This window comes from Desulfocurvibacter africanus subsp. africanus DSM 2603 (assembly GCF_000422545.1).
Lineage (GTDB): Bacteria > Desulfobacterota > Desulfovibrionia > Desulfovibrionales > Desulfovibrionaceae > Desulfocurvibacter > Desulfocurvibacter africanus.
On record NZ_AULZ01000015.1, the window covers coordinates 1 to 113,381 of the forward strand.

Annotated in this window: 106 protein-coding genes and 6 tRNA genes (1 of these 112 running past the window's edge); 59 read left to right on the forward strand and 53 right to left on the reverse strand. The window is 61.6% G+C overall.

Features of this window, described 5'->3' with window-relative positions; genetic code table 11:
* Nucleotides 1-239: 239 nt before the first annotated feature.
* Nucleotides 240-1,928, reverse strand: coding sequence for an energy-dependent translational throttle protein EttA (gene ettA, locus H585_RS0111145; protein WP_014258332.1), 1,689 nt, complete (start codon nt 1,926-1,928; stop codon nt 240-242).
* Between the two features lie 284 nt (nt 1,929-2,212).
* Here ettA and H585_RS0111150 point away from each other — a divergent pair, with 284 nt between their 5' ends.
* From H585_RS0111150 to H585_RS0111175, 6 genes are all read left to right on the forward strand, one after another.
* Nucleotides 2,213-2,977, forward strand: a complete 765-nt coding sequence (locus H585_RS0111150; RefSeq protein WP_027367870.1) for an ABC transporter ATP-binding protein — start codon at nt 2,213-2,215, stop codon at nt 2,975-2,977.
* 26 nt (nt 2,978-3,003) lie between these two features.
* The gene (locus tag H585_RS21350; protein ID WP_051183094.1) at nt 3,004-3,753 is read left to right on the forward strand and encodes an ABC transporter permease; all 750 of its coding nucleotides are present in this window, start codon (nt 3,004-3,006) and stop codon (nt 3,751-3,753) included.
* Nucleotides 3,750-4,529, forward strand: a complete 780-nt coding sequence (locus H585_RS0111160) for an ABC transporter permease (RefSeq protein WP_027367871.1) — start codon at nt 3,750-3,752, stop codon at nt 4,527-4,529. The genes H585_RS21350 and H585_RS0111160 overlap by 4 nt, the downstream gene beginning before the upstream one ends.
* Before the next feature lie 85 nt (nt 4,530-4,614).
* Nucleotides 4,615-5,571, forward strand: a complete 957-nt coding sequence (locus H585_RS0111165; protein WP_027367872.1) for an ABC transporter substrate-binding protein — start codon at nt 4,615-4,617, stop codon at nt 5,569-5,571.
* Nucleotide 5,572: 1 nt separating this feature from the next.
* The gene (locus tag H585_RS0111170) at nt 5,573-7,063 is read left to right on the forward strand and encodes an AMP-binding protein (RefSeq protein ID WP_027367873.1); all 1,491 of its coding nucleotides are present in this window, start codon (nt 5,573-5,575) and stop codon (nt 7,061-7,063) included.
* 58 nt (nt 7,064-7,121) lie between these two features.
* Nucleotides 7,122-7,358, forward strand: coding sequence for an acyl carrier protein (locus H585_RS0111175; RefSeq protein WP_027367874.1), 237 nt, complete (start codon nt 7,122-7,124; stop codon nt 7,356-7,358).
* A gap of 123 nt (nt 7,359-7,481) precedes the next feature.
* On the opposite strand, the gene H585_RS0111180 is transcribed toward H585_RS0111175, so the two are convergent.
* A tRNA-Arg gene (locus H585_RS0111180) sits at nt 7,482-7,558 on the reverse strand.
* A gap of 104 nt (nt 7,559-7,662) precedes the next feature.
* Nucleotides 7,663-9,303: a PP2C family protein-serine/threonine phosphatase gene (locus tag H585_RS0111185; protein WP_027367875.1), complete on the reverse strand. Its 1,641-nt coding sequence runs from the start codon at nt 9,301-9,303 to the stop codon at nt 7,663-7,665.
* 310 nt (nt 9,304-9,613) lie between these two features.
* Here H585_RS0111185 and H585_RS0111190 point away from each other — a divergent pair, with 310 nt between their 5' ends.
* From H585_RS0111190 to H585_RS0111210, 5 genes are all read left to right on the forward strand, one after another.
* Entirely contained in the window at nt 9,614-10,882 is a 1,269-nt protein-coding gene (locus tag H585_RS0111190; RefSeq protein WP_027367876.1) for a bifunctional folylpolyglutamate synthase/dihydrofolate synthase, read from the forward strand.
* 29 nt (nt 10,883-10,911) lie between these two features.
* On the forward strand, nt 10,912-12,345 hold the full coding sequence (selA, locus tag H585_RS0111195; protein ID WP_027367877.1) for an L-seryl-tRNA(Sec) selenium transferase: 1,434 nt from the start codon (nt 10,912-10,914) through the stop codon (nt 12,343-12,345).
* A 24-nt stretch (nt 12,346-12,369) separates the two neighbouring features.
* Entirely contained in the window at nt 12,370-13,776 is a 1,407-nt protein-coding gene (locus H585_RS0111200) for an aminopeptidase (RefSeq protein ID WP_027367878.1), read from the forward strand.
* 243 nt (nt 13,777-14,019) lie between these two features.
* Nucleotides 14,020-15,924: a selenocysteine-specific translation elongation factor gene (gene selB / locus H585_RS0111205; protein WP_027367879.1), complete on the forward strand. Its 1,905-nt coding sequence runs from the start codon at nt 14,020-14,022 to the stop codon at nt 15,922-15,924.
* A gap of 174 nt (nt 15,925-16,098) precedes the next feature.
* Entirely contained in the window at nt 16,099-17,352 is a 1,254-nt protein-coding gene (locus tag H585_RS0111210; protein WP_244432526.1) for a tetratricopeptide repeat protein, read from the forward strand.
* A gap of 66 nt (nt 17,353-17,418) precedes the next feature.
* Here the strand turns inward: H585_RS0111210 and H585_RS0111215 are convergent.
* Nucleotides 17,419-17,494, reverse strand: a tRNA-His gene (locus tag H585_RS0111215).
* Between the two features lie 117 nt (nt 17,495-17,611).
* Here H585_RS0111215 and murA point away from each other — a divergent pair.
* The 3 genes from murA (at nt 17,612) to H585_RS0111230 (ending at nt 23,015) form a co-directional block, all read left to right on the forward strand.
* Nucleotides 17,612-18,862, forward strand: coding sequence for a UDP-N-acetylglucosamine 1-carboxyvinyltransferase (gene murA, locus H585_RS0111220; RefSeq protein WP_027367881.1), 1,251 nt, complete (start codon nt 17,612-17,614; stop codon nt 18,860-18,862).
* A 602-nt stretch (nt 18,863-19,464) separates the two neighbouring features.
* Nucleotides 19,465-20,295, forward strand: a complete 831-nt coding sequence (locus H585_RS0111225; protein ID WP_027367882.1) for a hypothetical protein — start codon at nt 19,465-19,467, stop codon at nt 20,293-20,295.
* Nucleotides 20,296-20,522: 227 nt separating this feature from the next.
* A complete protein-coding gene (locus H585_RS0111230; RefSeq protein ID WP_027367883.1) occupies nt 20,523-23,015 on the forward strand; it encodes a DNA internalization-related competence protein ComEC/Rec2 in 2,493 nt (830 codons plus the stop codon).
* Between the two features lie 256 nt (nt 23,016-23,271).
* Here the strand turns inward: H585_RS0111230 and H585_RS0111235 are convergent, their stop codons facing one another.
* Together H585_RS0111235 and H585_RS0111240 are read right to left on the reverse strand one after the other, a co-directional pair.
* A complete protein-coding gene (locus H585_RS0111235) occupies nt 23,272-23,853 on the reverse strand; it encodes a hypothetical protein (protein WP_027367884.1) in 582 nt (193 codons plus the stop codon).
* 253 nt (nt 23,854-24,106) lie between these two features.
* A complete protein-coding gene (locus tag H585_RS0111240) occupies nt 24,107-25,054 on the reverse strand; it encodes a bile acid:sodium symporter family protein (protein ID WP_027367885.1) in 948 nt (315 codons plus the stop codon).
* 166 nt (nt 25,055-25,220) lie between these two features.
* Between H585_RS0111240 and H585_RS0111245 the strand changes: the two genes are divergently transcribed.
* Complete coding sequence (locus tag H585_RS0111245) at nt 25,221-25,445, forward strand: hypothetical protein (RefSeq protein WP_138708181.1); 225 nt, start codon at nt 25,221-25,223, stop codon at nt 25,443-25,445.
* Nucleotides 25,446-25,692: 247 nt separating this feature from the next.
* Here H585_RS0111245 and H585_RS23475 read toward each other — a convergent pair whose 3' ends face one another.
* Nucleotides 25,693-25,848: a hypothetical protein gene (locus H585_RS23475; RefSeq protein WP_169432900.1), complete on the reverse strand. Its 156-nt coding sequence runs from the start codon at nt 25,846-25,848 to the stop codon at nt 25,693-25,695.
* Between the two features lie 175 nt (nt 25,849-26,023).
* Here H585_RS23475 and H585_RS0111255 point away from each other — a divergent pair, with 175 nt between their 5' ends.
* From H585_RS0111255 to H585_RS23480, 5 genes are all read left to right on the forward strand, one after another.
* Nucleotides 26,024-26,893: an AraC family transcriptional regulator gene (locus H585_RS0111255; protein ID WP_027367887.1), complete on the forward strand. Its 870-nt coding sequence runs from the start codon at nt 26,024-26,026 to the stop codon at nt 26,891-26,893.
* A gap of 89 nt (nt 26,894-26,982) precedes the next feature.
* Nucleotides 26,983-27,366, forward strand: coding sequence for a cupin domain-containing protein (locus tag H585_RS0111260; RefSeq protein ID WP_027367888.1), 384 nt, complete (start codon nt 26,983-26,985; stop codon nt 27,364-27,366).
* 220 nt (nt 27,367-27,586) lie between these two features.
* Nucleotides 27,587-28,426, forward strand: coding sequence for an AraC family transcriptional regulator (locus tag H585_RS0111265; RefSeq protein WP_027367889.1), 840 nt, complete (start codon nt 27,587-27,589; stop codon nt 28,424-28,426).
* Nucleotides 28,427-28,579: 153 nt separating this feature from the next.
* Entirely contained in the window at nt 28,580-29,566 is a 987-nt protein-coding gene (locus H585_RS0111270) for a DMT family transporter (protein ID WP_027367890.1), read from the forward strand.
* Between the two features lie 167 nt (nt 29,567-29,733).
* Entirely contained in the window at nt 29,734-29,886 is a 153-nt protein-coding gene (locus tag H585_RS23480; protein WP_169432901.1) for a hypothetical protein, read from the forward strand.
* A 207-nt stretch (nt 29,887-30,093) separates the two neighbouring features.
* On the opposite strand, the gene H585_RS0111280 is transcribed toward H585_RS23480, so the two are convergent.
* Nucleotides 30,094-30,756 carry a hypothetical protein gene (locus H585_RS0111280; RefSeq protein ID WP_211221626.1) on the reverse strand — a complete coding sequence of 221 codons (663 nt, stop codon included), beginning with the start codon at nt 30,754-30,756 and terminating at the stop codon, nt 30,094-30,096.
* A 992-nt stretch (nt 30,757-31,748) separates the two neighbouring features.
* On the opposite strand from H585_RS0111280, the gene H585_RS0111290 reads away from it, so the two are divergent.
* The 3 genes from H585_RS0111290 (at nt 31,749) to H585_RS0111305 (ending at nt 33,957) form a co-directional block, all read left to right on the forward strand.
* Entirely contained in the window at nt 31,749-32,444 is a 696-nt protein-coding gene (locus H585_RS0111290; protein ID WP_138708183.1) for a hypothetical protein, read from the forward strand.
* 138 nt (nt 32,445-32,582) lie between these two features.
* A complete protein-coding gene (locus tag H585_RS0111295) occupies nt 32,583-32,903 on the forward strand; it encodes a DsrE family protein (protein ID WP_244432527.1) in 321 nt (106 codons plus the stop codon).
* A 130-nt stretch (nt 32,904-33,033) separates the two neighbouring features.
* Nucleotides 33,034-33,957, forward strand: coding sequence for a branched-chain amino acid transaminase (locus tag H585_RS0111305; protein ID WP_027367894.1), 924 nt, complete (start codon nt 33,034-33,036; stop codon nt 33,955-33,957).
* Nucleotides 33,958-34,024: 67 nt separating this feature from the next.
* Here H585_RS0111305 and H585_RS0111310 read toward each other — a convergent pair whose 3' ends face one another.
* From H585_RS0111310 to H585_RS0111355, 10 genes are all read right to left on the reverse strand, one after another.
* The gene (locus H585_RS0111310; protein ID WP_027367895.1) at nt 34,025-34,594 is read right to left on the reverse strand and encodes a 3D domain-containing protein; all 570 of its coding nucleotides are present in this window, start codon (nt 34,592-34,594) and stop codon (nt 34,025-34,027) included.
* Between the two features lie 362 nt (nt 34,595-34,956).
* Nucleotides 34,957-35,574, reverse strand: coding sequence for a 3D domain-containing protein (locus H585_RS0111315; protein ID WP_027367896.1), 618 nt, complete (start codon nt 35,572-35,574; stop codon nt 34,957-34,959).
* Nucleotides 35,575-35,850: 276 nt separating this feature from the next.
* Nucleotides 35,851-36,165, reverse strand: coding sequence for an RNA recognition motif domain-containing protein (locus H585_RS0111320; RefSeq protein WP_005985282.1), 315 nt, complete (start codon nt 36,163-36,165; stop codon nt 35,851-35,853).
* A 348-nt stretch (nt 36,166-36,513) separates the two neighbouring features.
* Nucleotides 36,514-38,205, reverse strand: coding sequence for a glutamine--tRNA ligase/YqeY domain fusion protein (locus tag H585_RS0111325; protein WP_034627879.1), 1,692 nt, complete (start codon nt 38,203-38,205; stop codon nt 36,514-36,516).
* Between the two features lie 218 nt (nt 38,206-38,423).
* Nucleotides 38,424-39,215, reverse strand: coding sequence for a hypothetical protein (locus H585_RS0111330; protein ID WP_027367898.1), 792 nt, complete (start codon nt 39,213-39,215; stop codon nt 38,424-38,426).
* Between the two features lie 81 nt (nt 39,216-39,296).
* Nucleotides 39,297-39,611, reverse strand: a complete 315-nt coding sequence (locus H585_RS0111335) for a DUF6508 domain-containing protein (protein ID WP_027367899.1) — start codon at nt 39,609-39,611, stop codon at nt 39,297-39,299.
* Between the two features lie 64 nt (nt 39,612-39,675).
* Nucleotides 39,676-41,256 (reverse strand): sigma-54-dependent Fis family transcriptional regulator, encoded by a 1,581-nt coding sequence (locus H585_RS0111340; protein WP_027367900.1) that lies wholly within the window; start codon nt 41,254-41,256, stop codon nt 39,676-39,678.
* 14 nt (nt 41,257-41,270) lie between these two features.
* Nucleotides 41,271-41,870 carry an indolepyruvate oxidoreductase subunit beta gene (locus tag H585_RS0111345; RefSeq protein ID WP_014258285.1) on the reverse strand — a complete coding sequence of 200 codons (600 nt, stop codon included), beginning with the start codon at nt 41,868-41,870 and terminating at the stop codon, nt 41,271-41,273.
* Entirely contained in the window at nt 41,870-43,753 is a 1,884-nt protein-coding gene (gene iorA, locus H585_RS0111350) for an indolepyruvate ferredoxin oxidoreductase subunit alpha (RefSeq protein ID WP_027367901.1), read from the reverse strand. Before iorA ends, H585_RS0111345 begins: the two co-directional genes overlap by 1 nt.
* Nucleotides 43,754-43,765: 12 nt before the next feature.
* Nucleotides 43,766-44,443, reverse strand: a complete 678-nt coding sequence (locus H585_RS0111355) for a tetratricopeptide repeat protein (protein ID WP_027367902.1) — start codon at nt 44,441-44,443, stop codon at nt 43,766-43,768.
* Between the two features lie 282 nt (nt 44,444-44,725).
* Between H585_RS0111355 and H585_RS0111360 the strand changes: the two genes are divergently transcribed.
* Both H585_RS0111360 and nadD read left to right on the forward strand, forming a co-directional pair.
* Nucleotides 44,726-45,985 (forward strand): glutamate-5-semialdehyde dehydrogenase, encoded by a 1,260-nt coding sequence (locus H585_RS0111360; RefSeq protein ID WP_027367903.1) that lies wholly within the window; start codon nt 44,726-44,728, stop codon nt 45,983-45,985.
* Nucleotides 45,985-46,722, forward strand: coding sequence for a nicotinate (nicotinamide) nucleotide adenylyltransferase (nadD, locus tag H585_RS21355; protein WP_034627884.1), 738 nt, complete (start codon nt 45,985-45,987; stop codon nt 46,720-46,722). Before H585_RS0111360 ends, nadD begins: the two co-directional genes overlap by 1 nt.
* A gap of 232 nt (nt 46,723-46,954) precedes the next feature.
* On the opposite strand, the gene H585_RS0111370 is transcribed toward nadD, so the two are convergent.
* Complete coding sequence (locus tag H585_RS0111370; RefSeq protein WP_014258280.1) at nt 46,955-47,410, reverse strand: CBS domain-containing protein; 456 nt, start codon at nt 47,408-47,410, stop codon at nt 46,955-46,957.
* Between the two features lie 255 nt (nt 47,411-47,665).
* Between H585_RS0111370 and H585_RS23055 the strand changes: the two genes are divergently transcribed.
* The 7 genes from H585_RS23055 to H585_RS0111405 all read left to right on the forward strand — a co-directional run bounded on the left by H585_RS23055 (nt 47,666) and on the right by H585_RS0111405 (nt 55,448).
* Nucleotides 47,666-48,463, forward strand: coding sequence for an LEM-3-like GIY-YIG domain-containing protein (locus H585_RS23055; RefSeq protein ID WP_034627886.1), 798 nt, complete (start codon nt 47,666-47,668; stop codon nt 48,461-48,463).
* 361 nt (nt 48,464-48,824) lie between these two features.
* Complete coding sequence (locus tag H585_RS0111380; RefSeq protein WP_027367904.1) at nt 48,825-50,156, forward strand: LuxR C-terminal-related transcriptional regulator; 1,332 nt, start codon at nt 48,825-48,827, stop codon at nt 50,154-50,156.
* A 388-nt stretch (nt 50,157-50,544) separates the two neighbouring features.
* Nucleotides 50,545-51,147 carry a TorD/DmsD family molecular chaperone gene (locus H585_RS21365; protein ID WP_102046956.1) on the forward strand — a complete coding sequence of 201 codons (603 nt, stop codon included), beginning with the start codon at nt 50,545-50,547 and terminating at the stop codon, nt 51,145-51,147.
* A gap of 49 nt (nt 51,148-51,196) precedes the next feature.
* Entirely contained in the window at nt 51,197-53,476 is a 2,280-nt protein-coding gene (locus H585_RS0111390) for a molybdopterin-dependent oxidoreductase (protein WP_051183104.1), read from the forward strand.
* Nucleotides 53,477-53,493: 17 nt separating this feature from the next.
* Nucleotides 53,494-54,063, forward strand: a complete 570-nt coding sequence (locus H585_RS0111395) for a 4Fe-4S dicluster domain-containing protein (RefSeq protein ID WP_027367906.1) — start codon at nt 53,494-53,496, stop codon at nt 54,061-54,063.
* Nucleotides 54,060-54,857, forward strand: a complete 798-nt coding sequence (locus H585_RS0111400; RefSeq protein WP_027367907.1) for a dimethyl sulfoxide reductase anchor subunit family protein — start codon at nt 54,060-54,062, stop codon at nt 54,855-54,857. Before H585_RS0111395 ends, H585_RS0111400 begins: the two co-directional genes overlap by 4 nt.
* A gap of 12 nt (nt 54,858-54,869) precedes the next feature.
* A complete protein-coding gene (locus tag H585_RS0111405) occupies nt 54,870-55,448 on the forward strand; it encodes a hypothetical protein (RefSeq protein WP_138708184.1) in 579 nt (192 codons plus the stop codon).
* Nucleotides 55,449-55,675: 227 nt separating this feature from the next.
* Here the strand turns inward: H585_RS0111405 and H585_RS0111410 are convergent, their stop codons facing one another.
* Nucleotides 55,676-56,242, reverse strand: coding sequence for a CAP domain-containing protein (locus H585_RS0111410; RefSeq protein WP_244432528.1), 567 nt, complete (start codon nt 56,240-56,242; stop codon nt 55,676-55,678).
* 277 nt (nt 56,243-56,519) lie between these two features.
* Between H585_RS0111410 and H585_RS0111415 the strand changes: the two genes are divergently transcribed.
* The 6 genes from H585_RS0111415 to H585_RS0111440 all read left to right on the forward strand — a co-directional run bounded on the left by H585_RS0111415 (nt 56,520) and on the right by H585_RS0111440 (nt 62,168).
* A complete protein-coding gene (locus H585_RS0111415; protein WP_027367910.1) occupies nt 56,520-58,493 on the forward strand; it encodes an ABC-F family ATP-binding cassette domain-containing protein in 1,974 nt (657 codons plus the stop codon).
* 3 nt (nt 58,494-58,496) lie between these two features.
* Nucleotides 58,497-58,808, forward strand: a complete 312-nt coding sequence (locus tag H585_RS0111420; RefSeq protein ID WP_014258275.1) for a hypothetical protein — start codon at nt 58,497-58,499, stop codon at nt 58,806-58,808.
* Nucleotides 58,809-58,813: 5 nt separating this feature from the next.
* Complete coding sequence (locus tag H585_RS0111425) at nt 58,814-59,209, forward strand: (deoxy)nucleoside triphosphate pyrophosphohydrolase (protein ID WP_014258274.1); 396 nt, start codon at nt 58,814-58,816, stop codon at nt 59,207-59,209.
* Between the two features lie 34 nt (nt 59,210-59,243).
* Entirely contained in the window at nt 59,244-60,116 is an 873-nt protein-coding gene (gene metF / locus H585_RS0111430; protein WP_005985311.1) for a methylenetetrahydrofolate reductase [NAD(P)H], read from the forward strand.
* A gap of 73 nt (nt 60,117-60,189) precedes the next feature.
* A complete protein-coding gene (locus H585_RS0111435; protein WP_014258273.1) occupies nt 60,190-61,215 on the forward strand; it encodes an aspartate-semialdehyde dehydrogenase in 1,026 nt (341 codons plus the stop codon).
* 11 nt (nt 61,216-61,226) lie between these two features.
* The gene (locus tag H585_RS0111440) at nt 61,227-62,168 is read left to right on the forward strand and encodes an aminotransferase class IV (protein ID WP_027367911.1); all 942 of its coding nucleotides are present in this window, start codon (nt 61,227-61,229) and stop codon (nt 62,166-62,168) included.
* Between the two features lie 210 nt (nt 62,169-62,378).
* On the opposite strand, the gene H585_RS23270 is transcribed toward H585_RS0111440, so the two are convergent.
* A complete protein-coding gene (locus tag H585_RS23270) occupies nt 62,379-62,537 on the reverse strand; it encodes a hypothetical protein (protein ID WP_154658853.1) in 159 nt (52 codons plus the stop codon).
* Here H585_RS23270 and H585_RS0111445 point away from each other — a divergent pair.
* Complete coding sequence (locus tag H585_RS0111445; protein WP_027367912.1) at nt 62,536-63,336, forward strand: glycosyltransferase family 2 protein; 801 nt, start codon at nt 62,536-62,538, stop codon at nt 63,334-63,336. The two genes, H585_RS23270 and H585_RS0111445, sit on opposite strands and share 2 nt — an antisense overlap.
* Before the next feature lie 210 nt (nt 63,337-63,546).
* Here the strand turns inward: H585_RS0111445 and H585_RS0111450 are convergent, their stop codons facing one another.
* The 6 genes from H585_RS0111450 to H585_RS0111475 form a co-directional block, all read right to left on the reverse strand.
* The gene (locus H585_RS0111450) at nt 63,547-64,260 is read right to left on the reverse strand and encodes a polysaccharide deacetylase family protein (protein ID WP_027367913.1); all 714 of its coding nucleotides are present in this window, start codon (nt 64,258-64,260) and stop codon (nt 63,547-63,549) included.
* On the reverse strand, nt 64,253-65,110 hold the full coding sequence (locus H585_RS0111455; protein ID WP_027367914.1) for a glycosyltransferase: 858 nt from the start codon (nt 65,108-65,110) through the stop codon (nt 64,253-64,255). Before H585_RS0111455 ends, H585_RS0111450 begins: the two co-directional genes overlap by 8 nt.
* A 95-nt stretch (nt 65,111-65,205) precedes the next feature.
* Nucleotides 65,206-66,285, reverse strand: coding sequence for a glycosyltransferase family 4 protein (locus H585_RS0111460; RefSeq protein ID WP_027367915.1), 1,080 nt, complete (start codon nt 66,283-66,285; stop codon nt 65,206-65,208).
* Between the two features lie 12 nt (nt 66,286-66,297).
* A complete protein-coding gene (locus tag H585_RS0111465) occupies nt 66,298-67,428 on the reverse strand; it encodes a glycosyltransferase family 4 protein (RefSeq protein WP_027367916.1) in 1,131 nt (376 codons plus the stop codon).
* Nucleotides 67,429-67,566: 138 nt separating this feature from the next.
* Nucleotides 67,567-68,502, reverse strand: a complete 936-nt coding sequence (locus H585_RS0111470) for a Tim44 domain-containing protein (RefSeq protein ID WP_027367917.1) — start codon at nt 68,500-68,502, stop codon at nt 67,567-67,569.
* Nucleotides 68,503-68,632: 130 nt separating this feature from the next.
* Nucleotides 68,633-69,031 carry a response regulator gene (locus H585_RS0111475; RefSeq protein WP_027367918.1) on the reverse strand — a complete coding sequence of 133 codons (399 nt, stop codon included), beginning with the start codon at nt 69,029-69,031 and terminating at the stop codon, nt 68,633-68,635.
* Between the two features lie 205 nt (nt 69,032-69,236).
* Between H585_RS0111475 and H585_RS0111480 the strand changes: the two genes are divergently transcribed.
* On the forward strand, nt 69,237-69,560 hold the full coding sequence (locus tag H585_RS0111480) for a hypothetical protein (protein ID WP_005985328.1): 324 nt from the start codon (nt 69,237-69,239) through the stop codon (nt 69,558-69,560).
* Nucleotides 69,560-70,345, forward strand: coding sequence for an HD domain-containing protein (locus H585_RS0111485; protein ID WP_027367919.1), 786 nt, complete (start codon nt 69,560-69,562; stop codon nt 70,343-70,345). Before H585_RS0111480 ends, H585_RS0111485 begins: the two co-directional genes overlap by 1 nt.
* Before the next feature lie 457 nt (nt 70,346-70,802).
* Here H585_RS0111485 and H585_RS0111490 read toward each other — a convergent pair whose 3' ends face one another.
* From H585_RS0111490 to H585_RS0111525, 8 genes are all read right to left on the reverse strand, one after another.
* A complete protein-coding gene (locus tag H585_RS0111490) occupies nt 70,803-71,462 on the reverse strand; it encodes a DUF2087 domain-containing protein (protein WP_027367920.1) in 660 nt (219 codons plus the stop codon).
* Between the two features lie 247 nt (nt 71,463-71,709).
* Nucleotides 71,710-73,632: a molybdopterin-dependent oxidoreductase gene (locus H585_RS0111495; protein ID WP_027367921.1), complete on the reverse strand. Its 1,923-nt coding sequence runs from the start codon at nt 73,630-73,632 to the stop codon at nt 71,710-71,712.
* Between the two features lie 120 nt (nt 73,633-73,752).
* A complete protein-coding gene (locus H585_RS0111500; protein WP_027367922.1) occupies nt 73,753-74,205 on the reverse strand; it encodes a hypothetical protein in 453 nt (150 codons plus the stop codon).
* Between the two features lie 206 nt (nt 74,206-74,411).
* Nucleotides 74,412-75,656, reverse strand: a complete 1,245-nt coding sequence (locus H585_RS0111505) for an MFS transporter (RefSeq protein ID WP_244432529.1) — start codon at nt 75,654-75,656, stop codon at nt 74,412-74,414.
* Between the two features lie 14 nt (nt 75,657-75,670).
* Nucleotides 75,671-76,399: a DUF6125 family protein gene (locus H585_RS0111510; RefSeq protein ID WP_027367924.1), complete on the reverse strand. Its 729-nt coding sequence runs from the start codon at nt 76,397-76,399 to the stop codon at nt 75,671-75,673.
* A gap of 351 nt (nt 76,400-76,750) precedes the next feature.
* Nucleotides 76,751-77,203, reverse strand: coding sequence for a cupin domain-containing protein (locus tag H585_RS0111515; protein WP_027367925.1), 453 nt, complete (start codon nt 77,201-77,203; stop codon nt 76,751-76,753).
* A gap of 491 nt (nt 77,204-77,694) precedes the next feature.
* A tRNA-Ala gene (locus tag H585_RS0111520) sits at nt 77,695-77,770 on the reverse strand.
* A gap of 64 nt (nt 77,771-77,834) precedes the next feature.
* Nucleotides 77,835-79,364 carry a glycosyltransferase family protein gene (locus H585_RS0111525; RefSeq protein WP_027367926.1) on the reverse strand — a complete coding sequence of 510 codons (1,530 nt, stop codon included), beginning with the start codon at nt 79,362-79,364 and terminating at the stop codon, nt 77,835-77,837.
* 60 nt (nt 79,365-79,424) lie between these two features.
* Here H585_RS0111525 and H585_RS0111530 point away from each other — a divergent pair, with 60 nt between their 5' ends.
* The 7 genes from H585_RS0111530 to H585_RS0111560 all read left to right on the forward strand — a co-directional run bounded on the left by H585_RS0111530 (nt 79,425) and on the right by H585_RS0111560 (nt 84,595).
* Nucleotides 79,425-80,051 carry an RlmE family RNA methyltransferase gene (locus H585_RS0111530; protein ID WP_027367927.1) on the forward strand — a complete coding sequence of 209 codons (627 nt, stop codon included), beginning with the start codon at nt 79,425-79,427 and terminating at the stop codon, nt 80,049-80,051.
* A 49-nt stretch (nt 80,052-80,100) separates the two neighbouring features.
* On the forward strand, nt 80,101-80,847 hold the full coding sequence (locus H585_RS0111535; protein ID WP_014258253.1) for a YebC/PmpR family DNA-binding transcriptional regulator: 747 nt from the start codon (nt 80,101-80,103) through the stop codon (nt 80,845-80,847).
* Nucleotides 80,848-81,384, forward strand: a complete 537-nt coding sequence (gene ruvC / locus H585_RS0111540; RefSeq protein WP_027367928.1) for a crossover junction endodeoxyribonuclease RuvC — start codon at nt 80,848-80,850, stop codon at nt 81,382-81,384. It abuts the gene before it with no gap.
* A 7-nt stretch (nt 81,385-81,391) separates the two neighbouring features.
* Entirely contained in the window at nt 81,392-82,000 is a 609-nt protein-coding gene (gene ruvA / locus H585_RS0111545; RefSeq protein ID WP_027367929.1) for a Holliday junction branch migration protein RuvA, read from the forward strand.
* Between the two features lie 3 nt (nt 82,001-82,003).
* Nucleotides 82,004-82,972 carry a Holliday junction branch migration DNA helicase RuvB gene (gene ruvB, locus H585_RS0111550; RefSeq protein ID WP_005985354.1) on the forward strand — a complete coding sequence of 323 codons (969 nt, stop codon included), beginning with the start codon at nt 82,004-82,006 and terminating at the stop codon, nt 82,970-82,972.
* 202 nt (nt 82,973-83,174) lie between these two features.
* Complete coding sequence (thyX, locus tag H585_RS0111555; protein ID WP_027367930.1) at nt 83,175-83,840, forward strand: FAD-dependent thymidylate synthase; 666 nt, start codon at nt 83,175-83,177, stop codon at nt 83,838-83,840.
* A 5-nt stretch (nt 83,841-83,845) separates the two neighbouring features.
* Nucleotides 83,846-84,595, forward strand: a complete 750-nt coding sequence (locus H585_RS0111560; RefSeq protein WP_027367931.1) for a UPF0280 family protein — start codon at nt 83,846-83,848, stop codon at nt 84,593-84,595.
* Between the two features lie 331 nt (nt 84,596-84,926).
* Here H585_RS0111560 and dnaA read toward each other — a convergent pair whose 3' ends face one another.
* The 3 genes from dnaA to H585_RS0111580 form a co-directional block, all read right to left on the reverse strand.
* Nucleotides 84,927-86,291, reverse strand: a complete 1,365-nt coding sequence (gene dnaA, locus H585_RS0111565) for a chromosomal replication initiator protein DnaA (protein ID WP_027367932.1) — start codon at nt 86,289-86,291, stop codon at nt 84,927-84,929.
* 719 nt (nt 86,292-87,010) lie between these two features.
* The gene (locus H585_RS0111575; RefSeq protein WP_027367934.1) at nt 87,011-88,117 is read right to left on the reverse strand and encodes a glycosyltransferase; all 1,107 of its coding nucleotides are present in this window, start codon (nt 88,115-88,117) and stop codon (nt 87,011-87,013) included.
* A gap of 267 nt (nt 88,118-88,384) precedes the next feature.
* Nucleotides 88,385-88,747 carry a molybdenum cofactor biosynthesis protein MoaE gene (locus H585_RS0111580; protein WP_027367935.1) on the reverse strand — a complete coding sequence of 121 codons (363 nt, stop codon included), beginning with the start codon at nt 88,745-88,747 and terminating at the stop codon, nt 88,385-88,387.
* Between the two features lie 61 nt (nt 88,748-88,808).
* Here H585_RS0111580 and H585_RS0111585 point away from each other — a divergent pair, with 61 nt between their 5' ends.
* The gene (locus H585_RS0111585; protein ID WP_027367936.1) at nt 88,809-91,616 is read left to right on the forward strand and encodes a tetratricopeptide repeat protein; all 2,808 of its coding nucleotides are present in this window, start codon (nt 88,809-88,811) and stop codon (nt 91,614-91,616) included.
* A 211-nt stretch (nt 91,617-91,827) separates the two neighbouring features.
* On the opposite strand, the gene H585_RS0111590 is transcribed toward H585_RS0111585, so the two are convergent.
* From H585_RS0111590 to H585_RS0111620, 7 genes are all read right to left on the reverse strand, one after another.
* Nucleotides 91,828-92,145 (reverse strand): TusE/DsrC/DsvC family sulfur relay protein, encoded by a 318-nt coding sequence (locus H585_RS0111590; protein WP_005985367.1) that lies wholly within the window; start codon nt 92,143-92,145, stop codon nt 91,828-91,830.
* A gap of 257 nt (nt 92,146-92,402) precedes the next feature.
* The gene (locus H585_RS0111595) at nt 92,403-94,139 is read right to left on the reverse strand and encodes a YcaO-like family protein (RefSeq protein ID WP_027367937.1); all 1,737 of its coding nucleotides are present in this window, start codon (nt 94,137-94,139) and stop codon (nt 92,403-92,405) included.
* Nucleotides 94,140-94,143: 4 nt separating this feature from the next.
* A complete protein-coding gene (locus tag H585_RS0111600) occupies nt 94,144-94,929 on the reverse strand; it encodes a methyltransferase (RefSeq protein ID WP_027367938.1) in 786 nt (261 codons plus the stop codon).
* A 137-nt stretch (nt 94,930-95,066) separates the two neighbouring features.
* Nucleotides 95,067-95,141 (reverse strand) — tRNA-Gly (locus H585_RS0111605).
* A gap of 9 nt (nt 95,142-95,150) precedes the next feature.
* Nucleotides 95,151-95,225: transfer RNA gene (locus H585_RS0111610), tRNA-Cys, on the reverse strand.
* Between the two features lie 9 nt (nt 95,226-95,234).
* A tRNA-Gly gene (locus H585_RS0111615) sits at nt 95,235-95,309 on the reverse strand.
* 78 nt (nt 95,310-95,387) lie between these two features.
* Nucleotides 95,388-96,164, reverse strand: coding sequence for a Rossmann-like domain-containing protein (locus H585_RS0111620; protein ID WP_027367939.1), 777 nt, complete (start codon nt 96,162-96,164; stop codon nt 95,388-95,390).
* Nucleotides 96,165-96,381: 217 nt separating this feature from the next.
* Between H585_RS0111620 and dksA the strand changes: the two genes are divergently transcribed.
* From dksA to H585_RS0111665, 9 genes are all read left to right on the forward strand, one after another.
* Nucleotides 96,382-96,756, forward strand: a complete 375-nt coding sequence (dksA, locus tag H585_RS0111625) for an RNA polymerase-binding protein DksA (RefSeq protein WP_014261676.1) — start codon at nt 96,382-96,384, stop codon at nt 96,754-96,756.
* A 70-nt stretch (nt 96,757-96,826) separates the two neighbouring features.
* Nucleotides 96,827-98,377, forward strand: a complete 1,551-nt coding sequence (locus H585_RS0111630; RefSeq protein WP_027367940.1) for an NFACT RNA binding domain-containing protein — start codon at nt 96,827-96,829, stop codon at nt 98,375-98,377.
* 202 nt (nt 98,378-98,579) lie between these two features.
* Nucleotides 98,580-99,566, forward strand: a complete 987-nt coding sequence (locus H585_RS0111635) for a PhoH family protein (RefSeq protein WP_027367941.1) — start codon at nt 98,580-98,582, stop codon at nt 99,564-99,566.
* Nucleotides 99,538-101,859, forward strand: a complete 2,322-nt coding sequence (locus tag H585_RS0111640) for an HD family phosphohydrolase (RefSeq protein WP_244432530.1) — start codon at nt 99,538-99,540, stop codon at nt 101,857-101,859. The genes H585_RS0111635 and H585_RS0111640 overlap by 29 nt, the downstream gene beginning before the upstream one ends.
* 3 nt (nt 101,860-101,862) lie before the next feature.
* Entirely contained in the window at nt 101,863-102,336 is a 474-nt protein-coding gene (ybeY, locus tag H585_RS0111645; RefSeq protein ID WP_081678653.1) for an rRNA maturation RNase YbeY, read from the forward strand.
* Nucleotides 102,337-102,377: 41 nt separating this feature from the next.
* A complete protein-coding gene (gene arfB / locus H585_RS0111650; protein WP_005985385.1) occupies nt 102,378-102,824 on the forward strand; it encodes an alternative ribosome rescue aminoacyl-tRNA hydrolase ArfB in 447 nt (148 codons plus the stop codon).
* 427 nt (nt 102,825-103,251) lie between these two features.
* The gene (locus H585_RS0111655; protein ID WP_027367944.1) at nt 103,252-103,920 is read left to right on the forward strand and encodes a YiaD family glycine zipper/OmpA-like lipoprotein; all 669 of its coding nucleotides are present in this window, start codon (nt 103,252-103,254) and stop codon (nt 103,918-103,920) included.
* Nucleotides 103,921-104,082: 162 nt separating this feature from the next.
* Nucleotides 104,083-104,691, forward strand: coding sequence for a Maf family protein (locus H585_RS0111660; protein ID WP_027367945.1), 609 nt, complete (start codon nt 104,083-104,085; stop codon nt 104,689-104,691).
* Between the two features lie 61 nt (nt 104,692-104,752).
* Nucleotides 104,753-105,952: a glycosyltransferase family 92 protein gene (locus tag H585_RS0111665; RefSeq protein ID WP_027367946.1), complete on the forward strand. Its 1,200-nt coding sequence runs from the start codon at nt 104,753-104,755 to the stop codon at nt 105,950-105,952.
* Between the two features lie 263 nt (nt 105,953-106,215).
* On the opposite strand, the gene H585_RS21370 is transcribed toward H585_RS0111665, so the two are convergent.
* Nucleotides 106,216-106,683 carry a DinB family protein gene (locus tag H585_RS21370; protein ID WP_051183099.1) on the reverse strand — a complete coding sequence of 156 codons (468 nt, stop codon included), beginning with the start codon at nt 106,681-106,683 and terminating at the stop codon, nt 106,216-106,218.
* A 214-nt stretch (nt 106,684-106,897) separates the two neighbouring features.
* Between H585_RS21370 and H585_RS0111675 the strand changes: the two genes are divergently transcribed.
* Entirely contained in the window at nt 106,898-107,416 is a 519-nt protein-coding gene (locus H585_RS0111675) for a phosphatidylglycerophosphatase A family protein (protein ID WP_034627893.1), read from the forward strand.
* Between the two features lie 75 nt (nt 107,417-107,491).
* On the opposite strand, the gene pal is transcribed toward H585_RS0111675, so the two are convergent.
* From pal to H585_RS0111710, 7 genes are all read right to left on the reverse strand, one after another.
* Complete coding sequence (gene pal, locus H585_RS0111680) at nt 107,492-108,088, reverse strand: peptidoglycan-associated lipoprotein Pal (protein WP_027367948.1); 597 nt, start codon at nt 108,086-108,088, stop codon at nt 107,492-107,494.
* Nucleotides 108,089-108,432: 344 nt separating this feature from the next.
* Entirely contained in the window at nt 108,433-109,755 is a 1,323-nt protein-coding gene (locus H585_RS0111685) for a PD40 domain-containing protein (protein ID WP_027367949.1), read from the reverse strand.
* A gap of 7 nt (nt 109,756-109,762) precedes the next feature.
* Entirely contained in the window at nt 109,763-110,620 is an 858-nt protein-coding gene (locus H585_RS0111690; RefSeq protein WP_027367950.1) for a TonB family protein, read from the reverse strand.
* A gap of 12 nt (nt 110,621-110,632) precedes the next feature.
* Nucleotides 110,633-111,055, reverse strand: a complete 423-nt coding sequence (locus H585_RS0111695) for an ExbD/TolR family protein (RefSeq protein ID WP_027367951.1) — start codon at nt 111,053-111,055, stop codon at nt 110,633-110,635.
* Between the two features lie 18 nt (nt 111,056-111,073).
* Nucleotides 111,074-111,763, reverse strand: a complete 690-nt coding sequence (locus H585_RS0111700; protein ID WP_005985410.1) for a MotA/TolQ/ExbB proton channel family protein — start codon at nt 111,761-111,763, stop codon at nt 111,074-111,076.
* A gap of 75 nt (nt 111,764-111,838) precedes the next feature.
* Nucleotides 111,839-112,618, reverse strand: a complete 780-nt coding sequence (locus H585_RS0111705) for an SIR2 family NAD-dependent protein deacylase (protein WP_027367952.1) — start codon at nt 112,616-112,618, stop codon at nt 111,839-111,841.
* A gap of 173 nt (nt 112,619-112,791) precedes the next feature.
* On the reverse strand, nt 112,792-113,381 hold the 3' portion of the coding sequence (locus H585_RS0111710; RefSeq protein ID WP_027367953.1) for a histidinol phosphate phosphatase domain-containing protein. The gene runs 64 nt beyond the window's last position; 590 of the gene's 654 nt are visible here — the last part of the coding sequence; its start codon lies off the right edge, out of view — the gene reads right to left on this strand; the stop codon is at nt 112,792-112,794.

Consider the following 113,381-nt stretch of genomic DNA (forward strand, 5'->3'; position numbering starts at 1 on the left):
TTTAGAGCATTTTGCTTTTGAAAATGCTCTGCGAGCCATGCTTCGGCATGGCTCGCCGCCGCGTAGGCGTAGGCGCAATTCACTTGCGCCGTCAACGCCGGAGCGGGCGTCTTAAAAGCAATCCGCACTATTGGTGCTCGCGAAGGATTCGAATCCCCGCGCTGTAGTCATCCCGCAGCATAGGCCGGTCACAAGGGGCTTGCCCGGTTAGCCGGAGTTTGGCCTGTTTTCGTCCGCGCTCAGCTCCTGGTCAGCTTGCGGTACTTGATGCGGTGCGGGATTTCCGCCTCCTTGCCCAGCCGCTTTTTGCGGTCCTCTTCGTACTCGGTGAAGTTGCCGTCGAAGAAGGTCACCCGGCTGTCGCCCTCGAAGGCCATGATGTGCGTGGCGATGCGGTCAAGGAACCAGCGGTCGTGGCTGATGACCAGCACGCAGCCGGCGAAGCTGAGCAGGCCGTCCTCCAGGGCGCGCATGGTGTTCACGTCCAGATCGTTGGTCGGCTCGTCCAGAAGCAGGACATTGGCCCCCTCCGTGAGAATCCGGGCCAGGTGCACGCGGTTGCGCTCACCCCCGGAGAGCATCCCGATCTTCTTCTGCTGGTCGGCGCCGGTGATGTTGAACCGGCCGAGGTAGGCCCGGGCGTTAACCTCGCGGTTGCCCAGCCGGATGGTGTCCCGGCCTCCGCTGACAGCCTCGAAGACCGACTTGTCCGCCTCAAGGGTATCGCGGTTCTGGTCCACGTGGGCCAGTTTCACGGTTTCGCCCAGGGCGATGCGGCCTTCGTCCGGCTGCTCCTGGCCGGTTATCAGGCGAAAGAGCGTGGTCTTGCCGGCGCCGTTGGGGCCGATGATGCCCACGATGGCTCCGGGAGGGATCAGGAAGCTGACCTTGCTCAGGAGCAGCCGGTCGCCGAAACCCTTGCCCAGCTCCTCGGCTTCAATGACCTTTTGGCCCAAGCGCGGCCCCGCCGGGATGAAGATCTCCAGATCCTTGGCCTGCTTTTCCGAGTTCTGCGACAGAAGCTGCTCATAGGCCCCGATGCGAGCCTTGCTCTTGGCGTGCCGGGCCTTGGGGGACATCCTGATCCACTCAAGCTCGCGCTCCAAGGACTTCTGGCGCTCGGACTCGGCCTTCTCCTCCCGCCGCAGCCGCTCCCGCTTCTGGTCCAGCCAGGAGGAGTAATTGCCCTTCCAGGGGATGCCTTGCCCACGGTCGAGTTCCAGGATCCAGCCGGCCACGTTGTCCAGGAAGAAGCGGTCGTGGGTCACGGCGATGATCGTTCCCGCGTACTGCTGAAGGTGGTGCTCCAGCCAGGCCACCGACTCAGCGTCCAGATGGTTGGTAGGCTCGTCGAGCAGAAGGATGTCCGGCTTCTGCAGGAGCAGTCGGCAGAGGGCCACTCGGCGGCGCTCACCTCCGGAGACGAGGTTCAGGGGCATGTCCGGGGGCGGGCAACGCAAGGCGTCCATGGCCATTTCCAGGCGGCTCTCCAGGTCCCAGGCCTCGGCTGCGTCCAGCTTCTCCTGGACTTCGCCCTGGCGGGTGATCAGCGCGTCCATTTCCGCGTCGCTCATGGGCTCGGCGAAACGAGCGTTGATTTTCTCGAACTCCTTAAGCAGGGCCACGGTTTCGGCCGCTCCCTCTTCCACGATCTCGCGCACCGTGCGTGTCTCGTTTGCCAGGGGCTCCTGCTCAAGGTAGCCGATGGTGTATCCGGGAGAGAGCACGGTCTCGCCCTGGAACTCCTGGTCCACTCCCGACAGGATCCGGAGCAGGCTCGACTTGCCCGAGCCGTTCATGCCCAGGACGCCGATCTTGGCGCCGTAGAAGTAGGAGAGCGAGATGTCCTTGAGGATGGGCTTCTTATCGTAGAATTTGCTCACCCGGACCATGGAGTAAATAATCTTGTTCGGTTCAATGGTGCTCATGGCTGACCGTCTTATGGTTGGGGTTTGGGACCGCAGTGCGGCTGAAGGCTAATAACGGGAGGGGATGGGGATGGCAACGTTGAATTGACCCTGGCGACAATAGGATGAATCAGACGCCCAGACCCGTTTTGCTATGGGCCACGGAGGGTCGTAGCTTAAGGTTGGCGCTAGGCAGGCATGTATATCGTCGCTGACTTTACCATTTCCTTATTACATACTATATAACCAACTAACTGGGATCGTTTAAATATTTCCTTTTCTCCTTGAAGTTCATGAGGTTTCCCGTGCTATCCATTCGCTCTCTGGGGGTTGCGTATCAACGCAATGGCCAGCGTACGACGGTTCTGGATGATATAAGTCTGGATATCGACGCAGGCGAGTTCGTCTCCATTCTCGGCCCCTCGGGTTGCGGCAAGACGACTCTATTGCGCTGCCTCGCCGGCCTGACAATGCCCACGACTGGCGAGATACTGCACAACGGCGCGCGGCAAGCCCCCGGCGCAGGCACGGCCATGGTCTTCCAGGATTACATGAACTCGCTCTTCCCTTGGAAGACCGTGCAGGACAACGTGGCCTTTGCCCTGCACGATCGGAGGCTGTCCCGCCGCGAACGCAAGGAGATCGCTTTGCGACAGCTCGCGACCGTGGGCCTTGCGGAGCATGCAGACCGTCATCCCTGGGAGCTTTCCGGCGGCATGCAGCAGCGTGTGGCCATAGCCCGAGCCCTTGCCAGGGAGGCTGGCGCATTGCTAATGGACGAGCCGTTCGCATCCCTGGATGCCCAGACCCGCTACGCTCTGGAGGACCTGCTCCTCGATGTTTGGCGGCGGTACGCGCAAACCGTCCTCTTCGTCACCCATGATATCGACGAGTCCATCTACCTATCCGACCGCATAGTCGTCCTCGGGGACAATCCCGGGGTAATACGGGGCATCGTGGCCGTGGACCTGTCCCGACCCAGGCATCAGCTGAACACCCGGGCCGACTCCCGCTTCACGGATCTGCGCGCGGCCATTCACGATTTGCTTGCCGTAAGCGGCCAGACATGAGCGGCTGCATCTTGCGGAGATCGACAGTGGCGGGCTTTCTACTCCTTGGCGGGTTATCCCTGGTATGGGAAGTCATTGCCCTGGGTCGATGGAGCAGCGGTCAACTGCCCAGCATCATCGAGGTGGCAGGCCGCTTGCTGAACTCGGACGCTCGAAACCTCCTGGCCGGCGAGTTGCTCGCCACCGCGCGTCTGTCTTTGCTCGGGTTCACGGTTGGAGGGCTGGCGGGCATTGCCCTGGGACTAATTCATGGCCTGTATCCCGCCGTGCGCCAGGCCACGGGCATGTTCGTGGAAGGCCTCAGGCCGCTGCCATCAGTGGCGCTCATCCCCCTGGGCCTGCTCTTCTTGGGTATGGACGAATCGCTCAACGTGGCCATTACCGCTTTTGCCTGCTGCTGGCCTGCATTCGTCGGCACGCGGGACGCAGTGCGCGGGGTGAGCCCAATCCTCCTGGAAACGGCCCACGGCCTCGGCCTGAAACCGGGGCGCATCGCCCGTCACGTGATCCTGCCGGCGATCGTGCCCGAGATTCTGACAGGCTTGCGCATCGGCCTGGGCATCGCCCTTGCCGTGGAAGTTTCTCTGGAAATGGTCGTTTCCACCCGAGGTATTGGCGCCCTGGCCATGACAGCGGCCTTTTCCGGACGCACGGCGGACCTCTATGCCGCGATTGCCCTGGTCGGCTTGCTCGGATTCACGTTCAATAAAGGTTTTGTCCTGCTGCAGCGCATGGCCGTGCGCCGCTACGGTCTGCCTGTGGGGGGCAGGGCATGAGCCGCCGGCCGCGCTGGCAAGGCTTGGCCTTCTGCCTGGCCATGGGTCTTGCTTGGGAAGCCGTCGCCCTTGTCGGGTTGTTTCCATCCAGGCTGTTCCCCCCATTTTCTCTCGTCCTGACCAAGCTGATGGACTTGAACATCCAGGGCACGCTTCCCTCGGCTTTGGCGGTGACCCTCGGGCACATGGCCGCCGGTTTCTTTCTGGCGGCAATGCTGTCCATTCCCTGCGGCATAGCCATGGGCCACTCTCGGCGCATCGAGGACCTGTTCTCGCCGACAGTCGAGAGTCTGCGCTCCCTTCCACCGGGCGTAGTCGTCCTTCCGGCCATGCTTTTTCTAGGTATCGGCGGCCTTATGCATGTCTTTGTCGTCTTTTTCGCCTGTGTCTTCCCCATTCTCCTGAACACAGCGGACAGTGTGCGCTCCATTCCCAAGCCATTCCTGGATACAGCGCGCAACCTTGGCGTGGGCCGTTTACGCCTTGCCTGCGAAGTCCTCGCACCAGCGGCCTTGCCTGGTCTCTTTTCCGGGCTGAAGACGGCCATGCCCGTGGCCTTCATTGTAGCCATGATCAGCGAAATGGTTGGTGGTTCGGAAGGGCTGGGACATTATCTGCTCAGGTCGCAACGGAGCTTCGATATTCCCGAGATGTACGCGGGGATCATTGAGGCGAGCCTGGCAGGCATGGTCCTGAGCAAAGGGCTTAGCATTCTTGAGATGCGTTGCCTTACTTGGTATTTTGCAAGAAATAGCTTATTAAGAAATACCCCCTAGCATGTTTCAGTTGGTGGATGAATACTGGTTATCCTATTTCAAGACGTAAACCTTCGGCGGCAGGCTAGTCAGCAAGGAGCCATGCATGAAGAGATGCTTTGTCATTGGCGTTCTCCTGTGCATTGCGGCGCTCTCATTCCATGTTCCGACATGGGCGGAGTGGTTGGGACCGGTGCGTGTCGGCTACATCCCCATTGGCGACTGCCTGCAGCTATATGTGGCCGACGAGCTCGGCTACTTCCGCGAAAACGGCCTGAAGGTGCACCTGCGCCCCATCAAGGGCGGTCCGCTCATCGCCATGGCTGTCGAGTCCGGCGACCTGGACGTGGGTTGGTCCAACACGGTTTCTCTTGCCGTGGCCCACGACAAGGGCTTCGACTTCGCCATCCTAGCGCCCGGTGCCGAGCAGACGACAGGGCCGGACCACTGCACGCACAGCCTACTCGTTGCCCGAAATTCAGGCCTGCGCTCCATGGGAGATCTCGCCGGCAGAACCGTGGCGGTCAACGCCTTGGCCAACATCAACGATCTAGCCGTAAAGGCTCTGCTTGCGGAGCAAGGTTTGGATTACTCCCGCGTCAGGTTGGTGGAGGTGCCTTTCCCGCAGATGGAGGCGGCCCTGGCCAGCGGCTCGGTCCAGGCAGCCCTGCTGACCGAACCATTCATCACCGCGGCGTTGCGCAAGGGCACTGCGGAAATTCTAGTCAGGACGCCGCACGGAGTCTTCGGGAAGCGTTTCCTCGTGGCCACCTGGTTCTCCAGGCGGGCCTGGATCAAGGCCGAGCCCGCCAAGGCAGAGGCCTTCAGGAAGGCGGTCCTGCGGGCTTCGGACTACATTGCCGCTAACCCCGAGAGCGCGCGGGACATCTTGGCCCGTCGCGCGGGGATCGATCCTTCCCTGGCGCGCGGAATCAGCCTGCCACTGTTCCCGGCCGAAAGCCTTGAGCCTGAGTTGCAGGGTGTGATCGATCAGGCCTACAAATACGGCCTCATCAAGCGGCCTATCTCACCTGGCAGCCTGTTAATGAACGAGTCTCATTGATATGGCTACATCAGTCGGCCGCTACGCAAACGCTGCGGAACGGCTGCTTGAATCGGGGCTCGCGCGAACCCCCGGCAAGGCAGCTCTCATCTTCGACGGCTCGGTCACGAATTATGAACAGCTGTTCCACCAGGCGATATCCTTTGGAAATCTGATAAGGACCAAGGGCATCGCGCCTGGGGACCGGGTGGCCATCCTGCTTCCGGACTGCCCGGCCTTTGTTCAGACTTTCCTTGGAGCCATGCTCGCTGGCGCCGTGCCCGTGCCGATGAGTCCAGCCGCGCCTACGGAGCAGTTGGAGTTCATGCTCGCGGACTCGGGCGCACGGGCACTGGTGTTGGAGCAGGGTAGGACAGCCATTTCGCCTTTTAGCGGATTCACCATTCAATGCGGCCTCGCAGGAGTCGACGCAAGATTGGACGCATCCGGCTTCTCACCGCACGTTCCCGCGCACGATGACTTGGCCTTCATGCTCTATACCTCCGGGTCTACGGGCAAGCCCAAGGGTGTGCCGCATAGGCATGCCGACTTGGGAGTTCCGCTGGAAGCCTGGGGACGTCCGGTGCTGGGGATAACATCGGATGACGTGCTCCTGAGCGCGAGCAAACTATCCTTCTCTTATGGGCTCCAGGTGCAGTTAGCGGTGGGTTTGGCTGCCGGAGCCACGATTGTCCTCCATTCCGGCCAATCGGATGGAGACTCGCTTTTGGCCCTTATGACTGAAGTCCGGCCAACGATCATTTGCGCCGTCCCGTCCGTCTATGCGCTTCTGACTCGCACCTTGTTCGAACCGTGCGATCTCTCTCCGCTACGCCTGTGCGTTTCCTCCGGCGAGGCCATGCCTGCGGCCTTGCATGAGGCGTGGCGCGGCCTGACGGGACTGGAGGTAGTGGAAGGCTTTGGCTCCACCGAGGCCTTCACCACATGCATGTCGAACCGCCCAGGCCACAATAGACCCGGAACCATGGGCACGCCTGTGCCTGGCTTCGATGCGCGCATCGTGGATGAACAGGGACGCGAGGTCGCTCCGGGTGCGGAGGGCCGGCTGCAAATACGGGGCCCTGGTATCATACCCTACTACTGGAACAGGCCCGACAGCACGGCCAAGTCCTTGCTGCTCGGAGGCTGGCTGGACACTGGAGATCGTTGCGTGCGGGCGTCCGATGGCTACCGTCACCTGGGGCGCTCGGACGACCTAATTCGTTCTGGCGGGCAATGGGTCTCGCCGTTCCCAGTGGAGATTTGCCTGCGCGAGCACCCGGCCGTGGCGGACTGCGCGGTGGCGGCCTGCCGTATCCAGGGTCTGGAGTACCCCGGAGCGTTCGTGGTCCTGCGCTCACAGCACCCCCCCCATGCGGAATTAGCCGGAGAGCTTCGCCGCTATATGGCGGGACGCTTGCCACGCCACATGTGCCCGGTGCGGGTGGCCTTTGTAGAGGAGTTGCCACGAACCGTCACGGGCAAGGTGCAGCGCCACAGATTACGGCAATGAGGCTGCGTCGGCACGGGCCGATTGGCGGAGAAAACCTGCAACGATTAAGGAGAGGCTCATGAGCGTCACCCGCGAAGATTTGAAGAAGCTGCTGCTGGCTGCTGGGATCAAGCAGGACGTTGTTAAGGGAATCGAGCCTGATGTGCCGCTGACGCAGCAAGGTGTGGATTCCGTGGACTACCCGTCGCTCCTGGAGACCATTAAGGAGCGCCTGGGCGTGGAGATCGCCAACGAGGACGCCTGCTCGCTCAAGACGCTGAGCGATTTCGAGAAGTACCTCAATAAGAAGAAGTAGGCAGCCGAAGCACAGGCGGATAGAGCGATCCCACATCTGTTACCCCCAGGTTACCCCCAGTCCCAAGCGAGTTACCCCTCCAAGAAAAAGCCGGCTTAAGTAGCCGGCTTTTCTTATCATTCTTGGTGCGCCCGGGAGGATTCGAACCCCCGGCCCACTGCTTAGAAGGCAGTTGCTCTATCCACCTGAGCTACGGGCGCGTGAAGCAGGAGACTATATGGGAGCCTTGGGTCGTGGTCAAGGCCGGAGCTATGCGTAAGTAAGCGTCGCGCAGACGAAACAAGCTCCACGGAGCTGCCATGCATCAGCCATGGTTCAGCGGCACTGCCCGTATCGTCACCAGGGTCACGTCGTCGGCGAGACGTGGGGCGAAGCGTTCCACGGCGGCGACCACGGCGTTGCGCGTATCCTCGGCCCCTCGGCCCGCCGAACTGCGGACCACGGCCCGCAGGCGCTGCTTGCCGAAGAACTCCCCGGACTCGTTGCGTGCTTCGGGAATACCGTCGGTGCCGATGACCAGGACTTGGCCAGGCGCTATTTCCATGCGGCCCAGTTCGAAGGTGGCTTCGGGCACAACGCCGAGGGCCATGCCGTTGCCCTCAAGCTCCTCGAAACGGCCGCTGGCTGGATCGTAAAGCAGGGCGGGCTCATGGCCAGCGCGCACCCAGGATATGCTCTTGCCATCGGGCTCCAGGCGGCAGAGGAACAGGGTGATGAACTGCCCCGTTCCGCCGGCATCGCGGCACAGGTCGCGATTCAGGGCGGCCACGGCCTCGGCCAGGTCGACCTTGGAAGCGACGTTACGCCGCAGGAGCGCGCGCACCGAGACCATGAACAGAGCGGCTGGCACGCCATGGCCCGAAACATCCGCCACGGCCACGCCCACGGCTCCATTGTCCAGGTCGAGGTAATCGTAAAAGTCGCCGCCTGTCTCCTCGCTGTACAGGCAGGTCGCGGCAAGTTCCCAGCCATCGGCCTTGGGCGGCCTGGCCGGCAGCAGATTCTGCTGGATCTCCTTGGCAAGGGCCAGTGAATGGCGCATGCGCTCGCGCTCCTCCAGCCCCGCGGCCATTTCGTTGATGACTTCGCTTACGTAGCCCATCTCGTCGTTGCGCAGCACGCTCACCCGCGCCGACAGGTCCCCGCGCCGTATGCGCTCCAAGGCGTCGATCATGGCCGTGAAGTGTCGGCGCATGGTGTGACCCATGAACATGCTGAGGCTTATGCCGATGGTCAGGAAGACCAATGTGTGCGAGCGGATGTGCTGAGAAACGTCCTGCCATACGGAACCCATGCCCGGGAGGCGTATGTAGGTCAGCTCCACGAAAGAGAGCAGCGGGATGAGGCTGGTGGCCGCGAAGAGCATGAGCATGCGCACGCTCAACGACATACGCACTGCGCCGGAAGCGGATACCGGGCTGCTCGCGGGCAGGACATGCTGCGCCAGAAAGCGCTGCACCGCGTATTCCGAGAGGAAAAATACGGCAGCGGCCGTTACGAGGCCGACGTTCAGACCCATGAACAGCACGGCCGTGAGTAGTTCGCTATCCTCGCCATGAAGCGTGAGATGCGGCACCACGGCCAGCGTCAGCCCGAACCATACGACCAGATTGAGGACCGCGACGAAGTAGGGTTCGTTGAGCAGCCGTCGGCGCACCTGCACGGAGGAATCTTCCGGCCGGGCCAAGCCGGTTGCGGTTCGGCGCAGGTGGCGGCGCACGGGGCGTTCGTACAGGTAGACCAGCAGATAGATGCCGCCCAGGACGAAGGGCCGCAGCCAAGCCTCTGTACGCTCCAGGAAGGCCATGGACTCGGATGAGAGGGCCAGCAGGCCGTCGTGGAACATGGCCTCGCTGAACAGGTCGCTAAACAGATTGGCTGCCAGTACGGACAAGAATATGGCATTGGCGCGCAGATAATAGCGCAGCCTTTGGGCAAGGGTCATGAGCGGTCCTCTAGAGCAGATTGCTTTTAATACGCCCGCTCCGGCGTTGACGGCGCAAGTGAATTGCGCCTACGCCGAAGCTAGCGGCAAGCCATGCCGTCGCATGGCTTGCAGAGCATTTTCAAAAGCAAAATGCTCTAATGTACGCCGTTCAGGGCGAGGTGGTAGATGGGCTTAGCCCCTGAGGCCGAGAGCGTCAAGGCCGGCTGCGCTGGACATCCGAACCGATCCGGCGCTTGGTGGAACCGTTGCCTGGCCTGGGGAAACGGGGTATGCAAACCGATCCGTATTCCCTCTCAGCGAGGCTGCCTTGTCAGAACGATTTGTGACCTTCGCGGAGTTCTCGGCCTATCTCGACAGGCTGGGCCTGTTCCACATGGACCTGACCCTGGACAGGGTTCGCGAGTTCGCCCGTCGAGCCGGTCTCGGCCGGCCGCCCTTTGCCGTGGCCCATGTGCTGGGCACCAACGGCAAGGGCTCCACATCGACTTTCCTTGAATCCATCGCCCGCGAGCACAGCCTGAAAACGGGCCTGTACACCTCACCGCACTTTCTCTCCTTCCGCGAGCGCATCAAAGTCGGCGGCCGCATGTTGCCGGAGGAACGCTGGACCTGCCTGGCCAATCGGGCCATGTCCATCGGCGGCGACCTGGGCTTGACCTACTTCGAGCTTTTGACCTGCATGGCCGTGCTGGCCTTTGCCGAAGACGGCGTGGAGCTGGCGGTCATGGAGGCCGGCCTCGGCGGCCGCTACGACGCGGTAAGCGCTTTCGAAACGGACCTGACGCTGTTCACGCCCATCGGGTTGGACCACATGCGCATTTTGGGCGACACGCTCGTGGAGATCGCGGCGGACAAGGCCGATGCCATGCCCCAGCGCGAGGGGGGAGGGCTGGCCGTGACCGGCTGGCAGGAGCCCGAAGCCTTGGCCGTACTCAGGTCCGTGGCCGAGCGCAAGTCCGCGCGGCTGCTTATGGCCGACTGGCTGGCCGTTTTGCCGGACGGCCTGCGCCTACGCCTGGCAGGTCCGCACCAGCGTCAGAACGCCTTGCTGGCCCTGGCCGGTTGGCGGCTGATTACAACTGCTCTGGGGCGCGAACCGGATGCCTTGGCCGAGGCCAGGGGCCTGGAGCGGGCCTTCATACCCGGCAGGTTACAGCATTGCCCCGGCGTTTCCGGCGTGAGTCCCGATCTGCTGCTGGACGGCGCGCACAACGAGCCGGGCCTGCGCGCGCTGCTGGCCGCGGTGGAGGAGTTGCATCCTCGGCCGGCGGCACTACTTTTCTCCTGCCTCAAGGACAAGGAGCTGTCGGTCATGGCCCCTCTGGCCGCGGGGCTTACGGACGGCCCCATCCTGGTGACGGGCCTGCCGGGCTGCGAGCGATCCAGGGACCCGGTCGAGATAGCAACGTTTTTTGCCGCTCTAGGACGCGAAACGTGGCCTTTTCCCGATCCCGAAGCTGCCCTGGCCGACTTGGCGACCTTCGACGGCCCTGTATTGGCCTGCGGTTCCTTGTATTTGCTGGCCGCTTTGTATACAAAACGGCCCGAGTGCCTGGAAAACGCCGCCTCGGCGTGACTTTTGCTTGAACGTAAGGACAGACAGCCGTGCCCAATCTTTTTCGACTGCTGCCTCCGGTGGATCAGGCCCTGCATCGTTTGGCCGGTGAACCGGAACTGGCCGCCATGCCCCGGCCGCTGTTGCGCGACCTTGTGAACAAGTTCCTGGATCTGTGCCGCGAGGAGATCAAGGCCGGCGTCATCGCCTCGGAAGAGCAGCTTGTGTCCGATACGTTCTTCCGGCGCATGACCTGCTTCGTGCGCTCGCAGTCCCGGCCCCATTTCCGGCGCGTGCTCAACGCGACAGGCGTGGTCATCCACACCAATCTCGGGCGCTCGCTGCTGGCCGAGTCGGCCATCGAGGCCGTGACCGAGGCCTGCCGCAACTATTCGAACCTTGAGTTCAATCTGGATACGGGCAAGCGCGGCAGCCGCTACAGCCATGTGGAAGAGCTGCTGTGCCGCCTTACCGGGGCCGAAGCTGCCCTGGTGGTCAACAACAACGCTTCGGCGGTGCTGCTCTGCCTGGAGACGCTGGCCAAAGGCCGGGAGACCATCGTTTCCCGTGGACAGCTGGTGGAGATCGGCGGCTCGTTCCGCATCCCGGACGTCATGGCCCGCTCGGGCTCCATCCTGGTGGAGGTCGGGGCCACCAACCGCACCCATCCGCGCGACTATGAGAACGCCATCAACGAGAATACGGCCCTGCTGCTGCGGGTGCACACCTCCAACTACCGCATGATCGGTTTCACCCTCGAGACCACGGCGGAGGAGTTGGTGGAAATCGGCCGTCGCCGGAACATTCCGGTAATGGAGGACTTGGGCTCGGGTTGCTTCTTCGACCTGCGGCCCATGGGCTTTCAGTTCGAGCCCATGGTCCAGGACGTGGTGGCCTCGGGCGCGGACGTGGTGACCTTCAGCGGCGACAAGGTCCTGGGCGGACCCCAGGCCGGCATCATCGTGGGCCGGCGCGAATACATCGAGAAGATCAAGCGCAACCCCATCAACCGGGCCATGCGCATCGACAAGATGACCCTGGCCGCGTTGGAGGCCACGCTGCGCCTCTATCTGGATCCGGAGCTGGCCCGGCGCGAGATTCCGACCATCGCCATGATCACGGCCGAGCCGGACGAATTGAAGAAAAAGGCCCAGGCCCTGGCCCGGCTGCTCAAACGCGAATTATCCGGCCGTTTGGACATCGCCACGCGGCCCGGCGTGTCCCGCGTGGGCGGCGGCTCCTTCCCGGAGCGCGACCTGCCCACCACCGTGGTGACCGTGAAGCCCACGTCCGGCGGCGCCCAAGCCCTGGAGACCCTAAAGTACAATCTGCGCACCGCCGAGCCGCCACTCATCGGCTACATCGAGGAAGACGCCTTTTGCCTCGACCCGCGCACCCTGAGAAACGACGAATTCCGCCTCGTCTCCGCGTCCCTGGCCCAGGCCCTGGACATGGCGGGAGACGGGAGCGCCTGCCATAACTGACAATCACCGCAAGGAGCATCGTACGTGACCAAAAAGAAGAATGCCGTCCCGGCCGGTCTCGAGTCCGAGCCCAAGAGCTGCTGGGAAATCTACGATACCCCGGCCCACGAAAAGGCCATGGAAAAGCTGGCCCGATCCTACGTGGACTTCCTGTCCCGCTGCAAGACCGAGCGCGAGAGCGTCGAGTACGTGGTGGAGCGCCTCAAGCAGGCCGGTTTCAAGCCCGACCTGAGCGAGGCTGCCTGCTACCGCGTCAAGCGCGACAAAACCATCTTCATCGCCCGCAAGGGCAAGCGGCCGCTGTCCGATGGCTTCCGCTTCCTGGGCGCGCACGCCGACACCCCGCGCCTGGATCTCAAGCAGCATCCGCTCTACCAGGAGGCCGAGGTGGGCCTGGCCAAGACCCACTATTACGGCGGCATCCGCAAGCACCAGTGGCTGGCGCGGCCTCTGGCCCTGCACGGCGTGGCCGTGAAGAAGAACGGCCAGGCCGTGACCATAGTCATCGGCGAGGACCCGAACGATCCGGTATTGACCATTGCCGACCTGCTGCCGCACCTGGCCTACAAGCAGGTGGAGCAGAAGCTTTCCGACGCCTTCGAGGCCGAGAAGCTCAACGTCATCTTCGGCCATTCGCCCGCCGAGAACAGCGACGAGGAAAATGGCAACGGCACCGGCAAGAAGCGCATCAAGCGCCGCATGCTGGAAATCCTCGACGAGCGCTACGGCTTGGTGGAGGACGACCTGTACAGCGCCGAAATGCACATTGTGCCGGCCGGTCCGGCGCGTTTCGTGGGGCTGGACCGCGCGCTCATCGGTGGCTACGGCCACGACGACCGCGTATGCCTGTTTGCGGCTCTGGAGGCCTTCTTGCGCGCCGACCAGCCCGAGTACACCCAGGTCGTGGTCTTCTGGGACAAGGAGGAGATCGGCTCCGAAGGCTCCACAGGCGCCAAGTCCAAGTTCTTCGAGTACTGCCTCATGGATATGCTCGAAGCCTGGGAACCCAAGACCAAGCTGCACCACGTAATGGAACTGTCCAAGGCCGTGTCCGCCGACGTGCATGGAGCCCTGGACCCGGACTTCCAGGAACTGCACGACAAGCTCAACGCCGCGTTGCTGGGCTACGGCCCCTGCTTCTGCAAGTTCACCGGCCATCGCGGCAAGGTCGGCGCCAACGACGCGCACCCCGAGTACGTGGCCTGGCTGCGCAACGTGCTGGACGAGGCCGGCGTGCCCTGGCAGATGGCTGAACTGGGCAGGGTGGACTTGGGCGGCGGCGGCACCGTGGCCAAGTATCTGGCCGAGTACGGCATGGACATTATCGACTTCGGCACGCCCGTGCTGTCCATGCACAGCCCCTTCGAGATCATCAGCAAGGTCGACCTGTACGCCACGACGCTGGCGTATGAAGCGTTTTTGAAGAAGTAGGAGAATCGGGGCTGGCTGCCCCGAACCCCGCGTGGGGGAGTGCGACTCCCCCACGCCCCCATCTTTGCGGCGCTGCGTTCGCGGAGGACCGCGAACGCAGCGCCGCGAGCTTGGGTAGAGTCCCATGTCGCGTGCTTGCTGACGCGAAATAAAAAGTTTTAGGAAAGGGGTCCGGGGGAAAGCCCTTTTCCCAAAAGGGTTTCCCCCGGCTTCTTCCTTCTCATCCCAGTAAAGGAGTCCTCCATGCCAATTATCATGGGTACCGCCGGGCATATCGACCACGGCAAGACGAGCCTCGTGCGCGCGCTCACGGGCATCGACTGCGACCGGCTGGAGGAGGAGAAGCGCCGGGGCATTACCATCGAGCTCGGCTTCGCCTACCTGGACCTGCCGGGCATTGACCGTCTGGGTATCGTGGACGTGCCGGGCCATGAACGCTTCGTGAAAAACATGGTCGCGGGCGCGGCGGGCATCGACTTCGTCATGCTGGTCATCGCCGCGGACGAGGGCGTCATGCCTCAGACCCGCGAGCATCTGGAAATCTGCTCCCTTTTGGGCACGGACACGGGCCTGGTGGCTCTGACCAAGGTGGACATGGTGGACGAGGAAATGCTGGAGCTGGTCCAGGAGGACATCAGCGAGTTCCTGCAGGGCACCTTCCTCGAAGGCGCGCCGGTCATGCCTGTGTCCTCGCACACGGGCCAGGGCATGGACGCGCTCAAGGCCAAGCTGGCCGAGATCGCCACGAGCTTCAAGCCCAGGCGGCGCACGGACCTCTTCCGCCTGCCCATTGACCGCATCTTCTCCATGAAGGGCTACGGCACGGTCATCACCGGCACGCTTATCGCCGGCGCGGTCGGCGTGGGTCAGGATGTGCTGGTTTATCCGCAGCAGAAGCCCACCAAGGTGCGCACCATCCAGGTCCATGGCCGCGCGGCCGAAAAGGCCCTGGCCGGGCAGCGCACGGCCGTGAACCTGGCCGGCGTGGAAGTGGAGGAGTTGGAGCGCGGGCAGGTGCTGGCCGTGCCGGGCTCGCTTTTTCCGTCCCTGACTTGGGACATCGAGTTGACCTTGCTCAAGAGCGCGTCCAAGCCGCTCAAGCACCGCAAGGAAGTGCACTTCCATCACGGCAGCCGCGAAGTGCTCGCGCGCGTCTACCTGCTGGACCGCGACCAGCTCATGCCGGGCGAGACCTGCGCCTGCCAGGTGCGCTTCGAGGAACCGCTCGTGGGCGTATATGGCGACCGCGTGGTGCTGCGCTCCTATTCGCCCCTGCGCACCATCGGCGGCGGCAAGCTCATCAACCCCCTGGGCCGCAAGGTCAAGCGCCGCTCGGAGCAGGTGCAGGTGCTGTACTCGCTTGCGGGCGGCGAGCCCGAGGCGCTGGCCTTGGGCCAACTGCGTCTGGCCGGACCAGAGGGCCTGAGCTTCGCACAGCTCGTGACCATGACCAACCTGGAGAGCAAGGCCCTGGAGAAGATGCTGGGGCAGCTCGGCGGCCAGCAGAAGGCCTTCCTGTTCGACAAGGATGCGCGCGTGTACGTTTCCGGCGCGCTGCTGGACGAGCTTTGCGCTTCGGCCGCGGCCTTCACGACTGAGTACCACCGCAAGAATCCCCTCAAGCCGGGCTTGTCACGAAGTGAGCTGGCTTCGGATTGGGGCAAGGGGCTTCCTGCCAAGCTGTTCCACTTCGTTGTGGAACGGCTTTTGAAGAGAGGAGAGCTGATCGCTGATCAGGAAGTGTTGCGCCTGCCTGGCCACAAGGTTTCACTCGCCTCGGACGAGGCGAAAATGAGGGGCTCCATCCTCGCGGCTTACGAGCAGGGCGGCATTACGCCACCCAACCTCAAGGACGTGCTCGATCCACTCGGGGTGGATTTCAAGCAGGCCGCGCCGGTGTTCAAGCTCCTGCAGGATCAAGGCGAATTGCTGAAGATCAAGGAAGACATGTATTTCAGCCGTTCGGCCATGGAGAAGCTCAAGGGCATGATCGTGGGTTTCTTCGAGAAGCAGGAAGAGATGGGTCCTCCTGATTTCAAGGAACTCACGAGCCTGTCGCGCAAGTACGCCATCCCCGTGCTGGAGTACCTGGACAAGGAAAAGATCACCGTGCGCGTGGGCGACAAGCGCCGCTTGCGCAAGAGATAGGGCTGGAATGCAAGCCAGCCTGTCGGTCGGTGAACCCAAAAGAGGTGGATGCCGATGAAAGCGTACGGGAGGAGGGGAGCTTGCCTCGATTTAGCGCCCCTTGACCAGGCGTATTTCCGCAGGGTCGATGCGTACGTTGCATATAACGGCAGTCACATCCTCGTTGAGAACGACTTGAACAGGCTGCTGCGTGTAAAGAATTTTGCAGGTGTCTTGGCCTTGCTGGATACCAGGATAGACAGGCACGGCTGCTCCAGGCTGAACCTCATCCGGGCCGAGACGCTCCACCAACTCGGTCGCTCGGACGAGGCTTATGCCGAGTGCCAGAGGATCGCCAAGGTCCATGATGCCGACCCCGACGTATGGGCGCTGTTGGGATGGCTGGAGATGGCCGCAGGGCGTTCCTCCATGGCGCTCAGTCTCTTCAAGCGAGCCCTGCGCGTGGATCCGGGTCACGTCATGAGTCTGGTTAACAGCGCCTACTTGTCGCGTTCCCAGGCTTGCCATGCTCATGACGGTCCGTCCGAAGTCTTGGGCAGGCGCGTGTGCATCGCCACGAGCATTCCGCCCAAGCACACGGAGATTACTAGAGCCTGCGTGTCCACCTGGCTTTCCGCTGGTTTCGAAGTGCTCTCCGTGAACCCCGCCGAGGAGCTTCCGCTCCTGGAGCCGCGGTTCCCTGAAGTGCGCTTCGTGGCGGCCCCGCGAGACGGCCGCGAGCATTTCGGCAAGCCTCTGGTCTACATCGAGGACATGCTCAAGGCGCTCGAGGAGACCGGCGCCGATGTGTTGGGCATTGTCAACGCCGACATCGCCTTTTGCCGTGGCGGCGACTTCCTGGGCTTCGTAATTCGCCAGGCCGAAGGCGGCATGCTTTTCGGGCCCAGAGTGGACATCGCCAGACCTGATGCACAGGCTGCCGGCCTGTACCATTGTGGTTTCGACTATTTCTTTTTTGACCGCGAGGCCGTGCCGGACCTTGCTGACTCGGGGTTTTGCATCGGCGTGCCCTGGTGGGACATCTTTTTCCCGTACGCCTTTCTGCTGCAGGGCCTGCCAGTGCGCATGAATCTCTCGCCCGTGGCCTACCATCTCGCCCATGACGTGAACTGGTCGGTCAGGGACTTCAATCGCATGGGGCTGCGCTTCGCCCAGATGACCAGTGGCTTGTTTGGCGTGCAGGATCCCGCCGCTGTCATGGCCAAATGCACAGCTTCGACCTTGAATACGTTCATCCACAGCCAGGCCCGCTCGGCCTGCGAGGTGCTGTTCAAGCGTTGCGCGAGTGTCTACTACGACGACTCGCTGTTCACCGAGGTCATGGCTCCAGTGGACGCCGGCAGGCACCTGGATTACATGCGCACTCTACTCTGGCTGAAAAGCGGGCAGCCATCGCCTTACGAGCGGATCATGGGCGGCAGGGCGTGATGCAGGTCGTGGACTGCGCCGTGAAAACGAAAAAGGCGGAACCGAAGTTCCGCCTGAATCATCAAGTGGGGCGAACGGAGGGACTTGAACCCTCGGCATCAAGAGCCACAATCTTGCGCTCTGCCACCTGAGCTACGTCCGCCACAAGAGGAAGAGGCATATACCCGAGTTATTCGTCGCAGGTCAAGTGGGTTTTTTCGGCCTTTCGTTGCGCCGCAGCCGGGGAGGGCGGTCGCTTATACATATCTAAGGGGAATTTATGGATAAATTGATCATTCGGGGCGGCAAGCCGTTGCATGGAACTATCCGCGTAAGCGGGTCCAAGAACGCGGCCCTGCCCATTCTCATGGCCTGCATTCTGCCCAAGGGCCGGATTGAGCTGACCAACGTGCCCAGGCTGGCCGATATTCGCACCACGCTCAAGCTCCTGAACATCCTGGGCTGCCAGACCTGGTTCCAGGACGGCACGGTCACCGTGCAGTGCGACGAGCTCAATTCGCACGCGCCGTATGAGCTGGTCAAGACCATGCGCGCCTCGGTGCTCTGCCTGGGGCCGCTTCTGGCCCTGTTGGGCGAGGCGCGAGTGGCCCTGCCGGGCGGTTGCGCCATCGGCTCGCGCCCCGTGGATCTGCACCTTAAGGGTCTGGAGAAGATGGGCGCCAAGTTCGAGCTGGCCGAGGGCTACATCAACGGCACGACCAACGGCCTCAAGGGCGCGCGGATTGCTTTGGACATGCCCACCGTGGGCGGCACCGAGCATCTCATGATGGCCGCGGCTCTGGCCGATGGCGAAACAATCCTCGAAAACGCGGCCCGCGAGCCCGAAGTAGTGGACCTGGCCAATTTCCTCAACGCCTGCGGAGCGCGCGTCACCGGCCACGGAACGAGCGTGGTGCGCATCCAGGGCGTGAGCAGGCTCAAGGGCTGCTCATACACGGTCATGCCCGACCGCATAGAGGCCGGCACGTATTTGGCCGCCGCGCCCATTACCGGCGGTGAGTTGCGCCTGGAAAATTGCCCGGCCGCCGCGCTGGACGCCGTGATCATGAAGATGCGCGAGATGGGCGTTTCCATCGAGCCGGACGGCGACGCCGTGATCGTGAAGCGCGACGGCGAACTGCGCTGCGTGGATGTGTCCACCACGTACTATCCCGGCTTCCCCACGGACATGCAGGCCCAGATCATGGCCCTCATGTGCCTGGGCAAGGGTGCGGGCATGGTGGAGGAGAACATCTTCGAGAACCGCTTCATGCACGTCATGGAGCTTGCGCGCATGGGCGCGGACATCAAGCTCAAGGGCCGCACGGCCTTGGTGCGCGGAGTGGACAGGCTCGTGGGCGCTCCGGTCATGGCCTCGGACCTGCGCGCCAGCGCCTCTCTCGTGCTGGCCGGCCTGGCCGCGCAGGGCACTACTGAGGTGCAGCGCATCTATCATCTGGACCGCGGCTACGAGCGGATCGAGGAAAAGCTGCGCGCCGTTGGAGCAGATATCGAGCGCGCCAAGGAATAAGGCAGCCTGCGCAGGGGTTGATGGCGAGGCCTCCCGGACTCCATGCGCCCGGGCTGCCCGGCATGGGCTGACCGGCCCCGTGCGTTGCAACGACATATCGTTCGGCCTGTACAGCGCGGCCGGGAGATGCGCATCTCCCGGCCGCATCCGTTTGAAGCCGCCAGCATTTGAACGGAGAGGGGCGCTGCCAGCCAGGGCGGCTCGTCCTTCTCTCCGACTCTCTCCCGGCTGGGAGCGGGCGTCTTAAAAGCAATCTGCTTTAGGCGCTTGCGCACCTGGTCGGTCGTCCTGACCGCCTCTGACCAAGCCACCGTGTGGGACATCTTTAGCGGCCTACACAGTAGAATATGCATATCCCTTGCGGCCTGGAGATTCGAATCTCCAGGCCGCATCCATTTAAGCCCTTCATGCTCACCTTCCGGAAATTTTTCTTTTTATCACAGTAACGTAGCAGGAAAGGTGCATTGTCAAGCAAGGTACGTTGTCTGATAGATGCTTGGATGGAATTGATTATTCAGCTGAAAGCAGTTAGCTTTTCATGAAAGCCACACTATACAAGTCATCCCTGTGGAAGGGAGCCTTGTTCAACTCAGGAGGTCTTGATGCGTCGAATCCTGTTGTCTTGTCTGCTGTCTATTGCCCTATTATCGTTCGCATGTGCTCCTATCGTCAAAAAGCCAGAGATCGATCAAGTGAAAAAAGTGGCTGTCGTCAGCCTATATGCTCCTGCATTGGTACCTGGTGTCGGCGGCTTTGGCATGATTACTAACATCAACCGCGTGAAGAAGACGGTAGCCAAAGATGCATACGACATCTACGTCAAGGAGCTCACCAAGCTTGGCTGGAGCGTAATACCCGCGCAAGTGGTGGTTAAGAACAAGCTGTATGCCAAGACTTTCGATGCCGCACGGTTATACAAGGATAATGATTCCGGTGCCTCCAACTTTATGACCAAGCTCATGAATGCTGGAGCAAAGCTGGCGGAGTATGGAGAGATTCTGCCAGCGGGCATGAAATCCGGCAGCGAGATGCATGTGATGAGGAAAGAGGATGCCGAGGCGCTCGGCAAGCTGGCCAAGGGGTTGGGCGTCGATGCAGTGCTCATCGTGCAACTCGACTACTGCTACAGGCCGCGCAATCCGACTATCGCCAGAGTTTCGGGAACAGGACACGCGCACCTGAACTGCTCGTCGAGCGTCAGGGCCGTGGACAAGAACGGCGTGGCTGTGGTGACAATGCCCGAGCTCGATCAGTGCAATGATCAGGCTAGGACCAAGGCCGAGTCGGAAAAAGCCATCCTCATGCTCGGTGGCCAGATTTCCATAATGAATGCCGAACAGGTCACGGTCATAACCGAGATGTTCCGTGATTCGACCCGAAAGAGCGCCGCCAATGCGGTGGCCCAGCTCCAGAAGGCCATGCAGCAGCCCTGATACTTTAGGCTTGCCAGGACGACCAGGCTCGACGCGGCTTGCCTATTGACCAATCGGGCTGATGGCCCTGTCGAGGGCCATCGGGTCAACTCGGTGTCAGCCATCTACGCAAAGCGACCCCGCCAGGATATCCCTGGCGGGGTTTTCGTTGCTATGAACTTAGTTTCCGTGGATAATTTCTGAGATTGGCCATACCAATGGAGAGTCCAATTCAAGCTTGAGGGGCCATGCCCAGAACCGATCCCATTACAACCCGGCGCTCCACGGCCCCGCCTCTGCTGCCCTGGCAGGTGCATCTGTTGGCGGTGGTGCTGGGCATATTGGCCTACCGCCACTCGCTGGCTGCCGGAATCTGTGCCGGGTTGCTCTATGTGGGCGTTGCGCTCGTGCGGGGCAGGTGGTCGGCGCCGCTCCCGTTCTTGCTGGCGTTCGCGCTGGGGCTGCTGCTGGCCTGGTGGCGCATGCCGACCGCACCTCTGGTGGAGCCGGAGTGGATGCTGGCGGGCGAGAAGGTGCGCATCGCGGGTCGGGTGCTCTCGGTGGAGGCTCGCGAGGACCAGCGTCTACAGATTGTCCTGGATCGGGTGCGCTGCACTCGGCCCACCGGAGCGTTTCAGGATTTGCCCGGTCGGCTCGTATGGACCTGGCAGTATCCCGGCGCGTGGCCGGGGCCGGGCCAGGAGGTGTCATTCACGGCCAAGGTCTGGCCCGCGCGCAGCTTCGCCAACCCCGGAACCTGGGACACCCGCTTCTACTGGGCCAGACAGGGCGTCTTCCACCGCGCCTATACGCGCGGGCAGGATGGAGGCCGAGGCGCCGATGTGCGTCTGGCTGGCGAAGCGAGTTGGTCATGGCAGACACGGTTTGCACTGCGCGAGCGGCTGCTGGAACTGACGGAGCTCCTGGAGGGCTCGCAAGGCAGGGCCCTGCTCATGGCCCTGATCATGGGTGATCGTTTTCTTTTGGACCGCGCCACGCGCGAGGACATGGCCGATGCTTCCCTGGCGCATACCCTGGCCTTGTCCGGCCTGCACCTGGGCATCGTGGCCGGCATGGGCTGGCTTGCAGCTTGGATCGCGGGCCATGCCAGGCCAAGTATCCACCTGCGCCTGCCGCGGCCCAGACTGGCGGTGCTTCTGGGGCTGCCGCCGGTGCTCCTTTACCTGTGGCTCGGCGGGGCCACTCCGTCGCTGCTGCGTGCCGCGGTCATGTACGCATCCTGGGGCCTGCTCCTGTGGCTTGGGCGCGGGCGGGTGCTTCTGGACGGCCTATTTCTGGCACTGGCTCTCATTCTGGCCTGGAACCCGCTCATGGCCTTCGACCTGGGTCTGCAGATGTCGGCCGTGGCCGTGGCAGGCATGGCTCTGACCTTGCCGCGTTTTTTCTCCTGGGCCGAGGCCCTGGCCGACTCCGGGGCGTACATCCCGAGTCCGCTGAGCAAGGCCGTGCGGTTCCTGGCCAAGTCCGCGGCCGTGACCGTCGCGGCCAACCTGGCGCTGCTGCCCATCGTGCTGGCCAATTTCGGGCAGATCGGCGTCGGTCTGTACTGGAACCTGCTCTGGGTGCCGCTGCTCGGCCTGCTCATCATGCCTCTGGGCTTTTGCGGCATGTTGCTGGCCTTGCTTCCCGCGCTTGGGCCTGTCGCGGCCCAGTGCTTTAGCCTGGACGCAGCCATCCTGGAAGCGCTTACGGACTTGCTGACAGCGGCCAAGCATTGGGGCCTGACGCCCGTGCTCACGGCCAGCATTCCCCTCTGGCCTCAGATGGCCGGATATTGGCTGCTGCTGGCTTACATGTTCGTTCGCAGGGGACTGACTCCCGAGCGAGAGCGAGTTCTTGTGCTGCTGGTCTTTGTTCTGTTGGCCGGCCCGACTTTGTGGCAGAACCTACAGCCTGTCAGATCCTTGCGAATGACTATGTTGGATGTGGGACAGGGCCAGTGCATCCTGCTGGAGACGCCCCAGGGCAGGCGCTACCTCATTGACGGCGGCGGGACATCCGGGTCGGGTTTCGATGTGGGTGAGGCCGTGGTGGCCAAGGTCCTGGCCAGGAATGCTCCGGCTGCCCTGGACGGCATCATCCTGAGCCATGCCGATACCGACCATGCCCGCGGACTGATCCATATCGTGCGCAACTTCCGGGTGGGCTTCTTCGCCAGCAACGGGGATTGGGGCGATTCGGCCCATGCCGCGCAGCTTCGGGAAGCGCTGGCGGACAAGGGCGTGGAGCAGCGCCAGTGGCGTGCGGGGCAGGCCTACCGCATCGGGCAGGATGTCGTTCTGGAAGCGTTGCATCCCATGCCGGACCAGGGTGACAACCTGGAGCGTAACGACGCATCATTGGCCTTGCGCCTCGTCTGGCGCGGCAAGGGAATGGCCCTCATCTCTGGCGACCTGCACCAGTCTGGCCTCAAAATCCTGTTGGCGCGCGGTGCGGATTTGCGTTGCGAGGCATTGATCCTGCCACACCACGGCAGTGATTCGAGTCTGAGTCCTGAGTTGTACCAGAGGGCATCGCCCAGGCTGGTTCTGGCCTCCTCGGGCTACCTCAACCGCTGGGGCTTCCCAGGACCCAAGGTGCGCAAGGCGCTGGCTGAAAGCAGCCTGCCGCTTTGGACTACCGCGGATTGCGGAGCCATGACGCTGAGCTGGGACGATCCGGCCGAGAAAGCCCGGTTGGAGACCTACCTGGCTTGTCAGCCGGCCTCTTCGCAGCCTTGAGTTGGCTCGGTCTGGCAGGCGGAAGCCGATGAGCGGCTTGTCGGGACGGGAATCACGAGGCTGTCTGCTTTGCGGGCGCGTCCGAGAACCGCCCGAAAGCTGTTGCGATCCATTTCTAACCCGCGCGGGCCCAGAGCGGCATCTCTCTATAGCAGATTGCATTTGAAATGGGGGTCCAGGGGAATCATTTCCCTGTTGGGAGGGTCTGGGAGGGCAAAGCCCTTCCCAGTTTCTGCCAGTTCTTGCGCAAAACGCTCTAGCCGCCGATGGTGCGCAGATACAGGGCCTTGAGATCGTAGTAGAGCGTGCTGGACAGGCGGTCGTCGCTGTCGGAGATGACGAGCTGGCGGGTCTGGCTGTTGTGTTCCGCCTGGACCATGCCCCGGATTTCGCCGCCTTTGGTGCGCAGGGCGACGGCCACCAGCAGTTCGGTTGTGACGTAGCGCGAATAGACCTTTTGGACTTCATCCCCACCGCTTCGATCATAGAGATGAGACTCCACGGTCTTGGTCTCGTAGCGCACGGGATTGGACGTCGTGGCCGTGACGAAACCAGAGGCTATCAGCCCCCGCTGATACCTGTCCCGGCGTTCCAGCAACTCCAGGCGCAACCTGAGCACCGGTTCGAACTGGGGCATGACCATCCTGCGCACTTTCACCTCGTCGATGGCTTCCATGGGCACCTTGTGCAGGATGGAGACTATCTGTCCCAAGGTGAATTGAGGATAGCGCGCCTGCATGTCCAGGGCCGAGCGGAGTTGCTCGACACTGATGAGGCCTTCGGATACCAGGGCCGGTCCGATGCGCAGTCTGATGGGTTCGCGGATGTCTTCTGTCATGGCGGTTTGTAAACCGTAGAATACGGTGAAGGCCGGAAAGAATCAATCGGGGGCAGGGGTGCACGCTTCAGCGGTTTGACTAGTGCGGATTGCTTTTAAGACGCCCCCTTCGGCGTTGACGGCGGAATTACATTCCGCCTACGCCTGCGGGGCGGCAAGCCATGCCGACGCATGGCTTGCCGAGCATTTTCAAAAGCAAAATGCTCTTGTCACTTCAAATCACGGGCGCGCCTCGAGGAGCGGCCAGTCCGGATTACGCGGGTTTATCCTGTCGTGGAATGGCCTTCCAGAACTTGATCCAAACGATGCCTGTCAGGTTCTGCGCCAGGGAGAATATCGCGCCGGGCAGAGCAACGGCCGCTCCGAAATAGCGCATGGCCAGGGTCACGCCCAGCCCGGAGTTCTGCATGCCCACCTCCACGCCCATGGTGCGCGCGTCGCGCACGGACAGACCCGCCAACCGCCCTCCGAAGTAGCCCAAACCAAAGCCCAGACCGTTGTGCAGGAGCACTGCCAGTATGACCAGCGCCGGAAAACCAAGCAACGTGGTGCGGTTGAGGCCGATGACGCATGCGATGATGGCCGAAATGGTCAGGATGGAAATCGCGGGGAACACGCGCACGACCCGCTCCAGGGCATGCCTGGCCAGGGTTCTGCCCCGGCTGCGCACGAACAGGCCGGCCAGGACCGGGAAAAGCACGATGCTGGCCACGGAGCGCACCATGGACGCCAGCGGCACGTCGATTCGCTCGCCCAGGAGCAGCCAGACGATGCCGGGCGTGGCCAGCGGCGCCAGCAGTGTGGAGACCGTAGTCATGAGCACGGACAGGGGCACGTTGCCCCGGCCCAGATACACGATGACGTTGGAGGCCGTGCCGCCGGGGCAGGCTCCCACGATGACCAGCCCCAGAGCCGCCTCGGGCGGCAGCCGCAAAAGCCAAGCCAAGGTCAGGGCCATAAGGGGCATGATGCTGAATTGGAGAAACGCGCCAAGAGTTACGGCCTTCCATTGCCGGGCCGCTGCCGTGAAGTCGCCCACGTCCTGGGTCAGGCCCATGCCGAACATGATGATGCCCAGGCCTACGGGAATATGCGGCGCGATCCAGGTGAAGGCCTCGGGCCTCCAGAGGGCCACGGCCGAGAAGAGCAGGGCGATGGGCAGAAACAGACGTTCGATGGCGACCGCCACGGATGCTAACATGGGATCTCCTGTTGGAAAGCCAAGCGGATCGTGGGCTTGCATAGACTGTATGGGCATGCGTGTAAAGCCGCCAGATCGAGTCTCTTGGAAGTGATAATAATGGGAGTGACCGGTGGAGGAGTACTAAAAAGACCTTTGGGGGAGCAGTGCGATAGGGAGGTCCGCCTTGCCTAGCAAACCGACACGGGGGATGGCTTCCCTGGCCGGCAGGGGCAGCCTGCTGGCCGGGTTGACGTTGCCCACGCGAGCCATGACCAATAGCGAATTCAATCCGCCGCCACAGACGCGCGAGCAGCGCTGTAAGCGAAGCCGAAGCCGCCGGTGCCCAAACAGTGAAACCCTGCCGGAGACCCTCGCGGATAAGTTCATCCTGGACGTCCTGCGCTGCTAAGACCACGCTACTAAGGCAGATTGCTTTTATGACGCCCGCTCCGGCGTTGACGGCGCAAGTGAATTGCGCCTACGCCTACGCGGCGGCAAGCCATGCCGACGCATGGCTTGCAGAGCATTTTCAAAAGCAAAATGCTCTAAATAATCCCGGATTTTTACATATATCGGCCGAGCGAACCCTTTCCCATGCAATTCCTGGCGGAGACGATTGTAAATGACGCGGGTTTTCTCTTTGCGTCAGGCGGATTCTAATCTTCGTCATCGCGCTTGCCCGTGAGCCAACGGCGGATAGGGTTCTCCTCGCGCGGCGCGCGCCGGTCCCGACGTTCCTCCATGCGGTTGAAAAAGATGAGGTAGAGCACGCCGATGGCCAGGATGACGAGCAGGAACACGGTCGTGGACATGGCCGCCTCCTTATGCGGATTGCAGGACGGTCAAAGACAGCATATCTGCCCGGCATTGCTGCGGCAAGGATTGTCGTGGAATCATGGCTGATGCATATAAAACTGGTCGAAGATGGCAAGAAACGTCAAGCAGTCCATGATACCCGCAGGTATGGTTCGTCTCCGGGGGGAAACGATGAATAGGGTCTGTAGCGTGGATTATCGCATGCGGCTGGTGCGCGTCATGAACTACATCGACGCCAATCTGGACCGCGATCTGCCTCTGGAGGAGCTGGCAGCCGAAGCCTGCTTCTCGGCCTTCCATTTCCACCGCGTGTTCCGGTCCATGCTGGGCATGACCGTGGCAGGCTACGTGCGGCGCAGGAAGCTGGTCCGGGCTGCCCGAAGGCTGTCCGATACGGGAGATCCCGTGGTGGATATCGCCCTGGAGGCCGGCTATGGCGCGCACGAGTCTTTTACCAGGGCGTTTAGAAGCATGTACGGCTTGTCGCCCAGCGAATTCCGCGAGCAGTCCAGGCTGAAACCGGTAATTTCCCCCGATGCATTGGAACTCATACCCTTGCTGCCCCCTGGAGGTATCGACATGGACATCAGCATCAAAACTTTTGAGCCCATCAGTGTGGCCTGTGTGCGCCATGTGGGACCGTATGCAGCCTGCGAGCCGGCCTGGCAGAAATTGTGCGGCTGGGCCGGACAGAAAGGCCTGCTCGGCCCGGACACCTTGGCCATCGGCGTAAGCTATGACGAGCCGTCCTCCACGCCGGCGGAGCTGCTGCGTTTCGACGCCTGCGTGAGTGTGCCCGACTCGGTTCAGGGCGAAGGAGAAGTCGGCATCAAGACTATCCCCGGCGGAAAGTATGCCGTGGCCGTGCACGTGGGCTCTTACAGCGGTTTGGAGCAGGCCTACAAGGAACTCTATGGCCGTTGGCTGCCGGAGCAGGGCCTCAAACCGCGTGACGAACCCGCTTTCGAGATCTATCGCACCGATCCGAGCATTACACCTGCGGACAAATTGATAACGGAGATATGCGTGCCTTTGGAGTAGCGCGGACGGCCTGCGCAAGCGGCCCCTCCCTTGCAAAAGCTCATGGGAGGGGCCTTGCGGCCCATACGCGAACCATGAAGGATTACCGCATGTCCATACGCAAGATCGAGCGGCCGGAGGCCGGGCTGTATCTTTGGGGGCTGGCCGAGGAAGGCTGGTCTCACCTGACTGAGTCGGGCTTGTGCTCACGCCTGGAGCGCATACAGCCAAAGTCAATGGAGAAAATGCTTATTCCCGGTGAACGCAGGTTATTCCTCTTCGTGCTCTGCGGCGTGCTGCGAGTGGCCGGCGAGCAGAGCGAGCTGCGCGTCGAGCAGGGAGAGGCCCTGGAAGTCGCGCCGGCAACCGTGTTGCACGTGCGCAATCCATCGGCCAGGACTGTGCAATATCTGCTCATCAATGCTCCGCTTGCCGCACAGCAGTCTCTTTGTTTGGAGCCAGGCTGCACGGATGCCATAATTAGGGCGGCCTGAAGCTCCCCGTATGTCTTGACTGCCTCTTGAAAAGGCACTGTAACGGATTGCAGGCTTGGCAATAGTCGGGCAAAGCCCATTCGCAGCTTAGGGATGCTTTGCATACGACGGATCTTTGGGATCTACATGGTCAGTTTGTTACGAGTTTTCAGGATCTAGCGGTTTTTGGATAGGCACCCAGGCGTCTGGACTTCTCCGAGCCGATGAGCGACTGTCCGACATGAGCGAAAGCGCCGAGTTCAATCGCCTGCCGATCCTGGGCGGAGTGGAGTGGCTGCGCGCCACCTACGTAACCCAGACCTTCTCCCGCCATACGCATGAGGGCTATGCTCTAGGGGTCATCGAGCGCGGCGCGCTGCGCTTCCGCTATCGCGGCGAGACATTGCGCGCCGACGCAGGCAGCATCAACCTGGTCATACCCGGCGAGGCCCACGACGGTCAGGCGGACGGAGAGCAGGGCTGGAGTTACAGCATGTTCTATCTGCCGCCGGAAGCCCTGCTGGAAGTTGCCGGAGACCTTGCCCCGCGCCCGAGTTTGCCCCATTTCCGCTCCGGTGTGCTGCACGACCCCGACTTGGCGCAAGACATTCTGCGTGCCCACGCGACAGTCGCCCAGGCAGGCGCGCCTGCCCTGGCCGGTGAAACGCTCGTGCGGCGCATGCTGGCGGCCTGGGTGGAGCGACACGCCGACGGCTTCTGGCGCTGGCCCAGGCTTGGCGACGAGCGTGGGGCCGTGCGCCGGGTGCGTCAGCTCATCCACGAACGTTACCGCGAGGACCTGCATCTTGCCGAGCTGGCCGAAACCGCCCGGCTGAGCCCCTTTCATCTGTTGCGCGTTTTCGAGCGCGAGACCGGCCTGACTCCCCACGTCTATCTCGTGCAGATTCGCGTGCAGTCCGCGCGGGAACTGCTTGCCGGGCCGCTGCCCCTGGCCCAGGTGGCTGCCGAGACCGGCTTCGCGGACCAGAGCCACCTGACTCGGGCCTTCAAACGTAGGCATGGCCTGACTCCGGGACGTTACCGCAAGATCGTTCAAGATTCTCCAGCCATCGCCAAGTAGGGTACGCCTTCCAATTAGAGCATTTTGCTTTTGAAAATGCTCTGCAAGCCATGCGTCGGCATGGCTTGCCGCTAGCTTCGGTGTAGGCGCAATTCACTTGCGCCGTCAACGCCGGAGCGGGCGTTTTAAAGCAATCTGCTCTAGGAGGCGTACATGCGCGATTCATCCCGTATCACTTCCATGGGTTCGCTGGTGCTGGCCATGTTCATGGTGGGCAGCTCCGTGGTGGCCGGCCGGCTCATGGTCGAGGAACTGCCCGTATTCCTGGGCTCGGCCCTGCGCTTCGCGCTGGCCTCGGCCTTGCTCGTCCCCGCTCTGCTGTTCGTGGAGGGTGGCCTGCCCAGGCTGGGCAGGCGCACGTGGGCCATGCTGACGGCCCAGTCCTTTCTTGGCTCCTTCGCCTTTACCGTGTTCCTGCTCAAGGGCCTGGCCCTGACCAGCCCGGCTTCGGCCGGCATCATCACCAGCGCCACTCCGGCCTTCATGGGCCTGGCCGCCTGGCTGTTCTTCAGAGAGCGGCCGCGCGGCAGGTCGCTGGCCGGCATCATTCTGGCCGTGATCGGCGTGCTGGCCATCAACCTGGACAGCGTGGCGGGCGGAAGCGAGCTGGCTTCCCGGCCCGTGCTCGGCAACCTGCTGGTCCTGGCCGCCGTGGGCTGCGAAACGTTGTTCCTGCTCGTGCGCAAGGCCCTGCCCGAAGATAGGCGGCATTTGTCGCCCCTGGCAGTGTCCACGCTTTTGTCGCTGCTGGGCTTGGCCTTCTTCCTGCCCGCCGGCCTGTGGGAAGCCTGGCATTACGGCTGGCCGGTGGCCGGCCTGGAAGCCTGGCTGGCCGTGGTCTGGTATGCAGTGGTCATCACCGTGGGCGCATACTTCTTCTGGTTCTGGGGCGTGATGCGCGTGGACGGCTCCATGGCCGGCGTGGCCACGGCGGCTTTGCCCCTAAGCTCCGTGGGTCTGTCGGCTCTGGTACTAGGCGAAAGGCCCACGGCAGGCATGCTGGTCGGCTGCGCACTGGTGCTGGCGGGCATCCTGGCCGTCTCCGGCGTGCGCCTTCCAAAGCGGTTCGGCGCAGGCAATCCGAATGGCTTGCGCACGAGAGAAGCACGCGCCGAAAGCTGTAAGTCGGAGAAATGCTGACAGCCCATCTTCAGCCGATAGTGCGGCGGCCCAGCCTCATGCCTGCGTAATACTCGGTCCGACAGCGATTCGATCCTGCGGCCTATTGCCTGGCCAAGCCATTATGGCAGTGTAGTCTCGCGGCCTCCCTCCCGGCAGGCCGTAAGGTGTGCACAGGAGGAGCTGGCATGGGTCTGCAGTCACGCACAAGCGGCCGGTACAGTCTTGAAAGAGGCGATCCGCCCCGTAACGACATCTTCGGCTTGCTGCGGGCCATACTGGCTCTGGTGGCCTACGCCGTGCTTACGGGCTTGGCCGCCGAAGCGGCCCTGCCGTTCTGAGCCCGGTTCGCGTTCCGCGTAGGCCATGGCGCCTTGCCTCGGGCCATTCGGGCCCAAGGGGCTTGCGGGCGGAATATAATCGCTGACGGCCTCTGCAGGACTTAGAGCGTTTTGCGCAAGAACCGGCAAAAACCGGAAGGGCTTTGCCCTCCCGGACCCTCCCGCCAGGGACATGATTCCCCTGGATCCCCTCAAAAGCAATCTCCCCTAGCGTGCAGCCTTGGTCACGTATCTGATGTGCATCTTGCCGAACTCCGCCTCGTTGCTCAAAACCATACCGGCTTCCCCCAGCAAGGGGAGCATCGTTTCAGCATCGAATACGGTATAGGAAGACAAGCTCATGTCAAAGGGCAGGCCTTGCCCGTCCGCAGCCGTCCGCCTTGCTCTCTTTTCCTCGAAATGTCCTTTTACAAGCAAGGATTTCCTGCCCTCATGGTAGGTGAACCCATCGAGAATCTCAGGAATCTTACCATTTCCATTTATCGGCTTGAAGACTTCCGCGGATGCTCCGAAATCAAAATGCAGGAGAGTATCACCACTTTTCACGGCGTTTGGATTCAGCGGAGCGATGTTCTTCCTGGGATCGAAACTGGCGACCAGCTCCGCATATTCCGCACTGCCCCGTCTCAGGCCATTACGCTCGAAGGCCGGCAGCGAGATTTCATATTCGTGCACATTGCCCAGAGCGTCAGTCAGAATCCGGCAAATAAAGATGGGGATATCGGCATGCATTGTTTTCCCGTTCCGGGTCAGCTTGTGGCTTGTCGTTGTCCAGAGCAGCTTGTCGCCGGACTGCTCGGCACGGGACTCCATGTCCATCTCGAAATCCGTGAAGGTTTCCTCGCCCGTCAGCAGGTTCCGCGTATACATGCGCAGCTCGAAGAGCATGGCTGAAGAGGCGGGCTTGTAGCGGAATGCCTGCGGGACCGTGATGGGGGAGACATGTCCGGTGTATGACGGCTGCTCCATTGACAGCAGCCGCTCCTGCCTGGAGAGCCCGCATCCGGCCAGCAAGAGCACGAGCGCGCAGAGAAGAGCTTGCCTCATGGTTAATCCTCCTTTTTTGGAGTTATAGGCAAATGATTGGGAGCAATCAATAAAAGCTATTTAGCATTGCCTTGAGCGTTGAAAGACGTGTTTTGCACGTAGCGGGGAGCCAGCTTCTCTACTTTTTATGAACGTCTTTCCAGCCCTACATCAGGCCTCCGGGTGTAAGACAAGAGCACATGGCTCTCCAAGCGCGTTTCAGCTTGTGTTCCGGCCATAGAGCATGCATCTCGCCCGGCCGAAGATGCTAACCTGAAAGTCAATGGCCGGTGGCAACTCTTGGCGGAGCAGAAGAGGTTCAGCGCGGGCAACTAATTAGGCCAACAAGGTAGGAAGAAAAACATGGTCAGCAGGAGCAGCAGCCCCATGGCGGACACTTTGGCTGTCTCCAGATGGAGGCAACTGCAGAAGCAGGAGATAGACACTCGGCAGATATGACAGGTAGAGGGCCAACATGATGGCTAAACCAGGCAGATGCTGGATTGCTAAATGTGCATTCTGATAAGGTTTCTGTGAGGTTGCGTATTTATTTTTGCTCACATATCTACGGAGCTCCATGAAATTGATCTAGCCAAGACAATCTATCATACTCCTAAATATAAAAAGGAGAGACAATGCCTCTTCCATAAGCCTTGCAAGGCGACAAATGGACAGCGGTCACTGCCCGCAATGCGCTACCCCTGCTCATATGGTGCGCCAAGAACGGTAGAGCTATCACCTATGGCCGGCTTGATCGGGAGATTGTGAACAGGGGGCTTGGGCATCATGTCATGGCTGTTCAGTATGGATATCCTGCGGGAGCAATCGGAGATGCCTTGATCGAAACAGGAGCAGAGTGGGGCGAGCCGATACCGCCTCTCAATGCTCTAGTAGTCAATGCAAAGGATGGTCTTCCCGGCAGAGGGGTAAATTACTACCTGAGAAGATATTCCAAGTCTGAAAACGTTGACTATATGTCGGAAGACGAGAAGCGAGCCGTTGTCGACGAGATTCAAGGGGAAATCTTTTCTTATGGCCGCTGGGATGAAATCCTGAAGAAGTATGGCCTGCGGCCTGTCCGAGACGGCCTAGCAGATGAAGCAGCGGACCATGACGAGATTGCGCCACCGGTGAGAGGGGGTTGGTCTTCCGAGGGGGAGAGCAAGGAACATAAAGCCTTGAAGGATTTCGTCGCAACAAATCCGCACGTTGTAGGCCTCCCACGCAATTGCAGGAACTGTCGCAAGGAATACCTGTTCGCTACTGGCGATAAAGCGGATGTCGTATTCGAGACTGAGAACGGATATCTTGGCGTTGAAGTCAAATCCAACATTTCCAATGACGCTGATATCAACCGCGGACTGTTTCAGGCAATAAAGTATCAGGCATTGCTCCGGTCTGAGCAAAAGGCGGCACTTTTGCCACCAACAGCACGCGCAGTGCTCGTAACCGAAAGGGACCTCCCTGCTGAATTGCAAAATCTCGCCGATATCCTCGGAATATTCGTGTACATAGTATCGGTGAACAGTTGAAGCTTGAGGCGGCTGCCGCCTTACAGCCGAGCTCCGTCGATAGCCTTCAACGGAGTACCCGGGTTTGGCCGCCAACGTTGCCATCATCCGTGCATTTGCATAGATAAAATCTATGCAATTCACTGGAGGTTATCGGTAATGCAAATACTCATCGTGCTGTCCAGCCAGGATCCCGAGATCAAATGGAATGCCTTGCGCTTGGGCAATTTCCTGCTCAACGAGGGCGAGGAGGTAACTGTTTTCCTCAATGGCGGGGCAACCGACCTGCTGGTCGGCGACTGCGAGACATTCCCCATCGCCGAACAGGCCAAGCTGTTCACGCTTTCCGAAGGCGTGTTGGCTGCCTGAGGCAAGTGCATGGCCCTCCACGGCGTGGAGGAGAACGGACTCATCACTTTGTCCAACATGAAATTTCTTTATGAGCAGGTGCAGAAGGCTGACAAAATACTGAACTACTGACGCCCAGGCGCGGTTTCCCTCTTGGCCTGATTGACCCGCGCCGCTCTTGACCATTGCTTGCTCCTTGGCCTAACTATTACTTTTCTCGAATCTCTTAGCCAACCAACCGACCTGCCAAGGGGTTTCACTCATGGTTCAGAAGTCCGATAAGATCTGGTTCGACGGCAAGCTAGTCCCCTGGGGCGAAGCGAACGTGCATGTGCTCACCCACACCTTGCACTACGGCGTGGGCGTGTTCGAGGGCATCCGGGCTTACAAGTGCACGGACGGCCGTTCGGCTGTCTTCCGCCTCAAGGAGCACATGGACCGGCTTTTCGACTCGGCCAAGATCCTGCACATAACGATCCCCTACACCCGCGAGGCGATCATCAAGGCCATCGTGGAGACCCTGCAGGCCAATCAGATGGCCGAAGGCTACATCCGGCCCATCGTCTTCATCGGCGACGGCATGATGGGCGTGCATCCCGGCGATAACCCCATCCGCGTGGCCATCGCCACCTGGCCCTGGGGCGCGTACCTGGGCGCCGAGGCCCTGGAGAAGGGCATCCGTGTGGCCACCTCCTCCTATATCCGCCATCACGTGAACATCATGATGACCAAGGCCAAGGCCAGCGGCAATTACCTGAACTCGGTGCTTGCCAAGATGGAAGCCAAGGCCAACGGCTACGACGAGGCCGTCCTGCTCGATCCCGACGGCTATGTGGCCGAAGGCTCGGGCGAAAACATATTCCTCGTGCGCTCGGGCTACCTCAAGACCCCGCCACTGACCTCCATCCTGGAGGGCATCACGCGCAACTCGGTCATGACCCTGGCCGCCGACCTGGGCTACAAGGTCGTCGAGGAGCGCTTCACCCGCGACTACCTCTACGTGGCCGACGAGGCCTTTTTCACCGGCACCGCGGCCGAGATCACGCCCATCCGCGAAGTGGACCGCCGCGTCATCGGCGAAGGCAAGGCCGGTCCCGTGGGCAAGAAGCTTCAGACCGAGTACTTCAAGGTGGTCAAGGGCGAAAACAAGAAATACGAGTCCTGGCTGCATTACTACAGCCTGTAGTCTGCAAGTCGGCGATTTCACACAACGGGGGGAAGCGGCAACGCTTTCTCCCGTTCGTCTTTTGGGGCTATGCATCTTTCTCGAGCGCAGTCTTCTCTGATTCGGCCTCCAGGATGTGGTGGCCCCATTCGATCTGAACCTTCTTTTTTCCCCAGCGCCTGGCGGCCTTGATGTCCTTTCCGTGATAGATGTCGATCCGCTTGGCGTAGCGTTTGTTCAACTTGTCCTTGACCAGATAGATGCCGGGCAGGCCCTTGATCCTCACGGGCGTATTGTGCTTGAGACCCAGCTTGATGAGGTCGCGGGACACGGCGATGCACTTCATGCCGGGCTTGAGCCTGTCACCCCAGGCCGCGATGTCGGGCGTACTGTCGGTCTGTCCGCGGTGCGAGGTGTAGGCCGTGGCCGTGACAGTGAGCGCGCGCTGCTTGGACTTCTTGGCCAGGGATTCGCTGGGGGCGGGCTTTGGGCGTGCTGGTTTGGACGCCACGCTGTCTGGCGGGGCGGAGGGTATGATGGCAGGCTTGGCAGGCATGGGCTCAGCGGGTGGCGCGGTGAGCGTGGAACAGGCATTCAGGACGAGCAGCATGCAGGACAGGCTCAGTAAAAGCCGGAAACGTGATAGCGAACCGTTCATGGCAGCGCTTCCTCGATGTGTTTGTGCGCACGAGTTGGGCGCGATGTGCAGGTATCGTCCGCGAAACGGGTCTGCGGACGTGTTTTGCGGGTAGTAGTGCAGCAGGTGTGCCGAATAGAGACCGCGGAAAACACGATGCAGGCCTGTAGGGGCGTGGTTCGTCAGAGCCGATCGCGTGGCGGATCAAAAGTGCGTGCTGACTATCCCGGCAAAACTGGTGGATTGTCCGCGTGGATCTAGAGCAGATTGCTTTTAAGACGCCCTCTCCGGCGTTGACGGCGCAAGTGAATTGCGCCTACGCCTACACGGCGGCAAACCATGCCGCCGCATGGTTTGCAGAGCATTTTCAAAAGCAAAATGCTCTATTGAAGAGCCCCATGAAAAGGGTATGGGGGAGGTCGATGGGTGGATTGGAAGTAAAGGAAGTGGCGGATCGCGGGAATTGGAGCAGGCTTCAATTCCGCAGTCGCCTCCAGCCATTCAATCAGCACCTTTCTCTTTCCCCACTGCTTCGCGGCCTGCACGTCCAGCCCATGATAGATGTCGATGCGCTTGGTCCAGCGCTTGTGCAGCTTGTCCTTGACCAGGTACACTCCAGGTAATCCCTTAATCCGCACGGGCGTGTTGCGCGTCAGCCCCATTTTGAGCAAATCACGCGATACGGCGATGCATCGCATGCCTGGCTTCAGCGTGTCGCCCCAGGCGGCGAGAGAGGGATTCTGGTTGGTTTGGTAGCGGTGAGAGGTGTAGGCCGTGGCCGTTACCGCAAGGGTCCGCTTGGTCGCGCCGGCCGGAGAGCCGTTCGTCTCGGGTTGAGGTTGGACAGGCTGCTTGGACGGACTGGATCGGTCGGATGTGTGTGGAAGTTTGTCACGAGGCACAGAGGGTGGAGGCGCGGCCATGCTGGCGCATACATGCAGGACGAGCAGCATGCAGGACAGACCCAGCAGAAGCAGAAAGCGAAAGAGCGGACCGTTCATGGCAGCGCTTCCTCAATGTGGTTGGTGCGCACGAGGTGGGCGCGATGTGCAAGTATCGTCCGCAAAGCAGGCTCACGGATGTGTCTTGCGTAGGTAATGCAGCAGGTATGCCGATATGCCGCATCACTGCGGGTATGCAGCGGCTGCGCATCGGGGGGAGTTAGCGCTATGGAAAGGGATGAGGAAGGAGAAAGCCGAGGGGCGAAAAAAAGCCCCGTCCGGCTGACCGGACGGGGCTTGGGATAGCCTATGCGTGCGCTTAGTCCGCGCCTGCGACTACCAGCGCTCGCGACGCTGGCCGCCGGCTCCGCCGCCGAAGCCGCCGCCGCTGCCGCCTTCGCGACGGGGCTTCTGCTGGGCCTCGTTCACTTTGAGGGTGCGGCCGCCAAAGCTGGCGCCGTTCAAAGCCTGCTCAGCAGAAGTGGCGCCGTCGGCATCCATTTCCACGAAACCGAAGCCGCGGGGACGGCCCGTCTCGCGGTCCGAGATGAGCTTCACGGAGTTAACGTTGCCATGGGTGGCAAACAGGTTGCGGATGTCGTCCTCGGTGGCGGTAAAAGGCAGGTTGCCGACGTACAGATTCTTGGTCATCGAGCTGTGCTCCATTCGAAATTTTCCGCATTCTTCGTAGTCATCTGGAGCGAAGCACGGCTTGTCCAAGAATCGACTCGAATACTGCGCGAATTCAACTGGCGGGGAAAATAAGACCTTCACGAAAAACTTGCAAGAGGAAAAACGTATTTCTGGTAACTATTTTCTGAAATTGAAGGGACATGCAAGCAGGGCAAGGCCTGGCCGAGAAAAACAGCGGGACAGCCACTTTATAATGCGAGGCAAAAAGCCGAAATAGTTCAACGCGAAAAGGCGGAGAGCATTGCCCTCCGCCTTGAGATATCATGAGGCGTCGACCTCGGATCAGAGTGCTGAACGTCGCCTGCGTTACTCGTCCTTCTTCTCGATCTTGGCCCAGGTGTCCTTGAGACCCACGGTTCTATTGTACACGGGCTTGCCGGGCCTGGAGTCCGGATCGCAGCAGAAATAGCCGATGCGCTCGAACTGGCAGCGATAGCCAGGCTCGGCCTGGCCCAGCGCGGGCTCGACAAAGCCGTGCACGATCTCAAGAGCGTTCGGGTTGATCAGCTCCAGGAACTCCTTGTCCTTGTCCGCCAGCGGATTGGGCACGCTGAACAGGCGGTCGTACAGGCGGACTTCGGCGGGCACGGCATGGGCCGCGCTGAGCCAGTGCAGGGTGCCCTTGACCTTGCGGCCGTCCTGGGACCAGCCGCCGCGCGTCTGCGGGTCGTAGGTGCAGATCAGCTCCGTGATCTCGCCGCTTGCGTCCTTCACGACTTCCTTGCAGGTCACGTAGTAGGCGTAGCGCAGGCGAACTTCCTTGCCCGGAGCAAGGCGGAACCACTTCCTGTGCGCGTCTTCCTTGAAGTCGTCGCGCTCGATGTACAGGGTGCGCGAGAAGGGCACCTGGCGCGTGCCCATTTCGGGCTTCTCGGGATGGTTCTGAAACTCGAACCATTCGACCTGGCCCTCGGGATAATTCTCGATGGTCACCTTGAGCGGTTTGACCACGCCCATCATGCGCGGAGCCGTGTCGTTCAAGTGCTCGCGCACGCAGGCTTCGAGCTGCTCGATCTCCACCACGTTCTCGGAGCGGGCCAGGCCGATGCGCTCGATGAACATGCGGATGGACTCGGGCGTGTAACCCCGGCGGCGGATGCCCGTGAGGGTCGGCATGCGCGGGTCGTCCCAGCCGCGCACGTAGCCTTCCTTGACGAGCTGGATGAGCTTGCGCTTGCTGACCACCACATAGGTCATGTTCAGGCGCGCGAACTCGTACTGTCGCGAGTGGAAGAGGCCAAGGGTATCCAGCACCCAGTCGTACAGCTCGCGGTTGTTCTCGAACTCCAGGGTGCACAGGGAGTGCGTCACGCCCTCGATGGAGTCCGAGATGCAGTGCGTGTAGTCGTACATCGGGTAGATGCACCACTTGTTTCCGGTGCGATGGTGCTCGGCGTGGCGGATGCGCCACAGGGTCGGGTCGCGCATGACCACGTTGGCACTCTTCATGTCGATCTTGGCCCGCAGCACGTGCGCGCCGTCCGGGAACTCGCCCGCGCGCATGCGCGCGAACAGGTCCAGGTTCTCCTCGATGCTGCGCTCGCGATAGGGGGAGTTGCGGCCGGGCTGGGTGAGCGTGCCCCGGTGCTCGCGGATTTCTTCGGCGGAGAGCGAGTCTACATAGGCCTTGTCGAGCTTGATGAGCTTTACTGCGTGCTCGTAGAGCTGCTCGAAATAATTGGATGCGTAATAGAGGTGCTCGCCCCAGTCGAAACCGAGCCAGCGCACGTCGGCCTTGATGGACTCGACGTACTCTTCCTCTTCCTTGAGCGGGTTGGTGTCGTCGAAGCGCAGGTGGCAGCTGCCGCCGTAATCGCGAGCGAGCCCGAAGTTGAGGCAGATGGACTTGGCGTGACCGAGGTGCAGGTAGCCGTTGGGCTCGGGCGGGAAGCGCGTGACGATGGTCGTGTGCTTGCCGCTGCGCAGATCCTCGTCGATGATCTCACGGATGAAGTTCTTGGGCGCCGGTGCCGGAGCCGTTTCAATGGGCTGGGTCATGGGAGGTCCTTTTGTTGCTGCAGTCCTGGGTTCAGGGCCCAGGCCTTAACTGACTGTTGAAAAAAGCCGTCCTGGCTATTTTCAACTCCGCAATGCTTGAGCAAAGCTCAAGCATTGCTCACGGATGCTTCGCATCCGGCGGGCCATTCTGGCCCGCACAGCCTGTTTTCAGCAGGCTGCTAATGATGGGTCGGGAATACGGAAAATCAAGCCCCCGGTCAAATAGGGCTGAAGGTGGGATCATGCGAGGGGTAGCAGGCCGGTCCAGCCGGGGTTTCTTGGCCTCCGGACTCTTCCGCCGGAGCCTCGCCAGGCAGGCCTTCGGAAGGCTCCACGGCCTGTATGCTGCCTTGCAGGCGTTTGGAGATGGTCAACACCTGATTCGTGCGCTCATCATTCAGTGCATTGACTGATTCCCAGTCCTCCAGAGCGCCGTCCACGGCCTCGGCATAGCTGATGAGGAAAACACCGGTATCGTCCACCAGCAGACCCAGTTCGCGCACCAGCAGCAGGTCTGGGAACGAGTAGCCGCTCAAGCCGGCCTGCTGGCGCAGATAGAAGTTCTCGTCCACGGGCACGGCCACGGTGCGGCCGCGGAAGTCCAGACCGCCGAAAACCTCGCCGCCGTAAACGAGTTGATCCGCTGGCACCCAGATGAGTTCGTTGAAACTCGCGCCTTCCGGCGGAAGCATGGTGCCGATGGTCAAGGCGCGCGTTACGCGTCCGCGTTGATCGACATCAAAAAATACTTGCTCCTCCAAGCTTAGGCCCAAGGGTTCGCCTGTGGTCTCGGGCCCCAGGCTGACCTCGCCGACGTAGACGAATTCCTTGTCCACCTTGAGCACCAGCGGCGGCGTGGGCGAAACCACCAGCGTATCCTCGGCCATGGAGCTTGAGGCATTGCGGGGAGCGCAGGCAGGAGCCAGAAGCACGGCAAGGGCGGCCAGGAGGATAATGATCGAACGGCCGGTTTGGGAGAGCTTTGGGAGAGGCTTCCGGGACGGCGGCATGCAGTGCGCTCCGGGTAAGGGGTTGCTCCAGTAAAGAAGCATAGCCCCATTCCGGACCTGCGGCTGTTAGAAATAACGCCTTCAGGATAGAAAATGCTCCAGCCGTCGCAGCACGGCCAGGAAGCTGCCTTTCCGCACAGCCCGGCTCAAGGTGCCGGGTCGGTATTGGTCGGAACGCACCAGGAAGGTCATGAGCCGTATGGTCGTGCCGCGATCCGCCTCGCCAATCAGCTTTTGCTCGGCGAGCAGTCGGAAGGCTTCCTTGTGCCATGCGGCCCAATCGAAGAAATCGAGGCTTTGGTGGCGCTTGAGGTCCTCCACCAGTTCGGGAATGGCCATGAGCCGGCCCTGCTCCAGGGCCTCGATGTGCTTGCGCAGGATATTGCGGGGAATCATGCTGGCGGTGCGAACGGATGGCCGCGCGCCGGACGGGAATGGTCCCGTCCGGCGCGCCGGCGCATCATGCCGGACCCCTGCGTCGGCGCAGGCTGCCCGTGAATTTCTTGGGATCTATGCGGTACTTCTTCACCTTGTAATTCACGATGCGATAGGAGACGCGCAGGTCGCGCGCGGCCTGGAGCATGTTGCCCTTGGCTTTCTTGAGCGCATCCACGAGGATTTCCTGCTCGAACTTTGCCACGGACTCGCCGAAGGACAGGCTGGAGTCGGTGGCCGAGCTCTCCGCGGTCTGCAGCGTGGGCGGCAGATGGTAGGAGCGGATGACCTCCTCGTCGCAGATGAGCACGGCGCGCTCCATGCAGTTGCGCAACTCGCGCACGTTGCCCGGCCAGTGGTACTGCACGAGCAGGTCGATGGCCGGCGTGGAGATGCGCTTGATCTTCTTGGCGTACTCCTGGGCGAAGGACCCCAGGAAATGCTCGGCGATGGGCAGGATGTCCTCGCGTCGCTCCCGCAAGGAAGGGATGAATATGGGGAAGACGTTGATGCGATAGTAGAGGTCTTCGCGGAAACGGCCCTCGGTCAGCAATTCCTCCAGCGGCTGGTGCGTGGCCGTGATGAGCCGCACGTCCACGCTGAGGGTCTGCTCGCTGCCCAGGCGCTGAATCTCCTTTTCCTGGATGGCCCGCAGCACCTTGGCCTGGGCCTCCAGGGACAGTTCTCCGATCTCGTCCAGGAAAAGGCTGCCCTTGTGGCCCAACTCGAAGAGACCCTTCTTGATGGCCACGGCGCCCGTGAAGGCGCCTTTTTCATGGCCGAACAGTTCGCTCTCGATGAGTTCCGAGGGCAGGGCGGCGCAGTTGAGCTTGATGAGCGGCCTGTCCTTGCGCGGGCTGCCGGCGTGGATGGCCTCGGCGAGCAATTCCTTGCCTGTGCCGGATTCGCCGCGCAGGAGCACCGTGGCCCGACTGGGCGCCACTTGGGCCACCTGCTGCAGGACCAGGCGCATGGACTTTGAGGTAGCCACGATATCGGGCGCGGTGATGTTGACCTCGCCCGTGTGGTGCATCATGAGGCCTTGGGCGATGAGGTGGCGCTGCAGGGCCATCTCCTCCTGCAGGCGGGCCACTTGCGTGGCCACCAGTCCGGCAACGACCTCCAGAAACTGGCAGTGCGAGTCCAGGACTTCCTGGGACTGAGTCGGTATGTCCACGCTCAAGGTTCCCAGGGTTTCGCGTTCTCCCGATCGTACCGGCAGGAGCACGGGTACGCTGATGAAGGCCAGGCTGGCCAATTCTTCCTGGCTGCGGCCGAAGGCTTTGTTCAGGAATTCGGCATGGTCCTTCATGCGCGGGATGACGATGGGCCGGCCGGTCTGGAAGACCTGGCCGATGATGCCCTGCCCCGGCGTGTAAGTGGCCTGGGTGACTTTCGGCTGGCTGTAGGTCAGGCCGATCTTGAGCGTGCCTGTTTCGGTGTCGAAGATGGCCAGGAAGGCCCGCTTGTAGCCGAAGGTTTCCGCCAGTATCTCCAACAGCCTTTTCATGCTCGGTTGCAAGGCTGCGTGCGGACCCATCTCGTCCATCATCTGGCGAAGGGCCCGCAAGTAGCTGGCGGCATCCGTGCTTTTGATCAAATCCATAAGGGGTGTTCCAATTAGGCTGGCTTGACGGCGGCGGCGCCGAGTTCGACGGCCTTGTTGTTGATCTCCAGGAAACGGGCCTTGAGCCGGCGAGCCATGGTCGTCTTGAGGTCTTCCAGGCTCAGCGGGGCAAGCCCCAGGGCGCACAGCGCGCCCAGAAGCACCATGTTGGCGCTCTGCGTCGTACCGGCCTGGCGACCCAGGCTCAGGCAGGGCAGGAAATGGGCGCTCGCCGCGCACTGCCGGGTCTTGGTCTCGATATCGGCCAATTCCGGATAGCGCTCGCGGCCCAGGGACACGCCGATAGGCAGGATCGGCTCGGAGCTGGAGACCACCACGCCGCCCGACGCCAGGTAAGGCAGGGCGCGCAGGGTTTCCAGCGGCTCGAAGCCAAGCAGCACGTCGGCCTCGCCATAGCCGAGCTTGGGGCTCAGATAGCCGCCGATGAGCACCGCGGATTCCACCACGCCGCCGCGTTGAGCCATGCCGTGGATTTCTCCGGCCGTGACGTGCAGACCCTTGTCCAGGGCCGCCTCGGCCAGGATCTTGGTGGCCGTGAGCGTGCCTTGGCCGCCCACGCCGGTCAGCAGGATTCGCACCTTGTCCTTGGCCATTACTCGCCCCTCCCCTTGGCTTTGATGCCGGGCGCCATCTGCAGGCAGACCATACAGCCCGAACACTGGTCTTCGTCGATGCGCACCTCGCCGCCGGCCCCGCCTACCAGGGAGAAGGCCGGACAGGCCAGGGTCTCCAGGCAGGCCAGCACGTCCTCGCCCTGCTGGGCCACGTAGGCCACGCGAGTGACCTTGCGACCCTCAAGCCTGCGGGCGTGCAGTGGGCAGGCCTCGCGGGCGATGAGCACGCGCACGCCGCTGGCGGCCTTCATCTCTTCCAGGGCTTGATTGAAGGCCTTGAGCTTGAGCGGGTTGACGGTCTGCACGTTGCACACGCCGCAGCCGCGCACGATGGCTTCGATGTCCACCTGGGAGTCGCAGGCGCCCTGAATGGTCACGTCCACGCCTGGATTGGGCTGGTGACCGGTCATGGCCGTGGTGCGGTTGTCCACGATGACCACCAGGATATCATGCTTGTTGAACACGGCGTTGACCAGGCCGGTGATGCCCGAGTGGTAGAAGGTCGAATCGCCGATGAAGGCGATCGTGGTCTGGCCCGAGGCCTTGGACACGCCGGAGCCGGCCGAGATGCTCGAGCCCATGCACAGCAGGAAATCCGCCGCGGACAGAGGTGGCAGGATGCCCAGGGTATAGCAGCCGATATCCGAGGAATACACGGCGTTGTCGCCGAAAATCTTGCGCACGGCGAAGTACGTGGCCCGGTGAGGGCAACCGGCGCACAGGTTGGGCGGCCGCTGGGGCAGGTTTTCGGGTACGGCGCAGGTCGGCGAGCCCGTGAGGCCTTCCGGCAGGTTCACGCCGAGGACCTCGGCCAGGGCGCGGCGCACCAGCCCGGTGGCGTACTCGCCCATGCGCGAAAGCCCGGCCGTTCCCTTGCCGCGAATGTCCAGGCTGTTGAATGCCTTGCCGCTACGCTGGACCAAGGCGCGGATCTCGTTTTCAAGGATCGGCTCGCCCTCTTCAAGCACCAGCAGCGTTTGCAGCCCGGACATGAAGGAGAGCAGGCGCTTCTCGGGCAGGGGCCAGCTCATGCCGAGCTCGAACACGCGGGCCTTGCCGGCCAAAGCCGAGTCCTGCAGCGCGTCCGCCAGGTAGGCCCGGCTGATGCCCGAGGCGACCACGCCCACTTTCCCTTCGCCGTGCACGCGGTTCAAGGATGTGGATTCGGATGTCTCGGCGGCCTCGGCCAGCTTCTTGAGCAGCTCGCCATGGCGCACGCGGGCCACGGCCGGGATGGGCACGAAACGCCGGGGATTCTTCTGGAAGCCGGCCGGAGCCTGCTTGGCCGCACGCTCCCCTAAAGCAACGGGGCCGCGCAGGTGGTTGAGCCGGGTGGTCGTGCGCAGCAGCACGGGCTGCTGCCACTGCCTGGACAGGAGCAGGGCCTCGCGGACCATGTCCTTGGCTTCCTGAGCCGTAGCCGGCTCGAAGCAAGGCAGTCCGGCCAGGCGGGCGTAGTAACGGTTGTCCTGTTCGTTCTGGCTGGAGTGGCAGCCCGGATCATCGGCGGACAGGAGCACCAGCCCGCCGGGCGTGCCGATATAGGCCAGGGTCATGAGCGGGTCGGCGGCCACGTTCACGCCGACGTGCTTCATGGTCACCAGGGTCATGGCTCCGGCCAGGGTCGCGCCGCCGCCGACTTCCAGGGCAACCTTCTCGTTTACCGAGTACTCGAAGTAGTAGTCGTCCCCGCCCTGGGCACCGCTCAGGGCAAAGAAGGTGTCCGGGACCTCGGAGGAGGGCGTGCCGGGGTAGCAGGACACCACGTCGATGCCGGCCTCCAGCGCTCCGCGCACGATGGCCTCGTTACCCAGCAGCAGGTGCGTTTCGCCGGCCTTGCCGGTCAGAATCGGTTTGCTCATGTCATATCATCCTTATGAAGCTGATGCGGCCTGGCCGGCCTGAGCTTGCTTGACTTGAAGCTCGGCGATCTTGGCCGCGATGAATTCCGCGTTGGCGGGCTCCAGCTCGCGCAACGCCTCATAGGCTGCGATGGCCTCGTTCCATTGGCCGGCCGCCTCGGCGGCCTGGGCGCGTGCGCGGGTCAGGGGCGCCTGGTAGGCTTCGGGGATGCCGGATGCGGCCTTGAGGCCTTGCAGAGCCTCGTCTGGCTTGCCCGTGGCCATGAGCGCGTTGGCCATGCCCAGCTCGGCCGTGGCGCGCAATTCGTCGCCGGCGGTGTCGCGCAGCTTGCGGAAAGCCTCCAGGGCCACTGCCTGGTTGTCCTCCTCGACAGCGGCGTTGGCCAGCTCAAACAGGACCGCCGTGCGCAGGGCCGAGGGAGCCTGCTCGGCAAAAGCCTGCAGGTTCGTCAGGCGATTCTCGCCGCTGGCGGCCACAAGCTTGCCTAGCTCTTCCCTGGCGTCGGCCAGGCGGGAATCGCGCCAGGCTCGGTAGCCCGAGGCGAGGGCTACGACCAGAATCAGTCCACCTACGGCAAAGGCTATGACCTTGAGATTGTCGGTCAAGAATCGCAGGATGGGGTGCAGCTCATCATGTTCAACGGCCGCAGTCAGGCCGGGTTCGGGCTGCGCAGGACGCTTGTCAGCCATAATAGAGGCTCCTTCGAATTTGTTTTCAATTTCGCGGATGCGAGTGGATGGTTGTACGAGCATATGACAAAAAGATCAAAATAATCCTGGAGCCATTCCTGTCATCCAATTGTTTGCACGTCTAGGGCCGTGAGCAAGTTTAGCAAAATTAGGAGGCTCGATTCCGCTTTTGCCTTAACAAAAGCGTACAACCTGCTCGTCGCAGCTCCCGGCTGGCTGGTGGCGTTTCTCGGCACGGTCTGCTAGACAATCGGCAGAAAGACCAGCCTCATGGAGACGAATATGGAACTGAAGATGCAGATGCGCGCACTGGCCGAAGCGGCCAGGCAGGCGGCCCGAGGCATGGCCAAGGCAGGCGGAGTGGCCAAGAACGAAGCCCTCCTGGTCCTCGCGGAAATGCTCCACGAACGGCGCGAGGAAATCTTCGCCGCGAATGGCAAGGATGTGCGGCAAGCCAGGCAGAACGGCCTGGACGAACCCAAGATAGACCGGCTGACCATCACGGCCAAGGTCGTGGATTCCATGATCCAGGCCTGCCGCGAAGTGGCGGCCCAGGATGACCCGGTGGGCGCCATCGAAACCATGTGGCAGCGGCCCAACGGACTGCTCGTGGGACGCATGCGCATCCCCCTGGGCGTCATCTGCATGATCTACGAGTCCCGGCCCAACGTGACCGTGGACGCGGCCATCCTGTGCCTCAAGGCCGGCAACGCGGTCATCCTGCGCGGCGGCTCCGAGGCCTTCCACTCCAATACGCTGCTGGCTGCCATGCTGGGCGAGGCTCTGGCCAAGGCCGGGCTGCCCGCGGCCGCCGCGACCCTGGTGCCCACCACCGAGCGCGCCGCCGTAACGGCCCTGCTCAAGATGGACGACCTCATCGACGTGGTCATCCCGCGCGGCGGCGAAGGGCTCATTCGCGCCGTGGTTGAACAGGCCACCATGCCCGTGCTCAAGCACTACAAGGGCGTGTGTCACGCCTATGTGGATCAGGGCGCGGACCTGGGACAGGCCCTGGAGATCGTCTTCAACGGCAAATGCCAGCGGCCAGGGGTGTGCAACGCCCTGGAAGGCCTGCTCGTGCATGCGGCCGAGGCCGGGGAATTCCTGCCCAAGGTAGCCGCCAAACTCGGCGAAGCCGGAGTGGAATTCCGCGCCTGCCCCCGGGCCCTGCCGCTGTTAGGTCAACACGCCAAGCCCGCGCAGGAGTCCGATTGGGGCTTCGAGTTCCATGACCTGATCATGGCCGTGAAGGTCGTGGACAGCCAGGATGAGGCCCAGGAGCATATCGCGCGCTATGGCTCCAACCATACCGAGGTCATTATCTCCCGCGACCACGAGCGCATCATGCGCTTCTTGCGTGAAGTGGACGCCTCCCTGGTTGCGGCCAACGCTTCCTCACGCTTCAATGACGGCAGCGAACTCGGTTTGGGCGCGGAGATCGGCATCTCCACCTCCAAGTTGCACGCCTACGGGCCCATGGGCGCGCGCGAGCTGACCAGTTCCAAGTTCGTGATTCTGGGCAAGGGGCAGGTCAGGACCTGATGCGCCTGGGCATTTTCGGCGGCAGCTTCAACCCGGTCCATGTGGGTCATTTGCGCATCGCCATCGAGGTCCGCGAGACGCTCGAACTCGACCAGGTGGATATGGTGCCCGTGGCTTCGCCGCCGCACAAGGAGGCCTCGGACCTCCTGCCTTTCTGGCTGCGCTGCCTGATCCTCAAGGCCGCCGTGAAGCAGGCTCCGGGTCTGGCCCTCAACGATCTGGAGGCCTTGCTCCCGGAGCCGTCCTACACCCATCGCACTTTGTCGGCCTATCGGGAGATTCTGCCCGATGCCGAGCTGTATTTCATCCTGGGGGCCAGCGATCTGCTTCTGCTCGACTTATGGCACCGGGGCCGCGAGATGCACGAGTTGGCCAACTTCGTGGTGGTGCCGCGCTTTGGCAAGGATCTGCAGGCTGTGGCGGATTTCGTGCCGCGATTCTGGCCCGACGCCGAGCGTCTATCCGCTTGCGCGCACTCCGCGCAGCCGAGCAACTGCCAAGCCTGCTGGCGGCTGCCCAGCGGCAATCTCTTGCAGTACGTGCATGCGCCGGGCCTGGATGTGAGCGCCACGGATATCCGGTATCGTTTTCTGGACGGCCGGTCCCTGGTTTATCTGGTGCCCAGCGAGGTCGAGCAAGTGCTCATGGAGCGTCGGGAGGAAGTTCGGCGCATCTGGAGCGTACGGCCCGAGGGCAAGCACACGCGTTGCCGGGCGGAGGACGACGGGGAGGAATAAGGCAAGTTCCGCCTGCTCCGTGCCTCCGCGCGCCGAATCTCAATATGGTTCAGCCGTTGCGCAGGCCTTGCCGTTCGGAACCCAGCGTGTCCCAGGGCGTACCACGAGTCGAGGCGGACAGTCTGGCGGTTAAAGCAATACGCACATGAAATGTGGGGTCCAGGGGGCCTGGCTCCCTGGTGGGTGGGGTCTGGGGAGGGCGAAGCCCTTCCCGGTTCATCTGCAAGTTGCTTTAGCCTAGCGGCAGTCTCATGCCGGCCCGGGCGATTGCGCGCAGAATGCTGTAACGGCTGATCTCCCCGCGAAGCTTGTTGTCGCTGGCCACGGGCAGGGCCAGAATGCGCTTTTGGGAGATGATCTCCATGGCCCGGGTGACGTTTTCATACGGGGCGACGCTCAAGTAGTTGGTGATCATCAGGTCCGCGGCGGTAAGGTGCTTGTGCTGTTCGATGCCGTCCTTGATGTCGAACACCGTGCGCCGACCGAGCAGCTTGTTGAGGCCGGTTCCGCCCACGAGCTTGGTGAGAATATCGAAGCTCGATATGATCCCGAGCAGCCCTTCCTTCTTGTCAACCACATAGACCAGCCGGGATATCTCGTCGTGGCGATAGGTGCTGAGCAGCGCTTCCAGTTTGGTATCCGGCTCAACAGTGAGCACCTTCTTGGTCATGGCCTCGTCGACTAGCATGGCGGGGACCTCGTTATGGTTGCGAATCAGGATGAATGTCCTGAGTTATGTTCTAGTAATACAATCGGCTGTTCGGCCGAAAAGTTTATCCGGCCGGGCAAGAGCAGCGAGAATCCTTCGCACACAAGGAACGGGAGCGGGTTTTCAGCCTGTTCCGGTGAGGCAGACAGCTTCAGAGTAGAGCCGTCAGGGCGAAATCACCCGCGTGAAACTGTCTGCACGGCTTAAGTCTATTGCAAAAGGAAGGACTAGGAGATGTTGAAAGAGCTGCGCTTTCCGCCTGAAGTCGCTGAAAAGCTCAAGTGTTATGTCTACCGTTTGATTGACCCGCGTAATGGAGAAACATTTTACGTTGGGCGTGGCCAAGGTGATCGAATTTTCGAACATGTTCGCGCTGCATTGAACGTGAATGGAGTTACTTTGCTGGAAGATGCAGGAGAAGACGTTAAATTTGAGCGCATCCGCCAGATAGATGCCGAGGGCTTTGATGTCCACCACGTGATTCATTGCCATGGGTTATCCGAAGAGCAGGCCAAAGCTGTTGAATCGGCGTTGATCGATGTCTACCCAGGGTTGACCAATAAGCAGTTAGGTGCTGGATCTGTTGAATTTGGTCCTAAACATGTAAATCAGATTATTGTAAAATATGCTGCAGAAGAGGCGGTCTTTGATGATAGTTGCAACTATATGCTTATCAACATCAATAAAAGCATAGGGAATCGACCAAATGTTTATGAATGTGTTCGGCATGCTTGGGGAGTAGAGAGGTCACGTGCAGAAGGAAGTGACTATGTGCTTGCTGTAGCTTGGGGTATAATCCGTGGCGTTTATGTGGCTGAAAGGTGGCTTGAAGCTACAGTCGAAAACTTTCCCGAGCAAGGTGCGTCTTGGAATAAAGAAGGTAAGCTCAATTTGGGCTTCGAAGGTAAAATGGCCAATCAGACAATTTGGGATTCCTTCGTAGGCAAGCGAGTGAATCTTTGGAGGAAAAGAGGAGCGCAGTATTCAGTACGTTATGTTGATAATAGGAGTAGGGCCAAAAACGCACGTTGATCGCAATGCCTTGTAATATCGACTTTTATTGATATGGCTCACGTGATGATCACGACCTGGTTACTGGAGCGTACGTTGCCCACACGCCCAATGCGTGCCTTGTTCGCTTTCTCATCGACGATAGGGGAGAGCTGACCACGTCTTGAACTCCTGACTCCAAACAGGTAACCCTATCCACAAACAGGCATCCGGCAGACACGTAAGGACGCATCAGGGCGTCATGTCCCATGCTGGATCGCCTGGCCATTGACGCGAGCAGGGGATTTTGCCCTTCTCCGTACTGCCATCCAACCCACGGGAGACATCCCAAGGACCAGCAGCGCCACGGGCCACGCGCCCGTGCCCGCGCCACACATCGACCATGCACAACACCCTCTCCATCCTTCGCACGCTGCCCGAGCACATGGAGTCCTTCCTGGCCCTGTGGGCCGAAGGCATGCGCAAGGCCGGCTACCTCGAACACACCACGGCCAAGCGGGAAGACTGCATCGTGTCCTTGCAGATCTTCCTGCAGCCCATGCTGGCCACCCTGGAAGCGCAGGGCAGGGTGCCGGAGTTCGGGGAACTGGCGCGCGACACTGTCTGGTGCGGGCATCTGCTGGAGGCTGCCCGGAGGCACCGCTTCCGCGGCGTGACCCAGGACATGTTCATCGGCTGCTTCAAGACCATGGTGCAGGCCGTGGTCGACCTGCTGCCTGCCATCGCCGCGCCCCATGCCGCGCGCCTTGCCTGCGCGCGGGTGATCCAGCGCTTTGCCGACGCCTTCGAGACCGCGCTCGTGGCCGAGTGGACAGCCCTGTCCCGGCGCGAGGCCGACGAGCGCCTGGAAGGCTCGAACCGCCTGCTGACCCTGGAGAAGAACAAGTACGAGAACATCCTGGCCGCTATCTCGGACCTCGTGCTGGTCGTGGCCGAGGACGGCACGGTGCTGGAGGCCAACCTCGCGGCGCGCAGGATCTTTGGCGAGCGCCTGGCCGGCGGGCTCGCGGTCTGGGATGCCCTGGGGCTGGAAGGCGGGTCCATGGCCGAGGTCCTGCGCTACTACCCCTCGGAGCAGGCCCACGAGATCCATGCCCCTGAGTCCGGGCCGCAGGGCGAGGAGCGTTACTTCGAACTCAAGATCATTCCGCTGTCCCTGGTCAGCCTGGCCTCCAGAGGCTACATCCTCGTGCTCAACGACATCACGGCGCACGTGCGCCAGCGCGACAGGCTTGAACAAGTGGTGGCCGAGCGCACCGAGGCCCTGCGCGCCGAGAAGACGCAGCTGCAGGAGATGAATATCACCCTGCGCCACGTCATGAGCAGCGTGGAAAAGGAGCGCGAGTCCGATCGCCACGCGATCGCGCACATCGTGGAGACCGTGCTGCTGCCGGCCCTGGAGCGCGTGCGCCGGGAAAGCGCGGCCGAGGTGCGCAAGGGCTACCTGGACATCCTGGGAGACCAGCTCGTGAAGCTGGCCCCGGGCGTGGGGCCTGACGGCGATGCGCGGCTGCTCAAGCTCACGCCCATGGAGATGAAGATCTGCCGCTTCATCCGCGCGGGCAGCTCCAGCAAGGACATCGCCGAGGCCATGAACCTCTCGTCCGGAACCATCCAGACCCACCGCAAGAACATACGCAAGAAGCTGGCCCTCCAGGGCCAGGACATCAACCTGTACACCTACCTGCAGTCCCTCGCCCCGTCGGCGTCCTGAGCCCCTAGTACCGGCGGCCCAGGGCCGTTGCAGCCCCTTATGCGGCCCGCGAACGAACCGCGCGGGCTCTGGAGGACGTGCCGGGGCCGCGCCCCCTTGCGGGTGGCGTCCGGGGAGGGCGGCGCCCTGCCCGGTTCAAGGGAGATCCGCCGCAGCGCCGCGCGCTTGCTTGCTGCGGCCCTAGAACTGAGTGCTTTTAAGACGCACGCTCCAGCGTTGACGGCGCAAGTGAATTGCGCCTACGCCGAAGCTGGCGGCAAGCCATGCCGACGCATGGCTTGCAGAGCATTTTCAAAAGCAAAATGCGCTATTGGGTATATGAATATACCCATTCTTTCCCCAATACCTCTCCTTGTGACAGCTGCCCTATGGTCCCTATTGGTGGACCATGCACACACACTGCCCTGAATCCCTTGGCGAACTCAGGCGGCCTCTGGCGCAGGACGTACGTCGTGCCTGCGCGTTGCGAGACTTCTTCCTGGCCTCAGGCGGCGCGGACATGGTCCGGGCCGCGCGGCTCCTGGCCTGCGAGGACGCCGCCGGTCCGGACCTGGCTGCAGCCGATCCGGCGCAGGTCGAGTTCGCCTTCAACCGGCTTTTCGTGGGGCCCATGGCCCTGGAGGCCCCGCCGTTCGCCTCGGTTTACCTGGAGCCCGAGCCCCTGGTCATGGGCAAAACGACCCTGAGCGTGCGCGGCGTCTATCACGCCCTGGGCCTGGCCTCCTTTCTGGAGGGCAGCCTGCCCGACGACCACCTGGGCCTGGAGCTGGACTGCGCGGCGATCATGCACGCGGCCCTGGAGCAAAGGCCCGACCGGACATTGAGCGAGCTGTACGCCTGGTTCGTGGGCGAGCACATGGCGGCCTGGGTGCCTGCCTTTGCCGCGCGGGTGGAGGCGGCCGCCTCGACAACCCCGGTCATCGCGTATTGCGTCCGCCAGCTCCTGCGCTGGCTGGATGAGGGAGTCGCCGCCACGAGCGGCAAAGCCTGAGCGTATGAGCAAATTGCCTGAGCGTAAGCATAAATCGGAGGATGACAGCATGACCCGAACCAAGGCGAATGGAAGTCCGCAGGCCTCCGGGGGCGGCCTGTCCCGGAGACGCTTCCTCGAAGGGCTGTTGGCCGCAGGCGCGCTGGCCGCCGTGCCGGGCAGCTTCCTGCGCCCGCTGAGCGCCCCGGCGGGCGGCGCCTACCTGGACGGCTATGAGGTGTTCCGCAACGCCTGCCCGCGCAACTGCTACGACACATGCAGCATCAAGACCTTCGTCAAGGACGGCGTGATCCAGTTCATCGAGGGCGCGCCCGAATCGAGCTTCACCCGGGGCGGAACCTGCGTGAAGGGCTATGCCTACACGCGCCGGCCCTACAGCCCGGACCGCATCAAGTATCCCATGGTCCAGGAGGGCCGCGGCAGCGGCAACTGGAAGCGCGTGTCCTGGGACGAGGCCATGGAGCGCATCGCCAAAAAGCTCCTGGACATGGAGGCGCTGGACGGCAACCTGCTGGGCCTTGCGCTGACCAAGTATTCGGGCAACTTCGGCATCACCAACTACGGCGTGGAGGGGTTGCTGACCTCCCTGGGCTACACCACGCGCCTGACCGGCACTCCCTGCTGGCCAGCGGGCATCGACGCCCAGAACTACGATATGGGCGACATGTGGTGCAACGACCCCGAGGACATGGCGCAGTCCCGCTACATCATCCTGTGGGGCGCGAACCCGGCCTGGAATTCGGTGCATTCGGTCAAGTACATCTACGAGGCCCGCGAGCGCGGGGCCAAGGTCGTGTGCATCGACCCGGTGCTGACCCAGACCGCGGTCAAGGCGGACGAGTACTGGCAGGTCAAGGCCTCCACCGACGGCGCGCTGGCGCTGGGCATGGCCCGCCACATCCTGGATAAGGGCCTGGTGGACGAGCAGTGGGTCCGGGCGAATTCCGTGGGCTTTGAGGAGTTCGCCGCCTACCTGCGCGAAAGCGTCAGCGTGGAATGGGCCGCGCAGGAGTCCGGCATCCCGGCCGAGAGGCTCGCCCGCGTGGCCGAGGAGTTCGCCCAGGCCAAGCCGGCCACCATCTGGATCGGCTACGGCATGCAGCGCCACGCCAATGGTGGAGCCTCGGTGCGCGCCGTGGACGCCCTGGTGGCCATGACGGGCAACGTGGGCAAGGTCGGCGGCGGGGCGCGCTACGGCCATTTGCGGACCTGGGGCTTCAACTACCACGCCATGCTGCAGAAGCGGCCCGAGGGCAAGAAGGGCGTGCCCGGCAAGGTCGAGGTCAAGGGCGACTTCCACTTCACCGGCGACGAGGGCCAGGGCGTGTCCTACTCGGACCGCCTCCTGAACATCAACAAGACCGCCCAGGAGCTGCTCGACGCGCAGAACCCGCCCGTGCGCATGCTGTGGGTCTCCTGCAAGAACCCCTTCAGCCAGGACTTCGACCGCAACAAGCTGCAGAAGGCCTTCGAGAAGCTGGAGACGGTGGTCGTGGTGGACCAGTTCTTCAACCAGACCGCGGCCATGGCCGACATCGTCCTGCCTGTGACCACCCTGTTCGAGGAGTGGAGCGTCAACGTCTCCTACTGGCACTACTGGCTGTCCATCAACGAACAGGCCATCAAGCCCATGTACGAGGCCAAGTCGAACATCGAGATCGCCGCGGCGCTGTCCAGGAAGATGAACGCGCTTGCTCCGGGCTCCTGCACCTTCCCCACGGACATCGACACCAAGGAGTGGATGGAGAAGGAGTTCAACCAGGGCATCCACGACCTGTTCGGCATCACCTCCTGGGAGGAGCTGAAGGCCGGTCCCAGGAAGGCGCGCATGCCCTCGTCGGCGGCGTGGCATGACCTGAAGTTCGGCACCCCTTCGGGCAAGTACGAGTTCAAGTCCGAGCTGGCAGCCTCCCATGGCCACGCGGCCCTGCCCATGTACGTGCAGCCGCGCAAGCCCACGGCCAGGCTGCGGCTGCTGACTCCCCACACCAAGTTCGGCCTGCACTCGCAGTTCGTGAACCTGGACTGGATGGAGGACTTCAATCCCGAACCCTTTGTCTACATCCACCCGAGGACGGCGGCGGAACACGGCATCGAGGAAGGCGACATGGTCCGGGTCTTCAACGACATCGGCCAGGAGAGGCTGCGCTGCAAGCTCACGGACAACGTGCCGGCCGACACGATCATGATGTACGAGGCCTGGTTCCGCAGGATGTCCTACAACTGCCAGAATCTGGTCGACGACACGCCCGCCGACATGGGCGCATACAAGACCGGGCAGCCCGGCGTGGCCATTCACGACCAGTTCGCCAACCTGGCCAAGGCCTAAGGGTAGGGAGGAAGGCAATGCAACGGCAACTCGCATTCTACGTCGACGCCGAGCGCTGCATCGGCTGCTTCACATGCGCCATGGCGTGCAAGAACCAGTATCACCAGGAAAACGGGGTCGTCTGGCGCATGGTCCACGACCTCAAGGCAGAGATCTACCCCCATCGGGAGCGGGCCTTCTATTCCCTGGCCTGCAATCACTGTGAAAATCCGACCTGCCTGAATGTCTGTCCCGTGAAGGCCTATTACAAGCGGGACAAGGACGGAATCGTTGTCCACGAGCAGGAGAAGTGCATCGGCTGCGGCAACTGCATCCGCTCCTGTCCCTACGGCGCGCCCAAGTACAACCCGGTGGGCAAGCACGCCGAGAAATGCAGCTTCTGCTGGCAGCGCGTCGACGCCGGGCTCCTGCCCGCCTGCGTGCAGTCCTGCCCGGTATCGGCGCTACGCATGGTCGATCTGGCGGATCTGGATGAGACGGGGTTGGTCCGGTTCCCTCCAGGCTTCCCCAAGTTCCCGGCCCTCAACCCGTCCGTGCGTTTCCGCGCGCCCAAGCTGCCCACATTCATCAGGAGGGACGAAGCATGAGTTCCCTGGAAATCCCCCTTGTCCTGTTCACCGTGCTGGCACAAGCGGCCGTCGGCACGGTGCTGGTCAGCGGCCTGCGCCAGCACGCCGCCCCGGGTCTCGCGGGCGACGTGCGCAGGGAGTGGTTCACGGCCTCGGGCATCCTGCTCCTGGGGCTCGCCGCGTCCCTGTTCCACCTCGGGCATCCGCTGGGCGCGCTGGGTGCCATCAAGCACCTGAGCAGGGCCTGGCTGTCCCGCGAGGTTCTGGGCACGGGTCTGTTCCTGGCCCTGGCCGTGGCGGGCGCACTGACGGCCAGGGAGAAGATCGGCAAGGTCCTTGTCCTGACGGCCTCGCTCGTTGGGCTGCTGGCCGTGTTCGCCATGGGCATGACCTATGCGCCGCCCAGCTATCCGGCCTTGAACAACGCCCTGCCGCTGGTCTTCTTCCTGCTGACGGCCCTGTTGCTCGGATCCGGAGTGGCCGCCTTGTTCAGCCCCGAATCCAGGCAGCCCATGCTGTGCTCCATCCTGGGCGTGAGCCTGATCATCGCCCTGGTGGTCTACCTGGTCGTGCCCTGCGTCTGGCTGTCCGGCTCAACGGTCATGGCCGCCACGGGCAAGGCCTGGATGTCCTCGCCCCTGTACTGGGGCCGCATCGTCGTCGGTCTGGTCCTGCCGCTCGTGGTGCTGTGGAAGGCCAGGCGCGTGCCGGCCTGGCTGCTGGCGCCGCTGCTGGCGGGTGAACTCATGGGCCGCATGATCTTCTTTGCCGCAACCGTGCACACCGCCACCAGCATCGGCGGCCTCTATTAGGGTCGTTCGCGAATGAGATGCGCGGTTCAGGAGCGTACCCGCTTCTGGTGGGAGGGAGCCGGGGAGGGTAAAACCCTTCCCGGCTCCCATGTCCCGAGTCCTTGGAGCCGGGCCAGCCTCGCCCGCTGGGCCGTGTGCCTGGCGGCGTGTCTGGGCCTCGCGGTTGCGCCGGCCCCGATACGACCGCAGGCCTTGGCAGGAACGCCCGGCACGGCTGCCGGCGAGACGACGCAGGGCAGGGCGGAGGCCTGCCCCCTGACCACGCCGCGCCACAAAGCGCAGCTGAAGACGCCGAGAGTGGAAGGCCGCGTGGAGGAGGCGGTCATGCTCGAACTGGCCCTGACGCCTCCCGACGTGCCCATGGGCTTCTTCGTCACCAGCCTGGCCGACGTGCTGGAGGCCCCGGCCGGGGCCACGGGCGAGCGCCGGCCCAGACTGCTGACCGGCTTCCCGCGCATCCGCTTCGTCGCAGCCGTGCCCGGGGACTACCGCCTGGCCATCCGCCTGAGCCTGGTCGCCAAATCCAGCTGCGGCGGAGTAAAGGCCGCCACGCTCCTGGAGCAGGAGGCCCTGGTGCGCATCCGCCCCTGAGCAGCGAGCGGCCCTTGGCCCATCGCACAACTCGCCCTCAGCCTCTATCTCGCCACCACCTAGGCAAGCAATCACCATTTCCATCACCGCAACACCCTTCGCGCACGGCCTCATGCTCAGCCTGGTGCACGTTTGCGGCCTGGTCCGCAACACCTGCTGGAAAGACCCGCGCCTGGATCTGGAGCTGCTCGGGCCTTTTCAGGCCGCGCCGCTTCTCGCGCCCTTGCTCAACAGAAATTGTGCGTTATGTAGACGGTCTTGTTGCCCGGCGAGTAGGCCAGCCCCAGGCCGTCCTTGGTGAAGTGCTTGTTGAGTATGATGGCCCTGTGCGGAGGGGAGTTCATCCAGCCGGTGACGATCTTCTCGGCCATCTCCTCGGGCGTGAACCAGGTGTACTCCTCGGAGACCTGCTGCCCGCCGCGCATGGTGCGCCGGATGTTCTTGTAGGCCGTGACCTGGAAGATGTTCTCGCCGATGCCCTGGTACCTGTTGCCGCCCACGGGCACGCGGCATTCGTAGCCATACTTGTCGGCCCGGTCCGAGGGTGTCCGGCCTTCGGGGCTGTTGTGGCTGAAGTAGTTGCGTCGGGCCATGTCCTGGCTGTGGCTAAGTGCTATGGCCGCCAGCTCCTTGGTATGGGTCAGGGTTTTCAGTCCGTGCTCGGCCCTGATCTGGTTGATGCGCTTGTGCACGGCATCGGCCACGGCCTTGAGGTTGACGGGCGCCTGGGAGCCGGGAGGTGTCGCCGCCGTGGCCTGAATTGCCGGGAAAGCCGACCAGACAAGGGCAGCCATCAATATTATCAAGGCCAGGCACAGCAGGCGGACGCATGGTTTGAGGGCATATGCGGACGTGCTGCTTGCGTGCCTTGGCCATCTTGTCCATTCGGCCCAACCGGTCCATTTGGGCATCGATTTTTCCTCCTGTTTCCCGTGCGGCGGGCTTCGGCACGAGGCCTTGAAGGCCCGACGGATTCGGGTTATTTGATTCGACTTGGCCCGACGGATTCTCGTCTCATTTTAACACCATGACAGAAACGCGTCTCGCGTTCAACATACGGCGAAGCGACCAATGTCCATTCTGACACTTGTTGATGTGACCAAGTCCTATGCGGGCCATGACCTGTTCAGCGGCATCTGCCTGGAAGTGGACCACGGCGAACGTGTGGCCGTGGTGGGACCCAACGGCTGCGGCAAGTCCACCCTGCTGCGCGCGATCACGGGTGATGTGGAGCCTGATTCGGGCAAGATCAAGATAGCCCAGGGCGCGCGCGTGGGCTATGCGGCCCAGGAATTGGGTGACCTGGACCTGGAGAGCGGATTGCTGTCCTGGGTCCTGGAAGCGCTGCCCTCGTGGGCCGATTTTTGGCATGAGTGGGAGCAGGCGGCCCAGTCCGGAGACAAGAACAAGCTGGAGAAGCTCGCCGCGCGCCAAGCCCACCTGGAGCAGACCTTCGGCTACAACCCCGAGCACAAGGCCGGGGCCATTCTGCTGGGCCTGGGCTTCGCCATGGAGCAATTCGAGCAGCCCATGCGCCGGCTCTCGGGCGGCTGGCGAGAGCGGGCCAAGCTGGCCCGCGTGCTGCTGGCCGGGGCCGACCTGCTCATCCTGGACGAGCCGACCAACCACTTGGACCTTGAAGCCGTGGAGTGGCTGGAGCAGTTCCTGCTCGCCTTCCAGGGCGCGCTCATCTTCGTGGTCCACGAGCGGACCTTTCTGGACAACGTGGCCAGCCACGTGCTCTTCCTGGGCGGCAGCAAGCCGGTGGTCAAGAGAGGCAACTTCACCTCCTTTCTTGAATGGTTCGTTGAGAACGAGAAGCACAAGGAGCGCCAGGCCGCCAAGATCAGCGCGCGCATCGAGCACAATCTGGACTATGTGCGGCGTTTTAGGGCCCAGGCCCGCAAGGCCAGCCAGGCCCAGAGCAAGCTTAAGCAGGCCGAGCGGCTGCGCGGCGAGTTGGACGACTTCACCTTGGAGAAGCGGCGCAAGACCCTGAGCTTCACGCTGCCCAAGCCCGACCGGAGCGACAAGGTCGTGGCCCATGCCAAGGACCTGGAGTTCGCCTTTCCCGGCAAGCCAGCCTTGTGGCCTGCGCTGACTTTCGACATTTTCCGCGGCCAGAGCATCGCCCTGGCCGGCCCCAACGGCGCGGGCAAGTCCACGCTGCTCAAGCTCATGGTCGGCGAACTGCACCCCAACAAAGGCCAGGTGCTGCTGGGTCCGTCCACGCGAATGGCCTATTTCAGCCAGCATCAGGCCGAGGTGCTGGTGGGCTCCAACACCGTGCGCGCCGAGTTGCGTCGCCTGCTGGACCCGCGCACCACCGAGGAAGAGCTGTGCGGCGTGCTGGGCCTGTTCCTGCTTGGCGAGGACTACTTCGACCGGCCCGTATCCAAGCTCTCGGGCGGAGAGAAGAGCCGCCTGGCTCTGGCCAGCCTGTTCATGAACAGGGCCAACTTCATCGTCATGGACGAGCCCACCAACCACCTGGACATGGAGTCCCGCGAGGGGCTCATCGAGGCGCTCAACGGCTACGAGGGCACGCTGCTCCTGGTAGCCCACGACCGCTTCCTGCTCACCGAAGCCGTGGACGAGGTCTGGGCCGTCGGTCCCGAGGGCTTGCGAGTCTTCGAGAACGGCTTCGGCGAGTACGACGACTGGCGCAGGGCCGAGGCTGTCAGAGCTGCTCAGGCTGGGCCGGCGGGGGTCATCCTGGAGCCGGGCAGGCGTCGTCCCGACAAGGAAGAGCGTCGCCGCAGGGCCGAGATCCGCAATGCCGTCTCCAAGGAGCTGGCGCCCAAGAAAGAGGCCTACGCCCGCGTGGAGCGCGAGCTGGAGTCCATCATGGCCCGGCAGACCGAGCTGGAGACTCTGCTGGCCGATCCGGCCACGTATTCCAAGACCGAGGAGTTCGTGCGGCTGACCAGCGAGTACAAGCAGGCCAAGGAGCGCGAGGAGCAGCTTTTCATGGATTTCTCCAGCCTGGAGGAATCCATCACCGAGCTCGAGCGTCGGCGCGACGAACTGCTGGCGGAGGAGTAGGGCATGCGCAAGGGTTGCAGGGTCTGGGGCAATGCCGAGCGGCTGCCGGAAGAGGGCTTTTCGCGCATACGGCGCGAGCTGCCCTTCGAGGTCGTCGAGTTTTCGAAGGGGTCGCTGAATATCGAGCACGAGGCCTGGTCAGTTGATCCGGCCATGGTGGAGCAGGCCGCCGAGGCCATTGCCCGCGAGTTGGCCCCGACCGGTTTCGGCCAGATCGATCTTATTGACCACAACGAGGGTTTTATCCTGCGTTTTTCCATCGAACACGGCGCAGTGAAGTCCCGCAAGACCGGCATTGACGACCTGCTGGGCTGAAGGGCATGAACACCGCTAAGCTTACTGACGTTGTGGCCGGGATCATCTGGCGCGACGGACGTTTCCTGGCCGTGGATCGTCCCGAGGGCAAGGCCATGGCCGGCTGGTGGGAGTTTCCCGGAGGCAAGGTGAACGAGGGCGAGACGTACGGTCAAGCCCTCGCGCGTGAATTGCATGAGGAGTTGGGCATTACGCCCACTGAATTCGACTACTGGCGGGAGAAGGTCCACGCCTACGAGCATGCCACTGTCAGGTTGCGCTTCTATCACGTGCGCGTCTTTCTGGGCGAGCCTCGCGGCCTTGAAGGGCAGCGGCTCAAGTGGCTGTCCCCGCACGAGCCGCCGAATGTGCCGTTCCTGCCTGCGGACGAGGAAGTGCTTGCGCAACTGGCCCGCTTGTGACACCTAACCTTCCCACCTACGAGAGGGGTGCACCGTGCGTATCAGCGATCTCATGAGAAAGAGGAGACCTTTCGTCTCCTTGGAATTTTTCCCGCCTAAAGACCAAAATGCCTGGCCGCTTTTCTTCGAAGAGGCCGAGCGTCTCAAGGCCGCCAAACCGCTTTACGCTTCCGTGACCTACGGGGCCGGCGGCTCCGGTCAGGCCAATACCCTGGAGATCGCCAAGCGGCTCAAGAATGAAGTGGGCATCGAACCGCTGGTGCATCTGACCTGCGTGGGCGCGAGCAAAGAGAAAATTTCCGAGTTCCTTACCGAGCTGCGCAAGGCCGGCATCGAGAACATCTTGGCCCTGCGCGGCGACCCGCCCAAAGGCTCTTGCGACTTCGTGCCCGACAACGAGGAGTTTCAACACGCCTCCGATCTGATCACCTTCGTGCGCAGGCATTTCCCCGAATTCTGCATCGGCGCGGCCGGCTACCCCTCGCCGCACCCGCAGTCGCCGAGCATCGAGGAAGAGCTCAAGTGGACCAAGTTCAAGATCGATCGCGGAGCCGATTTCATCCTCACCCAGCTTTTCTTCGATCACCGCCTGTACGAGGACTTCGTGACGCGACTGCGCAACATGGGCGTATCCGTGCCCATCATACCGGGCGTGCTGCCCATTATGAGCCTGCAGTCCATCCGGCACATCCTGGCCTTGTGCGGGGCGAATATCCCCGGCAACCTCTACCTGGACCTGGAAAAGGCCCATGAGCAGGGAGGCAGTGAAGCCGTGCGTCGCATCGGCATCCAATTCGCGACCTCGCTGTCCAAGAAGCTTTTCGAGCTGGGCGCGCCGGGAGTGCACCTGTACACGCTGAACAAGGCTGACGCTTGTCTGGAGATCGTGGACGGCCTCAAATTGTAGGTCTTACCCGCAACAAGCCGTGGACCGTCCGCGAGCAGCGGCCGGAAAACTATATTTTTTCAAGGAGCTGCATATGAGCAAGCAGTGGAAAGTCGCAGTGGTCGGCGCCACGGGCGCCGTAGGCCGGGAGATGCTCAAGACGCTGGAGCAGCGGGAGTTCCCCTGCGAGGTGACCCCCTTCTCCTCGTCCAGGTCCGCCGGGAGCAAGGTGCCGTTTCGTGACGGCGAGCTGACCGTCAAGGAGCTCAAGGAAGACTCGTTCAAGGGCTTCGATCTGGCCCTGTTCTCGGCCGGCGGAGGCACTTCCCTCAAGTTCGCGCCTCTCGCGGCCCAGCAGGGCTGCGTGGTCGTGGACAACTCCAGCGCCTGGCGCATGGACCCCAAGATTCCGCTGGTTGTGCCCGAGGTCAACGCGCACGACCTGGAATGGCATCCGGGCATCATCGCCAACCCAAACTGCTCGACCATCCAGATGGTTGTGGTGCTCAAGCCTCTGCACGATGTGGCCACCATCAAGCGCGTGGTGGTTTCCACCTACCAGGCCGTGTCCGGCACGGGCCAGAAGGCCATCGTCGAACTGGAGAACCAAGTGCGCCGGCTCATGAGCGGCCATGAGGCCAACCCCGAAGTTTATCCGCACCAGATCGCCTTCAACTGCCTGCCGCAGATCGACGTCTTCCTTGAGAACGAGTACACCAAGGAAGAGATGAAGATGGTTCACGAAACGCAGAAGATCATGGGCGACGACTCCATCAAGGTCACGGCCACCGCCGTGCGCGTGCCGGTTTTTTACGGCCACAGCGAGTCCGTGAACGTTGAGTTCGAGAAGCCCATCACGCCGCAGGGAGCGCGGGCCATCCTGTCCCAGGCCCCCGGTGTGCGCGTGTTCGACAATCCGAGCGAGAAGATTTATCCAATGGCCATTGTGGCAGCGGGCGAGGACGATACCTTCGTCGGCCGCATCCGCAAGGACGAAACAATCGATAACGGCCTGAACATGTGGATCGTCGCCGACAACATCCGCAAGGGCGCGGCCCTCAACGCGGTGCAGATCGCCGAGGAACTCGTGCGGCGCGAACTGCTGCGGGTCAAGAAGTAGGGACAAATCACGTGTTGCGCATCGCCGATACGGATGAATACCTGAAGCGCATGCTGGACGCCCGGCGTCCCGGCGCCGAGAAGATCTACTCTTTCTACGAGCACCGCGTGGGGCTCATCTGCCGTGATCCTCGGCTCATGCTTCTGCCCCTGGATGACCATCTGGTGCATCGGGGCGACGGCGTATTCGAAACCATGAAGTGGATCGACCGCAAGATGTACCAGCTCGATCCGCACCTGCGGCGCATGAAGCGCTCCTGCACGGCCATCTACATGGCCCCGCCCTGCCCGTGGGAGGAGATTCGCGAAATGTGCCTTGAGGTAGCCAAGGCCGCGGAGCACGACGAAGGCTACCTGCGCGTGCTCATCGGACGCGGCCCCGGCGGTTTCGGCATTGATCCCACCGAGTGCCCGGTGCCGAGCCTGCATATCGTGGCCTACAGGTTCAAGCCCAAGCCCGAGGAGACGTTCGAGCAGGGCGTCACGGGCTTCCGCACGAGCATCCCGGCCAAGGAAGCCCACATGGCAACCATCAAGTCCACGGACTACCTGCCGAACGTGCTCATGCGTCGCGAGGCCCTGGAGAAGGGCTACGACCAGCCCGTGTGCTTCGACCGCGACAGTTTCCTGGCCGAGGGCGCCACGGAGAACATTTGCATCGTGGATCAGACCGGCACGCTCATCGTGCCGGAGTTCACCAATTGCCTGGCCGGCACGACCATGGTCCGCGCCGTGGAGCTCATCGAGCCCGAGATTGAAGTCCGCTTCCGCAAGGTGCGCGAGGATGAGCTGATGGACGCCAAGGAAGTCATTGTGGTGGGCACCTCGAACGACGCCATCAGCATGGTGCGCTACAACGACAAGCCTATCCACAACGCCAAACCCGGCCCGGTGAGCAAGCGCATGCGCCAGCTCCTGCAGCAGGATTTGGTGGAGAACGGAACGCCGTTCTAGCCCGGATTCGACGCAACGAGAAACGAAGGCCCCGACAGACAAGCTGCCGGGGCCTCATCGCATTGAGTGAGCCCAGCCCCGCCATCGAGTTCTCCAGGCCGCGATCAAAGCAGCTTGCCAATGTAATAGGGAGCAGGGGACCTTATTCGGAATGGGCTCTTGCTGGGAGCTAGGCAGAGCAAAGCTCTTCCATGCTAGAGCAGATTGTTTTTAAGACGCCCGCTCCGGCGTTGACGGCGCAAGTGAATTGCGCCTGCGCCTGCGCGGCGGCAAGCCATGCCGACGCATGGCTTGCAGAGCATTTTCAAAAGCAAAATGCTCTAATAAGCTAAATGCTCTAAGCCTGTTTTCTTTAAGGAAGTACAGCATGCACCAAGTCTCCTTGCCGCTGTCAGTAGCGGTGGTCACGCTCAACGAGGAACGCAACCTTCCGCGCTGCCTGGAGAGCGTCAAGGACATCGCCGCGGAGATCGTGATAGTGGATTCGGGTTCTACGGACAGGACACTAGAGATAGCCGAAGCCTACGGGGCCAAGGTCGTGCACAATCCCTGGCCGGGCTTTCTGGCCCAGAAGAATATCGCCCACGACCATTGCACCCAGGAATGGGTCTTGGCCTTGGATGCCGATGAGTGGCTGACTCTCGAGCTGGCGCAGGCAATTAAAAGCCGGCTGACGGCTGACGGCCCCGCCAAGCCGGACGGATATTGGCTCAACCGGCGCAATCTGTATCTGGGCGACTGGATCTGGCATGCTTGGTATCCCGAGTGGCGCATCCGGCTGGCGCGCCGCGAGAAGGGCCGCTGGACCGGCCGCGATCCGCACGCCTTCATGGAGGTCGACGGCGCCAGCGAACGGATACGCGAGGGCGATTTCCTCCATGATTCCTATCGCGATCTGGCACACCATCTATCGGTCACGATCAGCTACGCCAAGGTCGGGGCACAGGCCTACGAGGAGCAGGGCAAGGGCTTCCGCTGGCATAAATTTCTCTTCTCACCCATGGCGCGTTTTTTTAAGACGCTAATCCTCAAGCAGGCTTGGCGTGATGGATGGCGTGGAGTGCTTATCAGCTACACGAGCGCCTTCTCTGTATTCGCCAAGTACGCATTCCTCCTGGAGGGGCGTTTCAAGCGCGCACGGGAGCGCCAGCCGAATAAACGGCTGTAATGTACATGAATGCCACACCTGCAGGGATCGCCTGGCACGCGTTGGGTAACGTGGATTAGAGCATTTTGCTTTTGAAAATGCTCTGCTAGCCATGTGTCGGCATGGCTAGCCGCTAGCTTCGGCGTAGGTGCAATTTACTTGCGCCGTCAACGCCGGAGCGGGCGTCTTAAAAGCAATTTGCTTTAGAATCGAGTCACTTCGTCAAGAAAGCTATTCCGACGGCCAAGCGATTTCAAGCCGTTGTTTCAGGAACGCCTCGTCCCATTCGCGTGTGACCATGAACCGCTTTATGCTGTACGGATAAAAGCCGCGGTTATTGTATGTGGATCTGCCGACGGACAGGCTCGCCAATCCGGCGATACGGGCCATGGCCTGACAGAGCAGGCTGCTGCGGTTATAAGGTGCTGCAAAGTGACGCACTGTGCAGCCAACAGCGTCCTCTATCTTGCGCTTGGAGCCGGCGATCTCTCTCCACTTCCGCCTGAACCCCGCGCGCTTGAGGCTGCAATGAGTCTCGCCGTGGGCTCCGATGGCGAACAATCCGGTTTCGTGCAACTCCCGAAGCTGTCGCCAAGTCAAAAAATCCGAATAGGCATCTTTGTCCTGTGGCTTCAGACGGCCGGCGCTCCAAGCGCTGACCACAAATATAGTCGAGGGAATGCCTAACGAAGTGAGCAGCGGGGCTGCATGGGCTATTATGTCATCACGCGCATCGTCGAAGTGCAACGCTACGGCCTTTTTCGGCAGTTCGGCTTGGCCAGCCCGCCATTGCAGCAACATATCCATGGATACGAAGGAGCAACCGGCATCCAACAGGAAAGCAATATGCCGCCGGAACATCTCAGGTGTGGTGACGTACTTGTCGTCTGCGTGGCTTAGGCCATGATAGGCAAAAACAAGGAAGCGCTTGCGGCGTTCAACCATTTCTTTCCTCGATAGTCACAGGTAGATGCTGGTTCAATCCTTTTAAGCAGCTCACAATACCTTGCTTCTTGATCTCAAGCTTCATTGCGCAGCGTTCATGCTTGCCGGCCATCTGGTCGGACTTCGGATGCCAGAGATGGAAGTTGATGGCACGATAGACGACCTGCCGAGGTTTAAGCCCAAGATTTTGCAGACGTTCGCCCAGTTCAGAATCTTCCTGTCCCCAGCCGATGAAATCCTCGTTCCAGCCGTTGACCGCGAGCAGGTCCTTGCGCAGGACAGAGCAGTTGCCGCCCCACAAGGTGGTGTTCTTCTTGAGGCGTGCAGCCAGGGAGAAGAACGGGCCGCTGCCAAGATAGCATCCGAATTCAATCTTCCGGGTCGAGCCGAATACGCTGTCGAGCAGCATGGCCGGCGTGAGTCGCTGGCAGGAGCCTTTCAGTATTCCGGCTTCGCTGACTTTGGCAGAGATCTTCCGACTCAGGCGCGGCGTCCGCCCAATGCAATATACTCCATGGACCAAGCAGAGCTTGTGCTCGCGAATGAAATGGCGGTGCAGGATGCAGTCGCCATCTACAAAAATAATTTTAGTGCCCTTTGATTGAGCGATAGCTTTATTTAAAATGACTGTTTTACGAAACCCACAGTCTTCATGCCAGACGTGGGAAATGATTAATCCGAATTCACTTACGTAGCGGTCAATGATTGCCCTGTTGTCCACTTGGGAACCATCATCAGCCACAATGACTTCGAAATGGCGATCTGATTGCATAACTAAAGAAGCTAGCACCAAATTTAAATAGTCAGGCTGGTTGTATGTCGTCACTATAACGCTTGTATCTACTGACATTTTCCGCCCCTTTGCCTGTCAGTGGTCATATCAATGCAATACCAAAAGAAATTGAGGAGTATATGTAGAGTAAAGACGAAGAAAGATATGAGCCTCTAGCGACCGTCATGGCGTGATTTATTTCCGATCAACGTCTTGTATAGACTGATGTACTCCTGGCACAACCGGCCCAGATCATGGTGCGCGGTGACATAAGCCCGTGCCTTCGCGACGACATCCGCACGCAGGTCAGTCTCATCCAGCAGCCGCGACATGGCCAAAGCCAAGGTCGCGGCATCGCCGACAGGGGCCAGCAGCCCCCGCCCAGCCACCAGCTCCTTGAGCCCGCCAGCCTCGGTGGAGGCCACGGGGATGCCTTCCAGGAAGGCATCCAGAACCGTGCTGCCCAGGCCTTCTTCCCTGGAACTCATGACGAAGACCTGGAAGATGCGCAGGTAATCGATGACCTGCGGGCTGAAGCCCATGAAATGGTAGGTTCCGGCGAGCCCCAGCTCCTTGGCTCTGGATTTGGCTTGTTCCAGCAGAGGGCCGTCGCCGAAATGCAGGAAGGCGAAATCTTCGCCGCGCAGTCCGCGCAGTTTGGCCACGGCCTCGACCATGGTCAGCGGGTCCTTGTGCTCCACCAGGGCCGCGATGGTGCCGATGATGCGCCGATCTCCCAGGCCGAGTTCAGGGCGCGTGCGGGCCTCCAGCACGGCCGGTTCAATACCCGCAGGCGTGGGCAGCACGGCCGAGGGGATGACCGGTACATCCGGCAGGCCGAAGTCCGCAAGGATGTCGGCGATGGCTTGGGAAATGGCCACGATCTGGTTGGTCATCCGGTACTTGATGCGCGCGGCCAGGCCCGAGGGCCGAAAGTCCACGCGCCGTGTGTACACGAGCGGCGTGCGGTGCGCGGGCTTGGTGAAAGCGGCAAGGCTCTGACCCTTGGCCGTCTGGGCATGCAGTACGTCGTAGCGGCCCTTGCATCCGGCCAGAAAGGACAGAGCCCCAAGTTGGCCTGATACGGGATGCACTCGCACCGGAAGCGCCGAGGCCCGTTCGACCAAGGGCGCGCCGGCGCGGCAGAGCAGTTCGACCTGTACGCCAGCCGCGGCCAGGCCGCGTAAGGTATAGAATGTCTGGCGTTCGCCGCCGCGCCAAGTTTTCTCGGTGTTGATCTGCAGGATGCGCATGAAAAACCTCGCTCAGGCTGGATCAGGTTTCAGTCCGGCCATGCGCAAGGCCTGCCGGTACACGCCAAGGCTGCGCTCCAGAAATTTATCCATGGTCAGCTCCGCCAAGGTTGCGCGCTGCTCCTCGCCAAGCCTGGCGCGATAGTCGTCATCTCCCGCAAGCCGTGCCAGAGCCTTAGCCAGAGCCTGCACATCGCCCGGGGGCACCAGGCCATGGGACGATACGAGGTCGGGCATGACGCCCACACTGGTAGAGATGATGGGCCGCCCGCAGGCCATGAGCTCAAGAGCCGCGCGGGCAATGGTCTCGGACCACTTTGAGGCCACCACGCCGCCGTCCAGGGCCGACAGGCAGGCGGGCACGTCCTCGCGGCGGCCTGTAATGACCGCGTGACTATCGAGCCCGCTTTCATTCAGCCAGGAGCGAACCTGCTCCTCGCTGGTTACGGAGTCGAAGCCCAGGAGCATGAGCTTAAAGCGATCCAAACCCTGTCGGCGTAGAGCGGCCACGGCTTGGATGGTCTCGCGCTGGCCTTTTACCTCGTCGAAGCGACCCACGAGCCCCACGACGAAGTCGTTGTCTGCAAAGCTGTATTCACGCCTGATTCTGCGCCGGCCCTCGGCATCGAAGCGGAAATGGTGCGTATCCACTCCTCCGAGCACCTGGTGCACACGTTCGGTCGGGACGCCCAGGCGCTCGCGGAAATGGCGGCCCATGGCCGAGTTGGTCACGACCACGGCATCGGCGACCTTGCGGTGCAGGATGCGGTTGGGCAGGCTTGCCTGGGGCAGGCGCTGGTCCCCGCGGGTGCGCACCAGGGCGAAGCCGCCTGTCCAGAAGCGCAGATGACCCCACAGCAGGAAGGATTCGCCGCGATGACAATTGACGATATCGGGACGGAAGTCGTGCACCAGCCGGCGCAGTTGGCCGAACACACGCGCAAGGCGCAGGGGATTGGATGTGTTCAGGTCCATGGTCCGGACCTGCAGGCCCATTTCCAAGGCCTTGCTGTGCGAAGCGGTTCCCTCCAGGGTCAGCACGAGCACCTCGTGGCCGGCTTCCTGGAGCAGGCGGCTAAGGTTCAGGGCGTACCAGGATGTGGCATTGAACCAACGGACATTGTTGACTTGGATGATGCGCATGAGGTTCCCGGCGGGCTGGCGTGGAAAGCCGTGAGGTACAGCAGAATGGGCAGGTTGGCAACGCCGCCCGAGTTCAAAGAAAAGCGGGCTTCCCATATCCGGGAAGCCCGCGCGTCTTCAGGCAGGATTCTGCGATAGTTAGTTTTCCAACTGCTGAAGGCCTTCCAGCTTCCAGCTCGACTTGGGATCGTCGTTTTCGCGCAGGAAGTGCCAGACTTCGCGGACCTGTCCGGGAGCGTTCTGGGCTTTGTCCTCGCGCATGAGCACGTCGAAATAAACCGTGGCCAAGACCTGTGCGCCCTGCGGCTTGACCTCCAGGAGGCGGGCATTGACCAGCAGGATTTCGGTCGTGGAGGGCGTGGGGTCCTGGGCGGCCTGGCGTGCGATTTCCGCGTAGACCTCGGGAGAGGTAAATTCGCGGATGTCTTCCAGGTCGCGGGCGTCCCAAGAGGCCTGCAGGCGCGTATAGACCATCTTGGCCCCACGCAGGAACTCATCCTCGTTGAAGCCGGGCACATTGCTGCCGGGACGAGCCTGGCTGTCGGCCTGACCATTCGCGTGTCCCGAGGCGGGCGCGGAGCGCAGCTTGTCCCACTGGGACCCGCCCCAACTGGGCTGATCCACCGGAGCTTCGGCCTGGCGCTGGGCCGCGCCCGCGTAGCTGTATTCAGACTGCTGGCGACGCGCGGCGAACATCCTGAAGACCATGACGCCGGCGAATATCAGGATGCCGATGAGCAGGAAATCCATCATGCCGCCCCCGGCGAAGGGATGGCCGAAGAACAGGGACCCCAGCAGGCTGCCGGCCAGCATGCCGCCCAGGAATCCGCCCATGCCGCCGAAGAGGCCGCGGCGCGCGGGGGCCTGTTGGCCGAGGTTCTGCTGTTGCTGGGCGGGCCGTTGCTGGTTCATGCTGGGGGTCTGCTGGCGCTGCGCGGGCTGGCTGTAGCTCGGCCGCGAGCCGAAGGATCGGCCGCCGCCCATGCGGGCCGCCTCGGCGGCGTCGAAGGTGGCGCAGAGCGTGCTCAGGGCCAGCAAGAGGGCTGCGGCGAGTGTGGCGAGCTTTTTGGTCATGATTCCTCAAGGATGGCTGTAGTGAAAAAAAGGCCATCTCCGACAGCCTAGTCCGGCATGGCCTCAAATCTTCGTCGCCTCAAGGTAAGTCCTGGATTGTGGGTTGTAAACCAAAACAGGATCGACGCGTTCAGCTGATCAGTCCCAGGTTGCGCAACAGGTGCAAGAACATATTCTTGTCCAAGGGCTTGGGAATGTACGAAGTCGCGCCGCCCTTGTAGTAGGCCTCGACCACGTTTTTGGGGTCGTCCAGGGCGGTGGTCATGACTACCTTCGTCTCGCTTGCTCCCAGGATCCCTCGCCCTCTCTCGATGGCGCGAATTTCCTTGAGCGCCTGATGACCGTCCTTCTGGGGCATCATGATGTCCAGGCACACAAGGTCGTAGGGCTTGCCTTCGTCCAGGGCGAGCGTGAAAGCCTCGATGCATTCCTCGCCGTTCACGGCGATATCGCATTCGCCATGGGGCGAAAGTATCATTTGCAGCAGCTTTCTGCTGGTGAAATCGTCCTCGACGATGAGAACGCGCATGGTATCCTCCGTAACCTGATTTGAATGCGCAATGAAACGCGATTTCAATCGATTTTTCAAGGCAATTCTCGCCTCCGGAACAACGGCTTGGCCGGGAAACCCCTTGACGAGCGACCGTGCCGTGAGTTTCTATCCGGCCTTGCCGCTTCCAGTTGGAGCTGGAGGCGTTGAGCACAACCTGAACGCGCCACAAACGCGAGGACACATGGACCTGCCTGCATTCATGGCCCAGTCGGTGCGCTCCGGCCCCCAGGCTGATTGGCGAACATGGCCTTTCGGCTATGGCTGGAGCGATTCCTGGCTTTTCGTGGGAGCCAAGCTGCTGTTCATCCTGCTCCTGTTCGCCTTGTTGGCATACGCCATCCGTCGCCTGTTCGGCCCTGGCGGGCCGTTGCGCGAGAAATGGATGGACGAGGACTGGGAACACCAGCGGCAGGAACGCCTGCGCGAGCTGGACGAGCGTCTGGCGAACGGCGAGCTGGACCGCGCAACCTACGAACGCAAGCGTCGTAAGGCGGAGCGCCGGTAATGCCCGGTCTGGAGTCGCACAAACGCTGGTTCGACGCCTTCGTGGACGGCTTCCGTCACGGCGACCCCGAGGACCTGCGCAACGTGCAGCTCAAGCACGAGCACAGCCTGCAGGTGCTGGCCATCGCCGAGCGCATTGCCGCCTCGGCCGCGCCCGATAGCCGCCTGCACCGGCTTTGCCTGGTGGCGGCCCTGTACCACGACTGCGGCCGCTTTCCGCAGTACGTGACCTACCGCACGTTCAACGACACGGAATCGATCAACCACGGCGAACTTGGCGCACGCGTTTTGCGCGGGCATCCCGAGGCGCTGGAGGGGCTGGATTCCGAGGGACGGCGGCTCGTGCTCGGCACGGTCTTCCTGCACAACCGCAAGTCCGTGCCGACCATGCTGCCTGAGCCTCTTCGCCACATGCTGCGCGTGGTGCGCGACAGCGACAAGCTGGACATCATGCGCGTCATGCTGGAGCACTTCGATCCCGACAAGCCCAAGAATCCCGTGGCCACCCTGCGGCTCATCGACGATCCCGATCGCTACACCCCCACCATCCTGGACGCAGCCATGCGCCGGGTGACTCCCGACTATGGGCAGATGCGCTGGCTCAACGATTTCAAGCTGCTCCTGCTGGCCTGGTCCTTCGACCTGAGCTTCGCCGCCAGCCGGGAAGTGTTCCGGGAGCGCGGTTATCTGGAACAGCTAGCATCGGTCCTGCCCAAGCGCCCCGAATTCGAGGCGTTGCTTCGCCTGGTTCAGACCTATCTGAACAATGGCGACGGCAGCCGCTGACGTCCTGCCCTACGATCAGGGAATCTTACCTTGAGAAGGGCGCTGCCCTTGCGGAGGCCTTGTCGGATAAGGCGTGCTCTGAACGTGTGTGTAGCGGAGTGCATGAACTATTTCGCTGGAATCATGATAGGTCGCATTCAGGCAGTCTAGAGCAATTTGCGTTTGAACTGAGAGAGGGCGCTGCCCTCTCTCAGACTCTCTCCCGGCAGGGAGCGGCGCTCCCTGCAACCCCATTTTTCATTTTATTTGCAAGGTGCTGTAAAGCAGATTGTTTTTAAGACGCCCGCTCCGGCGTTGACGGCGCAAGTAAATTGCGCCTACGCCGAAGCTAGCGGCTAGCCATGCCGACACATGGCTAGCAGAGCATTTTCAAAAGCAAAATGCTCTAGATTGTAAAGGCCGGGAAGGTATCTCCCCGGCCCTCGAAGGCGCTCTTTCTCTTTGACAGCGTTCTGATTCACACGCGCTGATTTGGCGTCTCCGCTTCCGGCGTTAGCAAACTGCTTTCAGCCTGTCGCATCACGGTCGCATCTTCCCGCCTTGGACAAGGGCTGTGCCCTTGTTTGATGCGTTCGGGCTGCGTGCGCGTTCCCAGGTGACGAATCAGGGCACAGGCCCCAGGAGGAGGCTGGCGCTCAATGCGCCGGTACTCCCGGCAGTCCATGCTCCTCGTCACCAGTCCATTGTCGTAGAGTTCGCGGCGCAGCAGGGCGTGGTCGCCGAACAGGTGGTTGGCCAGGAGCAGTTCGTTGATCTGCTTTTCAGTGAAGGTCTGCCGTGGCGGGATCCTCGACCAGAGGACCCACAGACACGGTGCTCGCTGGCTGAACTTGGTCGGCCAACGCAGCAGATGACCGCTGGCATCGAATAGACGCGCCAAGCGCCGGACCTGGACATAATCGACAGGCGCGGGCGTCGGCTTGGGGCCGTCGAGCTGGTCACGGGCAACAAGCTGCGCCCGCAGGTGCTGGAAGTTCCGGCAACCGGCCGACCGAGCGAGCATGTTCAGCAGCTCGACGTGGCTGGGCGTGCGCTCGCAATCAGCGAGCTGGCTACGAAGTGACCGTGCGAAGGCGGAGATGTCGCCCGCGTTTAACGGCAGGGGAGTTCTGGACATCGCTTATCCTCATGTACGCGCCAATCCGGGAGCGGATCGTCGGTGGTCGCCGTCTTCCGACTCGGCACGGGATAAGGTGTCGATCGAATGAGGAATGTGGCAGGTTTAGCTCCCCTCGCGGGGCGGCGACGCCTGGGTGAACTGCCGACCAAGAACGCCTGTACACCATTGCCCAGGGTCTTACAACTCCATTGAGACTTCCAAGTGTTGCTGCTTGACGCCCGAGAGAATGCGACTTTCCTTGCGGCTATTCCGGAGCCAAGTCGGGCCAGTTCTCCAACCGGGCCTGCTGGCTGTAGTAGGCGGCCTGGCCGCCGAAGTCAGCTTCGCGCGGCTCGATGAGCCGGTTGACGCCTCGGCCGCACTTGAGCCAGTCGCCGCGCGGGTAGAGCACGACCTCGGGGTGCAGACCGGGTTGCAACTCCAGGCGCACTTGCAGGCGACCCAGAGGAGTGCTCAGGAATACGGGCTTGGATAGGTCCAGCTCAGCCAGGGTTGCGCAATCCGGTGAAACATAGGCCGTGGGTAACCCGATCTGGTCCTCTTCGGGGATCTGCGACAGAAGGTGGTCCTTGCGAATCAGGCTGAGCAGCCGCAGGGGATAGCCCATCGGAGCGGGCGGCTCTTCGTGCAGGGCCTCGGGAAAGCGGTACTTGCCGTCGGGATGGGCGAAATGGCCGTCGGCCCAGGGAATGCCACGATCCGGCGCCTTAGCCCAGCCACGCTCGCGCAATTCTTCCAGGCTTGTGTGCATGGCCGGGGCGCGCAGAGCGTTGCGCATGACCTCCTCGGCCGTTGGAAATTCCAGGTCCAGGCGTGCGGCCAGGCTTGCCGCGATATCGAAGTTGCTCCTGGCCTCGCCGCGCGGCTGAAGCACCTGCGCCGCGTGCAGCACGCAGTCGTGCAGCGCGCCCTTGCAGATGTCCTCGGTCTCCAGCATGAGCGCCGGCGGCAGGATGACGCTGGCGCACTCCGCCGTGTCGGTCATGAACGGGGCCACAACTACGCTGAAGCGCTGCCTGAGCATGCCTGCGAGGGCCTGACTGTCCTGACCCTGGGTGACCAGGTTCATGCCCTCAACCCAGATCATATCCACGGGCGGGTCGGCTCGCTCGACGTCCTGGGCCAGATGCGTGAAGCGGAAGGTTCGCGCAGGGGAGCCACCGGCTTTGGCCCAACTGTAATCCAGAATGCCCAGATCGCCCTGGTCGAAGAAGATTCCGCCGCCGGGTTTGCCCACATGGCCGGAGGCCATGGCCAGGGCATTGACGAAGCGTACATTCTCGCCACCCAGAGTGTATCGCTGCAGGCCACGGCCCAGGAGCGTGGCCACGGGCTCGGCACGGCCGTACCAGTCGGCCAGGAGTTCGGCGTCCGCCTCCCGCGCGCCGCACTGATCCAGCAGTCGACCGTAGTCCAGCGAACGCAACAGCCGTTCCAACACATCCCAGTTGGCGCTACGGTCTAAAGCCTGCCGCGACACGGCCCCGCGCTCCATGAGCAGCTTGAGCACGGCAGCGGCCAGGAAACGGTCCGTGCCCGGCCGTACGAGGATGTGCCGGTCGCACTCGCCGGCTTGCGCCTGATCGCCGACGTGCACGGCCAGCACCGAAATGCCGGATCGGCGAGCCTTGCGCAGCAGCAGATTCAAATGCGGGGATTGGGCCTGCACATTGCGGCCCCAGTTGACGATGCGTGCGGCCTTTAGGAACTCTGATAAATCGGCCCCGCGCACGGCTCCGAAGTCCTGAATGGTAGCCTGCGCACCCGCGGACAGGCAGGGTGAGCCTGTGAAGCCGGAGGCATGCAACGATCCGAACAACCGTCGGCTGGCCTGGGCCAGGACGCCGAAGGACGCGTAGTACCAGACGTGCATGATGCGCTCGGGCGTGGCCCGTAGCGCCTGGAGGCGCGCGGCCACGAGGTCCAGGGCCTCGTCCCAGGACGCCTGCCGGAATTCCTCGCCGTCGCGGACGAGCGGGGTGGTGATGCGCGTCGGGCTGTCGATCAGCTCGAAGTAGCGGGCCGTCTTGGCGCAGATGACCCCGGCCGTGAACGGATGGTCAGGGTTGCCGCGTATGCGCGGCCGGCCCTGGCTCGGGAACTCCACGCACAGGGCGCAGCCGTCGGAGCAGTGGCGCGTGCAGGCGGTTTTTACGATGCGGGTCATAGCTATATCCTGGAACAGACTGCTTGAATGCGAAAAATGCTTGGGCCGCATGGGCCATCGCGTCCGAACTCGTAGCCTGCCGTCAGAAGCAGGGCAAGCACCCGCGCTGCCTCGCTCCGTCTACTCGGATTGCAGCAGCCTCTCGCGCTGCTTGTCCAGCCGGTCCTTCTGCTCTTTCCAGCGCAGGGCCTCGCGGGCAGCCTCCCGTGATTCAAGTGGGTCGCGCTCCAGGTAGTAGCGGTATTTCATCTCGGATTGGCGCTGCATCTGCGCGGCTTGTTTGCGGGCCATGGAGTTTTCCCGAAGCCGCTGCTGTTGGCGGATATTCTCCTGCATACGCATCTGGTCCGCTGAGTCGCTCGGGGGGACGCCGGGATTGCTGATGCCTCCGCCTGAAGGTGGAGGTCCGGCAGCGCCGCTCCCTGGCGAAACGCCGGGATTGCTCGGTACTGCCTGGATCAGCAGGAGGCCGTCATCATGCGCCGGATCTTGAATCTCGTTTCCGCTGCCAAAGGCCGGCGAGAGTGCCAGCAAGGCAAGGATGGAGGCGCTAACGAACGAGGGTCTGTGCATGGACTTGTCCTCCTGGAGTACGGAACGGACTCCAGCCAATGGCGTGACCGTGCGCGGCCATGCTTTCTGATGACCATGAAGTGGAGGGCAGGTCCAGGATAAAGTCTCGACTGGCCGGATTCTGGTTGGGACGAGCGGAGTGTGCGGCGGCAACGGAGCTGCGGGGTGATCGCTGGAGGAGGGCAGGATAAGGAGGTCGCCGCGCCTCAGGCAGAGGCCTGATCGACATGGCGCAGGGCGCGTTCCGGGTTCAGGGCCAGGAACAGGAACGCCGTGAGCGCCGACAGGGCGGCTTCGGCGGAGAGAAAGCCGGCGTATCCCGCCTGCTCCACGGCCCAAGAGCCGGCAAAGGGACCGAGAAAGGTCCCCAGGTTGATGGAGAGCATCATCATATTAGCATTGTAGGGGCGGCGGTCCGGGGCTGAAATGCGGTAAACGAGCGAATTGAGCGGCGGCACGGCAAAGCCCATGCCCAGTCCGAACAAGCCGGCAATGGGCAGCACGGCCTCGTGGGAGTGCGTCAGGAGCAGCAGCAAAAAGGCTGCGGCAGTGCAGACAAAGGCGCCGCACACGAGCCGCGAGGCCGGTTGCGTGTCGAAGAGACGGCCGGCCAGCAGGCGGATGGCGACCATGACAGCCATCTGGACCGTGAAGAAGAGGCCCGGATGCGGGTAGGCGCGTTCCAGCGCCAGGCCCTTGAAGAGAAAGAAGATGGCCGCGAAATTGATGAAATAGGAGCAGTTCACGAGCAAAAGGAGCAGCACCGGTCCCCGAGGCAGAGCCGCGAACCAGTTGGTTCCCCCGGCATGTTTGACTGCAGGTGCGATGAGCAGGCCGCGCGTTCGGCGGCGGAGGGCCGGGAGCAGGGCAACGGCCGGCAGGAGGATCAGGGAGGATAAAGCGTATAGCCAAGCCTGCGAAGGCAGGCGCGGCAGGATGAGATCCGACAAGGCCGGCATGACCGCGTATGGCGTGAGCAGCGCCACGGAGTAGAGGCTGAAGGCCTGTCCGCTGCGACCGGGCGGAATGATGGCCACAAGCACGACCATGGCCGAGGCCAATAGCAGGAAGATGCCCACACCGCCAGCCACGCGCAGCATGAGCAGCGGCCAGAATTCCTGGACAATCAGGTAGGACCAGTTGCAGGCCAGAAGAATCGCGAATCCCGAGGCCATGCAGGCGAAAGCGTTGTGCAGACCGATGCGCGCGCTGAGGGCCGCGTAGCAGAGCAGAGCCGAAAGCGAGTAGACGCCCACGAGCAAACCCGCCCGCGTTGCGCCTATGCCGAGCGTGCCCAGGTAGACGTGCAGGCTGTAGAATACGGTCATGGAGCACAAAGCCAGGAAGACCACGCCGCACAAGGCCAGGAAGGCGAAGCTCGCCAGAGGCTGCCCTCCCGGGGCCTCGATCTTGCCCTGAGTCTGAGATGCGCGGAGCAGACCAGTTCTCAAGAGGTTTCCCTTCGCTACCACTCACCAAGCTCGAAGCGCCAAGCGCAGCACCACTCGGCCGGATGCGGATCTGGCGGGCAGGCCAGGCAGTGCGTCCTAATGCGCGGGTCCACGGCCTGGGCGAAGGTGCGATACTCGACCAGCCCGCCCGTCTTGCACGGGTATTCGGCCAGGCCCTTGCGCGTTCGCGCGGCCTGCACGCGGCATTGGCGAATGCGGAAGACGAACGAGTCAGGGGTCTCCTCCACGATCTCATACTCGTTCACGCGGCTGTAGAGACGCAGGCCCAGGGCGGTCTTGAGGGTTTCCAGACCGCCGTCCCGAGGAAATCCGTGCATGGCCATGATGCGCCTGGCCTCCAGGGGCGCGAAGCGCGACCAGCAGGTGTCGTTGACGCGCTTGGCGTCGTCCATGCCCGCTAGTCCCTCCACGGCCTGGAACCATACGCCGTCCAGAGCAAGCCAGTTGACGCACAGGGCGTCGAGCAATGCGCTCAGGCGCTCCTGGTCCAGACCCCGCAGGAGGGCGGCAGGGCCGTCGGAGGCATCCATGCCGAGGGCCTTGGCGATACGCGCGGCAAGAATGGGCGCGGCCCGGTCCCCGGCTTCGCGTTCGGCCTCCAGGGCCTTTTCCAGGCCAAGCTGATGCACGGCCTCGGCGAACCACAGCCCGTAGTGCACGGCCGAACGCCGCACGGCATCAACGATCATGGCCACGAGGGCCTCGGAATCCTTGGAGTGCATGTAGTCTCCTGGTTTAAGCCTCGAATATATTGCTGATTCGGTATGCGCAAGACCGCTACGAGAAGCGGCTTTATGCATTCCTGAGCGTTATGAGCAGGCAGGCAAGTTGAAGAAAACGGTGGGCAGATAAGCTTGATAACTTGCTTCCTCAGGTTTTTTCTTGGTCAGTCCGGGGTTTGCCTTTGTCGGCGATGACACGCTTTTGTTTTTGCTTCGGCCACCCTGGCTGCTTCTTGGGACTGCGCTTGTGGCCAGCATGGACTCGGCAAGCTTTGCTTCCGCCGGTGCGCTGACTCCAGCCGGTTTCAGGAGGACCACCTCTCTGAGCGCTTCAAGAACCCTGTCAAAACGTCATGGCTCCACGACTGTAACCGGCATCCCCTCGCCGCCCGCATAAAACACGATGATGTCGGCGGGAGTATCTCCTGGGTTGATTCCATGGTGCAGGGTGTTCACCACCTCGATTATGGGATCGCCCGCCTTGAGGTACAGGGTTTTCCCCTCAACCGTGTTCACGATCAGTTCGCCGCTTATGAGGACGCCTGCATTGATCACGGTGTGCTTGTGCGTAACAAGCTTGGCTTTAGGCGGAATGCTGATCCGCAGGATCGTGATTTCAGCCTGGCCTTGAGGGTAAGCTGGCAACGGCTGACCATCCCAACTGTGCGTAGACTTCACAAGTTGCCTGGATACGACATCTCTCGTGTCTGCATTCTGAAAGCTGGGTTGGTTCTTGGCGCATGCCGAGGAGAGGAGAAGGGCTATGACCAGCGTCGTGATCAGAGGAAGAGTGCGTTTTGTCATGGAGTAGCCTTTTAGATTTAGGAGGGAGTAGGGTTAATATCGTCGAGTTCTGGGGTGAACTCCTTGTCTAATCTTAGAGCATGGCCAAGAAATCTACTTGCTCTGTCTGGTGCTGCTTTCTCTGGTTTGAGGAATCCCTGTGCATGAACAAGATTTAGAGCATTTTGCTTTTGAAAATGCTCTGCAAGCCATGCGTCGGCATGGCTTGCCGCCGCGTAGGCGTAGGCGCAATTCACTTGCGCCGTCAACGCCGGAGCGGGCGTCTTAAAGCAATCTGCCTTAGAACCCGTAATCAAAAATTAAAAGGCTATCAATTAATCAGAATTCTTTGATCATCTGGAGCGCGGACGCGGACGCGGAAGTGGAGGTGGAGGATGTAGCGGACAAGATACAAAAAATCATAGGCTTGCGGGTCCTCTGTGTACCCCTGGGAATTTCCCGGGGGCTACCCAGCTAAATCAGGACCAACAAGCCTATGATATCGTTCAATTTGGTGGAGACGATCGGGATCGAACCGACGACCTCAGCGTTGCGAACGCTGCGCTCTCCCAGTTGAGCTACGTCCCCTAGCAACAAGAGATAGAGTTTTTACCCGTGTTGTCCAGCAAGGTCAATACCCTTGAAGTCGTTCTCAACTGGAGGCCTTTTCCAGCTCCAGCCAGTTGAGCAGCCGTTCCATCCTGTGGCGATAGGTGTGCTCGGCAAGGATCAGCTTACGCCACTCGCGGCTCAAATCCGCGCAAAGCGATTTGTCGGTCGTGAGTCTGCGGAAAATCGACTCGATTTCCTCGGGCCAGCGGAAGCGGGTTTCGCGGCAAAGCTCCTCGGGGAATAGGCTGAGCCCGGGCGTGGCGTCGGTGATGAGCAGGCCGCCCGCGGCCCATACATCGAAGTGGCGCTGATTGAGGCCCGTGGGCAGGAGCAGGCTGGTCACGTTGAGGCAGGCAGCAGCCTGGGCATAGATGTGGCGCAAGGGGCCGTAGTAGTCCACCTCGGGCCGCAGGTCCGTGGCTTCGGGCGCGGCCTCGCGCCAGACCATATCGCCGAACACGGTCAGCGGCGCGTCGCGCGCCGCGGTGCGCAGACAGCGGCTGCGCAGTTCGCGCGAGCATTCGTCCGCGCCCAGGCCGGCTCGGCGCACGGTGCTGGCGGGCCAGAGCTCCCGGACGCCAAGCCTTTGTCTCCACCAGAGAAAGTCGGGCCGCTCGCCGATATCCAGCATGTGCAGGGCCTCGCGCCAGGCCATGTCGGGCAGATCCAGTCCGGCGAAGAAGCCCTGTTTTTTGGGAAACTGGCTGCGTCCCACGAAAACGAGCCTGCCGGATACGTCCTGATCCGGGCCATTGGACCCTGCGCCGAAGTGCTCGGGCCAGGCGGCCAAAGGCATGTGCAACAAGCGCTGTGCGCCATGCTCGCGCAGGAGGGGCAGGAACGAGTCGTCCGTGACCAGCAGGGCGGCCTTGCGCCACCAGCCGGCCTTGACCCCCGAGAGCAGATGGAATGGATTGTCCACGCACCAGACAGCGACTTCGGACCCGGCCGCCCGCAGGAGATGGAACGTTTCGCCCAGCGGGTCCAGGCCGGCGAAGTTGATGCTCAGAAACAAAGCTGGTCTGGACCGGGCCAGAAACTTGGGCAGCGTGCGCGGCAGAGCGTCGGGCGGCAAAAGCCGCACGCGGCGGCCGCAGGCCTCCAGAGCGCTTTTGAGCTCGGGGACAAGCAGGCCATCCGGCTTGGCTGGTATCCAGACCTCCGCATCGTTTCGAGCTTCCGGAGCCCTTTGTGACAGGCGCAGCCACTGGATACGGGCCAGGATCGGACCCCAGAAGCTGGGAAAGAGGCGCTGGGCCGGTCGGTACTGCAAGATACGGCTGACGCGAACCGTTTCCGGGTCCAAGTCGTTAATGCCAATGCGTACCCAGGATCGAGGCAGGGCTCTGGCCCAGCCTGGCGGCATCTGGGCCTCGAATTCGGGGCACTCGATATAGGAGACATCTTCGCTCGGCAACAGGGGCACGATGGCGGCCGGTTCAGGGCCGAGCCCCAGGATGACCAGGCGCGCCCCCCGGCCGTAACTAATGAATTGCTCTTCGCCGTCGGCCAGGGTCTGGGGCTTGCCAAGCTCGCTGACGATGCGTATGCGTTTCGGCCGATTGCTCATGAATGATTACGGTTGGCTCCAACGGTCGTTTACGATAACATCCACGCTTTAGCAGCGCCCATGAAGAAGTATCAAGACCACTATTTCAAGCAGGCCAAGAAGGACAACTATCCTGCTCGGTCTGTATATAAACTCCAGGAAATCAACAAGCGCTTCGGCATCCTGCGCCCTGGGCAGAAAGTGCTGGATCTGGGCGCTGCGCCCGGTTCCTGGACTTTGTTCGCGGCCAAGGTCGTGGGCCAGGGCGGCAAGGTGCTCGGCGTGGACCTTCAATCGACCGCCACGGATTTCCCGGACAACGTGCGCTTCCTTGTGGGCGACGTTTTCGAGCCGCCGGCCGAGGTGCAGGCCGCCATGGAGGAACTCGCGCCCTTCGAAGTGGTCGTGAGCGACATGGCCCCCAAGACCTCGGGCATTATTTTCCGCGACCAGGCCTTTTCCTTCGATCTATGCGTGCGGGCCCTGGAAGTCGCGGATAAGTACCTGGCCAAGGGCGGAAATTTCGTGGCCAAGATATTCGAGGGGCCGGACGTGCGGCAGTTCGCGGCCATGCTGCGTGAGCGGTTTGTCACGGTAAAGAATTTCAAGCCCCAGTCCAGCCGCAGCGAGAGCAAGGAAACGTTCTACATAGGATTGGGATTCAAGGGAGCGCCGGAAGCGCCGGCACAGGACCAGATCCCGGTCTAGCATATCCACGGAAATCAATTTTTCTCTTCACTCAGGAGGAAACGCCTAGATGTCCGGACATAGTAAATGGGCCAATATCAAGATCCGCAAGGGCGCGCAGGACGCCAAGAAGGGCAAGGCCTTCACCCGTGTGGCCAAGGAGATCATGCTCGCGGCCAAGATCGGCGGCGGCGACGTGACGGGCAACCCGCGTCTGCGTACGGCTTTGCTCAAGGCGCGCGAAGTGAACCTGCCCAAGGACAAGATCGAGACCGCCATCAAGAAAGGCACGGGCGAGTTGCAAGCCGAGGTCATCGACGAGATGCTCTATGAGGGCTATGGCCCGAACGGCGTGGCCATCATGATCGAGGCGGCCACGGACAACAAGAACCGCACCGTGGCCGAGATGCGCCACATCCTGTCCAGGCACGGCGGCGTCCTGGGCGAGACGGGCAGCGTGGGCTGGATCTTCAGCAAGAAGGGCGTGCTCGTCTTCCCCAAGGCTTTGGGCGAGGATAAGATCATGGAAGTCGGCCTGGAGGCCGGGGTCGAAGATGTGGTGGACGACGACGACTACTACGAGGTGCGCACGGCGGTGGAGGACTTCTACACCGTCAAGCAGGCCTTCGACAACGCGGGCATGAAGTACGAGAGCGCCGAGCTGTCCATGATCCCCTCGACCACGGTGCCGCTGGACGTGGAAGCGGCCCGCAAGGTGCTCAAGGTCACGGAGATGCTGGAAGAGAACGACGACGTGCAGAACGTCTATACCAATGCCGATTTCCCCGATGAGCTGATGGCCGAACTGGAAGGGTAGATGGGCGAAACGGACTCGGGAAGTATCACCGTGCTCGGCCTGGACCCTGGCTCCAGGCGTACGGGCTGGGGCATGGTGCGCGAGGCCTCGGGCAAGCTGTCATTGGTGGCCGCCGGCGTGGTGGCCACCGACGCCAAGACCGATCTGTGCGTCCGCCTGGGCCGCATCTTTACGGAGCTGGCCAAGCTCATCCACGAGCACCGGCCCGCCGAGGCCGCGGTGGAGAACGTGTTCGTCTCGCAGAACATCATGTCCGCCCTCAAGCTGGGTCAGGCTCGCGGCGCGGCCATCGCGGCCTGCGCACACCTGGGCCTGCCCGTCAGTTCCTACGAGCCCAGCCTGGTCAAGAAAAGTCTGGTGGGCGGCGGAAGGGCGGAAAAGGGTCAGGTGGCTTTCATGGTCGGGCGCATGTTGAACGTGCGGCTCGATGACCTCAAGCTGGGCCTGGACGCCACCGATGCCTTGGCCGTGGCCATCTGCCACCTCAACCAGCGACGGCTGACCCGGCTGACCAGACAGGCCGGGCTCGCCCAGTAGGCCAGACATGATCGGCTACATCCGCGGCACACTTCTGGAGCAGACCGAAAAATCCTGCCTCGTGCTTACCGCCGGCGGCGTGGGCTACGAGCTGCACCTGCCCCTGCCGGCGCTGGCCAGACTGCCGGCCGAAGGTCAGGAGGTGAGCTTCCATACCGAGCAGGTCGTGCGCGAGGACAGCCAGGATCTCTACGGCTTCGAAACTTCCGAAGAGCGCCGGCTGTTCCATGTGCTGCTGAGCATCCCCAATTTGGGCCCCAAGAAAGGGCTGGCCATTCTCTCCCAGTTCCATCCCGACGACCTGCGCCAGATCGTGCTGCACGAGGATATCGCGGCGTTGACCCGAGTCTCGGGCATCGGCAAGAAGACCGGGCAGCAAATTCTCTGGGAACTCAAGTACAAACTCGCCTCGGCCGATGTTCCCGCCGTGGGTCGCAAACCGGCCGCGCCCGGGCGCAGCGTGCTGCAGGATGCCCTGGCGGGTCTGACCAATCTGGGGTACAGCGAGGAGGAGGCCAGACCTGTTCTGCATAAATTATTCGAGGCCGAGCCGGACCTGGATGTAGCCCAGCTCCTGCGCGAAGCCCTAAAAGCCATAGCCAAGGCGCGCGCCTAAGAAATGTCCAGCTCCCCGACCATTCAGCCCGAAGAGACAATACGCCCAAGATCACTCGACGACTTCGTGGGTCAGGATGACCTGCGCGCCAATCTATCCGTGTATCTGTCCGCGGCGCGCGAAGGCCGGCGCGCCATAGATCACACCCTGTTCTACGGCAACCCCGGCCTGGGCAAGACCACTTTGGCCCAGATCATGGCCTCGGAAATGGGCGTGAACCTCGTGTCCACCTCCGGCCCGGTGCTGGAGCGCAGCGGCGACCTGGCGGCTATCCTGACCAACCTGGGCCGTCACGACTTCCTGTTCATCGACGAGATTCATCGCATGCCGGCCAACGTGGAGGAAGTCCTGTACCCGGCCATGGAGGACTTCAAGATCGACCTGATCATCGGCCAGGGGCCCGGCGCGCGCACGGTCAAGATAGAGCTTGAGCCGTTCACCCTGGTAGGCGCGACCACGCGCCTCGGCCTTTTGACTTCGCCGCTGCGCGATCGCTTCGGCTGCATCTTCCGCCTGGAGTTCTACTCGCCCGAACAGTTGGCCACCATCATCAGGCGCGCTGCGGGCATTCTGGGCACGGCCGTGAGCGATGCAGGCGCCATGACCATCGGCCGGCGCTCGCGCGGCACGCCGCGCATCGCCAACCGCCTGCTGCGCCGAGTGCGCGATTTCGCCGTATTCCAGGGCAAGCAGATCATAGACGAGGAACTGGCCTCCCAGGCCCTGGACCGTATGGACGTGGACGATTCGGGCCTGGATTACATGGACCGCAAGATCCTCTCGGTGGTCATCAACCACTACCAGGGCGGCCCCGTGGGCCTGAAGACCCTGGCCGTGGCTTGCTCCGAAGAGGTGCGCACCATCGAGGACATTTACGAGCCGTACCTGATCCAATGCGGTTTCCTGAAGAGGACCTCGCGCGGCCGCGTGGCCACGGCCAAGGCCTATGCGCATTTGAAGACTTTGGGCTAGCGCAGGGGGCGTAAGAACCGGGAAGGGCTTTGCCCTCCCCAGGCCCCACCCACCAGGGGCGGACGCGCCCCTGGACCCGCGAAGTTCGTTCGCGGATTGCCCTAGCCCGCGTCGAAAAAAAAAGTTTAGGAAGGGGTGGGTCCAGGGAGGGGAGAACCCTTTTCAAAGGGTTTCCCCTCCCTGGCCGCCGGAGGCACACACCATGCGCATCATCAAGCCGTCCTACGAAATCCTGAATCTCCCCAGCCGCGAAACCCTGCGCATCCTCGAACTCGCCGGCCGCACCTGCTACAAGTCCGAGGACAAGATGACGCCCGAGACGGCCGAGCCGTTCATCGCGCGCATCGTAGCCTCGGGACACGAGAGCGTTATCGAGCACGCCTCGGCCACGGTGCGCTTCGTGTGCGACCGGGGTGTGACCCACGAGATGGTGCGCCACCGCCTGGCCTCCTACAGCCAGGAATCCACGCGCTACGCCAATTACGCCAAGGACCGCTTCGGCAGTGAGATCACGGTCATCCGGCCCTGCTTCTGGCGGGAAGGCTCGACCGAGTACGCCGCGTGGCTCTCAGCCATGGAAGCCGCCGAACAGGCCTACCTTGGGCTCATCCAGGCCGGGGCCAAGCCCCAGGAAGCCCGCAGCGTCCTGCCCAACAGCCTCAAGACCGAGATCGTCATGAGCGCCAACATGCGCGAGTGGCGGCACGTTTTCCGGCTGCGCTGCGACACGCCGGCCCATCCCCAAATCCGCGAGGTCATGCTGCCGCTGCTGGGCGAGTTCCACGAGCGGCTGCCCGTGCTTTTCGCTGACCTCTTCGAACGCTTCCAGGACGACATCGTCAAATACCGAGCCATCCTCGCTTCCTGACACCCATGGCCAAGACCTTCCTCGACCCGCGCCGCGCCTACCGCATGGAGCCCGCCTCGGTTGAGGGTGAGGCGCGTTTTCAGGTCGTGGTGGAGGAGACGGACCTGTGGGTCGTGGCCGATCAAGACCTGCGCCGCGAGGTGGAGGCCCTGGTGCGCACGCTGCGCGGTCAGCTCAAGGCCCACATCGCCCTACAACCCGAGTTCCTGACCAGCCTTGCGCCCGTGACCGTGCGGCCCGGCGCGGCCGAGATCGTGCGGCGCATGGCCGAGGCCGCCGAGGTCTGCGGCGTGGGGCCCATGGCCGCGGTGGCCGGGACCATGGCCGAACTGGTGGCCAAGGCCTTTGAGGGCCGGACGCCGAATATCCTGGTGGAGAACGGTGGAGACTGCTTTTTATGCTCCACGCGGGAGCGGCTGGTGGGGCTGCTGCCCGACCCGGAGGCCGGCGTAAGCGTTGGCCTGCGTTTCGCGCCGGAGGAATTCCCGCTCAGCCTGTGCGCTTCCTCGGGACGTATCGGCCATTCCCTGAGCTTCGGCCATGGCGATCTGGTGGTCGTACGCTCGCCATCGGGCTCGCTGGCCGATGCGGCGGCCACGGCCCTGTCCAACCGCCTGAAATCCTCACGCGATCTGGAACAGGTCGTGGATGGCGCCAAGCGGCTGGAGGCGGCTGGCGTGCAGGGCGTATTCGCCCAATGCGGGGGCAAACTGGCCGTATGGGGCAGGATGGAGCTGGCGGCTTTGGGCGGGTAATAACGCGTATCAAGCGTATCAAGCGTATCTGAGCGTATCCGCGCGGGAGAGGCGACGCTTCTCCCGCACTTCACTTTTCAGAGGAAGTCATTTCCTCGGATTCCGCGATTATTCTCGAAATAGATGATTGTCTGGGCAGGCTGGAAGCAATTGGACTGAAGCATCCAGCCTATGCTTGAAGGGAGAGGCGCAAGGCTCTGACGGCTAGAGCATTTTGCTTTTGAAAATGCTCTGCAAGCCATGCGTCGGCATGGCTTGCCGCTAGCTTCGGCGTAGGCGCAATTCACTTGCGCCGTCAACGCCGGAGCGGGCGTCTTAAAAGCAATCTGTTCTAGAGATCCATCTGTTCCAGCGTGCGCTGAATCTGCCGGCCTGCGGGAGTCTTCTTGGATATCTCCACTTCCAGACTGGTTATGCCCTTGATCACCGTGGAGTGCGTGCGGTTGAAGCGGTTCGCGATGTCCTTGAGCGAGAGCTGCGTATGCTTGCGGGCCAGGAAAAAGGCCGTGTTGCGTGCGAGCACGATATTGCGCTTGCGGCTCTTGGACGCGAGCTGCGTCGGAGAGAGGATGAACGTGCGGCAGACCATTTCCACGATGCGCTCCAGGGCCATGCCCGAATTCTGGGAGGCATAGTTGCCGAGAACATCCCGAGCCATGTCCAGACTGATGCGCTCGTTGAGCAGCCTGGCCTTGAGGACGAGATTCTGCAGACAGCTTTCGAGTTGGCGGATGTCGCAGGTGATGCTCTCGGCCAGCAATTCGGCCACGTCATCCGGCACGTTGACCTGGAGTTGCCGGGATTTATGCTGCACGATACGGCGGCGCATATCGAAATCAGGCATGTCGATGACCGTCAAAAAGCCCGAGCAGAATCTGGAAACCAGGTGCGTGTCCACGTTGGACAGCTCCTTGGGCAGAAAAGAGCTGGTAAACACGACTCGGCTGCCGCGCTCCTGCAAGGCCTTGATGGTCGAGAGCAGCTCATCCTGAAACATGGCCTTGCCCTGGAGGAAATGGATGTCCTCCAGAAGCAGGATGTCGATGCCCTCGCGAAACTGAGTCTTGAAGCGGCTCATGTCCTTGGCGTTGAGAGCCATGAGCATCTTGGTGGCGAACTCCTCTGCCGTCAGGTAGCGCAAGGTCAAGCTCTTGGAACGTGTCCTGTCCTGAGCGGCATGTCCAATGGCCTGGATCAGGTGCGTCTTGCCGAGTCCGGCCGCAGAGCTGATGAACAAAGGCCCTGGCGAAAAGTCGTTGCGGACCACGCCTTGGGCAGCGGCATAGGCCAGGTCGTTGCTTGGGCCGACCACGAAATCATCGAAGCTGTGGCGCCAGTTACAGCATTGTGTGGACTGAAGTGGGGTAGTCAGAGGCAAGCCGAGGTGCTTGGCCTTGACCGTGACCGTCGATTCCGCGGAGCTTGGCTTGGTCGCGGTTTCCGGAGCGCTGGGCGTGGGCTTGGGCGTGCTGCGCACCGTGACTGTGGACGGCGAACCAAGCACCTGCAAGGCGGCTTGGGAAATATGTGTAGTAAGCTTGTCGCGAACCCAAGCTGCAACGAATTCGTTGGGCGCGGCAAGCTCCAGGACGTTATTGTTCAGCGATGCATGGAGCGGCTTGATCCAAAGGGTGAACTGATTCGGGTTCAATTCTTTTTCGAGGATTTGAGTGATCTGCTGCCATGTCTCGTTCATAGAGACAGCGTCTACTCTGAGCAGGGGAAAAGGCGCAACAAGGGAAAAGCGGTTTGGGCAGGTGAGACCAGGGTTGGTTCTCTACAGCTTATCCTTCTGTTTATACTGCTATAATGGTTCTAAACCTGTTAAGTAGGGCTTTTCAGGATGGGCCGGAAAGCGCTCCTGGACAAGGCGGGGCGAGTTGTCAATGGCAACATTTCCACAGTCGTGAAAAATTTTATCAACATGGTCTCGACGGTTTTTTGGCTCTTTACTAAGAATTTCTAAATAAAATGAGATTACGCATGCTCAAGCGGGTTTGTCACAAACAGGTGATGAACTTGTGCCGAGTGCATCGTTATTAGTCTAACAATTGGAAATAAAAGGTTAAAATTTTAAGACCCTACTTCCAGAATTGGAAGTCGCGCCGTCAGACCAGCACTGGCAAGGTTGTCAGCCTATTCCGAAAGAGAAATCCGAATCCATTGATGATTGAATATAGTGCGAGGCATTGAGGCGTGCATGGTGTTCATTCAACGTTATTGGATAGGGTATTTGGCAGAATATGTAATAAGAAAATTGTTCCCGAACGAACAAATATGGTCTGAAGGCACGTTATTGCGTATGCATGTGGGGAGTTGGCGCGAGCGGTACGGACTGGAGAGCTTCTATACCCAGGTAGAGCTCCAACCCGCGATCATAAAGGAGTCTCGAAGGTGACTGTTGGTCGGGAGACCTCAGCTCAGCAGGCTCTCGTAAACGGTCAAGGTCTGCAGGAGGAAATCGTTTTCCGTGAGTTGGGAAACAGTAGAAAGCTGATCCTGCCGCAACCCGTGACGGATGTGTTCATGTTTGGCCAGGCGAGCCAGAGTTACGGTCAGAGCGGGTACATCTCCCGCCGGAATCAGGGCCTTGGCTGAAAACAGATCCGGCAGGGCGCCGATGGCGCTGGCCACGGTGGGACACCCGCAGGCCATGAGCTCCAGGGCCGTTCTTGCAATGGCTTCGGACTGCGTGGAGGGAATCGCCGCGGCATCAAGCGCCGAGATGCAGGCAGGAATGTCCTCCCGCACACCGCTTATGGCCGTGATCCGTTCAATGCCGTGTCCGGAAATCCAAGCTCTTATCCGGCCTTCGTCAAGGGCATCCGAATGGCCGATAAGCAAGAGCCGGATGTGGTGCAGGTCGAAATCGTGACGCAGCGAGGCAACGCTGCGGATAATCTCCCTTTGGCCTTTGGATTCCTTGAAACGCCCTATAAGGCCAATGACGAAGTCCTGGTCCGTGTAGCCGAACTCGGCCCTGACTCTGCGCCGCCCCTCGGGGTCGAAGCGAAAATGTTGTGTGTCCACTCCACCGCAGATGACCCAAAGCTTGTCCTTGGGCACTTGCAGCAGATTCCGGAAGTGGGCGCCAATGCTAGAATTGGTCACGATAATCGCGTCGGCCACCCGGCGGTGTAGGATGCTATTGGGAAGATTGTCTTGGGGCAGGTTTTGCACGCCCCGGGTGCGTACCAATCTGAAGCTTTTGAATTCCTTGCGCAGCAGACCCCAGAGCAGGAAGGCTTCGCCGCGATGGCAATTGATAATGTGCGGCGAGAACGAGCGAACCAGACGGCGCATGCGTAAGTAAAGGCCAGGCACGGCAAGCGGATTGAGCGTGTTCAACTCCAGGGATTCCACTCGCAAGCCCATCTTCTGGGCCATGCGGCTGGATGGGGAATCCGGCAGGGCGATGACCAGGACTTCATGGCCGGCCTGCTGCAACAATCGGCTCAGCGTCAACGCATACCATGCCGCAACGTTGTATGGGTGGATATTGACAACTTGCATGATGCGCATGGCTCAACCTGGTCGCAACTTGAGGACAGCTACTTTGATAGTGTAAATGTAGTAGTGGCCAAGCGTTGCCCCAGAATGGGAAGCAAGGCAAGGGCCATGTGTCGATCTCGTTAATCGTTTGATGGACCCGCCACGTTCAAAAACAACCAGGATCGATACTTGCAAGCAAAAACAGGCTGGGCAAGCCTGGACTTGAGATGTAAACCCTTGGCCGCGGATCGCCGAGAAGAGAAGCGGACGCTTGCCCAGCCGGACCAGGTATCCTGGCTAGGAAATGGCTTCGCTTTTGCTGACGGCTTCAGCCTTGATGCGGTCGAGGAGATCGGAGAGCACAGGCTTGACATGCTCGCGGATATCCCCGGCCACGACAATGAACAGGACATCGTCGCCAGGCTTGAGATCGCCTTCGTGGGCTTCGACGACGACGCGGAAGATACCGGGCTTGCGTTCGTATTCTTGACGCAACTGCTCCAGGCGCTCGCGGTCCACGCGGATAGCTATGGAGGATACTCCCCGACGATCCTTGCGGGACCAAGCCCGGACCACGCCGTTGTGAACGAGAACCATGCCGACGTTCTCGACAAAGGAAGGATCTTTCTTCAGTTCGGCAATAGTTTTGCTGATGTCCATATGCTGTTTGCCTCCGACTGTTTCAGGGGGTGACCCCTAAAAATAGCGTCAAGGAGACCCGATGTACAGTTTATCCAAGCTGCTGGCTCAAATGCCGTCCTTTACTCAATCCAGGATGGTCACTTCGGGCATCGGTATCTGGATGGTCTACTCCGGCCATGTCTCCAAGCCGCTGGTGCAGACGCTCATGGACCACGGCGGCGTGCAGTTGGCCACCGACGGCAACCAGTCCCTATGGTTCTTCTTCAGCAAGGAAGCCCACAGAGCACTGGCCAGACTTCAGATTTGGCTGCGGCTCAATCCCCTGCAAATATTCTTCGAGGTCATGCCGGCCACCTTCCTGGTGGGCTATGACATGACCTATAGCGTGTCCATCGCGCCCGACCTCAAGGACCAGTACCTGAGCAACCCCGGAGATCCGGTGATCTGGGTGCATCCCAAGCTTGAGGAGGGCGTGCTCTCGGTGCCGGGCCTGGGCGTCAAACCTGGAAACGTGCACGCGGGCATGTCCACTCTGGACTGGAAGCTCCTGTTCACAGACCCCAGCTTCAACTACGAATCCGAGCTGGGTTGGTATTTCATCATTAAGCCGTTGGGTAAGAAGCTGGACAAGGAGTACTCGACGGGCTGGCGTTTTTTTTACAGCCGCGTGGAGCCCATCATCCAGCGCCTGGGCCTCAAGTACATCTGGAACGACTCCTTCCTGATACTGCCCATCGACAGCATGCGGCTTCTGCGCAACTGGTGCCGGGAAATCATCTACTTGATCCGGGACATCAAGAGCGGGGGCGAGGGCCATTACTGGCCCATGGTCATGGCTGCCGTGCCCAAGCAGGGTTTGAATTTCAATGAAGATCTGCCCAAGAAGGTCGCCCTGGAGTGGAACCGCCTGGCTCCGGATTACCCCCACCTGAGCTTCCGCGACGCCTTCACTCTCGGCCGCGATTTCGATGTGAACGAGATCGGCTATTCCATGAGCAAGGGCAGGCTGGAGGATTGGTGCCATATCACTTTGGGCTCGGAGTCCAAGGAGCGGAGCACTGAGCAGTCCATCCAGATCAAGCTGCCCCGAAAACTCCTGGCGGGCGACACTGAATGCTTCTATTGCGGCCTCAAGAGCCATAAAGCCCCGGACTGCCCCTCGCACGGCTTCATGACCCTGAAGCCTGAAGTTTGGGAGGAATTGGCGACCATTCCCATAAGCCAGTACAGCGCCGTTTGCCAGGAGCTGGATGAGGCCTTGTCCGAGAGCTCCGCCACCAGTCTGAACCGGGTGCTGGAAGGCACGGGGAAGGCGCGCGTCCTGGCCACGGCTATCTTCGAGATGACCGCGCCGTTCCAGCTGCGTTTTTTGCGCCTGATCTGGAGAAGCCGGAGCAAGGATTGGCTCAACGCCTTTGATCAACTTGCCCCTGAAGAGGGCGAGTATATTTGGGTTGCAATGGAGTGCATGCAGGGCCAGAAGCGTGAAGAGGCCGAGGTGCAACTCAAGCAGGCCACATTACGCTTCCCGCGCAGCTATCAGCCTCGTTCGCTCAACGGGTTCGTGTCCATGGAGGCCCAGGACGGCAACCAGGCGCTCTATTATTTTCAGGAAGCCGCGCGCTTGAGCTACACTCCCGTGCAGAAGGTTCATTTCCTCATGCTCCATGGGCGCATGCATGAGATTCTCGGGGAGTATGAAAAGGCGACCGCTCTCTACAAGGAAGCCGAACTGCTCTCCAGGGGCTGGGGCGAGTCCCGCTACAGGCAGGGCGTGTGCATGGTCAAGATGGGCTTCACTGATCACGCCATGAACGTATTTCAAGAATGCATCGACAAGAATCCTCACTATTTCAATCGAATATTACTTGATCCCGAGTTGGAGCGCGGCCGTTTCCAAATTCAGGCGACCATGAGCGAGCTTTGGAAGGACGCCAAGGAGCTGGATAAGGAGGCCAAGAAGCAGTTGGAGGCGCTTTCCAACAAGATGACCGCTTGGTTCAGCAAGGACCACGAATTCAGTCAGGAAGTGCAGAAGTCATTCGCTCGCCTGCGCAGCTATGGCGAAATCGAGAACTATGTGTTTGTGCGCAAGCTTGCCGCCGGCTGCAACACCTTGGAGGAGGAGATCGATAAGCGCATCGAGTCCGAGGTTTCCCGCCTGAGCAAGAAGGTGGAAATATACTTCGCGCGCCTCAAGACGATCATGCGCGAGGCGTCCTGGTTTCCCTTTCCTAAAATGCTGCGCGATTTCAGCAGGGACTTCAATTACTGCGCCGAGAAGATGCACTGGATGTATACCCAGTACCTGAAGAACGCGGAGAACTTCCGCCGGGGCCAGGCCTATTCCCTTGAGGTGGAGGAGCGTCTGGACAGGCTCCAGAAGCGCTTGGTGACCTTGCGACTGCTGCGCGACGGCACGTTCTTCGGGCTCATTCTTGGCCGCAATTTCCTGTGGATGCAATTGGTCGGCCTTGGGTTGGCGCTCCTGCTCATGCCGCTCATCGTGTACCTGGCCGAGCATTCCACTGGATACCTCTCCAACCTCATTCTGACCCAGAAGTGGAATTTGCAGAAAGGCCTCATTCTCGTGCTGTCCATAGTGGCCATGTGCCTTGCGGCGCTGCGCACCGCCGTGACCTTCGAGAAGCGCAAACGCAAGTTTTTCGATCAGGAGTACGAGCGGGTGCGTGAGGAACGTTTGGCCCGCGAGCGCAAGAAGCGCGACGCGTTTAAGGCCAGGCGCAAGCTTCAGGTCGAGGCGGTGAAGCAGGCTCAGGCCGTTGTCAAACCCGCGAGCAAGCCTTGGAAAACGGCAGGCGGCCCGCAAGGCCGGGGCGCGGGAGGAAAGCAGCAGGATAAGCCAACGCCCGCATCAAGACGGTAGCTTCGCAGCGAGCACAGGCGGAAACCCGATCCGCTGGCCGGCCAAGCCAAGCGGCAGGTCCTTTTTGTTCTCGATAAACAAGCAAAACCCCACCGGGCAATCACTTGGTGGGGTTTGTCAGTCCCTGGCGTCAGGGATGGTTCTGTCTCGGAGAATGCAAATAAAAAGGCGGAGGGGTACTCCGCCTTTTTCGATCTAGTGCAGTTCTGGTCTACACGCAGCCGGTGGGCTTGGGCAGGCCGGCCATCTTGCAGGCTCCCTTGCCGGGTCCGGACGGGAACAGCTCATAGATGTGCTTGAGCTTGTAGCCGGTCACCTTGGACAGGATGCGCACCATGGGGGCAATGCCGTTCTTCTTGTAGTAGTCCTGGAGGAACTCGATGACCTTCTGGTGCTCGTCGCTCAGTTCCTTGATGCCCTCGCTCTCCTTCACGTAATCGACCCACTCGGGGCTCCAGTCCTCGAAACGCTGCAGGAAGCCGTCCTCGTCGATCTCAAAGCTTTTACCCTTGAATTCAACGCTAGCCATGCACATCCTCCTTAGAAGAAATTGTTAGGTGTTCCTACCACTGACATATACTTGGGGTCAACCGAAGCCCAGCCTTTTCGGCAATCATGGCGGATTGCCGATCGGGCCGAACGTCTCGTCGTTAGTCCACGGCGACTCTCCGCCGTGAAGTGATCTCGCGACCAGATTCAAAAATCGCTCGTTGCCAGATCATTAGCCGCTTGTAAATTCCATGCAGGATGTTTGTCAACATTATGCAGAGGCTATTGCACTCATTTTTAGAGTTGTCCATTGCCTTCAAGCTCAGCCAAGTGCTCCCTGGCGAAATCCAGGCTCGGATCAAGTCGTAGAGCCTCGCGCAAATAATCTTTTGCTGGCTCTTTTTCACCCAGGTTTTTATGGCACAAGCCCAAGTTGGCCAGATCCATGGCCGACCCGCTATCGAGAGCGAGCGCGGCCCGAAAGTCGGCCGCGGCATCAGTATACTTGGCCTGTTTGAATCGGGCAACTCCGCGCAGATTGAAATATTCTTTGACCTCGGGGGACCTGGTGACGGCCCGGTCCAGATGCGGCAAAGCCTCATCCCAGTGCTGGCGGAGAGTCAGGGCATATCCTGCGTAAAAGGCGCACAGGGCCTTGTCCTCGTCGTCGGGTTGGACGGGCTCGGCGACTTGGAACTTGTGGAAGGCCAGCGACGCGTCACCGGCATTGAGAGCGGCCAAGCCTTCGAAGAAAGGAATGAAATGGGCTCCGGGATAGATCCGCGCCAGGACCTGCAATCCGCGCACGGCTTCCTCGGGATCGGCGCATTCGGCCAGCTTGCGGCCCACGAACAACCCCAGGCCGGCTTGTCGGCTGCGCTCGCGGAACTGAAAGCCGGGAGCGAAATTATACGTGGCCGGAATGCCTAACTCGGGATTCGTGGTTTCCACTCCGTAGAGCGGGAAACCCAGCCCGTTCAGCCCTCCGGCCAGGACCATGATTTCATCGCGGATGTTGGCGCGGCCGATGTCGGGCAGCGTGGAAGCCGGGATCACTGGACCGCGCGTTAGCCAGTCTATTTCCGCCAGGTCCTTGTACTTGGACAAGCCCGAGGCCTCGTAATTGCTGCTGGTGTGGAAGTCGCCGGCCAGTTGAGCCACTTCCGTCAGGGCGCGAATGGCGGCCTTGGCCGGAGTAGAGGCCGTGCCGGCGGTATAGACGATTTCGCTCAGGCCGGGGAAGGTCGAAGGGTCGTAGGCCAGGGCGGCCACCGTGGGCACGGGCATGCCCAGGGTGAAATCCTTGAGCCAGACTTTGACCCCATTGGCCGTGAAGCAGCGCATGAGCTGTTCAAGCACCTCATCGCCGAAGGATTCGGGATCGATGGTCGGCAATTCGGGCCGATCGCGATCCACCAGGGCGGAGACGTGGCGCTCCACGATCTCGCAAGCGCCTTGGAAGAGGGTCTCTTCGAAGGTATTGCCCGCGCTGGAGCCGTTGAACTCGTTGAGCAGCTTGAACCAGTCCAGGGGCACCCTGCGTTCGCTGCCCGTGGGCACGTGCAGGGCTTTGCAGAAGCGCCAGGTCACGAGGTCCAGCACTTCTTGCGCGGCCGAGTCGGGCAGGCGCTCGCCCACGCTATGAAGCATCTCGGCCAGGGGCAGGACCTGTCCGGGCCAGCGAGCCTGGGCCTGGCTCCAGGTCAGCTCCTCGAAATTGGACTCATTCTCCCAGAAGGAGAAGAAGCTGTAGCGCTCCATGAGCTCCATAAGCGCCGAAGCTTCGGCCTGCTCGGGCGAGGCTCCTTTGCCCATCTGCTTGCGCGTGGGCATGATCTGGCGCGCGCGAGGGCCGCACACGCTCAGGAATACGGGGATGCCCAGTCGGCCCGAGTCGATGCGCCGGGTCTCGGCCAGTATTCCCTGCCCCTTGGCCGCGAGCAGGGCGCGCACCCTGCTGATGGTTTCCGCCGGCAGGGCGGCCTTGTCCTGGTCCGCCGTGTAGGTCTTGAGGCAATCCTTCAGTATGGTCATTTTCCTATCCAATTCGAGGGGGAGTGATCTTTTTGGGCGACAGGCGGTAGATGGTGCACAGATGCTTTTCCTGATCGCCTGCCTGCGTGTCGGACTTGTAGCCGATGTCCTGACTCTTGATGTTGAACTCGCGCTCGGCGAGGTTGAAGAACTTGGTGGCCTTGCGCGTGAACTCCTTGGCCAGCACGATTTCGGCTTCGGAGGTGTCTGCCACATGGTCCAGCAGGAACTTGCACAGGGGCCGGTATGTGTCTTCCTTGTAGAGCACTTCGGAGCCCAGCACAATGTCGAAGCGTCGGCCGAGCCTGTCTTGGGTGAAATCGGCGCTGGCCACACGCGCGCGTTCCTGCAGTCCGTTCTTGAGGATGTTGATCTGTGTGAAGAGCAGGGCGTCGGGGTGAATGTCGGTGAGGGTCACCTCGAAACCGTGTTTGGCCGCGAAGAGTCCGCACAAGCCCACGCCCGCGCCGATCTCGAGCATGCTGCGGCCTTCGGCCGGCAGGCGCTGCACGAAGTAGGAGAGCAGAAAGGAGCTGCGCCATATCCTGGCCCAGAAGGGCAGTTCCAGGCTGTCTCCGGGAGTCAACTGTGCGGCCAGCGCCTCCACATAGCTGCCCATGTTCGTGAGCTGGAGAATTTCAAGCGTGTACCCGCCGATTTTCACTGGCTCGAAAGCCACTTCATAGCGCGACTTGGCCGCAGCCAGTAGTTCGTCCAGCGGGGCGTCCAGTGTAATGTTCAGGGAACTTTCCTGGGATGGCTTCCCGCGCATGTGCCGGGTCGTGTTCACTCGTCGCTCCTTATGTTTATCGCCGGGAGCCTGGCCTGCGTGGCCGGATAGTCTCCGCATTCAAGAGCCCAGGCAGTGGCTGGAGGGGGTAAATAAAAAGCCGGCCACCTCTTAGGAGGGGGCCGGCCGGATCATCGTGGAGCGGGAAACGGGATTTGAACCCGCGACTTCAACCTTGGCAAGGTTGCACTCTACCACTGAGTTATTCCCGCATATCGAATTGGAGGCGGCATCCGGATTTGAACCGGAGAATGGAGGTTTTGCAGACCTCTGCCTTACCACTTGGCTATGCCGCCGAAATATTGTGGAGCGGGAAACGGGATTTGAACCCGCGACTTCAACCTTGGCAAGGTTGCACTCTACCACTGAGTTATTCCCGCTCACTCGAAAAGCGAGGGCTCTATCTACGGATTTCGTTTCCAGGTGTCAAGCATGCTTCGCAAGAAAAAAATAGAATTCTATTTCAGCCAGATGATCTGTTCCACGCCACGCAGTTGTTTGAATGTCCGGCCTTCCTGGATGCCTTCGACCGCCAGGTCGGGATCGCTGACCCGCGTGCCGCCAAGGGCTTGCAGGCCCCAATCGAACAGGCAGGGAGACATGGGCGTGCTGGGCCCGAGCATGATCGTGAATGCGCCGGGCCGGCACAACCGAAGCAATCTCTCGCAGCTGCCGTTGAGCAGGGTAGTGCCCGTCATGGCCACCACATCGGCCTGCGGCAGCAGCTCCTCGGCCTCGTGCTCCGGCCTGTCGCCAGGGCGAAGCTCCTTTTCAATGACCCAGAAATCCGCGAATTCTTGGCCCATGCGCTCCACGAAGGGGAAGTGTCCCACCACGGCCACCCGCTTGCCACGTCCTTTAGCCATGATTAGCTCTTGGGCCTTCATCGTTGCGGCCTCGGCGGGAAACGGCAAAAGCAGGTTCACCGCAGCCATGCCGAAGGCTGCCGCATCCGGCTCGCCGGAGCGGCCCAGGAGTAGTTCGGCGGTTTCCTTGACTGAAGATGGCAGCGTTTGCAGCTCCACGGCTGGCGGCTCGTCGTGTCGCGCTGCCCTGGAACATAGGCCCATGCCCTGGCTGCGCAGGCCCAGCAGATGGGCGCCCTGAACATAGGCGCGCACGGGCATGTCCGGCCGGCCCTTGCAGGCGCTGGCCAGGATGTCGGCCAGCAACCGAGCCTGCCTTGCGGGCGATGGAGATGTTTGAGCGTTTTCGTAGGGCTTTTCGTAGGGCATGGGATCCTCCCCGCTGAGATCACGGTATGGCAAAACTGGTCGAAGCGAAAGATGGAGTATGACCGGCACTATTTCCCAGTTGCGCGGGTATGGATAAGAGCGAAGAAAATCCCCTGGCGAGTCTTTACTTCATAGTGGGATTGAATTAATCAGGTGTGCTTATTTCAGGCCGCATGCAGCGGTTTTCCACAAGAATGCTTTTTGCAAGGGAGTACGCATGGACCCCAAGGACATTGAGTTCTTTCGCAAGCACTTGAGCGACATGCTGAACGATATCGTCAAGCAGGGTGACGAGACCATCGAGGATATGACTGATACAGTCGAGGTCTATGCCGATCCTGCCGACCGGGCCACCGCCGAGTCCGACCGGGCCTTCACCCTCCGGCTGCGCGACCGCGAGCGCCGGTTGATCAAAAAGATTAAAGAAGCCATTCAGCGTATAGACGATGGTTCCTATGGCATCTGCGAGGAGTGCGGCGAAGACATCAGCGTGCCGCGGCTCAAGGCTCGGCCCGTGACCACTCTGTGCATCCACTGCAAGAGCAAGCAGGAGGAAGATGAGCATCAGCGTGCCGAATCGGCGTCTTCATAGCTTTCTGACGCCGCGCGCTGGACGCCAACGTCCTCACCCCTTCCTGGCTTAATCGCACAGACCCAAGTTCATGGACGCGCACATCTTCCGCTCCCTATGCATCGAACTTGGGCCTGCGCTCAGCGGCCGCCGTATAGAGAAGATATACAGTCCGGCCAAGAGCTACTGGACCCTCGTGCTCGGCGCCAGGGGCGGCAAGCGCCTGCTCCTGTTCCATCCGGCCAAGAAGGATGCCCTGCTTTTGTTGTCCGGGACAAAGCCGCAGAATCCCATGTCGGCTCCGGCCGAGGCCATGTGGTTCCGCAAGCGCATCTCGGGCCGCTGGCTGGGGCAATGGCAAGCTGATTGGCCCGGATTGCGCATTGCCTGGGAGCTGTCGCCCGTGCCTCCCGACGCTCCTGATCAAAGCCGTTTCCTGGTGCTGGATATGCACGCGGGCATGCGCTTGGCCGGGGAATTGGAGCCGTCTTTCGGCAGCGAGCCGTCTTGGCCGCCGCTTGAGCGGGCGCTGCATGATCCTGATGTCTGGAAAGAATTCCCCCAACTCTCCCCGGCGTTGCGCAGGCGGCTCAAATCCCAGCCCGAGCGCGATGTCGCGAACTTCTATGCCTCCCTTGCCAAGCAACCGGCCAATCCTATTTATGTAGCATACAAGAACGGGACGCCCACGGCCCTGCACGCATGGCCGCAAGACGAAGGTCAGGCGGATAGCGTCCAGGCCTTTGGGAGTGCGTTGGAAGCCGCGGCTGCCTATGGCGAGCCGAAATTCTTCGCTGGTCTGGCTCATGGCGAGTCGGCCAACGACAGGGAAGCCTTCAAGGTTCGCGAGCGCCGCTTGCGGCGCGGGCTGGAGCGCCTGGAGGCAGACCGGGAACGGCTTTCGCGCATGACGGCTCAACAATCCCAGGCTGAACTGCTCCAGGCCGAACTGTACAAGCACAAGTCTGGGCCCACTCCCGAGCGCATCACCGGCCGCCATCCGCTGCACGGCGAGATAACGGTGGAGTTGAACACGCGTATGAGCGTGACCGAGAACATGGAACGGCTCTTCCAACAGGTGGCCAAGGGCAGGCGTGGCCTGGCTGTTGTGGATCAGCGTCGGGCGCAGCTCGGCGCCGAACTGCGAGGCCAGGCCGAGGGACGGGTGCAGGCCTCTGCCGAGGGCAAGGAAGCCCTGGAAACCAAGGTCGACGACCGACCGTTACTGTCCAAACGTTTGCGCGGCCTGGCCGTGCTGATATTCACCACCAGCGACGGCTTCCGCGTGCTGCGCGGCAAGAATCAGGAAGCAGGCCACAAGCTGCTCAGTCAGGCGGCCAGCCCCTTCGACTTGTGGTTTCATGCCGCGCACAGGCCAGGGGCGCATGTGGTGCTCAAGCGCGACTATCCAGCCCAGGAAGTGCCGGAAAGGAGCATGCGCGAGGCTGCGGCGCTGGCCGGGCTGGCCAGCGGTTATGCCGGCGAGGCCAAGGCCGACGTGTTCTGTGCCCTGGTCAAGGACGTGCGCAAGATCAAAGGAGCGGCTTTGGGCCTGGTGCGTGTCGAGGAGATGCGCCAAACCCTGCGCGTGGACCTGGACCCTGAGTTGCCCGAGAAGCTCAAGCTTGCATTGCCCCTCTGATTTCTTGCCTCCAAATTATTGCGGGCTGTGCGCTCGAGCGATCCTTGGCGCATGGGACATGGCGCATGGCGGCCGGATTGGCGCGGTGTAGGCATGATGCCGAAAAGACGGATGGCGGCCATCGAAAGTTGGACGCCCGCTTGAAAAAACAGTACAAAACTTCTTGGCCTAATTGGTCGGGAGTGGATGCATACGGAGCGTCATGAACGAAACCGCCCGCCACATACGGCGGCTAGAATTCGACGATTGCGCACTGGCCAGCAGCCTGTTCGGGCCGCATGACAGTCATGTCAAACTGGTCAGCGATCTGAGCGGCGTGTCCGCCGACACGCGTGGGACTTCCCTTGTTCTGCGCTCCGACAACGAGAGCAGCTTGGATGCGGCGGCCAACCTCATGGCCCAGTTGTACGGGCTGGTCAAATCCGGGCGTCAGCTTTCGCCCCAGGATGTCGACCAGGGCTGGCGCATTGTCTCCCACGATAGCGAGGCCAGTCTGCGCTCCATCTTCGCGGATATCGCAATCCCGGTTTCGCGCAAGCGCACGATCACGCCCAAGACGCCGACGCAGCGCGCATATCTGGAAGCCATCCGCGAGCATGACATGGTTTTCGGCATCGGCCCCGCGGGTACCGGCAAGACCTATCTGGCGGTTGCCATGGCCGTGGCCGCGCTCAACGCACGCAAGGTCAAACGGCTGGTGCTCACCCGGCCCGCGGTTGAAGCCGGCGAGAAGCTGGGCTTCCTCCCCGGCGACCTGGTGGAGAAGGTCAATCCTTATCTCCGGCCGTTGTACGACGCCTTGCACGACATGCTCGAGTTCGGCAAAGTACAGGAGATGCTGGAAACTGGCATCATCGAGGTGGCTCCGCTCGCGTTCATGCGCGGCAGGACCCTCAACGACGCCTTCATCATACTGGATGAGGCCCAGAACACCACCATCGAGCAGATGAAAATGTTTCTGACCCGGCTCGGGTTCGGCTCCAAGGTCGTGGTCACGGGCGACGTGACGCAGATCGACCTGCCGGGAAAGGGCAGCTCGGGACTCATTCACGCCCGCAAGGTGCTTGCAGGCATTCCGGGCATAAGCATGATCGCCTTCCAGGAGCGGGATGTCATCAGACATCCATTGGTAGGCCGGATCGTCAACGCCTATGAGCGCCATGCGCACGCAATCGAAGAAAAAAGCTAACGGCTCGGTTTCCAGGACCGGCGCCAAAACGGTCCTGGGCTCCAGGTCCGTGTCCGCTTTGCGCCTCCGGCTCAGCAGTGATGCCGGCGGCCTGCTGGCTCTCGTGGGCGTTCTCCTGGCCCTGAGCATCATGGCCGGCCTGCGTTTTGAGCGGCCTATCACGATTTATGTCGCCGGCGAGATCGCCAGTCAGGACATTACCGCCGACGAGGACCTGCTCCTGGAGGAGGCCGAGGCTACCCAGCGCAAGCGCGAGCAGGTTTCCTCGGCCCAGCCGCCGGTATATGACCTCAGCCACGAGGTGGTGACCGACCTCAAACGGCGCGTTACCACCATTCTGGACCAGATAGCCCAGACTCCCACCGAGGATTTGGAGCGGCTGCGTTGGCAGATCTCCGAGAGCCTCAATTCCGAGATCAGCTCGCGCAGCTTGTTCATGTGGCGCACGGACGAGTTCCGGAAAGCGCTTACCGAAACCATCCTGCCCTGGCTCGAAACCTATTTCGACTACGGCGTTGTGGGCGAAAAGAGGCTGCTACTGCCCAACAGGGGCGGCATCATCATTCGCGACCTGGGCAACGACCAGGAGAGCCTCAAGGCCGACCTGCAGCTCATCCGCGACCTGGGCCAGTTCCGCGCGGATCTGGAGCATTATCTGCGTATAGATCTCAAGAAGCCCATCCGCTTCCGCCGGGCCGTGGAAGACATCATCCATCCCATGTCCATGCCGAGCCTGACCTTCAATCGCGAGGCCACCCAAAGCCGCAAGCGTGAAGTCATGGAAGCCGTGGAACCGGTCTACACGCAGATCAAGAAGGGCGAGATCATCGTGCGCCAGGGCGAGCGGGTCACGTCCGACCAGCAGCTAAAGATCCAGGCACTGTACACGCGGCAGAAGAGCTTCTTCATGCCCATGCAGGCCTCGGGCATCTTCATCATCGGCTTCCTTCTGCTGCTCGGCCTGTACTTCTCGACCATGGAGGTGCGCACCCGCGATCTGGCCGTGCGCGACGCCGTGTTCCTGGGCTCCGTCTTCCTGCTGTTCGGCCTGATGGCCAAGGTGCTGGCTGTAATCAAGACGCCCCTTGCCCAGGGCATCGTCTTCGCGAACATGAGCCCGGAGCTGTTCCCTTATCTGTTGCCCGCTGCTGGGGCCATGGGCGTGCTGGCCCTGTTCTTCCCCGTGGTAATCTGCTTTTTCGCCGGGCTGCTCATCGCTTTCCTGTGCGGCAAGTTGGCGGGTGGCGGCCTGGAATTGGTCATTTTCTATTTCATCTCGGGCATGTTCAACGTTTTCTTCATCAAGCGCGCCCAGAACCGCATCGAGTTGCTGTCCAGCGTCTTTCCTCTCATGGGAGCGCTGCTCTTGTGCTGGGTCGGTGTGCTCATGCTCGGCTCCCCAAGCTCGGCCGGAATCTGGAGCGGCACGGTGCTCGTGTTTACCTGCGGTCTGCTCTCGCTTCTGGCGGTGCTGGCCCTGTCGCCCATTACCGAGCATGTCTTCGGCTACACCTCACGCTTCAAGCTAATGGAGCTCATGAATCTGGAGCAGCCGCTGTTGCAGGAGCTCATGGTCAACGCGCCCGGCACCTATCACCACTCGCTGGTCGTTTCCAACATGGTCGAGGCTGGGGCCAGGGCCATCGGCGCCAACCCCTTGCTGGGCAAGGTAGCGGCCCTGTACCATGACATCGGCAAGCTCAAGACGCCGCACTACTTCATCGAGAACCAATTCGGCTGCGGCAACAAGCATGACAAGCTTGCGCCCTCCATGAGCGCCCTGGTGCTTATCTCGCACGCCAAGAAGGGCGTGGAGTTGGCAAGGGAGCACAAGCTCGGCCCTGAGATCGTGGACATCATCCAGCAGCACCACGGCACGTCACTGATCACCTACTTTTATCACAAGGCTCAGGAACAAGCCGAATCCAGAGGCGAGGAGGCCGTGCGCGAGGAGGATTACCGCTATCCGGGTCCCAAGCCCCAGACCAAGGAAGCCGGGCTCATCCTGCTGGCCGACGTCATCGAGGCTTCCAGCCGTACCTTGGTGGACCCCACACCGAGCCGTCTCAAGGGCCATATCCAGAAGTTGATCCGCACCATTTTCACCGAGGGACAGCTGGATGAGTCCGAATTGACGCTAAAGGACTTGCACCTGCTGACCGACGCCTTCCTGCGTATCCTTACCGGCATATTCCATAACCGCATCGAGTACCCGGGTGACAAGGCCGAGAGCCAGTCCAGCCAGAGCGGGAGCAAGCCCGTGGCGCCGCCCATGTACCCCATGCATCAGTAAGCCGTGTCCGTTTCCCTGTTCACTCAGGCCGGCCTGCGCCTCCCGCCGGTTTTTCCCTTGAGCCGTCACGAAATCCTGGAACTTTGCGATCCGCTTTTGGATGTCCTGGGCCTGTCCGGCTGCTCCTTTGACCTGCACCTGGTGGACGATGCCGATATTGCCAGGCGCAATGCCGCATTCATGGGCTGCGTGGGGCCGACCAATGTATTGAGCTTTCCGGCCGGATCAGGGGATACCAAAGGAACGGATGTGGCCGATGTGGCCGATGTGTTTGAAGAAGGGCAGGACCATTGGCTGGGCGAGATCGTCCTGTCCGTGGATACCCTGGAGCGCGAAGCCTTTCTATACGGGCAGCAGCCTCGAGAGCATCTGGTGCGCCTTTTGGCCCATGCCGTACTGCACCTGGCCGGACATGACCACGGCGAGATCATGGACGCCCTCACCGAGCAGGCCGTGGAAGCTCTGGGCAGGAGCTGAGGTCGCTTGCCTGCACGGTTCGGACGGTTTATGAGTTCGCCATGAGCGCGGAAAGCGGAAAGGGTCCTATCCCCATCACGAATCAGGTGGCCATCCCAGAGCAGGAGTTGTCCTTCACCTTTGCCAGGTCCGGCGGACCGGGTGGGCAGAATGTGAACAAGGTCAACACCAAGGCCGTGCTGCGCTTCGATGTGGTCGGCTCGCAAAGCCTGGGCGAAGAGGATAAGCGGCTCATCCTTGAGCGCTTGGCTTCCAGGCTGACCAAGGAGGGCGAGCTGGTGCTCGCCAGCGACGCCACGCGCAGCCAGGAAGACAACAAGCGTCTGACTGTGCTCAAGCTTCAGCAGCTCCTGCGTGCGGCCTTGCGCATACAGCGCCCGCGCAAGGCTACGCGACCCAGCCGTGCGGCCAAGGAGCGGCGGCTGGCCACCAAGAAGGCCAGGGGCGCCCGCAAACAGGAGCGCTCGGGCCAAGGTTTCGATTCCTAGAGCAGATTGCTTTTAAGACGCCCGCTCCTGCGTTGACGGCGCAAGTGAATTGCGCCTACGCCTACGCGGCGGCAAGCCATGTCGACGCATGGCTTGCAGAGCATTTTCAAAAGCAAAATGCTCTAGCGCAACTTGCGCAAGAACTGGTAAGGTTTTTGTCCCTTCCGTGCCCACTTCCAAGGTCATGCCTGAATAAGGCCCATCCCGAACCGCGTAATTCATCGCTCGTGAACCCTGGCAGAATGTTTGCAATCCCGGCCAGGTCTTTTCCAGTGCGACGAGCTGATCGACGGCAGCTCAGCGCAGGAAAGGCGCACGCACGGGCAGAATGCTTTGCCCTGTGCAAGGCTTTGGGCTATTTTTTGTTTTCATCGGGTTTGCTTTGCGGCGTTGATAGCTGCGGAGAGTTACACAGGAGGCCTGGCCAATGAAAAAAATCGCTACTAAAATTCTTCTGGTTTGCATGTGCAGCGCGCTCTTCGCCGCGGGCTGCACCACCGATCCTTACACCGGCGAGCGCCAGGTCAGTCGGGCCGCCATAGGCGCTGGAGCCGGCGCGGCCGCGGGTGCGGCCGGAGGGGCCATCTTCGGCGGCGGTGACCGCGGTAAGCGCGTGCTCATCGGCGCGGGTATTGGAGCTTTGGCAGGCGGCGCCGTGGGTGGATACATGGACTACCAGGAATCCAAGCTGCGCCAGCGGTTGCAAGGCACGGGCGTCAGCGTGACCCGCCAGGGAGACATGATCATCCTGAACATGCCGGGCAACGTAACCTTTGACTCCGGCTCGGCGGGTATCAAGCCGCAGTTCTTCGAGGTGCTCAACTCCGTGGCTATCGTGCTCAAGGAGTATGAAAAGACCTACGTCGATGTTCTTGGTCACACTGATTCCACGGGGTCGATGAACCTGAATATGCGCTTGTCCCAAGATCGGGCCCAAAGCGTAGCCCAGTACCTCATCAGTCAGGGCGTGCAGCAGGAGCGCTTTCTTGTGCGCGGCATGGGTCCCAATCAGCCCATCGCCGACAACTCCACGGCGGCAGGCAGGTCCCAGAACCGTCGCGTGGAGATCAAACTTACGCCCATCACCCAGCAGTAGCTGTCCTCTACGGGTAACTGCTTCGGAACCTATCGCAGGGCCGCGCTTTCCATGAAAGGCGGCCCTGCCTCATTCCGAACCCTCGCTGTCTTGACCCTGTCCCGGTCACTCGGGTACACCGGCCCTGGCTATTTCCTTCCATTGTATCGCCCAAGGAGCAGTATGTCCCCCCGAGGAGCCTACAAGACGCTGGGCAGTCTGGTGCTGGCTTCAGCCTCGCCCAGGCGTAGCGAACTGCTGGGCTTGGCCGGCCTGGAGTTCGAGGTTCTGCCCGGCGAAGCCGAGCCGATGCCCGAGGAGGGTGAGCCGCCGGCGGAATACGCCTGCCGCGCGGCCTTGGCCAAAGCTATGGACGCCTTTGCCCGCCGACCCGAGAACGTGGTGCTGGCCGCCGACACCATAGTGGTTCTGGGCACTCGTATTTTGGGTAAACCCAGCGATGAGGCCGACGCGCTACGCACCCTGCGGGAACTGGCAGGCCGTACCCATGAGGTCATCACCGGCTGCGCTGTTTGCGCTCCAGGCCGCAAACCCGAGAGCTTCGCTGTATCCACCCTGGTGACCATGGCCAGAGTTCAGGATGCGGCGCTGAAAGCCTATGTGGCAACGGGCGAGCCCATGGACAAGGCCGGCAGCTACGCCATCCAGGGGCACGGAGGCTTCCTGGTGCAGCGCATCGAAGGCTCGTATTCCAATGTGGTTGGATTGCCTGTGGCGGAGGTGCTGGAGGCCTTTTCGACCTGGGGAATCATCGCGCCAAGGGCGGAATAACCCTCCTCCTCTCCTTATTGGATTAATATTGGAAAATGCCGATCGGTCCACATAGGACGAAATGAATTACTATACGTCCATATGCGCCATTGCCAAAGACGAAGATCACGCCCTCAAGGAATGGGTGATCTATCATCTGATGGTTGGCTTCGAAGCTGTCTTTATCTACGACAACAACAGCAAGAATCCTGTCCGCACGTTACTGGCGGACCTTGTCGAAGAGCAGCTTGTCCATGTCATCGATTGGCCAGTCCACGAAGCTCCGCAGCTTTCCGCTTATGCCCATTACATCAACAACTTCAAGGCCGTAAGTCGATGGACGGCCTTCATCGACATCGACGAGTTCATCGTTCCCAAGCAGGCATCCGGTATGAGGGATATCCTCGCTGCATATGAGGATTATGCCGGACTTGCCGTGTCCTGGATGATGTTCGGCTCCAACGGACATGTCTCTCGCCCATCCGGTTTGTGCATCAATTCCTATGCGAACAGGCTGGAAACGAGCCAGCATGTGAAGACCATTGCTCAGTGCAGATATTTGGCCAAGCCTCTTTCTCCACACCATTTCGAGTACTTAAAAGATCATTATTGCGTCAATACGGAGAGGGTTCCGGTTTCCGGAGCGTTCTCCTACTATACGGACGATGTATGCCAGATGAATCATTATTACTATAAATCGCAGCAGGACTTTTGCGCTAAGATTGAGCGTGGGTTCGCGACTAAGCTGAAAAGCCGCGATGGGTACGACATGGCGGAGTTCCTGCGGCAGGCCCACCGCACTGGTGAGCCGGATTTTTCCATCTCCAGATATGCCGTGCCGTTGGACCGCTTGATGCGCAGGCCGGCCAAATTCTTGAAATCGCTAGTCCAGAACCATGCCGGGAAATCCGTGGATCATTTCTTTCAAGAGATATTGCGGCAGGTCAACACTGGAAAAGGTGACAAGGCGGAGGCGCTTGTTCAGTCCATGCTGCGATACCATCCCGACCATTCTGGCGTACAAATCTTGGCCTCGACTTTCTATAGAAAGAAAGGCGATTTGGGGAAAGCTCGCTCCTGCGCGATCAACGCCATCAAAAATGAGAGCAAAGCAGATTCCTACTATGAACTGCTGCAAGCGGAGCAAGCCATGGGCAATCTTGAGCAGTGCAAGCAGATTGCTGCTTTCATTCGCAGTTCCTTGGGCAGGCTTGGACAGCTGACCGAAGCCTGGGATGCTAAACTGCGGGCGGCCGTGGCGCCAGCCAAAGCAGGGGAGTAGATCATGGCGGACAGCTCCAAGCTCCAGGCCCGCGTGTTGCCCACGACCATGTTGGACAAGGCCGCGTACGCCCTGGCCACGCTTTGGCCTCTGGGGCACGCTCCCAAGGCTCCCGGCACTGCAGGCGCGCTGTTCGCTACTTTTTTAGCGCCCTGGCTGTTCATGCCTTTGCCCACCGTGGGGCGGCTATCCATACCGGCTACGCCATTTGCACGTCGGGCCGCAAGTCGGAGGTCTTCAGTGTGTCCACGCTGGAGACCATGTCATTGGCCCAAATACGCACGAACCTCTGCGAGTCGCTCCTGATAGTGCCGAATGTGTAGCCGAAGGTGTTTGTAGTAATCCTCGATCAGAAACTCCAATGTCTGCGGTCCGTTTGGAGTTCTCCATGTGTTGCGTTTGACGTCATTTGAAGTCGTATCGGCAAGATGCAGAAGCAACATGTTGTAGCATGACCATAGATGAGAAAGTATTTCGAAATCAAGGTTGTCATATTTCTGTTGGGATACCCATGGCTCGGCATCATAACCAGGGAAAGAATCCAAATCGCCGAATTTGAGGCGGGTAAAGCGCTGATGGTTGTTGCTCGCGGAGTCTATCAAGTGGCCGACTATCTCAGCTAATGTCCAGGCATCCGACGAGATACGAACATGGCATGCCTCGCGTGGTGTCGAATCGAGAAGCTCTTGAAAGGTCTGGATCGTTTCTCTGGCTTCACTAATGGTGAACATGGCGATTTTCCATTGTATGCATACGTGATGTCCTCAATCTATCCATTATGTCACATTAACTGAATCTCCCGCTAAAGGCAATTTAATGGTAATAACTACAGATGCTTATGACTTGGAATCACTGATCGGCGGGGCCGCCTCGCAAGTGAGCGAAATGCTGTGCGTACTGGCGCGGGTCGGAGCCGCGGCTCCGGCTAATGGTTTGGAGTAGACCATGGCGGACAGCTCCAAGCTCCAGGCCCGCGTGTTGCCCATGACCATGTTGGACAAGGCCGCGTACGCCCTGGCCACGCTTTGGCCTCTGGGGCACGCTCCCAAGGCTCCCGGCACCGCGGGCGCGCTGTTCGCTGCTTTATTAGCGCCCTGGCTGTTCATGCCTTTGCCCACTTGGGGGCGACTGGCGGTGTTGGCCATGGTCTTTGTGCTCGGAGGCCTGGCCGCCACGCGCGTGGAGCGCGTCACGGGTCGCAAGGATCCGGGTTGCGTGATCGTGGACGAATTGCTCGGCCAGTGGGTAACCTATCTGCCATTCGCTCAGCTCGAATTCTGGCAGCTGCTCGTGGGATTCTCCCTGTTTCGTCTCTTCGATATCACAAAGCCCTGGCCCGTATGCCGCTCCGAGACGTGCATGCCTGACGGCTTCGGCATCATGATCGACGATGCCGTGGCCGCATTGTATGCCGCCGCCTGCCTGTGGCTCGTCGTAAGCCTGGAAGCCTGGCTCTTCATCTGATCCGCTGATCCGCAATGAAAAACGCCGCGGATGCTTGGGCATCCGCGGCGCATGTCTCAACAAGATCTATCGGGCTTAGCCGATCTCGAACTCGCAGCGACGGTTCTTGGCGTAAGCGGCTTCGCTATTGGCCGGGTCGAGGGGATTATCCTCACCGTAGCTGACGATGTTGATGCGGTTGGGGTTGACGCCCATGAGCACGAGGAAATCGAAAGATGCGCGGGCGCGACGCTCGCCCAGGGCCAGGTTGTACTCCTCGGTTCCGCGCTCGTCGCAGTAGCCCTTGATGGTCACGCGCGTGTCGGGCATGAGCTTGAGGGCCTGGGCCTTGCGCTGCAGCACTTCGCGTGCCTTGGAATCGAGCTCGTACGAATCGTAGGCGAAGAACACCAGTTCATTGATGTTCTGCTTGGCCTGCTGCTCGGCTTGCAGACGCTCCTGCTCGGTCTGGCCAGTCTGGTCATCCTGCAGTTCGCTTCTACGGTAGGCTTCTTCCTCGGCTGCGCGGCGGGCAGCCTCGTCATCCGTGGGCGTTCCGTCCGTCATTTCGCCCTGGGCCGCGGCGGAAGTCTGGTCGGGCGTGGAGCTGACCTGCTTCTTGGCGCAGCCGAAGCCTGCCAGCAGGGCCAATACGAAAAGCACTACAATCGTCTTGCGGGTCATAACATTCATGGCATTCTCCTTTTTTTGCCAATGCCTGGCATTATCCTCGCCATGTGCGGCATATCTCGAAACGGAAAAGCGATCTTTCCGATTTCGCCTATTGCAAACCTTCTTAAAGCAGATTGCTTTTAAGACGCCCGCTCCGGCGTTGACGGCGCAAGTGAATTGCGCCTACGCCTGCGCGGCGGCAAGCCATGCCGACGCATGGCTTGTAGAGCATTTTCAAAAGCAAAATGCTCTACAAAAAAGCTCGTAACCAACTGAATGTCTGGCATGAACATAATGCAATGAATCTCAGCCGGTATAGTGACCACCGAAATTGCTTGCTATAGTTCTAGCGCTCCCTGGCTGCCTTAGTTCGGTCCACGAGTCCAGGAAGGCGCGCGTGCTTCGCCTGAGCCTGTCTGCAACATGACCGGCTCGTCGCCATGGCGAGTGGTCAGGTAGAGCTTGTAAATCCCGCTGCGGCTGGACGAGAAAGCGATGAAATAACCTTCGGGTCCAAAGGACGGCTCCTCGTCGAATCCGGGGCCAAAAGTCACTTGGCGCTCGAGTCCGGTCCGCAGGTCAATCACGAAGATGCGATGTCCCGCGTCCGTGTCGCGCGAGAAGGCCACGAAATTGCCGTCGGGGCTCATGGTGGGATTGGTGTTGTACTTGCCCTCATAGGTCACGCGCTGGACCTTCCCCGTGGGAATGTCGAGCACGAAGATGTGCGGGTTGCCGAGGCGGCCGGAGACAAAGGCCATCTTGCGGCCGGCGCGATCGAAGCTCGGGGAAACGTCGATGGACCAGCTCTTGGCCAGGGGCGTTCCGGTGGGCTTCCAGTCGCGCCCGAGCAGATAGATGTTCGGCTGTCCCTCGATGTCCAGGGTCACGGCCAGCCGGCCATCGGGCATGTAGGTGGGAGAAATGACCGAGGAGCCAGGCAAATCGACGGTCTGCACCTTGCCGGTGTCCATATCGGCCATGCCGAGCATGTGCTGGGTCTTGGCCACATGGGTGAAGAGCAGGCGCTTGCCGTCCAGGGACCAGGCAGGGCTGGTGTTCACGCCGCCCAGGCTGGTGATCTTGCGGGCATTATAGCCCGTGGGGCCGGCCACCCAGATTTCCTTGCCGGATTGATCCTTACGTACAAAGGCCAAACGCGATTGAAAGAAACCGACTCTGCCGGTCAGGACTTCCATGAGCCGGGAGCAGAAGCTGTCGGCGATATCCGGCATGTGTACGGGCTTGATATCGGCATATTCCTGGCCGAAAAGCATGGTGCCGGTGAAGGTCTCGTAGACACGGAAAGCCACCGAGGCCTTGCCGTCCGCGCCAGGCGTCCAGGCGGAGGTCGTGAGCAGGTCCACGCGGCTGAGCTGAAATCGCTTGAAGTCGATGCCTGGGGCCTTGGGCGCTTCCACCCTGTCGCCGCCGATGACTTCGGTCGAGGCGACCTGGCGCAGGAAGGGCAGGAAGCGCAGGTTATCGCGAATCTGGGCCTGCATGTCCGCGGCCATGCGCGGCAGGGGTTGACCATTGGTTGCGGGCAGCGGCTGGGCGACCATAAGGTTGGTCTTGGTCTGTCCCGGGCCGAATATATCGATGGACAGCTTGCCTTGGGCTTGCGCTGTTGTGGCAGCGAGCAGCAAGGCCAATATCGGCAGTACGAGGGCTATCGCTCTTGGCATGAAGGTCCTACCCCTTGAGATCTTGGAGGTGGAAAGTAATCTGTATGGTGCGCATGCCCGCGGGCGGCGGGCTGAGTTTTTTTGTCTCGTCCACGGCCTTGAGCACCGAAGCATCGAAATCAGCCCTGCCCGAGGGCTTCAACAGCTTGAAGGCGGTTATGGTTCCATCGGGCGTCACGCTCATTTCCACCGCGGCCGAGAGATTCTGGTTGGTGCCGGCCAAGGGATACCGCCAGTTGGGCTTGATTCGCGCCACGGCGTCCTGGGCATAAACCTGCTGGCCGGTGCTGGCGCCGACGTTGCCAGCTGCGGTCGCGGCCGCCGGGCTGGAGCCGACTTCCTTCTGAAGCTCAGCCAACTCGCGCTTGAGAACTTCCTGCGGGCTTGGCTGGGGCTTCTTGGAAGCATCGGTCTTGGCGGCCTTGAGGGCCTCGGCCATAATTTCTTGCGCCGTGGGTTCCTTGGGCTTGGCCTTGGGTTTGGGGGGAGCCTTACCCGTCTTCTTTGGACTTATCTCGGTGGCCTCGGGCTGCTTAGGCTTGGGCTTGGCTGTGGGCTTGGCTTCGGGCGCGGGCTTCGCCTCGGGCTTGGGCTGGGGAGCGGGCTGCTCCTTGATGTCCACGGCCTTGGCTTCGGGCGCCGGAGGAGCCTTGGGCGCTTCCGGGGCCTTTGGTTGCTCCACGGGCACCGGAGGAGCCTTGGGTGCCGGTCCGGGACGCCCCAGGGATACCAAGTCCACATTGTAGACCGGCACGTCCAGGTCCACCCGCACATGCGTGCCACGCGACATGTACAGAGCCATGCCGAAGAGCGCCACATGGAGAAAGATGGATAACGTAAGGGCCAGGGGCTTCATTTGAACCATATGCAGCAGGCGCTACTTGCGCTTCTTACCCTTGGTCTCGGGCTCCTCGGCCACCATGCCGAGCTTGTCGATGCCCGCGGCCTTGATCTCGCCCATGACGCGTACAACGCTGCCGTATGGCACCTGTGCGTCGGCCTTGAGGTAGAGCGCCTTCTTCTGTTTGGCCACCAGGCTTTCCAAACGGTCCTTGAGTTCCTCCATCTTGACCTCGTACTCCTCGATGAACACGCGGCCGGTCTTGTCGATGCTCAGCACGAGGTGCTCGCTATCCGTGGGCAGAGCCGCCACGGTCCTGGTCTGGGGCAGCTCCACCTCAACGCCCTGGGTCATGAGCGGGGCAGTGACGAAGACGATGCACAAGAGCACCATCATGACGTCCACCAGGGGCGTGATGTTGATGCCTGGAATGCTGCGGCGGCTGTTGCGGTTGTCCATGGCTGTACCCTCCGCGGGCTAGTCGCTCTCGGCGACGATCCAGGGCATCTCGCGCTGGATGCGGTTCAGGAAGATGCCCGCGAAGTTGACCAGTTCGGTCTCGATCTTGGACAGCAGCCCCTGGATGGCGTTGTAGGCGATGGTCGAGGGAATGGCTACGGCCAGGCCGAATGCCGTGGCAATGAGGGCCTCGGCCATGCCGGGGGCCACGGCCGAGATGGCGGCGGACTTGAGCGTGGCGATGCTCTGGAAAGCCACGATAATGCCCCAGACCGTGCCCAGCAGGCCGATGTAGGGAGTCGCGTTGGCGCAGGTACCCAGGAAGGACATCTGGCTGTCCATTGCGCTCATTTCAGAAGCCACGGCCTGGCGCAGGGCGCGACGCATGTTGTCCTTGGCCAGCCGGGCCTTGACCTTGACCTCGGTCTTGGAAGCCTCGATGCGCTTGAGTTCGCGCACTGCGTTGTGGGCGATGCGGTAGAGGCTGGAGGAGGAGTCCTTGCCCAGGGCATGCATGGCCGAGGCCATGTCGCGAGCGTCCTGAAAGGCGCGCTGCTCGGCCAGGATGGCCTTCTTGGCCCGATTCAGGGTCATGAGCTTGAAGATGATGACGTACCAGCTCCCCAGGGACATGAGAACGAGTACGAACAGGACCGTAAGTCCCACCAGCGAGGCGCCGCCGAGGATGCCTCCCAGAAAGCCGTCCATGGATCACTCCTTGCGCAAATGCGGCCTGTGCCGCACGTGGTCGTTCAGTATCGCGAATTGTGTTGTCGCGCGCTTCTATGAAATCGCTGGCGCGTGTGGTTTCAGTATTCTGCGGGCGAGTTCAGGCAGGACCCTTTCGGCGGGAGCGTCGATGCGCACATCGGATAAACGTCCATAAGCCGTGGGACCGAGGTTGATTTCTATGACTCGGCCGCCCATGGCCTTGATTCTATATGGAAAAACGCTAAAAGGTGCAACCTCGCCGCTCGTGCCCACGATAATTGCCAGGTCGGCCCGCGCCACCAGCCTCTCGGCCTCCTGCATGGCCTGCTCGGGGATGGCCTCTCCGAAGAAGACCACCTCCGGCCGGATGACCCCGCCGCAATGAGCACAGGTCCAGGGGATGTCCGCCCTGGTCAGCTTCGCCACTCGCCCGACGTCGCCAGCAGCCCGACAGCTATTGCAATAAAAGGACCGGCAATGTCCATGGAATTCCACGACGCGCTTGGAGCCGGCTCGCTGGTGCAGGCTGTCGATATTCTGTGTGATGATTGCCTGCAGGCAGCCTGCGCGCTCCAATTCGGCCAAGGCTTCGTGTGCAGGATTCGGAACCGCGCGAACGAAAACTTGCACGGCTTCCAACAAAAATTGCCACACCCCCAAGGGGTTGCGGCGCAGAGCCTTGTCCGTGGCGACCTCCATGGGGTCGAAGCGGGACCACAAGCCGCCTGGGCTGCGAAAATCCGGGATGCCGCTGGCCACGGAGATGCCCGCGCCCGTTAGGGCCACGGGGAAAACAGCCCGGCTCCAGATTTCGGCTGCGGCGTCGATGGCCTCAAGAATCGTTCTGTCCATGGAGTATCCTTGGACCGACGTAGAAGGGATCGACTGGCAAGAGCAGTCTAAAGCATTTTGCATTTCAGACGCTCCCTTCGGCGTTGACGGCGGAATTACATTCCGCCTACGCCTGCGGGGCGGCAAGCCATGCCGACGCATGGCTTGCAGAGCATTTTCAAAAGCAAAATGCTCTAACGGGCTCGCGCCACCTGGGCCAGCCGGGCCGAGTTTTCCTCGGCGCGGCGGTATTCATCCAGGGACAGGCCCGCGCCCAGGGCGATCTTCTTGCGCATTTCCCGCGACACGAGATCACCTGGCTCATGGGCGTCGTTGTCGATGACCAACAGGGCTCCGGCCTCGCGGGCCAGCACGGCCACATGGCCATTGGTCAGACTGTGGCCCTTGCGGGTGGTGATTTCCAGGTGCACCCCGCGTTCGGCGGCCAGGGCTGCCTCCTGGGGCGTGATGAGCCCCGGGTGGGCCAGCACGTCGCAGCCGCCCTCGATGGCCGCCAGGTTGGTGCCGGTAGCCACGGGCTCCACGATGGTCTCGCCGTGGACCACCACGAGCTGCGCGCCCAGGGCCCGCGCCTCCTGAATCATGTCCGGGATGAGGCCGGGCGGCACGTGGGTGATCTCCACGCCCAGGAGAATGTCCAGGTCCATGAGCGGGCCGTATTGGCGGGTCATCTTCTTCAGGCCGTCGATGACCATGCCCATGGTGCTGGCGTCCACGTGGTCGGTGATGGCGATGCCGCGATAGCCGGCAGTGCGGGCCCGCC

Bases quoted from the DNA above. Each gene is read 5' to 3' on its own strand.
- ettA (WP_014258332.1), bottom strand. From the start codon at position 1,928: ATGAGCACCATTGAACCGAACAAGATTATTTACTCCATGGTCCGGGTG.
- H585_RS0111160 (WP_027367871.1), top strand. From the start codon at position 3,750: ATGAGCCGCCGGCCGCGCTGGCAAGGCTTGGCCTTCTGCCTGGCCATG.
- H585_RS0111165 (WP_027367872.1), top strand. From the start codon at position 4,615: ATGAAGAGATGCTTTGTCATTGGCGTTCTCCTGTGCATTGCGGCGCTC.
- H585_RS0111170 (WP_027367873.1), top strand. From the start codon at position 5,573: ATGGCTACATCAGTCGGCCGCTACGCAAACGCTGCGGAACGGCTGCTT.
- H585_RS0111175 (WP_027367874.1), top strand. From the start codon at position 7,122: ATGAGCGTCACCCGCGAAGATTTGAAGAAGCTGCTGCTGGCTGCTGGG.
- H585_RS0111185 (WP_027367875.1), bottom strand. From the start codon at position 9,303: ATGACCCTTGCCCAAAGGCTGCGCTATTATCTGCGCGCCAATGCCATA.
- selB (WP_027367879.1), top strand. From the start codon at position 14,020: ATGCCAATTATCATGGGTACCGCCGGGCATATCGACCACGGCAAGACG.
- murA (WP_027367881.1), top strand. From the start codon at position 17,612: ATGGATAAATTGATCATTCGGGGCGGCAAGCCGTTGCATGGAACTATC.
- H585_RS0111225 (WP_027367882.1), top strand. From the start codon at position 19,465: ATGCGTCGAATCCTGTTGTCTTGTCTGCTGTCTATTGCCCTATTATCG.
- H585_RS0111230 (WP_027367883.1), top strand. From the start codon at position 20,523: ATGCCCAGAACCGATCCCATTACAACCCGGCGCTCCACGGCCCCGCCT.
- H585_RS0111235 (WP_027367884.1), bottom strand. From the start codon at position 23,853: ATGACAGAAGACATCCGCGAACCCATCAGACTGCGCATCGGACCGGCC.
- H585_RS0111240 (WP_027367885.1), bottom strand. From the start codon at position 25,054: ATGTTAGCATCCGTGGCGGTCGCCATCGAACGTCTGTTTCTGCCCATC.
- H585_RS23475 (WP_169432900.1), bottom strand. From the start codon at position 25,848: ATGTCCACGACCGTGTTCCTGCTCGTCATCCTGGCCATCGGCGTGCTC.
- H585_RS0111255 (WP_027367887.1), top strand. From the start codon at position 26,024: ATGAATAGGGTCTGTAGCGTGGATTATCGCATGCGGCTGGTGCGCGTC.
- H585_RS0111260 (WP_027367888.1), top strand. From the start codon at position 26,983: ATGTCCATACGCAAGATCGAGCGGCCGGAGGCCGGGCTGTATCTTTGG.
- H585_RS0111265 (WP_027367889.1), top strand. From the start codon at position 27,587: ATGAGCGAAAGCGCCGAGTTCAATCGCCTGCCGATCCTGGGCGGAGTG.
- H585_RS0111270 (WP_027367890.1), top strand. From the start codon at position 28,580: ATGCGCGATTCATCCCGTATCACTTCCATGGGTTCGCTGGTGCTGGCC.
- H585_RS23480 (WP_169432901.1), top strand. From the start codon at position 29,734: ATGGGTCTGCAGTCACGCACAAGCGGCCGGTACAGTCTTGAAAGAGGC.
- H585_RS0111280 (WP_211221626.1), bottom strand. From the start codon at position 30,756: ATGTATACGCGGAACCTGCTGACGGGCGAGGAAACCTTCACGGATTTC.
- H585_RS0111305 (WP_027367894.1), top strand. From the start codon at position 33,034: ATGGTTCAGAAGTCCGATAAGATCTGGTTCGACGGCAAGCTAGTCCCC.
- H585_RS0111310 (WP_027367895.1), bottom strand. From the start codon at position 34,594: ATGAACGGTTCGCTATCACGTTTCCGGCTTTTACTGAGCCTGTCCTGC.
- H585_RS0111315 (WP_027367896.1), bottom strand. From the start codon at position 35,574: ATGAACGGTCCGCTCTTTCGCTTTCTGCTTCTGCTGGGTCTGTCCTGC.
- H585_RS0111320 (WP_005985282.1), bottom strand. From the start codon at position 36,165: ATGACCAAGAATCTGTACGTCGGCAACCTGCCTTTTACCGCCACCGAG.
- H585_RS0111325 (WP_034627879.1), bottom strand. From the start codon at position 38,205: ATGACCCAGCCCATTGAAACGGCTCCGGCACCGGCGCCCAAGAACTTC.
- H585_RS0111330 (WP_027367898.1), bottom strand. From the start codon at position 39,215: ATGCCGCCGTCCCGGAAGCCTCTCCCAAAGCTCTCCCAAACCGGCCGT.
- H585_RS0111335 (WP_027367899.1), bottom strand. From the start codon at position 39,611: ATGATTCCCCGCAATATCCTGCGCAAGCACATCGAGGCCCTGGAGCAG.
- H585_RS0111340 (WP_027367900.1), bottom strand. From the start codon at position 41,256: ATGGATTTGATCAAAAGCACGGATGCCGCCAGCTACTTGCGGGCCCTT.
- H585_RS0111345 (WP_014258285.1), bottom strand. From the start codon at position 41,870: ATGGCCAAGGACAAGGTGCGAATCCTGCTGACCGGCGTGGGCGGCCAA.
- iorA (WP_027367901.1), bottom strand. From the start codon at position 43,753: ATGAGCAAACCGATTCTGACCGGCAAGGCCGGCGAAACGCACCTGCTG.
- H585_RS0111355 (WP_027367902.1), bottom strand. From the start codon at position 44,443: ATGGCTGACAAGCGTCCTGCGCAGCCCGAACCCGGCCTGACTGCGGCC.
- H585_RS0111360 (WP_027367903.1), top strand. From the start codon at position 44,726: ATGGAACTGAAGATGCAGATGCGCGCACTGGCCGAAGCGGCCAGGCAG.
- nadD (WP_034627884.1), top strand. From the start codon at position 45,985: ATGCGCCTGGGCATTTTCGGCGGCAGCTTCAACCCGGTCCATGTGGGT.
- H585_RS0111370 (WP_014258280.1), bottom strand. From the start codon at position 47,410: ATGCTAGTCGACGAGGCCATGACCAAGAAGGTGCTCACTGTTGAGCCG.
- H585_RS23055 (WP_034627886.1), top strand. From the start codon at position 47,666: ATGTTGAAAGAGCTGCGCTTTCCGCCTGAAGTCGCTGAAAAGCTCAAG.
- H585_RS0111380 (WP_027367904.1), top strand. From the start codon at position 48,825: ATGCACAACACCCTCTCCATCCTTCGCACGCTGCCCGAGCACATGGAG.
- H585_RS21365 (WP_102046956.1), top strand. From the start codon at position 50,545: ATGCACACACACTGCCCTGAATCCCTTGGCGAACTCAGGCGGCCTCTG.
- H585_RS0111390 (WP_051183104.1), top strand. From the start codon at position 51,197: ATGACCCGAACCAAGGCGAATGGAAGTCCGCAGGCCTCCGGGGGCGGC.
- H585_RS0111395 (WP_027367906.1), top strand. From the start codon at position 53,494: ATGCAACGGCAACTCGCATTCTACGTCGACGCCGAGCGCTGCATCGGC.
- H585_RS0111400 (WP_027367907.1), top strand. From the start codon at position 54,060: ATGAGTTCCCTGGAAATCCCCCTTGTCCTGTTCACCGTGCTGGCACAA.
- H585_RS0111405 (WP_138708184.1), top strand. From the start codon at position 54,870: ATGAGATGCGCGGTTCAGGAGCGTACCCGCTTCTGGTGGGAGGGAGCC.
- H585_RS0111410 (WP_244432528.1), bottom strand. From the start codon at position 56,242: ATGGCTGCCCTTGTCTGGTCGGCTTTCCCGGCAATTCAGGCCACGGCG.
- H585_RS0111415 (WP_027367910.1), top strand. From the start codon at position 56,520: ATGTCCATTCTGACACTTGTTGATGTGACCAAGTCCTATGCGGGCCAT.
- H585_RS0111420 (WP_014258275.1), top strand. From the start codon at position 58,497: ATGCGCAAGGGTTGCAGGGTCTGGGGCAATGCCGAGCGGCTGCCGGAA.
- H585_RS0111425 (WP_014258274.1), top strand. From the start codon at position 58,814: ATGAACACCGCTAAGCTTACTGACGTTGTGGCCGGGATCATCTGGCGC.
- H585_RS0111435 (WP_014258273.1), top strand. From the start codon at position 60,190: ATGAGCAAGCAGTGGAAAGTCGCAGTGGTCGGCGCCACGGGCGCCGTA.
- H585_RS0111445 (WP_027367912.1), top strand. From the start codon at position 62,536: ATGCACCAAGTCTCCTTGCCGCTGTCAGTAGCGGTGGTCACGCTCAAC.
- H585_RS23270 (WP_154658853.1), bottom strand. From the start codon at position 62,537: ATGCTGTACTTCCTTAAAGAAAACAGGCTTAGAGCATTTAGCTTATTA.
- H585_RS0111450 (WP_027367913.1), bottom strand. From the start codon at position 64,260: ATGGTTGAACGCCGCAAGCGCTTCCTTGTTTTTGCCTATCATGGCCTA.
- H585_RS0111455 (WP_027367914.1), bottom strand. From the start codon at position 65,110: ATGTCAGTAGATACAAGCGTTATAGTGACGACATACAACCAGCCTGAC.
- H585_RS0111460 (WP_027367915.1), bottom strand. From the start codon at position 66,285: ATGCGCATCCTGCAGATCAACACCGAGAAAACTTGGCGCGGCGGCGAA.
- H585_RS0111465 (WP_027367916.1), bottom strand. From the start codon at position 67,428: ATGCGCATCATCCAAGTCAACAATGTCCGTTGGTTCAATGCCACATCC.
- H585_RS0111470 (WP_027367917.1), bottom strand. From the start codon at position 68,502: ATGACCAAAAAGCTCGCCACACTCGCCGCAGCCCTCTTGCTGGCCCTG.
- H585_RS0111475 (WP_027367918.1), bottom strand. From the start codon at position 69,031: ATGCGCGTTCTCATCGTCGAGGACGATTTCACCAGCAGAAAGCTGCTG.
- H585_RS0111480 (WP_005985328.1), top strand. From the start codon at position 69,237: ATGGACCTGCCTGCATTCATGGCCCAGTCGGTGCGCTCCGGCCCCCAG.
- H585_RS0111485 (WP_027367919.1), top strand. From the start codon at position 69,560: ATGCCCGGTCTGGAGTCGCACAAACGCTGGTTCGACGCCTTCGTGGAC.
- H585_RS0111490 (WP_027367920.1), bottom strand. From the start codon at position 71,462: ATGTCCAGAACTCCCCTGCCGTTAAACGCGGGCGACATCTCCGCCTTC.
- H585_RS0111495 (WP_027367921.1), bottom strand. From the start codon at position 73,632: ATGACCCGCATCGTAAAAACCGCCTGCACGCGCCACTGCTCCGACGGC.
- H585_RS0111500 (WP_027367922.1), bottom strand. From the start codon at position 74,205: ATGCACAGACCCTCGTTCGTTAGCGCCTCCATCCTTGCCTTGCTGGCA.
- H585_RS0111510 (WP_027367924.1), bottom strand. From the start codon at position 76,399: ATGCACTCCAAGGATTCCGAGGCCCTCGTGGCCATGATCGTTGATGCC.
- H585_RS0111515 (WP_027367925.1), bottom strand. From the start codon at position 77,203: ATGACAAAACGCACTCTTCCTCTGATCACGACGCTGGTCATAGCCCTT.
- H585_RS0111525 (WP_027367926.1), bottom strand. From the start codon at position 79,364: ATGAGCAATCGGCCGAAACGCATACGCATCGTCAGCGAGCTTGGCAAG.
- H585_RS0111530 (WP_027367927.1), top strand. From the start codon at position 79,425: ATGAAGAAGTATCAAGACCACTATTTCAAGCAGGCCAAGAAGGACAAC.
- H585_RS0111535 (WP_014258253.1), top strand. From the start codon at position 80,101: ATGTCCGGACATAGTAAATGGGCCAATATCAAGATCCGCAAGGGCGCG.
- ruvC (WP_027367928.1), top strand. From the start codon at position 80,848: ATGGGCGAAACGGACTCGGGAAGTATCACCGTGCTCGGCCTGGACCCT.
- ruvA (WP_027367929.1), top strand. From the start codon at position 81,392: ATGATCGGCTACATCCGCGGCACACTTCTGGAGCAGACCGAAAAATCC.
- ruvB (WP_005985354.1), top strand. From the start codon at position 82,004: ATGTCCAGCTCCCCGACCATTCAGCCCGAAGAGACAATACGCCCAAGA.
- thyX (WP_027367930.1), top strand. From the start codon at position 83,175: ATGCGCATCATCAAGCCGTCCTACGAAATCCTGAATCTCCCCAGCCGC.
- H585_RS0111560 (WP_027367931.1), top strand. From the start codon at position 83,846: ATGGCCAAGACCTTCCTCGACCCGCGCCGCGCCTACCGCATGGAGCCC.
- dnaA (WP_027367932.1), bottom strand. From the start codon at position 86,291: ATGAACGAGACATGGCAGCAGATCACTCAAATCCTCGAAAAAGAATTG.
- H585_RS0111575 (WP_027367934.1), bottom strand. From the start codon at position 88,117: ATGCGCATCATGCAAGTTGTCAATATCCACCCATACAACGTTGCGGCA.
- H585_RS0111580 (WP_027367935.1), bottom strand. From the start codon at position 88,747: ATGGACATCAGCAAAACTATTGCCGAACTGAAGAAAGATCCTTCCTTT.
- H585_RS0111585 (WP_027367936.1), top strand. From the start codon at position 88,809: ATGTACAGTTTATCCAAGCTGCTGGCTCAAATGCCGTCCTTTACTCAA.
- H585_RS0111590 (WP_005985367.1), bottom strand. From the start codon at position 92,145: ATGGCTAGCGTTGAATTCAAGGGTAAAAGCTTTGAGATCGACGAGGAC.
- H585_RS0111595 (WP_027367937.1), bottom strand. From the start codon at position 94,139: ATGACCATACTGAAGGATTGCCTCAAGACCTACACGGCGGACCAGGAC.
- H585_RS0111620 (WP_027367939.1), bottom strand. From the start codon at position 96,164: ATGCCCTACGAAAAGCCCTACGAAAACGCTCAAACATCTCCATCGCCC.
- dksA (WP_014261676.1), top strand. From the start codon at position 96,382: ATGGACCCCAAGGACATTGAGTTCTTTCGCAAGCACTTGAGCGACATG.
- H585_RS0111630 (WP_027367940.1), top strand. From the start codon at position 96,827: ATGGACGCGCACATCTTCCGCTCCCTATGCATCGAACTTGGGCCTGCG.
- H585_RS0111635 (WP_027367941.1), top strand. From the start codon at position 98,580: ATGAACGAAACCGCCCGCCACATACGGCGGCTAGAATTCGACGATTGC.
- H585_RS0111640 (WP_244432530.1), top strand. From the start codon at position 99,538: ATGCGCACGCAATCGAAGAAAAAAGCTAACGGCTCGGTTTCCAGGACC.
- arfB (WP_005985385.1), top strand. From the start codon at position 102,378: ATGAGCGCGGAAAGCGGAAAGGGTCCTATCCCCATCACGAATCAGGTG.
- H585_RS0111655 (WP_027367944.1), top strand. From the start codon at position 103,252: ATGAAAAAAATCGCTACTAAAATTCTTCTGGTTTGCATGTGCAGCGCG.
- H585_RS0111660 (WP_027367945.1), top strand. From the start codon at position 104,083: ATGTCCCCCCGAGGAGCCTACAAGACGCTGGGCAGTCTGGTGCTGGCT.
- H585_RS0111665 (WP_027367946.1), top strand. From the start codon at position 104,753: ATGAATTACTATACGTCCATATGCGCCATTGCCAAAGACGAAGATCAC.
- H585_RS21370 (WP_051183099.1), bottom strand. From the start codon at position 106,683: ATGTTCACCATTAGTGAAGCCAGAGAAACGATCCAGACCTTTCAAGAG.
- H585_RS0111675 (WP_034627893.1), top strand. From the start codon at position 106,898: ATGGCGGACAGCTCCAAGCTCCAGGCCCGCGTGTTGCCCATGACCATG.
- pal (WP_027367948.1), bottom strand. From the start codon at position 108,088: ATGAATGTTATGACCCGCAAGACGATTGTAGTGCTTTTCGTATTGGCC.
- H585_RS0111685 (WP_027367949.1), bottom strand. From the start codon at position 109,755: ATGCCAAGAGCGATAGCCCTCGTACTGCCGATATTGGCCTTGCTGCTC.
- H585_RS0111690 (WP_027367950.1), bottom strand. From the start codon at position 110,620: ATGGTTCAAATGAAGCCCCTGGCCCTTACGTTATCCATCTTTCTCCAT.
- H585_RS0111695 (WP_027367951.1), bottom strand. From the start codon at position 111,055: ATGGACAACCGCAACAGCCGCCGCAGCATTCCAGGCATCAACATCACG.
- H585_RS0111700 (WP_005985410.1), bottom strand. From the start codon at position 111,763: ATGGACGGCTTTCTGGGAGGCATCCTCGGCGGCGCCTCGCTGGTGGGA.
- H585_RS0111705 (WP_027367952.1), bottom strand. From the start codon at position 112,618: ATGGACAGAACGATTCTTGAGGCCATCGACGCCGCAGCCGAAATCTGG.